The 115,343-nt window shown below is 37.6% G+C and carries 109 protein-coding genes and 10 pseudogenes (1 of these 119 running past the window's edge); 103 read left to right on the forward strand and 16 right to left on the reverse strand.

The annotated features are described in order from the left end of the window. The first annotated feature begins 27 nt into the window (after positions 1-27). The 10 genes and pseudogenes from JCM9157_RS07295 to fni all read left to right on the forward strand — a co-directional run bounded on the left by JCM9157_RS07295 (position 28) and on the right by fni (position 13,651). Complete coding sequence (locus JCM9157_RS07295; protein WP_035663447.1) at positions 28-1,146, forward strand: methionine biosynthesis PLP-dependent protein; 1,119 nt, start codon at positions 28-30, stop codon at positions 1,144-1,146. 16 nt (positions 1,147-1,162) lie between these two features. Then, complete coding sequence (locus JCM9157_RS07300) at positions 1,163-2,998, forward strand: bifunctional homocysteine S-methyltransferase/methylenetetrahydrofolate reductase (protein WP_035663448.1); 1,836 nt, start codon at positions 1,163-1,165, stop codon at positions 2,996-2,998. Positions 2,999-3,032: 34 nt separating this feature from the next. After that, a pseudogene (metH, locus tag JCM9157_RS07305) lies at positions 3,033-6,484 on the forward strand (methionine synthase). A 210-nt stretch (positions 6,485-6,694) separates the two neighbouring features. Next, a complete protein-coding gene (locus tag JCM9157_RS07310; RefSeq protein WP_035663449.1) occupies positions 6,695-7,804 on the forward strand; it encodes a cell wall hydrolase in 1,110 nt (369 codons plus the stop codon). 18 nt (positions 7,805-7,822) lie between these two features. After that, complete coding sequence (ypeB, locus tag JCM9157_RS07315) at positions 7,823-9,190, forward strand: germination protein YpeB (RefSeq protein ID WP_035663450.1); 1,368 nt, start codon at positions 7,823-7,825, stop codon at positions 9,188-9,190. 87 nt (positions 9,191-9,277) lie between these two features. Beyond that, on the forward strand, positions 9,278-9,949 hold the full coding sequence (locus JCM9157_RS07320) for a flagellar brake protein (protein ID WP_035663451.1): 672 nt from the start codon (positions 9,278-9,280) through the stop codon (positions 9,947-9,949). 122 nt (positions 9,950-10,071) lie between these two features. Then, positions 10,072-10,746 carry a (d)CMP kinase gene (cmk, locus tag JCM9157_RS07325; RefSeq protein WP_035663452.1) on the forward strand — a complete coding sequence of 225 codons (675 nt, stop codon included), beginning with the start codon at positions 10,072-10,074 and terminating at the stop codon, positions 10,744-10,746. After that, positions 10,746-11,333, forward strand: a complete 588-nt coding sequence (locus JCM9157_RS07330) for a lysophospholipid acyltransferase family protein (RefSeq protein WP_035663454.1) — start codon at positions 10,746-10,748, stop codon at positions 11,331-11,333. The genes cmk and JCM9157_RS07330 overlap by 1 nt, the downstream gene beginning before the upstream one ends. A 93-nt stretch (positions 11,334-11,426) precedes the next feature. After that, positions 11,427-12,590, forward strand: a complete 1,164-nt coding sequence (gene rpsA, locus JCM9157_RS07335) for a 30S ribosomal protein S1 (protein WP_035663457.1) — start codon at positions 11,427-11,429, stop codon at positions 12,588-12,590. An 11-nt stretch (positions 12,591-12,601) separates the two neighbouring features. Next, a complete protein-coding gene (gene fni / locus JCM9157_RS07340; RefSeq protein ID WP_035663458.1) occupies positions 12,602-13,651 on the forward strand; it encodes a type 2 isopentenyl-diphosphate Delta-isomerase in 1,050 nt (349 codons plus the stop codon). Between the two features lie 50 nt (positions 13,652-13,701). Here fni and JCM9157_RS23900 read toward each other — a convergent pair whose 3' ends face one another. Next, entirely contained in the window at positions 13,702-13,836 is a 135-nt protein-coding gene (locus JCM9157_RS23900; RefSeq protein ID WP_081734097.1) for a YpzI family protein, read from the reverse strand. Positions 13,837-13,963: 127 nt separating this feature from the next. Between JCM9157_RS23900 and JCM9157_RS07345 the strand changes: the two genes are divergently transcribed. From JCM9157_RS07345 to JCM9157_RS07535, 40 genes and pseudogenes are all read left to right on the forward strand, one after another. After that, positions 13,964-14,578, forward strand: a complete 615-nt coding sequence (locus JCM9157_RS07345) for a YphA family membrane protein (RefSeq protein ID WP_035663459.1) — start codon at positions 13,964-13,966, stop codon at positions 14,576-14,578. A gap of 116 nt (positions 14,579-14,694) precedes the next feature. Next, a complete protein-coding gene (gene der / locus JCM9157_RS07350; protein ID WP_035663460.1) occupies positions 14,695-16,008 on the forward strand; it encodes a ribosome biogenesis GTPase Der in 1,314 nt (437 codons plus the stop codon). A gap of 14 nt (positions 16,009-16,022) precedes the next feature. Further along, complete coding sequence (gene plsY, locus JCM9157_RS07355; protein ID WP_439644334.1) at positions 16,023-16,655, forward strand: glycerol-3-phosphate 1-O-acyltransferase PlsY; 633 nt, start codon at positions 16,023-16,025, stop codon at positions 16,653-16,655. A gap of 19 nt (positions 16,656-16,674) precedes the next feature. Beyond that, entirely contained in the window at positions 16,675-17,727 is a 1,053-nt protein-coding gene (locus JCM9157_RS07360; RefSeq protein WP_035663461.1) for an NAD(P)H-dependent glycerol-3-phosphate dehydrogenase, read from the forward strand. Positions 17,728-17,801: 74 nt separating this feature from the next. Next, positions 17,802-18,068, forward strand: a complete 267-nt coding sequence (locus JCM9157_RS07365; protein ID WP_035663465.1) for a stage VI sporulation protein F — start codon at positions 17,802-17,804, stop codon at positions 18,066-18,068. A gap of 579 nt (positions 18,069-18,647) precedes the next feature. Beyond that, positions 18,648-18,851, forward strand: coding sequence for a DUF2768 domain-containing protein (locus JCM9157_RS07370; protein WP_035663466.1), 204 nt, complete (start codon positions 18,648-18,650; stop codon positions 18,849-18,851). Between the two features lie 24 nt (positions 18,852-18,875). Continuing rightward, a complete protein-coding gene (locus JCM9157_RS07375; RefSeq protein WP_052013005.1) occupies positions 18,876-19,601 on the forward strand; it encodes a YphF family lipoprotein in 726 nt (241 codons plus the stop codon). A gap of 227 nt (positions 19,602-19,828) precedes the next feature. After that, positions 19,829-21,307, forward strand: coding sequence for a stage IV sporulation protein A (spoIVA, locus tag JCM9157_RS07380; protein ID WP_035663469.1), 1,479 nt, complete (start codon positions 19,829-19,831; stop codon positions 21,305-21,307). A gap of 194 nt (positions 21,308-21,501) precedes the next feature. Beyond that, positions 21,502-21,720 (forward strand): trp RNA-binding attenuation protein MtrB, encoded by a 219-nt coding sequence (gene mtrB / locus JCM9157_RS07385; RefSeq protein WP_035663472.1) that lies wholly within the window; start codon positions 21,502-21,504, stop codon positions 21,718-21,720. A 124-nt stretch (positions 21,721-21,844) separates the two neighbouring features. Beyond that, positions 21,845-22,629: pseudogene (locus JCM9157_RS25905) on the forward strand (heptaprenyl diphosphate synthase component 1). After that, on the forward strand, positions 22,626-23,330 hold the full coding sequence (gene menG / locus JCM9157_RS07395) for a demethylmenaquinone methyltransferase (RefSeq protein ID WP_035663474.1): 705 nt from the start codon (positions 22,626-22,628) through the stop codon (positions 23,328-23,330). The pseudogene JCM9157_RS25905 and the gene menG overlap by 4 nt, the downstream one beginning before the upstream one ends. Positions 23,331-23,376: 46 nt before the next feature. Further along, on the forward strand, positions 23,377-24,210 hold the full coding sequence (locus JCM9157_RS07400) for a UbiA-like polyprenyltransferase (protein ID WP_052013015.1): 834 nt from the start codon (positions 23,377-23,379) through the stop codon (positions 24,208-24,210). Continuing rightward, positions 24,207-24,815 carry a UbiX family flavin prenyltransferase gene (locus tag JCM9157_RS07405; protein ID WP_035663476.1) on the forward strand — a complete coding sequence of 203 codons (609 nt, stop codon included), beginning with the start codon at positions 24,207-24,209 and terminating at the stop codon, positions 24,813-24,815. The genes JCM9157_RS07400 and JCM9157_RS07405 overlap by 4 nt, the downstream gene beginning before the upstream one ends. After that, positions 24,812-25,621 carry a menaquinone biosynthesis protein gene (locus JCM9157_RS07410; RefSeq protein ID WP_235714843.1) on the forward strand — a complete coding sequence of 270 codons (810 nt, stop codon included), beginning with the start codon at positions 24,812-24,814 and terminating at the stop codon, positions 25,619-25,621. Before JCM9157_RS07405 ends, JCM9157_RS07410 begins: the two co-directional genes overlap by 4 nt. A gap of 125 nt (positions 25,622-25,746) precedes the next feature. Continuing rightward, positions 25,747-26,718 carry a heptaprenyl diphosphate synthase component II gene (hepT, locus tag JCM9157_RS07415; RefSeq protein WP_035663478.1) on the forward strand — a complete coding sequence of 324 codons (972 nt, stop codon included), beginning with the start codon at positions 25,747-25,749 and terminating at the stop codon, positions 26,716-26,718. A gap of 322 nt (positions 26,719-27,040) precedes the next feature. Next, a complete protein-coding gene (gene ndk / locus JCM9157_RS07420) occupies positions 27,041-27,484 on the forward strand; it encodes a nucleoside-diphosphate kinase (RefSeq protein ID WP_035663481.1) in 444 nt (147 codons plus the stop codon). Between the two features lie 102 nt (positions 27,485-27,586). Beyond that, the gene (locus tag JCM9157_RS07425; RefSeq protein ID WP_081734098.1) at positions 27,587-28,432 is read left to right on the forward strand and encodes a CheR family methyltransferase; all 846 of its coding nucleotides are present in this window, start codon (positions 27,587-27,589) and stop codon (positions 28,430-28,432) included. A gap of 141 nt (positions 28,433-28,573) precedes the next feature. Continuing rightward, complete coding sequence (gene aroC, locus JCM9157_RS07430; RefSeq protein WP_035663483.1) at positions 28,574-29,746, forward strand: chorismate synthase; 1,173 nt, start codon at positions 28,574-28,576, stop codon at positions 29,744-29,746. Next, positions 29,746-30,836: pseudogene (gene aroB / locus JCM9157_RS07435) on the forward strand (3-dehydroquinate synthase). Before aroC ends, aroB begins: the two are co-directional and overlap by 1 nt. Further along, entirely contained in the window at positions 30,829-31,200 is a 372-nt protein-coding gene (aroH, locus tag JCM9157_RS07440) for a chorismate mutase (RefSeq protein ID WP_035663486.1), read from the forward strand. Before aroB ends, aroH begins: the two are co-directional and overlap by 8 nt. 248 nt (positions 31,201-31,448) lie before the next feature. After that, positions 31,449-32,960, forward strand: coding sequence for an anthranilate synthase component I (gene trpE, locus JCM9157_RS07445; protein ID WP_173401248.1), 1,512 nt, complete (start codon positions 31,449-31,451; stop codon positions 32,958-32,960). Next, positions 32,953-33,969, forward strand: a complete 1,017-nt coding sequence (gene trpD / locus JCM9157_RS07450; RefSeq protein ID WP_035663488.1) for an anthranilate phosphoribosyltransferase — start codon at positions 32,953-32,955, stop codon at positions 33,967-33,969. The genes trpE and trpD overlap by 8 nt, the downstream gene beginning before the upstream one ends. Further along, the gene (trpC, locus tag JCM9157_RS07455; protein WP_035663489.1) at positions 33,962-34,735 is read left to right on the forward strand and encodes an indole-3-glycerol phosphate synthase TrpC; all 774 of its coding nucleotides are present in this window, start codon (positions 33,962-33,964) and stop codon (positions 34,733-34,735) included. The genes trpD and trpC overlap by 8 nt, the downstream gene beginning before the upstream one ends. Then, on the forward strand, positions 34,719-35,372 hold the full coding sequence (locus JCM9157_RS07460; RefSeq protein ID WP_235714844.1) for a phosphoribosylanthranilate isomerase: 654 nt from the start codon (positions 34,719-34,721) through the stop codon (positions 35,370-35,372). Before trpC ends, JCM9157_RS07460 begins: the two co-directional genes overlap by 17 nt. Next, positions 35,353-36,549, forward strand: coding sequence for a tryptophan synthase subunit beta (trpB, locus tag JCM9157_RS07465; protein WP_035663491.1), 1,197 nt, complete (start codon positions 35,353-35,355; stop codon positions 36,547-36,549). The genes JCM9157_RS07460 and trpB overlap by 20 nt, the downstream gene beginning before the upstream one ends. Continuing rightward, positions 36,542-37,345 carry a tryptophan synthase subunit alpha gene (trpA, locus tag JCM9157_RS07470; RefSeq protein WP_235714845.1) on the forward strand — a complete coding sequence of 268 codons (804 nt, stop codon included), beginning with the start codon at positions 36,542-36,544 and terminating at the stop codon, positions 37,343-37,345. The genes trpB and trpA overlap by 8 nt, the downstream gene beginning before the upstream one ends. A gap of 42 nt (positions 37,346-37,387) precedes the next feature. After that, on the forward strand, positions 37,388-38,482 hold the full coding sequence (gene hisC, locus JCM9157_RS07475; protein ID WP_035663492.1) for a histidinol-phosphate transaminase: 1,095 nt from the start codon (positions 37,388-37,390) through the stop codon (positions 38,480-38,482). A gap of 77 nt (positions 38,483-38,559) precedes the next feature. Continuing rightward, positions 38,560-39,656 (forward strand): annotated as a pseudogene (locus JCM9157_RS07480) (prephenate dehydrogenase). Positions 39,657-39,668: 12 nt separating this feature from the next. Then, positions 39,669-40,958, forward strand: a complete 1,290-nt coding sequence (gene aroA, locus JCM9157_RS07485; RefSeq protein WP_035663493.1) for a 3-phosphoshikimate 1-carboxyvinyltransferase — start codon at positions 39,669-39,671, stop codon at positions 40,956-40,958. Positions 40,959-41,255: 297 nt separating this feature from the next. Continuing rightward, complete coding sequence (locus tag JCM9157_RS07490; protein WP_035663497.1) at positions 41,256-42,206, forward strand: hypothetical protein; 951 nt, start codon at positions 41,256-41,258, stop codon at positions 42,204-42,206. A gap of 128 nt (positions 42,207-42,334) precedes the next feature. Continuing rightward, on the forward strand, positions 42,335-42,805 hold the full coding sequence (locus JCM9157_RS25240) for a tetratricopeptide repeat protein (RefSeq protein ID WP_235714846.1): 471 nt from the start codon (positions 42,335-42,337) through the stop codon (positions 42,803-42,805). A 115-nt stretch (positions 42,806-42,920) separates the two neighbouring features. Continuing rightward, the gene (locus JCM9157_RS25245) at positions 42,921-43,586 is read left to right on the forward strand and encodes a tetratricopeptide repeat protein (RefSeq protein ID WP_235714847.1); all 666 of its coding nucleotides are present in this window, start codon (positions 42,921-42,923) and stop codon (positions 43,584-43,586) included. 103 nt (positions 43,587-43,689) lie between these two features. Then, a complete protein-coding gene (locus tag JCM9157_RS07500; protein WP_035663498.1) occupies positions 43,690-44,241 on the forward strand; it encodes a ReoY family proteolytic degradation factor in 552 nt (183 codons plus the stop codon). 111 nt (positions 44,242-44,352) lie between these two features. Further along, a complete protein-coding gene (locus JCM9157_RS07505) occupies positions 44,353-44,814 on the forward strand; it encodes a YpiF family protein (RefSeq protein WP_035663499.1) in 462 nt (153 codons plus the stop codon). 189 nt (positions 44,815-45,003) lie between these two features. Continuing rightward, the gene (locus JCM9157_RS07510) at positions 45,004-45,504 is read left to right on the forward strand and encodes a Rieske (2Fe-2S) protein (RefSeq protein ID WP_035663501.1); all 501 of its coding nucleotides are present in this window, start codon (positions 45,004-45,006) and stop codon (positions 45,502-45,504) included. Between the two features lie 15 nt (positions 45,505-45,519). Then, entirely contained in the window at positions 45,520-46,191 is a 672-nt protein-coding gene (gene qcrB, locus JCM9157_RS07515; RefSeq protein WP_035663502.1) for a menaquinol-cytochrome c reductase cytochrome b subunit, read from the forward strand. An 82-nt stretch (positions 46,192-46,273) separates the two neighbouring features. Further along, complete coding sequence (locus JCM9157_RS07520) at positions 46,274-47,056, forward strand: menaquinol-cytochrome c reductase cytochrome b/c subunit (RefSeq protein WP_035663503.1); 783 nt, start codon at positions 46,274-46,276, stop codon at positions 47,054-47,056. Between the two features lie 246 nt (positions 47,057-47,302). Continuing rightward, positions 47,303-47,899: a lipoprotein heptaprenylglyceryl N-acetyltransferase LhaT gene (gene lhaT / locus JCM9157_RS07525; protein WP_035663504.1), complete on the forward strand. Its 597-nt coding sequence runs from the start codon at positions 47,303-47,305 to the stop codon at positions 47,897-47,899. A 113-nt stretch (positions 47,900-48,012) separates the two neighbouring features. After that, positions 48,013-48,804, forward strand: a complete 792-nt coding sequence (gene ypjB / locus JCM9157_RS07530) for a sporulation protein YpjB (protein ID WP_035663505.1) — start codon at positions 48,013-48,015, stop codon at positions 48,802-48,804. Positions 48,805-48,921: 117 nt separating this feature from the next. Continuing rightward, complete coding sequence (locus JCM9157_RS07535) at positions 48,922-49,599, forward strand: zinc metallopeptidase (RefSeq protein ID WP_035663508.1); 678 nt, start codon at positions 48,922-48,924, stop codon at positions 49,597-49,599. 34 nt (positions 49,600-49,633) lie between these two features. Here the strand turns inward: JCM9157_RS07535 and JCM9157_RS07540 are convergent, their stop codons facing one another. Next, complete coding sequence (locus tag JCM9157_RS07540; RefSeq protein ID WP_035663510.1) at positions 49,634-50,506, reverse strand: YitT family protein; 873 nt, start codon at positions 50,504-50,506, stop codon at positions 49,634-49,636. Positions 50,507-50,684: 178 nt separating this feature from the next. Here JCM9157_RS07540 and JCM9157_RS07545 point away from each other — a divergent pair, with 178 nt between their 5' ends. From JCM9157_RS07545 to JCM9157_RS07605, 13 genes are all read left to right on the forward strand, one after another. Next, entirely contained in the window at positions 50,685-51,017 is a 333-nt protein-coding gene (locus tag JCM9157_RS07545; RefSeq protein WP_035663511.1) for a nucleotide pyrophosphohydrolase, read from the forward strand. A gap of 2 nt (positions 51,018-51,019) precedes the next feature. Further along, the gene (dapB, locus tag JCM9157_RS07550; protein ID WP_035663514.1) at positions 51,020-51,817 is read left to right on the forward strand and encodes a 4-hydroxy-tetrahydrodipicolinate reductase; all 798 of its coding nucleotides are present in this window, start codon (positions 51,020-51,022) and stop codon (positions 51,815-51,817) included. Between the two features lie 36 nt (positions 51,818-51,853). Further along, positions 51,854-52,261 carry a methylglyoxal synthase gene (locus JCM9157_RS07555; RefSeq protein ID WP_035663516.1) on the forward strand — a complete coding sequence of 136 codons (408 nt, stop codon included), beginning with the start codon at positions 51,854-51,856 and terminating at the stop codon, positions 52,259-52,261. Beyond that, positions 52,258-52,983, forward strand: a complete 726-nt coding sequence (bshB1, locus tag JCM9157_RS07560; protein ID WP_035663519.1) for a bacillithiol biosynthesis deacetylase BshB1 — start codon at positions 52,258-52,260, stop codon at positions 52,981-52,983. Before JCM9157_RS07555 ends, bshB1 begins: the two co-directional genes overlap by 4 nt. After that, positions 52,973-54,100, forward strand: coding sequence for an N-acetyl-alpha-D-glucosaminyl L-malate synthase BshA (gene bshA, locus JCM9157_RS07565; RefSeq protein WP_035663521.1), 1,128 nt, complete (start codon positions 52,973-52,975; stop codon positions 54,098-54,100). Before bshB1 ends, bshA begins: the two co-directional genes overlap by 11 nt. A gap of 2 nt (positions 54,101-54,102) precedes the next feature. Then, positions 54,103-55,227, forward strand: a complete 1,125-nt coding sequence (locus JCM9157_RS07570; RefSeq protein ID WP_035663525.1) for a CCA tRNA nucleotidyltransferase — start codon at positions 54,103-54,105, stop codon at positions 55,225-55,227. Next, on the forward strand, positions 55,221-56,201 hold the full coding sequence (locus tag JCM9157_RS07575; RefSeq protein WP_035663527.1) for a biotin--[acetyl-CoA-carboxylase] ligase: 981 nt from the start codon (positions 55,221-55,223) through the stop codon (positions 56,199-56,201). Before JCM9157_RS07570 ends, JCM9157_RS07575 begins: the two co-directional genes overlap by 7 nt. A 271-nt stretch (positions 56,202-56,472) precedes the next feature. Beyond that, positions 56,473-57,312: a 3-methyl-2-oxobutanoate hydroxymethyltransferase gene (panB, locus tag JCM9157_RS07580; protein WP_035663528.1), complete on the forward strand. Its 840-nt coding sequence runs from the start codon at positions 56,473-56,475 to the stop codon at positions 57,310-57,312. Continuing rightward, positions 57,309-58,151, forward strand: coding sequence for a pantoate--beta-alanine ligase (gene panC / locus JCM9157_RS07585; RefSeq protein WP_035663535.1), 843 nt, complete (start codon positions 57,309-57,311; stop codon positions 58,149-58,151). The genes panB and panC overlap by 4 nt, the downstream gene beginning before the upstream one ends. Before the next feature lie 13 nt (positions 58,152-58,164). Beyond that, positions 58,165-58,548: an aspartate 1-decarboxylase gene (gene panD, locus JCM9157_RS07590; protein ID WP_035663537.1), complete on the forward strand. Its 384-nt coding sequence runs from the start codon at positions 58,165-58,167 to the stop codon at positions 58,546-58,548. A gap of 62 nt (positions 58,549-58,610) precedes the next feature. Next, positions 58,611-59,588, forward strand: a complete 978-nt coding sequence (locus JCM9157_RS07595; RefSeq protein ID WP_035663539.1) for a tetratricopeptide repeat protein — start codon at positions 58,611-58,613, stop codon at positions 59,586-59,588. A gap of 29 nt (positions 59,589-59,617) precedes the next feature. Then, entirely contained in the window at positions 59,618-62,431 is a 2,814-nt protein-coding gene (gene dinG / locus JCM9157_RS07600) for an ATP-dependent DNA helicase DinG (protein WP_035663542.1), read from the forward strand. Between the two features lie 26 nt (positions 62,432-62,457). Continuing rightward, positions 62,458-63,306: a ComEC/Rec2 family competence protein gene (locus tag JCM9157_RS07605; protein WP_035663543.1), complete on the forward strand. Its 849-nt coding sequence runs from the start codon at positions 62,458-62,460 to the stop codon at positions 63,304-63,306. A gap of 299 nt (positions 63,307-63,605) precedes the next feature. On the opposite strand, the gene JCM9157_RS24580 is transcribed toward JCM9157_RS07605, so the two are convergent. Then, a complete protein-coding gene (locus JCM9157_RS24580; RefSeq protein ID WP_156321476.1) occupies positions 63,606-63,755 on the reverse strand; it encodes a hypothetical protein in 150 nt (49 codons plus the stop codon). Between the two features lie 111 nt (positions 63,756-63,866). On the opposite strand from JCM9157_RS24580, the gene JCM9157_RS23905 reads away from it, so the two are divergent. The 9 genes and pseudogenes from JCM9157_RS23905 to JCM9157_RS07645 all read left to right on the forward strand — a co-directional run bounded on the left by JCM9157_RS23905 (position 63,867) and on the right by JCM9157_RS07645 (position 72,883). Continuing rightward, positions 63,867-64,037 (forward strand): YpmA family protein, encoded by a 171-nt coding sequence (locus tag JCM9157_RS23905; RefSeq protein WP_081734100.1) that lies wholly within the window; start codon positions 63,867-63,869, stop codon positions 64,035-64,037. A gap of 13 nt (positions 64,038-64,050) precedes the next feature. Next, positions 64,051-64,533, forward strand: coding sequence for a cell wall elongation regulator TseB-like domain-containing protein (locus JCM9157_RS07610; protein WP_035663546.1), 483 nt, complete (start codon positions 64,051-64,053; stop codon positions 64,531-64,533). A gap of 92 nt (positions 64,534-64,625) precedes the next feature. After that, positions 64,626-65,809, forward strand: a pseudogene (locus tag JCM9157_RS07615) (pyridoxal phosphate-dependent aminotransferase). Between the two features lie 122 nt (positions 65,810-65,931). Continuing rightward, positions 65,932-67,224, forward strand: coding sequence for an asparagine--tRNA ligase (gene asnS / locus JCM9157_RS07620; RefSeq protein WP_035663547.1), 1,293 nt, complete (start codon positions 65,932-65,934; stop codon positions 67,222-67,224). A gap of 129 nt (positions 67,225-67,353) precedes the next feature. Next, positions 67,354-68,061: a DnaD domain-containing protein gene (locus JCM9157_RS07625; RefSeq protein ID WP_035663548.1), complete on the forward strand. Its 708-nt coding sequence runs from the start codon at positions 67,354-67,356 to the stop codon at positions 68,059-68,061. Between the two features lie 22 nt (positions 68,062-68,083). Beyond that, positions 68,084-68,737: an endonuclease III gene (gene nth / locus JCM9157_RS07630; protein ID WP_035663550.1), complete on the forward strand. Its 654-nt coding sequence runs from the start codon at positions 68,084-68,086 to the stop codon at positions 68,735-68,737. Then, positions 68,734-69,234, forward strand: a complete 501-nt coding sequence (locus JCM9157_RS07635) for a YpoC family protein (protein ID WP_052013006.1) — start codon at positions 68,734-68,736, stop codon at positions 69,232-69,234. The genes nth and JCM9157_RS07635 overlap by 4 nt, the downstream gene beginning before the upstream one ends. Positions 69,235-69,314: 80 nt before the next feature. Continuing rightward, a complete protein-coding gene (locus JCM9157_RS07640) occupies positions 69,315-70,868 on the forward strand; it encodes a dynamin family protein (protein WP_035663551.1) in 1,554 nt (517 codons plus the stop codon). Then, on the forward strand, positions 70,865-72,883 hold the full coding sequence (locus tag JCM9157_RS07645) for a dynamin family protein (RefSeq protein ID WP_035663552.1): 2,019 nt from the start codon (positions 70,865-70,867) through the stop codon (positions 72,881-72,883). Before JCM9157_RS07640 ends, JCM9157_RS07645 begins: the two co-directional genes overlap by 4 nt. Before the next feature lie 86 nt (positions 72,884-72,969). On the opposite strand, the gene JCM9157_RS25700 is transcribed toward JCM9157_RS07645, so the two are convergent. The 3 genes from JCM9157_RS25700 to recU all read right to left on the reverse strand — a co-directional run bounded on the left by JCM9157_RS25700 (position 72,970) and on the right by recU (position 76,169). After that, positions 72,970-73,887, reverse strand: a complete 918-nt coding sequence (locus JCM9157_RS25700) for a fibronectin type III domain-containing protein (protein WP_052013007.1) — start codon at positions 73,885-73,887, stop codon at positions 72,970-72,972. Beyond that, positions 73,884-75,452 (reverse strand): transglycosylase domain-containing protein, encoded by a 1,569-nt coding sequence (locus tag JCM9157_RS23910; RefSeq protein WP_268870930.1) that lies wholly within the window; start codon positions 75,450-75,452, stop codon positions 73,884-73,886. The genes JCM9157_RS25700 and JCM9157_RS23910 overlap by 4 nt, the downstream gene beginning before the upstream one ends. A gap of 117 nt (positions 75,453-75,569) precedes the next feature. After that, positions 75,570-76,169 (reverse strand): Holliday junction resolvase RecU, encoded by a 600-nt coding sequence (gene recU / locus JCM9157_RS07655; RefSeq protein WP_035663555.1) that lies wholly within the window; start codon positions 76,167-76,169, stop codon positions 75,570-75,572. Positions 76,170-76,327: 158 nt separating this feature from the next. Between recU and JCM9157_RS07660 the strand changes: the two genes are divergently transcribed. Then, positions 76,328-77,272 carry a DUF2515 family protein gene (locus JCM9157_RS07660; RefSeq protein WP_158318616.1) on the forward strand — a complete coding sequence of 315 codons (945 nt, stop codon included), beginning with the start codon at positions 76,328-76,330 and terminating at the stop codon, positions 77,270-77,272. Positions 77,273-77,299: 27 nt separating this feature from the next. Here the strand turns inward: JCM9157_RS07660 and JCM9157_RS25045 are convergent, their stop codons facing one another. Then, positions 77,300-77,419 carry a spore protein gene (locus tag JCM9157_RS25045; RefSeq protein ID WP_201768896.1) on the reverse strand — a complete coding sequence of 40 codons (120 nt, stop codon included), beginning with the start codon at positions 77,417-77,419 and terminating at the stop codon, positions 77,300-77,302. Between the two features lie 78 nt (positions 77,420-77,497). Here JCM9157_RS25045 and racA point away from each other — a divergent pair, with 78 nt between their 5' ends. Both racA and JCM9157_RS07670 read left to right on the forward strand, forming a co-directional pair. Then, a complete protein-coding gene (gene racA / locus JCM9157_RS07665; protein ID WP_235714848.1) occupies positions 77,498-78,196 on the forward strand; it encodes a chromosome-anchoring protein RacA in 699 nt (232 codons plus the stop codon). A 37-nt stretch (positions 78,197-78,233) separates the two neighbouring features. After that, a complete protein-coding gene (locus tag JCM9157_RS07670; RefSeq protein ID WP_052013010.1) occupies positions 78,234-78,617 on the forward strand; it encodes a YppE family protein in 384 nt (127 codons plus the stop codon). Positions 78,618-78,657: 40 nt separating this feature from the next. Here the strand turns inward: JCM9157_RS07670 and JCM9157_RS07675 are convergent, their stop codons facing one another. After that, positions 78,658-79,287, reverse strand: coding sequence for a trimeric intracellular cation channel family protein (locus JCM9157_RS07675; RefSeq protein WP_035663556.1), 630 nt, complete (start codon positions 79,285-79,287; stop codon positions 78,658-78,660). Positions 79,288-79,365: 78 nt separating this feature from the next. Further along, positions 79,366-79,566 carry a hypothetical protein gene (locus JCM9157_RS07680; RefSeq protein WP_035663559.1) on the reverse strand — a complete coding sequence of 67 codons (201 nt, stop codon included), beginning with the start codon at positions 79,564-79,566 and terminating at the stop codon, positions 79,366-79,368. A 227-nt stretch (positions 79,567-79,793) separates the two neighbouring features. On the opposite strand from JCM9157_RS07680, the gene ilvA reads away from it, so the two are divergent. From ilvA to JCM9157_RS07695, 3 genes are all read left to right on the forward strand, one after another. After that, positions 79,794-81,041: a threonine ammonia-lyase IlvA gene (gene ilvA / locus JCM9157_RS07685; RefSeq protein ID WP_035663562.1), complete on the forward strand. Its 1,248-nt coding sequence runs from the start codon at positions 79,794-79,796 to the stop codon at positions 81,039-81,041. Between the two features lie 32 nt (positions 81,042-81,073). Continuing rightward, positions 81,074-81,979, forward strand: a complete 906-nt coding sequence (locus JCM9157_RS07690) for a chemotaxis protein (RefSeq protein WP_162831757.1) — start codon at positions 81,074-81,076, stop codon at positions 81,977-81,979. A 245-nt stretch (positions 81,980-82,224) separates the two neighbouring features. Continuing rightward, the gene (locus tag JCM9157_RS07695) at positions 82,225-82,860 is read left to right on the forward strand and encodes a YitT family protein (protein WP_052013011.1); all 636 of its coding nucleotides are present in this window, start codon (positions 82,225-82,227) and stop codon (positions 82,858-82,860) included. Between the two features lie 49 nt (positions 82,861-82,909). On the opposite strand, the gene JCM9157_RS07700 is transcribed toward JCM9157_RS07695, so the two are convergent. After that, entirely contained in the window at positions 82,910-83,995 is a 1,086-nt protein-coding gene (locus tag JCM9157_RS07700) for a C40 family peptidase (protein WP_052013012.1), read from the reverse strand. Positions 83,996-84,142: 147 nt separating this feature from the next. On the opposite strand from JCM9157_RS07700, the gene JCM9157_RS07705 reads away from it, so the two are divergent. From JCM9157_RS07705 to JCM9157_RS07730, 6 genes and pseudogenes are all read left to right on the forward strand, one after another. Next, complete coding sequence (locus JCM9157_RS07705; RefSeq protein WP_035663564.1) at positions 84,143-84,667, forward strand: type 1 glutamine amidotransferase domain-containing protein; 525 nt, start codon at positions 84,143-84,145, stop codon at positions 84,665-84,667. 7 nt (positions 84,668-84,674) lie between these two features. Continuing rightward, the gene (gene rnz / locus JCM9157_RS07710) at positions 84,675-85,598 is read left to right on the forward strand and encodes a ribonuclease Z (RefSeq protein WP_035663566.1); all 924 of its coding nucleotides are present in this window, start codon (positions 84,675-84,677) and stop codon (positions 85,596-85,598) included. Between the two features lie 52 nt (positions 85,599-85,650). Further along, a complete protein-coding gene (locus tag JCM9157_RS07715; RefSeq protein ID WP_035663569.1) occupies positions 85,651-85,911 on the forward strand; it encodes a DUF2524 family protein in 261 nt (86 codons plus the stop codon). 193 nt (positions 85,912-86,104) lie between these two features. Next, a pseudogene (locus JCM9157_RS07720) lies at positions 86,105-86,407 on the forward strand (thioredoxin family protein); the annotation flags it as partial. An 18-nt stretch (positions 86,408-86,425) separates the two neighbouring features. After that, a complete protein-coding gene (locus JCM9157_RS07725) occupies positions 86,426-86,863 on the forward strand; it encodes a BrxA/BrxB family bacilliredoxin (protein WP_035663571.1) in 438 nt (145 codons plus the stop codon). A 73-nt stretch (positions 86,864-86,936) separates the two neighbouring features. Continuing rightward, complete coding sequence (locus JCM9157_RS07730) at positions 86,937-87,359, forward strand: peroxiredoxin family protein (protein ID WP_035663574.1); 423 nt, start codon at positions 86,937-86,939, stop codon at positions 87,357-87,359. Here the strand turns inward: JCM9157_RS07730 and JCM9157_RS07735 are convergent, their stop codons facing one another. Beyond that, a complete protein-coding gene (locus JCM9157_RS07735; RefSeq protein ID WP_035663576.1) occupies positions 87,360-88,082 on the reverse strand; it encodes a metallophosphoesterase family protein in 723 nt (240 codons plus the stop codon). 182 nt (positions 88,083-88,264) lie between these two features. On the opposite strand from JCM9157_RS07735, the pseudogene JCM9157_RS07740 reads away from it, so the two are divergent. The 4 genes and pseudogenes from JCM9157_RS07740 (at position 88,265) to JCM9157_RS07755 (ending at position 91,568) form a co-directional block, all read left to right on the forward strand. Further along, positions 88,265-89,391 (forward strand): annotated as a pseudogene (locus tag JCM9157_RS07740) (conserved virulence factor C family protein). A 12-nt stretch (positions 89,392-89,403) separates the two neighbouring features. Further along, positions 89,404-89,622: a hypothetical protein gene (locus tag JCM9157_RS07745; RefSeq protein ID WP_035663578.1), complete on the forward strand. Its 219-nt coding sequence runs from the start codon at positions 89,404-89,406 to the stop codon at positions 89,620-89,622. 22 nt (positions 89,623-89,644) lie between these two features. Continuing rightward, a complete protein-coding gene (locus JCM9157_RS07750) occupies positions 89,645-90,121 on the forward strand; it encodes a PH domain-containing protein (RefSeq protein ID WP_035663580.1) in 477 nt (158 codons plus the stop codon). After that, positions 90,114-91,568: a PH domain-containing protein gene (locus JCM9157_RS07755; RefSeq protein ID WP_035663583.1), complete on the forward strand. Its 1,455-nt coding sequence runs from the start codon at positions 90,114-90,116 to the stop codon at positions 91,566-91,568. Before JCM9157_RS07750 ends, JCM9157_RS07755 begins: the two co-directional genes overlap by 8 nt. A gap of 35 nt (positions 91,569-91,603) precedes the next feature. Here JCM9157_RS07755 and JCM9157_RS07760 read toward each other — a convergent pair whose 3' ends face one another. The 4 genes and pseudogenes from JCM9157_RS07760 to JCM9157_RS07775 form a co-directional block, all read right to left on the reverse strand. Beyond that, positions 91,604-92,578, reverse strand: coding sequence for a DUF2777 family protein (locus tag JCM9157_RS07760; protein ID WP_035663585.1), 975 nt, complete (start codon positions 92,576-92,578; stop codon positions 91,604-91,606). Between the two features lie 88 nt (positions 92,579-92,666). After that, on the reverse strand, positions 92,667-93,614 hold the full coding sequence (locus tag JCM9157_RS07765; RefSeq protein ID WP_035663588.1) for an MBL fold metallo-hydrolase: 948 nt from the start codon (positions 93,612-93,614) through the stop codon (positions 92,667-92,669). 90 nt (positions 93,615-93,704) lie between these two features. Further along, on the reverse strand, positions 93,705-94,604 hold the full coding sequence (locus JCM9157_RS07770) for a hypothetical protein (RefSeq protein ID WP_035663591.1): 900 nt from the start codon (positions 94,602-94,604) through the stop codon (positions 93,705-93,707). Between the two features lie 33 nt (positions 94,605-94,637). Then, positions 94,638-95,645, reverse strand: a pseudogene (locus tag JCM9157_RS07775) (toxic anion resistance protein). An 892-nt stretch (positions 95,646-96,537) separates the two neighbouring features. On the opposite strand from JCM9157_RS07775, the pseudogene gltB reads away from it, so the two are divergent. The 7 genes and pseudogenes from gltB to kapB all read left to right on the forward strand — a co-directional run bounded on the left by gltB (position 96,538) and on the right by kapB (position 105,066). Next, positions 96,538-101,132, forward strand: a pseudogene (gene gltB / locus JCM9157_RS07780) (glutamate synthase large subunit). A 109-nt stretch (positions 101,133-101,241) separates the two neighbouring features. After that, positions 101,242-102,729 carry a glutamate synthase subunit beta gene (locus JCM9157_RS07785; protein ID WP_035663597.1) on the forward strand — a complete coding sequence of 496 codons (1,488 nt, stop codon included), beginning with the start codon at positions 101,242-101,244 and terminating at the stop codon, positions 102,727-102,729. A 143-nt stretch (positions 102,730-102,872) separates the two neighbouring features. Beyond that, positions 102,873-103,511 carry a YpjP family protein gene (locus JCM9157_RS07790; protein ID WP_081734105.1) on the forward strand — a complete coding sequence of 213 codons (639 nt, stop codon included), beginning with the start codon at positions 102,873-102,875 and terminating at the stop codon, positions 103,509-103,511. 138 nt (positions 103,512-103,649) lie between these two features. Next, positions 103,650-104,000 carry a hypothetical protein gene (locus tag JCM9157_RS07795; RefSeq protein ID WP_035663601.1) on the forward strand — a complete coding sequence of 117 codons (351 nt, stop codon included), beginning with the start codon at positions 103,650-103,652 and terminating at the stop codon, positions 103,998-104,000. 93 nt (positions 104,001-104,093) lie between these two features. After that, entirely contained in the window at positions 104,094-104,345 is a 252-nt protein-coding gene (locus JCM9157_RS07800; RefSeq protein ID WP_035663603.1) for a hypothetical protein, read from the forward strand. Between the two features lie 8 nt (positions 104,346-104,353). Beyond that, positions 104,354-104,539 (forward strand): hypothetical protein, encoded by a 186-nt coding sequence (locus tag JCM9157_RS07805; RefSeq protein WP_035663605.1) that lies wholly within the window; start codon positions 104,354-104,356, stop codon positions 104,537-104,539. A 149-nt stretch (positions 104,540-104,688) separates the two neighbouring features. Then, the gene (gene kapB, locus JCM9157_RS07810; RefSeq protein ID WP_035663606.1) at positions 104,689-105,066 is read left to right on the forward strand and encodes a kinase-associated lipoprotein KapB; all 378 of its coding nucleotides are present in this window, start codon (positions 104,689-104,691) and stop codon (positions 105,064-105,066) included. A gap of 20 nt (positions 105,067-105,086) precedes the next feature. Here the strand turns inward: kapB and JCM9157_RS07815 are convergent, their stop codons facing one another. Further along, complete coding sequence (locus tag JCM9157_RS07815; RefSeq protein WP_035663608.1) at positions 105,087-106,772, reverse strand: PucR family transcriptional regulator; 1,686 nt, start codon at positions 106,770-106,772, stop codon at positions 105,087-105,089. Between the two features lie 138 nt (positions 106,773-106,910). Between JCM9157_RS07815 and JCM9157_RS07820 the strand changes: the two genes are divergently transcribed. The 8 genes and pseudogenes from JCM9157_RS07820 to JCM9157_RS07850 form a co-directional block, all read left to right on the forward strand. After that, positions 106,911-108,092, forward strand: coding sequence for a cystathionine gamma-synthase family protein (locus tag JCM9157_RS07820; RefSeq protein ID WP_035663612.1), 1,182 nt, complete (start codon positions 106,911-106,913; stop codon positions 108,090-108,092). Between the two features lie 12 nt (positions 108,093-108,104). Then, the gene (locus JCM9157_RS07825) at positions 108,105-109,202 is read left to right on the forward strand and encodes a M20 metallopeptidase family protein (protein ID WP_052013014.1); all 1,098 of its coding nucleotides are present in this window, start codon (positions 108,105-108,107) and stop codon (positions 109,200-109,202) included. 77 nt (positions 109,203-109,279) lie between these two features. Then, positions 109,280-110,317, forward strand: a complete 1,038-nt coding sequence (locus tag JCM9157_RS07830; protein WP_035663613.1) for a homoserine dehydrogenase — start codon at positions 109,280-109,282, stop codon at positions 110,315-110,317. A gap of 15 nt (positions 110,318-110,332) precedes the next feature. Continuing rightward, positions 110,333-111,784: an aldehyde dehydrogenase family protein gene (locus tag JCM9157_RS07835; protein ID WP_035663614.1), complete on the forward strand. Its 1,452-nt coding sequence runs from the start codon at positions 110,333-110,335 to the stop codon at positions 111,782-111,784. Positions 111,785-111,815: 31 nt separating this feature from the next. After that, positions 111,816-113,015 (forward strand): M24 family metallopeptidase, encoded by a 1,200-nt coding sequence (locus JCM9157_RS07840; protein WP_035663616.1) that lies wholly within the window; start codon positions 111,816-111,818, stop codon positions 113,013-113,015. Between the two features lie 177 nt (positions 113,016-113,192). Then, complete coding sequence (locus tag JCM9157_RS25255; RefSeq protein WP_235714850.1) at positions 113,193-113,558, forward strand: EamA family transporter; 366 nt, start codon at positions 113,193-113,195, stop codon at positions 113,556-113,558. Continuing rightward, positions 113,543-114,136 (forward strand): DMT family transporter, encoded by a 594-nt coding sequence (locus JCM9157_RS25260; RefSeq protein WP_235714851.1) that lies wholly within the window; start codon positions 113,543-113,545, stop codon positions 114,134-114,136. Before JCM9157_RS25255 ends, JCM9157_RS25260 begins: the two co-directional genes overlap by 16 nt. Positions 114,137-114,246: 110 nt before the next feature. Further along, positions 114,247-115,343, forward strand: a pseudogene (locus tag JCM9157_RS07850) (long-chain-fatty-acid--CoA ligase) (it continues 474 nt past the right edge of the window).

The following is a 115,343-nucleotide window of genomic DNA, read 5'->3' on the forward strand; positions in this document are numbered from 1 at the left end:
ATTATTGTGTAACTGGAGGAAATGATAATGAACAGAGACAAACTTGAAACAATATTAGTACAATTAGGAAATCGTTCTGAAGATAGAACCGGGACGATTAATACACCGGTTTATTTTTCAACAGCATATAGACATACGGGCATTGGTGAATCAACTGGATATGATTATGCGAGAACTGGTAATCCAACACGTGAAGTTGTTGAACAAGCCATTGCAAAATTAGAAGAAGGAGACCGGGGATTTGCATGCAGTTCAGGCATGGCTGCCATTCAAACTGTGTTATCATTATTTGAACAAGGAGATGAAATATTAGCTTCCCAAGATTTATATGGTGGTACTTACCGATTATTTGAGCAAGGCTGGAACCGTTGGGGACTAACATTCTCTTTTGCTGATCCTAGGAAGTTAGATCAATTTGAAAGTTGTATTACAGAGAAAACAAAGGCATTATTTATAGAAACGCCAACGAATCCACTTATGCAAGAAGCTTCAATACCTGATCTAGTTAAAATTGCACGTAAACACAGTTTGCTTTTAATTGTTGATAATACATTCTATACACCGTTATTACAACAGCCACTTGTAGATGGGGCAGATATTGTTATACATAGTGCCTCAAAATACTTAGGTGGACATAATGACGTTATAGCTGGATTAATTGTAGCAAAAGGCCAGGAATTATGTGATAGAATTGCCTATTACCACAATGGAATTGGAGCTATTCTTTCTGCTTTTGATTCTTACTTGTTAATACGAGGAATGAAAACTCTGGCACTTAGAATGGAGAAGCATGAAGCTAATGCAAAAGCCCTCGTTAAATACCTTGAGGAACAAGAAGGGGTGACAGATGTTCTTTACCCAGGTAAAGGTGGAATGATTTCCTTTAGAATTTTACATGAAACATGGGTAAATCCTTTCCTTCAACAGCTAAAGCTTGTGTCGTTCGCGGAGAGCTTAGGTGGAGTTGAAAGTTTAATGACGTATCCTGCAACTCAAACTCATATGGATATTCCTGAAGATATCCGAATTGCAAATGGGGTTTGTAATCGTCTCCTTCGTTTTTCAGTCGGTATTGAAAGAGAACTCGATTTAATTGCAGATCTCGATCAAGCGTTTCGTTTTGTTAAAGAAAACATCAAGCTATAACTTGGGAGGAGAAGAGATGGGTCTTTTAGAAAAATTGGCAACACAAGTGTTAATTGGTGACGGGGCGATGGGTACCTTGTTATATGAGCAAGGTGTTGACCAATGTTTTGAAGAAGTTAATGTAACCAATCCGGAAATCATCTTATCTGCTCATCAAAGATATATAGAAGCCGGAGCAGATGTGATCCAAACGAATACCTATGCAGCAAATGCATTAAAGTTGGAAAAGTACGGATTAGAAACACAAGTTAGTGAGATTAATAAGAAAGCTGTTCAGATTGCCAAAACAGCTGCCACTGACAAAGTGTTCGTCTTAGGAACAGTAGGGGGAATAAGGCGTTTTCAATTAGAAGAATGGAGTTTAGAAGAAATTGAGAAAGCTTTTTCTGAACAGGTAGACGCTCTCTTGTCTGAAGGTGTAGACGGTTTATTACTCGAAACTTTCTACGACCTAGAAGAAGCGAAAATGGCAGTACGACTTGTAAAGACCAAAACTAGTATTCCGATCATTATCAATCTTTCATTAGGGGAAGTTGGTGTGATGAATAGAGGTATTTCTATTACGAATGCTTTTGACCAATTAACAGCGCTTGGTGCTAATGTAGTTGGTCTGAATTGCCGTACAGGTCCATTTCATATGCTACGTTCTTTTGAAACGATTCCACTTAGAGAAGATGTATATTTCTCAGCGTACCCGAATGCCAGTTTGCCTGATTACCGTGATGGACGTGTTTTTTATCAATCAAATGCAGAGTATTTTAAAGCGATGGGTGAAAAATTCATTGAACAGGGGATCCGCTTATTAGGAGGGTGTTGTGGTACAACCCCTGAACATATTAAAGCTTTCGCTGAAGTGAGACAGAATGTGAGACCTGTAACCTCAAAAGTGATTAGGCCATTAATTGAATTTAAAGAGGCTACTCAAATCAGAAGCAAGCAAACTCCTTTACCTGAAATCGTGAAGAAACGGAAATCAGTAATTGTTGAGCTGGATCCGCCGAAAAAGTTAAGTACAAAGAAGTTTATGGATGGTGCACAAGCTCTTAAGAATGCGGGTGTTGATGCTGTTACGATGGCTGATAATTCACTGGCATCACCTAGGGTGGATAATTTGGCATTAGGAGCAATGATCAAACAACAAATTGGCGTAAGACCGTTAGTTCATATTACTTGTCGCGATCGTAACTTAATCGGATTACAATCCCATTTAATGGGGCTTCATGCGTTAGGAATTGATGATGTTCTTGCTATTACAGGAGACCCGACGAAGATTGGCGATTTTCCAGGAGCCACATCGGTATACGATGTAAGCTCTTTTCAACTAATTTCTTTTATCAAACAATTAAATGAAGGAATATCTTTTTCAGGTAAAGAGCTAGGGCAAAAAGCTAATTTTTCTATTGGAGCTGCCTTTAATCCAAACGTTCGTCACGTCGATAAAGCGGTCAAACGAATGGAGAAAAAAATAGAGAGCGGTGCTGATTACTTTATGACGCAACCGATATACAGTGTAGAGCAAATTGAGACGCTCGCCTCTGAAACGAAGCATATTGATAAACCGATCTATATTGGAATTATGCCTTTAACAGGAACCAGAAACGCAGAATTTTTGCACAATGAAGTTCCTGGAATCAAGTTGACCGATGAAATCCGTGCGGCTATGGCTGCATGTGGAGAAGATAGAGAAGCTTCAACAAGAGAAGGAATTGCAATTGCAAAATCACTAATTGATGCGACTCTTGCTCATTTTAATGGTATTTATTTGATAACGCCGTTTCTACGATATGAAATCACAGTTGAACTTACAAAATATATTGAATCTAAAAAATTAATGATTCAAGGACAAAGATAGCGAAGGATATTTGGGGAGTGGAAAGGACGGACATATGGTTAAGTCATTATTTGAACAACAGCTTGAAAAGAAAATACTCGTTTTAGACGGCGCGATGGGTACGATGCTTCAGCAGGCTAATTTAACGGCTGAAGATTTTGGAGGAGAAGAATATGAAGGGTGTAATGAATATTTAAATGAAACAGCACCTGATGTCATAGACAAAATCCATCGTGCTTACTTAGAAGCTGGTGCAGACATTATTGAAACGAATACGTTCGGATCAACTGATATTGTGTTAGACGATTATGATTTAGGGTATAAAGCAGAAGAGTTAAGTCGAATGGCAACAGCAATTGCTAGAAAAGCGGCCGACGATTTTTCAACACCTGAATGGCCGAGATTTGTAGCAGGAGCTATGGGACCAACGACAAAATCTTTATCTGTCACGGGTGGAACAACTTTCGAAAAATTAATTGATTCATACCACGAGCAGGCACGAGGCATTATTCGTGGTGGAGCAGACATTATGTTACTTGAAACTAGTCAAGATATGCGGAATGTAAAAGCTGGATATATAGGTATTGAGCGTGCTTTTAAAGAATTGAACGTGCAATTACCAATCTTCATTTCAGGAACGATTGAACCGATGGGAACAACGTTAGCTGGTCAAAACATTGAAGCTTTTTATTTATCGCTTGAGCATATGAAACCGACTGTAGTTGGCTTGAATTGTGCGACAGGTCCTGAATTTATGAGAGACCATATTCGTTCCCTATCAGAACTCGCTACAACCTACACGAGTTGTTATCCAAATGCAGGCTTGCCAGATGAAGAAGGCCATTACCATGAATCTCCTGAATCTCTTGCCATTAAACTACGAGGTTTTGCTGAAAAAGGATGGCTAAATGTTGTCGGAGGGTGTTGTGGGACAACACCGGATCATATTCGAGCGATGGTTGATGCAACGAAAGACTTTGAGCCTAGAAAATTTAAAGAGTCTCACCCTCATGCAGTTTCAGGTATTGAACCTCTCATTTACGATGATAGTATGCGTCCTCTTTTTGTAGGAGAAAGAACAAATGTTATTGGTTCTCGTAAATTTAAAAGGCTTATAGCAGAAGGGAAATTTGAAGAAGCATCAGAGATAGCAAGGGCGCAAGTTAAAAGAGGAGCTCATGTTATTGACGCTTGTTTAGCTGATCCTGATCGTGATGAGATGGAAGATATGGAGCAGTTTCTGCAATTTTTGGTCAATAAAGTAAAAGTTCCTTTAATGATTGATTCAACAGATGAAAAGGTTATTGAAAAAGCTCTGACGTACTCACAAGGAAAAGCGATTATTAACTCCATTAATTTAGAAGATGGAGAAGAACGCTTTGAAGCCGTAATCCCAATTGTTAAACGGTATGGAGCTGCGATCGTAGTAGGAACGATAGATGAAGAGGGGATGGCAGTAACAGCAGAAAGAAAATTGGCTGTTGCTATTCGTTCTCATGATCTTCTTGTTCATAAATATGGACTGAAATCAGAGGATATTATCTTTGATCCGCTTGTCTTTCCAGTTGGAACAGGAGATGAACAATACATCGGTTCTGCCAATGCAACAGTTGAGGGCATTCGTTTAATTAAAGAAGCTCTTCCAAAATGTCTGACCATTTTAGGGGTGAGTAACGTTTCGTTTGGTTTACCACCAGTTGGTCGTGAAGTATTGAATGCTGTCTATTTATATCACTGTACTCAAGCGGGCTTGGATTATGCCATTGTAAACACTGAAAAACTTGAAAGGTATGCTTCTATTCCAGAGACCGAGAAGGAAATGGCGCAAAAGCTCCTTTTTGAAACAACCGATGAAAATCTAGCTGAGTTTACTGCTTTTTATCGTGGAAAGAAAGCGGAGAAAAAAGTTGATCACTCTAATCTAACTCTTGAAGAAAGATTAGCCTCGTATATTGTTGAAGGAACTAAAGAAGGACTTATTACAGATCTTGACCAAGCGTTAGCAACGTATGACGATCCTCTTGACATTATCAATGGACACTCATGACGGGGATGGATGAGGTAGGGCGGTTATTTAATAATAATGAATTAATTGTCGCAGAGGTGCTTCAAAGTGCGGAGGTTATGAAAGCTTCGGTGGCTCACCTTGAACCATTTATGGAGAAAAAAGCGGATGATAATGGAAAAAGGAAAATCCTACTTGCAACTGTTAAAGGTGATGTTCATGATATTGGTAAAAACCTAGTTGAAATAATATTAGGGAATAATGGGTTTAAAATCGTGAACCTAGGTATAAAAGTCACTTCTCAAGAATTAATTGAAGCAGTAAGAAAAGAGAATCCAGATGCAATTGGGTTATCCGGTCTTCTTGTGAAATCTGCTCAACAAATGGTATTAACGGCTCAAGATTTACGTCAACAAGAAATATCAATACCAATTCTTGTTGGTGGCGCCGCTTTAACTAGAAAATTTACCGATACTAAAATAGCTGCTGAGTATGAAGGATTAGTATTATATGCTAAAGACGCGATGAATGGACTGGAGCTTGCTAATCGACTAGCAAAGCCTGAAGAACGTGTTCGATTAACTGATGAAATTGCAGAAGCGCGTGCGAAAAAGGAAGCTGTACGTTTACCTGAACGAAAACCAATTCTTGAACGAGTCATAGATGAAAATGCTAAATCTGACGTACGACGTGATGGACCTATTTTCACTCCAAGTGATTTAGATGTTCATATTTTGCGTGATTATAAACTGTCTCATTTAGAACCATATATAAACATGCAAATGCTCCTTGGGCGTCATCTTGGTATTCAAGGGAAGGTCAGTAGGCTTTTGGAGGAAAAAGATGAAAGAACGGTGGAATTAAAAGAGAAAGTTGATGAATTTCTCGTTAAAGCCAAGCAAAATCAAGTGATCCAAGCTCATGGAATGTATCAATTTTTCCCGGCACAAGCAGATGGAAATGATATTGTTATTTATGACCCTAAAGATAAAACAACGGAGATTGAACGTTTTTCTTTTCCGCGTCAAACTCATAAACCGTTTCTTTGTTTAGCTGATTATATCCGACCTGTATCTAGTGGGGAAATTGATTACGTCGGATTCCTCGCTGTTACAGCTGGTCATGGTGTGAGGGAGCTTGCAGAACAAGCCAAACGTGATGGGGATTATCTTTATAGTCATCTAATACAAGCGGCAGCTTTAGAGATTGCAGAAGGTTTCGCAGAGCGAGTTCATCAGCAAATGCGAGATCGTTTGGGAATGCCGGATTCAGCTGATATGACGATGGAAGATCGTTTTTCTGCTAAGTATCAAGGGGTTCGCGTCTCATTTGGATATCCAGCTTGTCCTAATCTTGAAGATCAAGAGAAGTTATTTTCATTGTTAAAGCCAGAAAAAATTGGTATCTCCTTAACTGAAGGTTTTATGATGGAGCCAGAGGCATCGGTTACAGCAATGGTTTTTGCCCACCCAGAAGGCCGATATTTTAATGTTTTAGCTTAAAAATTTAAAATGAAAGTCCTTGTAAGATTTATACTTACAGGGGCTTTTTTGATTTGGTGAGAATGGATTAAATTCTTTTTTTAGGAGTGTTTAGGGAAGTTTTTAACTAAAAATTGTATAAAAAGAGTTTCCTAACAAACAATATTCATATCAATCATGACCAAAAAAGGTTGTGTCATGAAACAGATAACATGACAGGAGGTCTACAACATGAAGCGTAATCTGTTTTCGTTTAAGATTCCATTAATGATGGCATTGATGTGCATCGCGTTAGTTAGTTATCAAGCGCCAACTTATGCTTTTACTGATCAAATCATTCAAAGAGGCGCGACAGGCGACGATGTCGTTGAATTACAAGCAAGACTTCAATACAACGGTTTTTATAATGGCACTATTGACGGTGTCTATGATTGGGGGACATACTGGGCTGTCCGAAATTTTCAAAGTGAATTTGGACTAGAGGTAGATGGACTAGTAGGACCAAAAATGAAAGATATGCTAGAGCGTGCGACAAATTATAATGAGGAATTTGTTAAAAAAGCTTTAAATGAAGGGCGTAGATTTACTCATTATGGTGGAACGCCAAAAGAAATTCAAAAAGGGCCAAAAGGAAGTAGAGATCAAAAAGCCCAACAACAAGGTCAACAACAGCAGGATCAGCAACAACAACAGCAAGGCCAACAGCAGCAACAACAACAACAGCAACAACAGCAACAGCAACAGCAACAACAACAACAACAACAACAGCAGCAACAAGGTCAGGAGCAAGGCCAGCAACAACAAGGTCAACAACAGGCCGAGCAACCAGATGCAACGCAACAACCGACAGGACAACCAGGTGCTGGTGCAGGACAAGCAACACAGCCAGAACCAACTCCAGGAGAACCTGTTCCGTATCCAGAACAACCTGAGGAACAAGATAATGATGCGAATATTCAAAAGGCAACAAATGTTCCACCAGGATATTCAGAAAATGATATTCAACTAATGGCACAAGCTGTTTACGGTGAAGCACGAGGCGAACCTTATGTTGGCCAGGTAGCAGTAGCTGCAGTCATTATAAACCGTATAAATAGTCCAACTTTCCCTAATACGGTATCTGGAGTCATTTTTGAACCAAGAGCTTTTACGGCAGTTGCCGATGGTCAAATATACATGACGCCAAATGAAACAGCACGCAGGGCCGTATTAGATGCGATAAATGGACAAGATCCTACTGGAAATGCGATTTATTACTTTAATCCTGATACAGCTACATCTGGTTGGATATGGTCAAGACCGCAAATCAAGAAAATAGGAAAACATATTTTCTGTCATTAATTTTTGGAGGTGATTAGTGTGGTACGAAATTTTATCATTGGACTATTAGCAGTAGCTGTAGTAGCAACTGGTATTTGGGGCTTCCAAGAACGAGAGGAAAAACAAGTTCTTAAAGTCACTGCCGAAAACAATTATCAACGCGCCTTTCACGAGCTTGCTTTTCATATTGATCAAATCGAGGATCAATTAGGAGCAACGTTAGCAATGAATTCAAGACGTCAGTTAACCCCGGCGCTAGCAGATGTTTGGCGTATCGTCAGTTTAGCTCAAGAGAACATTGGACAACTTCCTTTAAGTTCAGTTGAGTTAGGAAAAACAGAAGAGTTTTTATTTAAGCTGGGTCGTTTTAGTTATAGAACATCGATTCGTGATCTAGAAAAAGAACCATTAACAGATAATGAGTATGAAACGTTACAAAAGCTATATGAATATTCTAAAGATATTCGTGAGGAAGTTAGGTATTCTCAAGCAATGATGATGGCGAATGGAGATCAATGGATTGACATTGATGAAGAGTTGGCTGCTTCACACGAACCGCTAGATAATATGGTTGTTACTAATTTAGAAGTAATGAACAAGTCTATTGAAAGCTATAGCGAAACAGATTGGGGCGCAGGGCTCGCTGCTATTGATGATATCAATGGTGAGTTAAAGAATGCTTTAGATGGTGAACCAATTACTGAAGAAGAAGCGGAACGAATAGCACGTGAATACCTTCAAGTTGGTGAACAAGCTACAGTTAATGTTTCTGAAACTGGGAATGGTTTGGCATATCCCGCTTACACAATTGTGATTGATGATCCAGATCATGAAACTAATTATTATATGGATGTTAGTGTAAATGGAGGAGAACCAATTTGGTTTTTACAAGATCGTCAAATTAATGAACAGTCAATTAGTTTAAATGAAGCCGTAGAGATAGCTAATGAATATCTTGAGGAAAATGGAAAAGAAAATATGCAACTAGTTGATTCTCGCCAGTATGATTCAATTGCGTTATTAGAGTTTGTGCATCTTGAAGATAATGTTCGTGTATACAATGATTTAATTTCATTAGAAGTAGCATTGGATGACGGAGATATTCTCGGTTATGAAGCTAAGGCTTATATAATTAACCATAAAGAACGTGATATACCTGAACCAGAGATAACGAGTGATGAAGCAAGAGAACGTTTAAACCCTCGTCTTGAGATCATGGAAGACCATATCGCGGTAATTAAAAATGATTTAGGTGAAGAAGTGCTTTGTTATGAATTTTTGGGTGTGATTGACAACGATACGTACCGGATCTTTATAAACGCTGAAGATGGAGAAGAAGAAAAGGTAGATCGTTTAAATACTTCAGAACCTGTTTACGATTTTACGGATAATGGAGAAGAAGCATAAGATGCTTCTTCTTTTTTTTCTTTAATCATGAGATAATAAAAATATGTGAGTAACAGTTTAATTGTTTTTTTGGAAGGAGCAACAAGGTTGATTACGATTGGTTCCACCATCTTTTTAGAACTACAAGAGATGAAAGAATTTGAGAAGAAAACAGTTCGGTTTCGCTGTAGATTAGTTGATCGAGCGGATTCGATTTATGTTGTAGATTATCCTATAAATGAAGAAACGAGTAAACCAAGTTTCTTCTTTGATGGCACTGAGTTTAGAGCGTGGTTTGTCGCAAGTGACGATGCTGTATATGCCTTTGACACGGAAATCATCGGGAGAAGAAAAGGCAATATTCCTGTTTTGTTGTTAAAGGACCCAGGCAAAGATAAATATATCCGAATACAGCGTAGGAACTACGTTCGTGTTGAGACGACTGCTGATGTTGCCGTACACCCAATTAATAAGGAATTTCCACCTTTTACAACGGTAACAATTGATATTAGTGGTGGTGGCTGTGCTATTTTAATTCCTGCGGATACATATTTACCAGAATCTGGAGAATTAAACTTATGGTTAGTGTTACACATGCAATCAGGTGATATTGTTTACGTTAAAGCTTATTGTAAGATTGTTAGAGTATTTAAACCGCGTCCGGATGCTAGGTTAAGAGCCTCTTTGCAGTTTCTAGATGTAGATGAACGAGATCAACAAAAGATTATTCGTTATTGTTTCGAGAGACAATTAGCCGTTCGTAGGAAGAGCGAACTGTAAATTCGGAAATATCTGATTTATTTACAACCTTTCGTTAGACCAAGCACTTATAGTATGATAAGATGATGAAGAGAATAATTGGAAACACTTTCAATTATTTGGATTGTTATGAGGTGTATAGAATGAACAAACAGATGAATATCGCTATTGATGGCCCTGCAGGAGCTGGAAAAAGTACAGTTGCTAAATTAGTGGCTGAACAATTATCTTTTCTGTATATTGATACAGGAGCTATGTATCGTGCATTAACTTATGCTGCACTTAAAGAAGGTGTAGAGCTTACTAATGGACAAGCACTTAATCATTTATTAAATGGCTTAACCATTACATTACAGCATGAAAAAAGTGGAGTGAGTGTACTACTTAATGATGAAGATGTGACAGAGGTAATTCGTAACAAGGACGTTACAGCTAATGTATCTCTAGTATCAAGTCATGAGTCAGTTCGACTTGAAATGGTCGAAAGACAAAGGACATTAGCTGATAAAGGTCATGCTGTTTTAGATGGTAGAGACATTGGTACATTTGTATTACCAGATGCTAAATTAAAAGTGTTTTTAACTGCTTCTGTAGAAGAGCGAGCTAGACGCAGGTACGAAGAACACCAAGCAAAAGGAATCGTGTCTGATCTAGAGCAATTAAAAAACGATATAGCAAAACGGGATGAATTAGATTCTACGAGAGAGTTTGCTCCTCTTAAACAAGCTGCAGATGCAATTGTTATAGATACGACAACTCTTTCTATACCAGAAGTCGCTGACTCAATTATTGAATTAGCAAAGGAGAGAGCGATCTAATGGGTATTTACCAATTCGGGCAGCTTGCGAGCCGTATCGTTATTTCATCTTTATATAAAGTGGAAATTATAGGTAAAGAGAATATTCCTAAAGATGGTGGAGCGATCCTTTGCTGTAATCATATTCATAATTTCGATCCTCCTTTACTAGGTGCATATATAGAGCGTGAAGTAAACTACATGGCTAAACAGGAATTATTTGAGCAACCAATACTTAAACAATTATTACCTAAATTAGGAGCTTTTCCTGTTAAACGTGGTATGAGTGATAAGCAAGCTCTAAGAACCGCTTTAAAGTTGTTAAAAGAAGGAAGAATGCTAGGTATTTTCCCTGAAGGCACTAGAAGCAAAAATGGAGAATTGCAAAAGGGCTTATCTGGAGCTGGTTTTTTTGCGCTTCGTACAGATGCAATTGTCATTCCTTGTGCCATTATTGGTCCATATAAACGATCAAAGCCTTTAAAATTAGTATACGGTTCACCGATAGACTTCTCTAAACTTAAAGAAGAGAAAGTTTCTGCAGAAGTAGCAACAGAAGTGATTATGGAAGAGATTAGATTGTTAATTGAGAAGCATACCACCAACTAAGTTATTCAATTTTTCTTTCGCTATCTGTGAAAGATCAATTAAAATAATAGAAAGTTTGCCCCGATAAAAGCGGGATTGAAGGAGGAAAAGTCAATGGTCGAAGAAATGAACAATGAAGTAACAAAAATGAGAACGTTCGCTGTTGGGGAAATTGTAACAGGGAAAGTGACGAAAGTAGAAGATAAACAAGCGTTTGTCGACGTTGGATTCAAGGTTGACGGGATTGTACCTATTAGTGAATTAGCAAGTTTGCATGTAGAAAAAGTAAGTGATGTTCTTTCAGTTGACGATGAGCTAGAACTTAAAGTCCTGAAGGTAGAGGACGACGAGCTCATCCTTTCTAAGCGCGCAGTACAAGCAGAGAAAGCATGGGACGAACTTCAACAAGCATATGAATCTGGCAACATTCTAGAGGTTGAAGTAGCTGATGTAGTAAAAGGTGGTTTAGTTGTAGACTTAGGTGTAAGAGGGTTTATACCTGCTTCATTAGTTGAGCGTCATTTTGTTGAAGATTTTTCTGATTATAAAGGGAAAACACTTCGCTTAAAAGTAGCTGAAATTGACCAAGAAAACAATAAATTAATTCTTTCTCAAAGAGCGGTTCTTGATCAAGAGTTAGAAGAAAAGAAGCGTTCAGTGTTACAAACGTTGAAAGCTGGAGACGTCGTTGAGGGAAGGGTTCAACGCTTAACAGATTTTGGCGCATTTATTGACGTGGGTGGCGTTGATGGCCTAGTACATATTTCGCAACTTGCACATCATAGAGTTGATAAGCCATCAGATGTAGTTAATGAAGGCGATCAAGTTAGAGTAAAAGTTTTGTCTGTTGATCAAGATAGTGAGCGTGTATCTCTATCTATTAAAGATACACAGCCAGGACCATGGGAAAGTTTCTCAGGATCCATATCGGTAGGTGATGTACTAGAAGGAACTGTTCGAAGATTAGTTTCTTTTGGGGCATTCATTGAGTTAGCGCCAGGTGTTGAAGGATTGGTTCATATTTCTCAAATTGCAAATCGACACATTGGAACTCCTTCTGAAGTTTTATCCGAGGGTGAAAAGGTTCAAGTGAAAGTACTTGATGTTAGCATTGGAGATAAACGTATTTCTTTAAGTATCCGTGAGTTACTCGAAAAAGAAGATACTTCCGATGAAGATTTTCAAAATTACGAGGCATCCAAAAAAGATGAGCCAAGTGGATTTTCACTAGGGGATATGATTGGTGATCAGCTTAAAAATATCAAAACAAACGAATAAGGTGATGAGGCTTGAGTAGGACAGCTCGGAAGTTAGACCACATTAATCATGCATTATTAACCGGGCAAGCAAATACACATGGTTTTGAGGATGTTATGTTTATTCATAATAGTATTCCCGAAACAAACTATGACGAAATTAGTCTCACATCGAAAATCGGCGGACTTTCATTAAGTTCGCCGATTTTTATCAATGCCATGACAGGTGGCGGTGGAGAACAGACGAAAAAATTAAATCAACAGCTTGCTGAGGTTGCTGCAGAAACAAAAGTGGGAATGGCGGTAGGATCCCAAATGGCTGCCATAAAAGAATCAGAACAACGCGAAAGTTATGAGATTGTTAGGAAATCACATCCGGATGGCATCATTTTTGCTAATTTAGGGAGTGAGGCAACGTTAGATCAGGCGAAAATGGCTGTTGACATGATTGAAGCTAATGCATTTCAATTACATTTGAATGTAATTCAAGAGTTAGTGATGCCAGAAGGAGACCGGAACTTCACAGATACATATAAAAGAATTGAAAAATTGGTACAAGGATTAGAAGTGCCAGTCATCGTGAAGGAAGTAGGCTATGGCATGAACAATCAAATAATACAGCGATTAGCTTCTATAGGTGTCCGAGTAGTAGATATAGGTGGATTTGGTGGGACCAATTTTTCTAAAATCGAGAATGAGCGGCGTCAACAAAAATTGAATTATTTCAATAATTGGGGTATTACAACGACAGCTTCTTTACTAGAGGGATCTGTCGTTGATGCAGAGATTGAAATACTTGCTTCCGGGGGATTACAATCTGCAATGGATCTCGCCAAATCTTTAGCGTTAGGTGCAGTAGCTGGAGGCTTTGCTGGGAGATTCTTAAAAGTACTTGTAGAAGAAGGTCAAGAAAAACTGATTGAGGATATAAATCAAATAATAAATGATTTGAAGATGTTAATGACGGCACTAGGGGCTTCTTCTCCAAAAGAATTAACGAATGTGCCACTTATTGTTTTAGGGGATACGTTTCATTGGGCCACCCAAAGAGGCATTGATTGTACTAGGCTGAGTCTACGTTAAGTTAAAGGAAGGAGATTGATTTTGTTTGCAAAATCAATCTCCTTTCTTTTTTAACCGCGTTGCTGTTGTCTTGCTTCTTTAGGACTTTGTAGTTTTGCTGAACCAGCGTACTCTAAGCTTTGGTCGCGGTCAGATTCAACTCGACCAGATTTCCTTAGTTTACTCTCTTGACGATCTTTCCCCATCGCAATTCCCTCCTTCTGCTCATTTATAGGGCTCTTCTTTACTGTGCCAAGAAAGCATGATTCTTATGTAATAGATGGTTAGAACACCGTTAGTTAGTCGATACTATGACTAAAAGGAGGTGATAGTGTGGATGGGATTTACGTATATTGGTTTGGCTGGCTGTTTTGGGTCGTCGTTAGTTTTTTTTGGCCAAAAACAAAGAAGCGTCTAGGAATAGCTGCGTTACTACTAGTATTATTAATTATGTTGCCTTTCGATATATCAATTGGGCATGTTAGCATTCATTTTGCATTCATTTGTTTTTCTATTTATCTTTTTTCTTATCTAAAGTCAAATAAGAAAAGACAACTATTTCTTTATTTTATTGTCACAATAACGATAGCTGCAGCTTACGGTGGGTTCCAACTTCTCTTAGTTTTTGATCCGGTTATTGAATACGTAGATAGTAGGTGGATGAGTGCTAGTTTTGTTGCTTTAATTGCTTTTTTATTAGCACACGTATTAAAGGATCGTATAATCGTTACTTTAATTGGTCTAGTCCAAGGAGAATTATTGACTGGATTAACTTTTCAACAATATTTATATATGGATAGAGCAATTGGAAGTCTTTATTTTTTTGATGTGATCTCAATTGTAGGAATAATCTTCACAACCTTTTGGGTTATTCAACGGGTATCATCATGGATTGCTAATCTTGTAGTTCCAGATCAGAAACATGGAGCCTTAAAGAAAAGTTCGTGAATGAAAGTACGAACAAACCGAGAAAATATCGACAAAGGGGTTTAAATCAAGTAAGATAAAAAGGTTGTAATGAATTTGGATGATTTTACATATGAAAAAAGAAAGGTTGTGACGTTATGACAAAGCCAGTTGTAGCAATAGTCGGACGTCCTAATGTAGGGAAGTCAACGATTTTTAATCGAATAGTAGGAGAACGCGTAGCAATTGTCGAAGATATGCCTGGAGTAACACGTGATCGTATTTATAGTAAAGGTGAATGGTTAAACCGAGAGTTCAATTTAATTGATACGGGTGGTATTGAACTTGGAGATGAACCATTATTAATTCAAATGCGTGCACAGGCCGAACTTGCTATTAAAGAAGCTGATGTTATTATCTTTATTGTAAATGGTCGTGAAGGCATTACAAGTGCTGATCAGGAAGTGGCTAAAATTTTGTTTCGTTCTGATAAACCAGTTGTCTTAGGTGTAAACAAAATTGATAATCCAGAGATGCAGGAAGAGCTTTATGAATTTTATTCACTAGGTATGGATACACCATTTCCTATTTCAGGCTCACATGGGTTAGGTTTAGGAGATTTATTGGATGATGTTATTAAACATTTTCCAGATCAAGAAGAAGATCCTTATGATGAAGATACTATTCGTATCTCACTCATTGGACGACCTAATGTCGGTAAATCTTCAATTGTCAATGCGATGCTTGGGGAAGAGAGAGTAATTGTTAGTAACATTCCTGGTACGACAAGAGATGCAATTGATACACCATTCACAAGAGACGAACAAGATTATGTTTTGATTGATACAGCTGGTATGAGGAAACGCGGGAAGGTATACGAAGCCACAGAAAAATACAGTGTGCTAAGATCGCTTAAAGCCATTGAGCGCTCGAACGTAGTCTTAGTTGTAATAAACGCAGAAGAAGGTTTAATTGAACAAGATAAAAAAATCGCGGGTTACGCACACGAAGCGGGACGAGCAGTCATTATAGTGGTAAATAAGTGGGATGCTGTAGAGAAAGACGATAAGACAATGAAGAATTTTGAAACAAAACTAAGAGAAGAGCTTTTATTTTTAACGTATGCTCCTATCCTATTTGTTTCAGCTAAAACAAAGCAACGTCTAAATCAAGTGCTTCCAATGGTACAAAAGGTTTCAGAAAATCACCATCTGCGTGTGCCTACAAATGTATTAAACGATATGATTATGGATGCGGTTGCCATGAATCCTACTCCTACAGATAAAGGCAAGCGTCTGAAAATCAATTATGTAACTCAAGTAGCAGTTGAACCACCGACTTTTGTTTTCTTTGTTAATGAACCAGAGTTAATGCACTTTTCATATGAACGTTTTTTAGAAAATCGACTACGTGCTACATTTGAATTTGAAGGAACACCAATCAAAATCTTTGCTAGAAAGAAAAATGTATAAAGGGAGAGAGTGAAATGGGGGAAGGCTTAATGATCATTGCACTCATTTGTACGATATTATTTGGCTACTTGTTAGGTTCACTAAGCTTTAGTTATATTATTGCAAAGAAAATTAAGAAGGTTGATATTAGAAAACATGGCAGTGGAAATGCTGGAGCAACGAATACACTTCGCGTACTTGGAATTGGACCAGCAATATCGGTTTTATTGTTAGACGTTCTTAAAGGGGTAATAGCCGTATTGGTAGCTGCTTGGATTGCGCCTGATCAATCTGGTTTATTCCCAGCTTTAGCTGGTCTTGCTGCGATCCTTGGTCATAATTGGCCTATCTATTATGGATTTCGCGGGGGTAAAGGAGTTGCCACAACAATAGGAGTATTAGCGACCCTTGTTTTCTTTCCTGCACTATGGGCTGGAGTCATTGCGATACTAAGCATTATCGCTACTAAATATGTTTCATTGGGTTCACTACTTTTTGCTATGCTTACGCCTGTACTTGCATTTTTCCTTCATGGCTTTTATGACTATCCGATTATGTATATTTATTTGGCAGGTGTTGTTGCTCTTCTTTCTGTTTGGAGGCATAGAACTAATATAAGTCGCTTACTAACTGGAACTGAAAGCAAAATTGGCAAAAGTAATCGTTAGGGAGTAAGGAGTGAAAGAAATGAAAAAAATTGCTGTTGTTGGCGCTGGTAGTTGGGGAACTGCCTTAGCGATGGTTTTAGCTGATAATGAGCATGAAGTACAACTTTGGGCTAGAAGGTCTGAACAAGTGGTTGAAATCAACGAAAAACACTCTAATTCAAAGTATTTACCTGGTATAACATTGCCGAAAAATATCATTGCATTTAATGATTTAAACTTAGCTCTAAAAAATGTAGATACAATTGTTTTGGTCGTACCGACTAAGGCAATTAGAGAAATGGTTCAGGAAATGATACATGTACTTACATCACCAGTTACGATCATTCATGCAAGCAAAGGGATTGAACCAGGAACACATAAAAGGGTTTCGGAAATGATAGAAGAAGAATTTCAGCATTCGGACCTATTGCAAGATGTTGTAGTCCTTTCTGGTCCAAGTCATGCCGAAGAAGTAAGTTTAAGGCAGCCTACAACGGTAACAGTTTCATCAAAACGACATGAGGCGTCTGAGCGAGCTCAAGATTTATTCATTAATAACCATTTTCGTGTTTATACAAATTCGGATTTAGTAGGGGTAGAAATTGGGGGAGCCTTAAAGAACAGTATAGCTCTAGTTTGTGGTTTAACAAATGGACTTGGTCTTGGAGACAATACCAAAGCGGCCATTATGACGCGTGGATTAGCTGAAATTGCGAGAATGGGTATTAAATTAGGGGCCAATCCACTTACTTTTGCAGGTCTTTCCGGTCTAGGTGACTTAATTGTTACGTGTACGAGTATTCATTCTAGAAATTATCGTGCAGGTAAAATGATTGGAGAAGGTAAATCATTAGATCAAGTACTTGAATCTATGGGCATGGTTGTAGAAGGAATTCGAACAACAAAAGCAGCCCATGAATTGGCTTTAAAGTGGCAAGTAGATATGCCGATTATAAGCTCCTTATATGCTGTACTCTTTGAAGGGTTATCACCCAAAGAAGCTACAAAACAGTTAATGGGGAGAGGGAAAAAACATGAAGTTGAGCAATTGTCCCTTGATTTTTTTCATATGAATGATCCAGAAATGAAGTAGTTTTTTGACTGTTGTGCACCTTCCTCAGCTATCTGCATATGATATCCTGACATTACAATGAGGGAGGGCACATCATGTTCCAAAATAATGACTCATCTTTCATGGATCAAATTCAAAAGAAAACAAACGTAAAACCAGATGAATTATTTAAATTAGCTAACACGGTTAGTAATACAAATTTACAAGATGAGACAGCTGTTAGACAGCTAATCGCACAAGTTGCAAAACTTGCAAATAAACCTGTTTCAAAAGAAAAAGAAGATCAAATCGTAGAAGCCATCACAAAAAACAACATGCCAATGGATTTTGCTTCACTTTCAAAAATGTTCAACAAAAAATAATTAGTGTTTTAGGCAAATACCACAAACACTTAATTAACTAATGCATATACTTGTAAAGAACGAACATTATTATAGGGCTGTGTTTTAGACGAAGGGTTTCGTCAAGTTGGAGAAGTGTGCCCCCACTTCTCCAACTTTTTTAGTCTTATAAGTCAAAAGGTGCCCTTTACCTTTTGACTTATAAGACTAAGCAGTGAGCGGAGCCGATGCAAAGCTCATAAGCCTTCTTTGAGCGAACTTCTCAAAGAAGGCGCGCATCGAGAGGAGCCACTGCCACGATGTACACAGAGAATTATGCCGAGGGATATAATGTTTTTACATAATAATAGTGGCCTAAGCGGAGCCGATGCAGTGCTCTTAAGCCTTCTTTGAGCGAACTTCTCAAAGAAGGCGCGCATCGAGAGAAGCGACTGCATGATGTACGCAGAGAAGTAGACCGAAGGAAGAAAAAACAGAAAAGTTTATCATAAGATTTAAATAAAAAGGGTGTTCAAAATTCGTCTACAACCTGACACCGACTTTTTAGACAAGCTGTGCTATAATGTGACATGGAAAATGTTTATTGGAGGATTGATAATCGTGTCACAAGCGATGATGAATATGTGGATTTCTTTCTTTGCGCTTGCCCTAATGTTTGTATCAGCGGGCACAGCTATTTTTAGTCGGGAAAAACTAAGGGGTTGGGTTCAAAAAACCGTTCTTTTCTTTTCGTTTATGTGTTTACTTGTTTCTGGTATTATCGTCTTTCTTATTGTTGTGGGTGGACCAACAGCTACATTGTAATGATGAGAAAGGATGGGATGGTTTATGACTCGCTTTATATTAGGTATTAGTTTTTTATTTATGCTTCTGTTAACGGGCTGCATGTATCCAGAGGATCAAAGAGCGGAAAATCGAATTGCATATCCGGATCAATTGCTATCTGTCCAGTCTGCTGTTGAACAATTTCAGACAGATACTGGAGTATTACCAATTCGTACTTTTGATGAAAATACTCCGCTCTACCAACGATATGTAGTAGATTTTAATCAGTTGATTCCAAGGTATTTACAACAACCTCCAGGAACTGCTTTTGAAAATGGAGGGGTGTTTCAATATGTTCTCGTTAATGTTGAGGAATCACCACAGGTGAAAGTGATAGACTTAACGTCACAAGGAGAAGTTAGACAATTGCAGCAACGATTAAATGACTATATGAGACAACATCGCTTTGCTCCTATTGAAGAAATGCTTGATGTTGGACTCTTTAAATTAGATCATGAAGCTCTGAATTACAAAGAAGCTCCTCACGTCAGAAGTCCCTATCATGATACGCTCCTTCCATTGTTATTAACCAATGATGGTGAGATCATTATTGATTACCGTATTGATTTAAATATGATGTTGCAGCAACAAGAGCTTGAATTTCCTGAAGGTGAGGACATACTGTCATTGCTTTACGAACAAGCTCCTTTTGTACCTGTAAGAAGTGTGCCATATGTGCTTGATGAAAACGGAGAACCTATATATGCAATGGAACTAAGAAAAAAATAATAGAGTTCTTTTAATTTTTTGGTCTAATGCTTCTTCCTTGTTGATATATATATCAGAGGAAGGGGCATTTTTTAATTCTCCCCTTCTCGGTAGCCCAAAAACGAGAATCTATTTTCTTTCAAGAAAGTTTGTCATAAACTTTGGACAACATCATAGATATGATAGTGTCAAAGGTTTAGCGGAAGAAAGTTGAATCTCAAATTTTTACTCGATCGGGAGGGGATCACGTGGAAAAGGTTGATATTTTTAAAGATATTGCTGAACGCACAGGTGGCGATATTTATCTTGGAGTAGTAGGTGCAGTTCGAACAGGGAAGTCGACATTCATTAAAAAATTTATGGAGTTAGTCGTTCTCCCGAACATTGCTAATGAATCAGAAAAAGCCCGCGCTCAGGACGAGTTGCCTCAGAGTGCAGCAGGAAAGACGATCATGACAACTGAACCCAAATTCGTTCCAAATCAAGCCATTTCTATTCATGTAGAAGACGGACTTGATGTGAACGTTCGCTTAGTCGATTGTGTAGGATATGCAGTTCCAGGTGCAAAAGGATATGAGGATGAGCATGGACCTCGTATGATTAATACACCTTGGTATGAAGAGCCTATTCCGTTCCAAGAAGCGGCAGAAATTGGCACTAGAAAAGTGATTCAAGAACATTCCACTTTGGGAGTAGTTGTTACCACTGACGGTTCTATCGGAGAAATTCCTCGTCACGACTATCTTGAATCAGAAGCGCGTGTAGTTGAGGAATTAAAAGAAGTGGGGAAACCATTTATTATGGTCGTAAATAGCGTTCGCCCACATCATCCTGACACGGAAGCGCTTCGAGCTCAGCTAGCTGAAGAATATGATATTCCTTGTTTAGCAATGAGCATTGAAAGTATGACAGAACAAGATATTAATAATGTTCTGCGTGAAGTATTGTATGAGTTCCCAGTACATGAAGTAAATGTTAATCTTCCAAGCTGGGTAATGGTGTTAAGAGAAGATCACTGGCTTCGCCAAAGTTATGAAGAATCTGTCCGTGAGACAGTTAAAGATATTAAACGTCTTAGAGATGTTGACCGTGTTGTCGGTCAATTTACTGAATATGAGTTTATTGACGATGCACGATTAGCTGGGATTGAGATGGGGCAAGGGATAGCAGAGATTGATCTATATGCTCCAGATGATTTATATGACCAAGTATTAAAAGAAGTTGTAGGTGTTGAAATAAGAGGGAAAGATCATCTCCTTCAATTGATGCAAGACTTTGCACATGCGAAAGAGGAATATGATCAAGTTGCTGATGCCTTGCGCATGGTAAAACAAACAGGTTACGGAATCGCTGCACCAGCATTATCAGATATGAGTCTTGATGAGCCGGAAATCATCCGTCAAGGATCTCGTTTTGGTGTAAGATTGAAAGCAGTAGCTCCATCCATCCATATGATTAAGGTAGATGTTGAGTCTGAGTTCGCTCCAATTATTGGAACAGAGAAACAAAGTGAAGAACTTGTACGCTATTTAATGCAAGATTTTGAAGAGAATCCACTTTCCATTTGGAACTCAGATATCTTCGGACGTTCTCTTAATTCAATTGTTCGTGAAGGGATCTCAGCAAAACTATCTCTAATGCCTGAAAACGCTCGTTATAAGTTGAAAGAAACGTTAGAAAGAATTATTAATGAAGGATCTGGTGGACTTATCGCGATCATTCTATAATATCACACATGAGAAATTGTAGATGGACCCCCTTAGGTATAAGGGGGTCTTTTTTGCTATAGAAGCAATTTTTATGCTAAGATTTATAATTATTGGTTAAGAGAAGAAGGTTGATTAAAGCAAAACCTTTCATTTCATGTTAAAATAGGAAAGTTAGAATTTGAACTGAAGAATTATCGAAGAGGAGAGTTGAGATGAGTAGTCAAAATGAATTTTTTGTGATTAAAGCAAAGGAAAATGGCGTAAATGTGATTGGTCTTACTCGTGGTTCTGATACCCGTTTTCATCATTCTGAAAAGCTAGACAAAGGTGAAGTAATGATTGCGCAATTTACAGAACATACATCTGCTGTGAAAATTAGAGGTAAAGCAGTTATACAGACAAGTCACGGTACAATGAATACAGAAGATTAAGTCTTGAAAAAAGGCTAGTCATTGACTTTCATTACAAGTATGTAAAACCTATGGTATAATGGTTGCGATATAAAAGTTAGCACAACAATGATGGGCGGAATTTGGGGGATTTTTTATGGTGAGTATGAGTCAGTTTGATGATAAGGTAAAGGAAATCAAAAAGAGCTTCTATAGTCTGACAAAGCATTTATATTTACAAACGTACATACCAGAACCAGATATTGACGAGGATAAGGTACGTTTTTTATATGCAATGATGCAGAAAAAGCTTTCCAATACTGAAGCGAAAATGTTTACGATTTCGGCATTATTAGTTCAAGCTTTTCTTGATGTTCACGATAATGTATCCATTCAGCCAATTCATTCGGAGCAATTGCGTAAAAAAGGCAATTAACCGTTTTAGCAGGTGATTACTATATAGGGTTGCATTATTATCTACTAGCAGAAAAAAAGCAACTGCCTATGATTAGAATCTTTAGTCAGGCAATTCAAGAAATAAACGAATACAAATTGAATTTGTATGATGTAAATACACTCTCTTATATCGAAATACAGAAAAATACAGCTCAGATTGAATCTGTTTTACTACAAAATATGGCTGATCATTTTGACCAAACGAACTGGAAAAGTGTAATGAATGACTTCTTCTTTTTAAAGCGGTTGCTAATGGAGAAAGCCGAGTGGATTAAGGGGAGAACGAGCCCGATTATACATTCAATCATAAAAGAATCAGGTGCTACAGAAGATCAGTTAAAATGCATCGAGGAAAAAGTCGAAGATGTGAAAGATCGACTTCTTACTAATAGTAAAGAGTTACTTTCTTTTGAAAGATTTGTCATTGAACATGTTGACGAATTAATAGGGCGTTTTTCTTTTCAAAAGGGTATAGAAGAAGGGGAATTAAGATGACACAATCGAAAGAAGAACGAGTTCATCAAGTGTTTGAATCTATATATAAAAGATATGATGTGATGAATTCCGTTATCAGTTTTCAACGGCATAAAGCGTGGCGAAAAGATACAATGAAAAGAATGAACGTAAAACCTGGTGACCACGCACTTGATGTTTGCTGTGGAACGGCAGATTGGGCCATTGCTTTAGGTGAGGCTGTTGGAAAAAATGGCAAGGTTGAAGGCCTTGATTTCAGTCAAAATATGTTAAAAATTGGCCAAGCTAAAATTGAAGAGCGTAAATTAACTCAAGTCCACTTAACTCATGGAAATGCAATGGAGCTTCCATATAAAGATAATAGTTTTGATTTTGTCACTATTGGTTTTGGCTTAAGAAATGTTCCAGATTACGAGCAGGTGTTAAGAGAAATGTATCGTGTAACAAAACCGGGAGGCATGGTTGTTTGTTTAGAAACATCGCAGCCTACAATTCCGGTTTTCAAACAACTTTACTTTTTTTATTTCCGTCAAATTATGCCTATCTTTGGGAAACTTTTCGCAAAAAGTTATGATGAATATTCTTGGTTACAAGAGTCAACAATGTCATTTCCTAACCGTGAAAAATTAGCCGAGTTGTTTGAAAAAGCTGGTCTTAAAGAGGTTGAAATAAAAGCTTATTCAGGTGGGGTAGCAGCCATGCATCTTGGAAAGAAGAAGTAGAATTGGAGCAGATAACGTGATTAGAAAGTTGAAAATCATCTTAGAAATGATTAAATTTGAACATACAGTTTTTGCCTTGCCTTTTGCGTATTTTGGAGCTATGTTAGGAGCCTTTATTGTAAATGGCGAATGGCCATCATTAACACAATGGATCTGGATTACGGTTGCAATGGTTGGTGCTAGAAGTGCAGCAATGTCCCTTAATCGAGTTATTGATGAGCAAATTGATAAACACAACCCGCGGACGGCTACCAGAGCTATTCCTGCTGGTTTAGTTTCAAAGATAGAAGTTTTATTATTTATTATTCTTTCTTTTGCACTTCTTTTTTATGCGGCGTTCCAGCTTAATATGTTAGCTGTTTATTTACTTCCGCTTGCGGTATTCTTTCTTGTTATTTATTCTTATACGAAGCGCTTTACTTGGGCCTGTCATTTGATTTTAGGGGTGACTATTGGTTTGGCTCCATTGGGCGGTTGGGTTGGTGCAACTGGGACTCTAACGTGGGAGGCAATTCTTTTATTTTTAGCAGTAGCTTTATGGACAGCCGGATTTGATGTGATTTATGCTTGTCAAGACGCTGATTATGATAGAGAAAACCAGCTCCATTCAATACCAAGTCGCTTTGGAATAGGACGGGCATTGAAAATAGCTCGTTTTATACACGTGATAAGCTTCTTTGCCTTTTTAAGCTTATTCTTTTTGACACCTTTAGGGTGGGTTTATTTTATCGGTGTTCTTATTGCAGGGGGCATTATGGTTTATGAGCATTCTCTTGTTTCAGAAAATGATTTATCTAAACTTGATGTAGCTTTCTTTACTATGAATGGCATACTAAGCCTAGTTATGTTCATTTTCGCGATAGGAGATATACTACTATGACGAGTAAAGCAAAAGGAATATACACAGTTGGAATAACAGGAGCAAGTGGGGCTATTTATGGTGTTCGACTTGTTCAAGAACTTTTAAGACAATCATACAAAGTTCACTTAATATTAACAGAGGCAGCATGGAGAGTGTTTCAAGAAGAATTATTACTTGATACATCTAACCGTGAAAGGATACTAGAAGATTTGTTTGGAGAATTCAACGGAGAGCTTCACACACACCATTTGCATGATTATGGTGCTCCAATTGCAAGTGGTTCTTATCAAAATAATGGCATGATCATCATTCCTTGCTCAATGGGAACGCTGTCTGGAATAGCAACGGGAGCATCAGGTAATTTACTAGAACGCACGGCAGATGTTATGTTAAAAGAAGGGCGTAAACTCATCTTGGTTCCAAGAGAAACTCCTTTAAATCAGATTCACCTAGAAAATATGCTTCGAGTTACTAAGGTTGGGGCAAAAGTGTTGCCCGCCATGCCTGGATTCTATCATCTACCTAAGTCATTAGATGATCTTGTTAATTTCCTTGTTGGAAAAGCGCTCGACAGCTTGGATGTGGAGCATGAATTGTTTACACGATGGGGGGAGAAACGATGAGTATTATCATCGGAGAGATTTCTTATACAAATATTCTGCCTTTCTTTTATTATCTCGATCGTGAAAAATTAAGTGAACAAAATTGTTCATTCGTACCACAAGTTCCTGCACAGTTGAATCAAGGAATGTCGACAGGCAAAATAGACATTGGAGGCATTTCTTCATTTGCTTATGCAGAAAACGCAGAGAACTTCACTTTACTTCCTAACCTTTCGGTGACTTCATATGGGGCTGTGAATTCAATTTTCTTATTTTCTAAGACGCCTCTAAAGGAATTAGACGGTAAAAAAATTGCTTTAACTACGAGCTCAGCAACGTCAGTACACTTGTTAAAGGTTATTGTTGAATATTTTCATTCATTGACTGTTTCTTATACGATGATGAAACCAGACTTGAATGAGATGCTTAGAGAGCACGATGCATGTTTACTCATTGGTGACGATGCAATTAGAGCCAAGAGAGAGCAAGGACATCAATATCATTGTTATGATTTAGGTGAGCTCTGGTACCAACACACGGGTTTACCTATGACATTTGCGGTATTTGCAGTTAGAAATGCAACATTGCGTGATCATCCGAGCTTAGTAGGGCTTGTTTACCGTTCTTTTGTTGACAGTAAATTGAAAAGCGAAGCAATTCATTATCAACCGATGATCTCGGATATTGTAAAAACACACGGTGGAGAAAAAGCATTTTGGGACTCTTATTTTGAAAACCTGTGTAATGATTTTGGTCATAGAGAACAAAAGGGTTTATCTTATTTCTTTGAATTATTAGCCATATGGGTTATTTATCAGAACAAGTAAAAAAGTTAAACATATGGAATACAGTGAAAATTGACTGAATAAAGACTTGCAAAACTAGCTTCACAATGATGTAATGAATAGTAGTATCGGCGATGGTGATCGCTTTGATTAATAAGGTGGACGACATGAAACTAGCTGAAATTTATATGCAATTTCAATCAGATATACAGATTATAGAAAAAGAGCTCGAAATTTCTGTTCAATCAAATAATGACATCTTACAAGAAGCGTCCATGCAATTATTAAAAGCAGGGGGAAAAAGAATTCGTCCTGTTTTTGTGTTGTTAGCTGCTAAATTTGGCGATTATGATATTGAATCGCTAAAACATATTGCTGTTCCTCTCGAGTTAGTTCACATGGGGTCGCTCGTTCATGATGATGTTATCGATGATGCAGAGCTCCGTCGTGGGAAAAAAACGATTCAATCTCAGTGGAATAATCAAATCGCTATGTATACTGGAGATTTTATTTTCGGTAAAGCGATCGAAACAACAACTTATTTTACTAACCCACAAATACATCAAATTTTATCAAATGCGATGTTAGAAATGTGTCTAGGTGAAATTGAACAGATTAGAGATCAGTATAATTGGGGACAAAATTTCCGAATTTACCTAAGAAGGATTAAACGTAAAACAGCTCTCCTAATTGCAGTAAGTTGCGAATTAGGAGCGTTAGCTGCAAATGCCGATTATAAAACGCAAAGAAATTTATACCGTTTTGGTTACAATGTAGGAATGTCCTTTCAAATTACCGATGATGTTCTTGATTTTGTTGGAACAGAAGAACAATTAGGAAAACCGGCTGGTGGAGATTTAAGGCAAGGAAATGTAACATTACCTGCCTTGTATGCCATGCATCACGATTCTGTTATTAGAAATAAGGTCGTTGATTTATTGGCGACTAATTTTCCGGAAAATGTTGATTTAACTGATATCATTCAATCTGTGAAAGATTCAGGCGGAATCGAATATTCTTTAGAAATTAGTGACCAGTATTTAAAGAAAGCCTACGATGCCCTTGAAGAGCTTCCAGATATAGAAGAGAAGACGTATTTAAGGGAGATAGCTGCTTACATAGGAAGACGAAAATTTTAAAAAGAACTTAGGGAGACTATCTTCCTAAGTTTTTTTGTCTGCTATTTTTTCGGGAATTATTGTTATGAAGTGATCTCTGGAATGAGAGGAACAGTTGCAAGGGCGCAACGTGTCAAAGCCATTACTGCTTAATTGAATCTGCAAAAAGGACTTTTTTAGTGTTTTCGACCGAAGTATGTGAAAATAACTTTTCTTTTAAAATAATACATTTGGGATAAATTGCGTTTTCAAGTAAGAATTTAACAACAGTTATTGTTCGATATTTAATTGTTTGCTATAATAATAGAGGTTCTTATTACATAGCCTGAATGGAGCGATAAAGATGGAACGTACATACTTAATGATTAAGCCTGATGGTGTTCAACGTAACTTAATTGGAGAAATTGTATCTAGGTTTGAAAAGAAGGGGTTTACTTTAGTAGCTGCGAAATTAACAACGCTTTCAAAGGAAACAGCAGAAACTCACTATGGAGAGCACAAGGAACGTCCATTCTTTGGTGAACTAGTTAGCTTTATTACCTCAGGACCAGTATTCGCAATGGTTTGGGAGGGTAACAATGTTATTTCTACAGCTCGGACAATGATGGGTACTACAAATCCTGCTGAAGCCGCTCCAGGGACCATTCGTGGTGACTACGGTGTTCAAGTATCTATGAATGTTATTCATGGCTCAGATTCTCCTGAAAGTGCGGAGCGTGAAATTGCGATTTTCTTTAAAGAAGAAGAATTAAACACATACGAGAAAAATGTGAATAAGTGGGTTTAATAAAAGTGAAAGCTCGTCCAAATTTTGGACGAGCTTTATTTCTATAGTAATTCTTGTCGATTCATCGTATGATAAACTCATAAAATATTGAGGAGTAGACGAATGAGTCAAGATTATGAACAGTTTATACTAAACATAAAGAAGAAGACAGCTATTGATTTGTCGTTATATAAAGAAGCACAAATGAAAAGAAGACTAGAATCACTTAGAAACAAAAGAGGATTTGATAGTTTCCAAGCGTTTTATCAGGCCATGAGTTCAGATCAAACTATTTTTGATGAATTTCTAGATCGTATGACAATAAACGTATCTGAATTTTATCGAAATGCAAAACGATGGGAAGTTTTAGAGCAAAAAATTCTTCCGAGGATCCTAAAAGAAAATCCTAAGCCCAAATTATGGAGTGCAGCTTGTTCGACAGGGGAAGAGCCTTATACATTAGCAATGATTATGTCGAAGTTTCAACCATTATCAAAAGTTTCTATTTTAGCTACCGACTTAGATCGTGGCATTTTAGAAAGAGCTAAAATAGGGCTTTACACGGATCGTTCTTTAAAGGAAGTCCCTAAAGATATCTTATCAGCCCATTTCAAGAAAGATCCGATGGGTTATAAGGTAAATGAGGACATAAAAAAAACGGTTCGTTTTCAACAACAAAATCTACTGGCAGATCGTTTTGATCAACAGTACGATTTAATTATTTGTAGAAATGTTATGATTTACTTTACTGAAGAGGCTAAACACGAGTTATACCTTAAATTTAGTCAAGCGTTGCGTTCTGGTGGTGTATTATTTGTCGGAAGTACGGAGCAAATTTTCAATCCAGCAGCGTACCAATTTGAAACAGAAGATACTTTTTTTTTTACAAAAAGAATTAGATGGTTGTTAATAGGAAGATTGGTAACTCTAATGATTAATGAGTACCAATCTTTTTTTCTTAGACAATGACTACTATAATTTGGTACAATATCTAATTAATAGCTAAATAACTAAATTGTCAAAATTTTTCGAGACAAGGTATCATAAGTTATGTTATAATTTAACGCATGAAAGCGATAAAGAGAAAGAAGCAGTACTGGAGGAGTAGAGATGAGATATTTAACAGCTGGTGAGTCACACGGCCCACAATTAACAACGATTATTGAAGGAATTCCAGCTCAACTGGAGTTGGTTGCTGAAGATATAAATTTTGACTTGGCACGTAGACAAGGTGGATACGGGCGTGGAAGAAGAATGCAAATTGAAAAGGATCAAGTGCAAATTTTAAGTGGGGTTCGCCATGGAAAAACGACAGGTGCTCCAATTGCTTTGGTTGTAGAAAACAAAGATTGGACACATTGGACTAAGGTTATGGGTGCTGAACCAATCGGTGAAGAAGAAGAAAAAGAAGTTAAACGTAAATTAACAAGACCACGTCCGGGACATGCAGATTTAAATGGTGCTATCAAATACGGACACCGTGATATGAGAAATGTACTAGAACGTTCTTCTGCCAGGGAAACAACTGTCAGAGTAGCAGCAGGAGCTGTTGCGAAAAAGATCCTTGCCGACTTTGATATTAAAGTGGGAGGACATGTATTAGAAATTGGTGGAGTAAAAGCTGAAAACATTTCTTATGAATCAGTTGAAGATCTTCAAGCTCGTTCTGAAGCATCTCAAGTACGTTGCTTGGATGAAGAAGCAAGTGCAAAAATGATTGAAGCGATTGACGCTGCCAAAAAAGATGGTGATTCTATTGGAGGCATCGTAGAAGTAGTCATTGAGAATGTACCAATTGGTCTAGGAAGTCATGTTCACTATGATCGGAAACTTGATGCGAAGTTAGCAGCAGCTGTTATGAGTATAAATGCATTTAAAGGTGTAGAAATTGGCATCGGATTCGAGGCAGCTAGACTTCCAGGAAGTCAAGTACATGATGAGATCATCTGGGATGAAGAAAAAGGCTACACTAGAAAAACTAATCGCTTAGGGGGCTTCGAAGGTGGTATGACAACGGGAATGCCGATCGTTGTTCGTGGAGTGATGAAGCCTATTCCAACGCTTTATAAGCCACTTCAAAGCGTCGATATTGAAACAAAAGAGCCGTTTGAAGCTTCAATTGAGCGCTCGGATAGCTGTGCTGTACCTGCAGCAGCGGTTGTAGCTGAAGCAGTAGTTGCATGGGAAGTGGCAAATGCTTTGCTTGAAACTTTTGGACACGATCAAATGCAAACAATTAAAGCAAATGTAAAGCAACACCAAGAGCAAGCGAGGACGTTTTAATGAACCGAGTTCAAGTTGCAACCAAGTCCAAAGTGTATGATGTATGCATAAAAGCGGGCTTGCGTCACTTAATCGGAGACGCAGTAAAAAAAGTGACGGAACCGGTCTCTTCGGTTCTTGTTATAACAGATACCGATGTAGCTCCACTTTATTTAGATGATGTTGTTTTGAGCTTTAAAAACGAATACCCTGTCTATACTGAAGTAATACAAAGTGGAGAAGCGTCTAAATCTTTTTCAGTCTACGAACAAGTTATGACAAAAGCACTTGAAAGTTCTTTAGATCGAAAATCTCTAATCATTGCTTTAGGTGGTGGAGTAGTCGGAGATTTAGCGGGTTTTGTAGCTGCTACATATATGAGAGGGATCCGCTTTATTCAAGTTCCAACTACACTTTTAGCTCACGATAGTAGCGTAGGGGGAAAAGTGGCAATTAACCATCCTCTTGGTAAAAATATGGTAGGGAGTTTTCATCAACCGGAAAGTGTTTTGTATGATACAGAGATGTTATATTCTTTACCAGTTAAAGAATGGCGTTCAGGTTTTGCCGAAGTGATGAAACATGGTTTTATACGTGATCTTTCTTTTTTAAATTGGCTTCAAGAAATCAAAGTAATCGAAGAGATGCCGATTGAACAGTTAAACACTTTATTAGAGAAGTCGATTTCGATTAAAGCCGAAATCGTTACAGTTGATGAAAAAGAATCGGGTATCAGAGCTCATTTAAATTTTGGGCATACACTTGGCCATGCAATTGAATCAGACTAGGTTATGGTGTTGTCACGCACGGAGAAGCCGTTGTGATTGGCATGGTCTTCTCACTTCGAGTGAGTGAAGAAATGTTCAACATTGATTTAGATGTTGATAAATATGAGAAATGGTTTAGTGATTTAGGATACAAAACTAAAATTCCAGCAAGTTGTAACATAAATAACTTACTAATGTTAATGAAAAAAGACAAAAAAGCTGAGTCACAATCTGTACGGATGGTACTTTTATCAAAGATAGAAGAAGCGACTGTTAAAGAGATTCCGCCTACTTTAATTGAAAAACTCTTAGTTGAAAGAATGGAGGGTGATCTCATTGGTTAGAGGAATTCGTGGAGCAATAACAATAAAAGATAATACAGATGAAGAAATAACAAACGCATCTATGGAACTGATACAAGAGTTAATTAAGTCTAACCAGATTGAGCCAGATAAAGTCGCTCAAGTTCTATTTACGGTTACAGAAGATATCACGGCTGCTTTTCCAGCAAAAGTACTCAGAGAATTTCCAGGTTGGTCTTACGTGCCTGTAGTTTGTGCAAAGGAAATTCCTGTTCCTGGTAGTTTGCCAAAATGTATTCGTGTTTTACTCACCGTTAATACAGAAGTTCAACAGGATCAAATTCATCATGCGTACTTACGTGATGCTAGGAAACTTAGACCAGACTTAGCCTTGACGAACGAATAAGAACAAGGTAGACTGATGTCAGATGAGATGAAGGATGATTTCCTTCGAGTTTTAGTTTAGTTAAAATGTTTGATTTGAGAAGAGTAGAGAATGAGATTGAGTTGAGGAGAGCTGAGTTTAGTTGAGGGATAAGTCTATCTATTAACCTCCTAAACACTTTTGTTTAGGAGGATTTTATTTATATACAAAAAAGAGTACAATCCCCTCCCACTCATTTCATTCATTCCCATTTTAAGGAGTGATTGTAAATGATAACCCCAACTTTTTTAGAGTTTGAAAAAACAGCTAAAACCTATCAAACCATCCCAGTATCGCAACGATTTTTTGCTGATGGTCTAACACCTGTACAAATCGTTCATCAATTAATTGACCAAGTTGCTTTTTTGTTAGAAAGCAAGGATGAACAATCTCCATGGTCTAGATATTCATTTATCGGGTTAAATCCAATGTTTGAATTAGTAGAAGAAAATCAATCATATCGAACTTATAATAAAAATCGAGATGTGTTGATTGAATCAGCTACATTTCAACAAGCATTTGAAGAGACGATGAACTTTTTAAATGTTCAACCTGTTGATATCCCTATTCCATTTCGTGGTGGGGCTGTTGGATATATGAGTTATGATGCTATTGAAACGATTGAAACTTCACTAACAACTACCGAGGATAATCGTTTACCCCATTATCAATTTCTATTTTGCCAAACATTAATTGCCTATGACCATTTAAATAAGGAACTTTCGATCTTAGTTCATGTTAGACCTAATGATGAGGATTCCTTAGTTAATGCGTATCACAATGCTAGATCAGAAATTAAAAGAATTTCATCGCTTTTAGAGCAACCAGTTAATGGGCTTATGTTAAAAAATATTCCTAAAACCAACGAAGAGGTTTCTTTTGAAGGTGTTTTATCAAATTATGAAAAAGAAACATTTCTAGCTGATGTTGAGAAAATAAAAGAATATATCAAAGCGGGCGATGTGTTTCAAACTGTTTTATCACAAAGGTTTGAAATGAACATCTCTGCTGCTGCTTTTGATGTATATCGTGTACTACGTATGGTCAATCCATCTCCTTATTTGTTTTATTTAAAATTTAATCAACTTGAGATAGTCGGTAGTTCTCCTGAACGGCTCGTTCAAGTACAAGATGGACACGTAGAAATTCACCCAATTGCTGGGACGAGAAAGCGTGGGAAAAACGAACAGGAAGACAAGAAGTTAGAAGAAGAACTTTTAGCAGATGAAAAAGAACGAGCGGAACATTATATGCTGGTAGATCTTGCGCGAAATGATGTTGGTCGGATTGCTGAGTATGGTTCGGTTCAAACGCCAACCCTACTAGAGATTGGTAAATTTTCTCATGTTATGCACATTATTTCTAAAGTGACAGGGCAATTACGTGAGGGGACTAAACCACTAGAAGCTTTAATGGCCTCTTTTCCAGCTGGTACGGTCTCAGGTGCTCCTAAAATTCGAGCAATGGAGATCTTACAGGAACTTGAACCTTGTAAACGAGGTATTTACGCTGGTGCGATTGGATACCTTGGCTACGACGGGAATATTGACTCTTGTATTGCTATTCGTACGATGGTTATTCAAGACGGTAAGGCTTATATTCAAGCTGGTGCCGGTATTGTAGCTGATTCTATTCCGGAAAAGGAATTTGAAGAAACCCAAAACAAAGCAAAAGCCTTGATTCGTGCTGCTCAATTAGCGGAGAAGATGTTTGGTCACAAGGAGGAGGTTTACCATGCTTAAGAACACTTTAAAGTCTTGTATGGAAGGCAACACTCTATCTGAAAAACAAGCAGAAGAAGTCATGAATGAAATTATGAATGGGCACGCAACATCTAGTCAAATAGCAAGTTTACTTACTTTATTGCGGTTTAGAGGTGAGACAGTTGACGAAATGACTGGTTTCGCACGCTCTATGAGAGCACATTCCCTTCAAATTGAAACAGATGATTTATCTGTTGTTGATACTTGTGGGACTGGTGGAGATGACTTAAAGACGTTTAATGTTTCAACAGCATGTGCCATAGTTTTATCGGGTTTAGGAGTAGCAGTTGCGAAACATGGAAACCGAGCTGTTTCTTCCAAGAGTGGAAGTGCTGACGTTTTAGAAGAATTGCAAATACCGATTCAACATAACCAACAAGAGGCAAGACAGTCTTTAATTGATGTGAAGCTTTGCTTTTTATTTGCTCCTTTATATCATCAGTCAATGAAACATGCCGTTGCACCGAGAAAAGAAATTGGCTTTAGAACGATTTTTAATTTACTAGGTCCTTTAACGAACCCAGCAAACGCCAAGCATCAATTAATTGGTGTGTATGATCGTGCATTTGCAAAAAAGATGGCAGAGACGATCTCAAGACTTGGAACTGAGCGAACGCTTCTTGTTACAGGAGGAGAAGGATTAGATGAACTATCAATTACAACCGAATCATTTGTGATTGAAGTAAATGGAACAACGCAAAACATGTACACAATTGCGCCTGAAGATGTAGGTTTAAATAGAGGGAAATTAGAGGAAATTCAAGTCAATACCCCAGCAGAAAGTGCAACTTTAATTCGAAAAATTTTAAAAGGTGAAGCTAATGCTTCTGCGACTGGGATTGTCCTGTTAAATACAGCAGCTGCACTTTATGCAGCAAAACGAGTTCCCTCTATTCAAGAAGGTGTTATAAAAGTCCAAGAAGCGATTCAATCCGGACAGATTTATCGTCATTATTTAACTTTACAGGAGGCCAGGCAGCATGCTTGAAAAAATACTTGAAACGAAACGAGACGAAATAAGTAAGTTGATTTTGCCTGATCAAGTAGAAGTACCTCATTACTCTTTATTTGAAGCTTTGAGTAACCCGAATCGGTCTATAGGTTTGATTGCCGAAGTGAAAAAAGCTTCCCCTTCTAAGGGGGTAATTAAAGAACACTTTGACCCTGTTGAAATTGCAAGAGGCTATGAGGTCGGAGGTGCTGATGCAATCTCTGTTTTAACAGATGTTTCGTACTTTCAAGGACATCGAGACTATTTAAAAGCTATAAAGACCACCGTTTCTATTCCGGTCATGAGGAAAGACTTTATTATTGATAAAGCTCAAATAGATGAAACTGTTCGTATTGGGGCAGATGCCATGCTTTTAATTGTCGGGACTGTTCCAATCAGTAAGCTAAAAGATCTCTATGATTACGCTTATAGTAAGGGACTTGAATGTTTGGTAGAGGTTCATGCTAAAGAGGAATTAGTGGAGTTAATTTCAGAGTTTCATCCGAAAATCATTGGAGTGAATAATCGTAATCTGAAAACGTTTGAAACATCGCTAACGCAAACCGAAGAAATGGCTGACCTTATACCAGATGGAAGTATATTTATTAGTGAGAGCGGTATTCATAAAAAAGAAGATCTAGATAGAGTCTTAAGGGCGGGTGCATCCGCTGTACTAGTTGGTGAGTCTTTAATGCGAGCAGAAACGCCTGAAACTGGAATTAAGGTTTTATATGGGGGAGAACAGATTGCAACCTCTACTTAAATTATGCGGCAACCACTCTTTTGAAGATACGAAAAATACGTTATCTAGTAATGCGGATTATCTAGGGTTCGTTTTCGCAAAAAGTAAACGACAAGTTCGTTCTACAGATATATTAAATTGGTTATCTATGATTGATAAACAAGAAAAGAAAATAGTTGCACTATTTGTGAATGAACCGGCTTCTGTTATTTTTGACACTATTAGCAACTTACCGATTGATATTATACAATGTCATGGTAATGAAACATCTAGTGAGTTAGCAGAAGTAAAAGAGATTACGCAATTACCTGTCTGGAAAGCGATTCACCATAGCGAACATGCATTAGAAGTTATTAGAACATATCGAGGTATCTCAGACGGTTACATCATTGACTGCAAAGTTGGAAGCCAATGGGGAGGAACGGGAGTTTCTTTTGATTGGACGTTTATTCCTCATTACTTACAAGAGGGAAGAGAACAAGGGGTTCCTGTATTTATCGCTGGTGGAATAAACCCTGATAATATTGAAAAAGTCCTTGCTTACCAACCGGATGGAATTGATGTGTCTAGTGGAATTGAGGAAAATAATCAAAAATCTATGAAACTTATAAAGCAATTAGAGGAAAGGATGATCCGCCATGGCTATACATCCAGATGAATATGGGCGTTTTGGGGAATTCGGTGGGAAGTATGTCCCAGAAACGTTAATGAGTGTTATTGAGGAATTAGAAGAAGCGCTAGAAAAAGCGAGTAATGATGAAGCGTTTAAAAAAGAGTATCTTGATCATTTAAGAGAGTATGCAGGGAGACCGACAGCCTTATCATACGCTCAGAATCTCTCCACTTATTTAGGTGGAGCTAAAATTTTCTTGAAAAGAGAAGATTTATTGCATACCGGTGCCCATAAACTTAATAACGCTATGGGGCAAGCTCTTTTAGCGAAACGTATGGGAAAAACTAAAATAGTGGCTGAAACAGGAGCAGGTCAACACGGAGTAGCTTCAGCGACCATTGCAGCTAGGTTTGGACTTGAATGTAAAGTGTTTATGGGTGCAGAAGACATGGAGCGTCAGGCACTCAACGTCTTTAGAATGGAACTTCTTGGAGCTGAGGTGATTCCTGCGACCTCAGGAAGCCAAACGTTAAAGGATGCGACAAATGAAGCGATTAGGTATTGGGTGGCTAACGCTGAAGATACGTTTTACCTTATCGGTTCAGTTGTAGGTCCGCACCCTTATCCTAAGATGGTTCGTGACTTCCAGCGAATTATCGGGGACGAAGCGAAGAGGCAATTTACAGAACGAGTAGGTAAATTACCTGACGAAATTATCGCTTGTGTTGGAGGCGGGAGTAACGCTATTGGTATGTTTTATCCTTTTCTCGAGGATGACGTTAAGTTAATAGGTGTAGAAGCTGCCGGAATGGGCTTAGACTCAGATCAACATGCAGCAACAATTACCCACGGTCGAAAAGGAGTCATTCACGGTTCACTCACTTATTTATTGCAAGATGAGGCAGGTCAGATTACAGAACCATACTCGATTTCTGCTGGTTTGGATTATCCTGGTGTAGGACCTGAACATGCATTTTTAGCAAGTAATGGAAGAGTGAGTTATCAAGCAGTTACGGATCAGGAAGCCTTAGATGCGCTTAAGCTATTATCAGAAAAAGAAGGGATTATTCCAGCGATTGAATCAGCTCATGCGCTAGCAAAAGCGTTTGAACGAGCAAAACAATTAACGCCAGAAGACACCATTCTCGTTTGCTTATCAGGCAGAGGCGACAAAGATGTTCATACACTAATGAAACATTTTCGAGGTGAGACAAATGAGTAACAAACGAATGGAAGCAGCAACGAAAACAGATAAATCTTTGTTCATCCCTTTTATTACTGCCGGTGATCCGAGTGAAGAAGCAACAATTGATCTTGCTTTGTCTTTGGAAGAAGCTGGGGCGAGTATTTTAGAGCTTGGAATTCCTTACTCAGATCCGTTAGCTGATGGCCCGACTATTCAAGCAGCTTCAAAACGAGCTTTGGCTGGAGGAATGTCGCTTGAAAAAGCATTACACCTTGTTCCTGTGATGAGAGAACGCGGGTTATCTATACCCGTCATTATTTTCACATATTTTAACCCGTTATTACAATATGGTGAGAAGCGCTTCGCCACACAAGCTGAGAAGCTCGGTATTGATGGACTTCTTGTTCCAGATTTACCTCATGAAGAAAGTGCTCATCTAGCAGAGCTTTGCCAGCAAAATGACTTGTCATTAATTTCCCTTGTTGCACCGACATCAAAACAACGGATGATTAAAATTGCTGAGCGAGCACAAGGATTTTTATACTGTGTCTCTTCGTTAGGAGTAACCGGGGCGCGTAATGAGATTGACCCAAGAGTTTATGATTTTCTTAAAACTGTTCGTGAAGCGAGCTCCATTCCTATTGCAGTTGGATTTGGGATATCATCAGCAGAACAAGTGAAAGTGATGAAGGAGCATGCCGATGGTGTTGTTGTGGGGAGTGCACTTGTCTCTGAAATAGCTAAACGAGAACAAGCTTTGAAGAACGCTGAAACCCGCCCGCAAGCGTTAGCGGAAATAAAAAAGTTTGTTTCATCGCTCATTTCATCGTAACATAATAAGGTAGTCTATTTTTGATAAGATGAGGTGCTAGTTATGCAAGCAAAAAAACAATTACATGGTTTACCTTCTTACAAACCAGGTAAACCAATTGAAGAAGTAAAAAGAGAATTGGGACTTTCAAAGGTGGTTAAGTTAGCTTCTAATGAAAATCCATACGGTTCTTCACCGAAAGCAGCTGAAGCTATTCGTGAAGTGGCGGACCAAACGGCTATTTATCCTGATGGCTACGCGGCATCTATTCGTGAGAAAGTAGCAGCAAAAATTGGCGTTTCTGAAAACCAGCTTGTATTTGGAAATGGTTCTGATGAGGTAATTCAATTTCTATGTAGAGCTTTCCTATCTCCAGAAACAAATACTGTAACAGCAGACCCTACTTTTTCACAGTATAAGCTTAATGCAACAATTGAAGGAGCAGAAGTGCGTGAAGTTCCTTCAGTAGATGGCGTTCATGATTTAGATGCTATGCTTGAAGCAATTGATGAAAATACTCGCATTGTTTGGGTGTGTAATCCTAATAATCCTTCTGGTACATATGTAGGAGAAAAAGCATTCGTAAACTTTTTAGAAAAAGTCCCTGCCCATGTTTTAGTTGTTTCAGATGAAGCTTATTATGAATATGTAACAGCTGATGATTATCCTGAAACACTACCTTTACTTGAAAAATTTGATAATTTAATGATTTTACGTACTTTCTCAAAAGCATATGGCCTTGCAGCGCTTCGAATTGGTTACGGGGTGGCCAACCCTACGTTAATCGCGACGATTAATCCTGTAAGACCACCTTTTAATAACACGACGTTTGCCCATGCTGCGGCTGTTGCTGCATTAGAAGATGACGATTTTATCAAAGATTGTGTAGAGAAAAATACGAAATCATTAAAACAATTTGAAGATTTTTGTCGAAAACACAACTTGAAATATTACCCATCTCAGACGAACTTCATTTTAATTGACTTTAACCGTTCAGGTGATGAAGTATTTGATTATTTATTGAAAAAAGGTTTTATTGTCAGGTCGGGACAAGCACTTGGTTTCCCAACTTGTGCAAGAATTACGGTAGGAACAGATCAAGAAAATGAAGAGTTGTTCTCGGTATTAGAAGAGATGCTCGTTTCAAATCCTGTATAACATTGATGAGATTTGAGAAAAATCGTCTTTCCGATCTGGAAGGACGGTTTTTCTTAACAGACTGAGAGGAGTAAACCATGAAGCGAACGGTTTTAATTGTCGGGCTTGGTCTTATAGGGGGCTCGATCGCTTTAGCAATTCGAAAAGAGCATAACGTCCACATTCGTGGCTTTGATATTTCAGAAGAACAAATGAGGATGGCTTTGTCCCTAAAGGTAATTGATGAAGCTACACCTTCCATAGAAGAAGGAGTTAAAGCGGCAGATTTAATTATATTTGCTACACCAGTTATAAAAACAGAACAGTTAATTCAAGACCTTGCCTCTTATGAGCTTAAACTTGATGCGATTGTGACAGATGTTGGCAGTACAAAGCTTCGTATCGTGAAACAAGCCGAGTGTTTAAAAGAAAAAGGTGTTACTTTTATCGGAGGACATCCAATGGCTGGTTCTCACAAAACTGGGGTAGAGGCTGCAAGAGAGCATTTATTTGAGAATGCTTTTTACATTTTAACACCAGCAAAGGGAACAGATCTTCGAGCTATCATCAATTACAAAATTGGTTAAAAGGCACAAAAGCAACTTTTATCGAATTATCGCCTGAGCAACATGATCGTTTAGCCGGAGCAATTAGTCACTTTCCACATGTTATTGCAGCGAGTCTCGTTCACCAAATAGCTAAAATTGAAGGAGAAGATCCACTAGTTTCTAGATTGGCAGCGGGTGGGTTTAGGGACATAACGCGGATCGCTTCAGCAAGTCCGACAATGTGGCGTGATATTCTTCTACATAATAAAGAAAGCTTGTTACAACTACTGGATTCCTGGACAACGGAAATGGGATATGTAAAGACATTAATTGAAGCGGAACATGCTGAACAGATCTTTACCTATTTTCAAGATGCGAAAGCTTTTCGTGATGGGTTACCTGTTCGGAAAAAGGGAGCAATTCCATCATTCTATGATTTATTTGTAGATGTTCCCGATCATCCAGGGGTCATTTCCGATGTCACAGGAATTTTGGCACAACATCAAATTAGTTTAACGAATATTCGGATTTTAGAAACAAGAGAAGATATTATGGGGGTTTTGCGATTGAGTTTTCGGTCAGAAGAAGACCGTGAACGCGCGCAAATTCATCTGCGACAAGAAATGTATGAGACATATATTTTGTAAGGAGGTTTTTTTATGAGTACAGCGACGGTTAAGAAAACACAAGTTGGTTTAAACGGAAAAATTCGGATACCAGGCGATAAATCCATTTCACATAGAGCGGTTATGTTTGGTGCGATAGCTAATGGTACGACTGTAGTAGAAGGTTTTTTACCTGGAGAAGATTGCTTAAGTACGATTGATTGTTTTCGTAAGTTGGGTGTAACCATTGTCCAGGACGGAGAAAAAGTTACAATTGAAGGAAAAGGTTGGGATGGTTTACAAGAACCGACTGAGATATTAGATGTTGGAAACTCGGGGACGACAACTCGACTAATGTTAGGAATCTTAGCTACTCGACCGTTTCATTCCGTAGTGATAGGAGATGATTCGATTGCGAAAAGACCAATGGCGCGTGTAACAGGTCCTTTACGTGATATGGGATCTTATATTGACGGACGAGAGAACGGAAACTTTACACCTTTAGCCGTTCGTGGAGGAGCAACAAAGGGAATCGCTTATCAATCAAAAGTAGCTAGTGCACAAGTTAAATCAGCCATTTTACTTGCTGGGCTTCAAAGTAAAGGGGTAACATCTGTTACGGAGCCTGCTCTTTCTAGAGATCACACTGAGCGGATGTTAGAAGCTTACGGTGTAGAAGTAAAACGAGATGGTTTAACGGTGTCAGTAGAAGGAGGGCAGACATTAACTGCTCAAAATATAATCGTCCCTGGAGACATTTCTTCTGCTGCTTTCTTCTTAGTGGCAGCTGCTATCGTCCCAGAAAGCAATATTACGTTAGAAGGAGTTGGGCTCAATCCTTCTCGTTCTGGTATTATTGATGTACTTGAGCAAATGGGGGCAAGTATTATCATTACAAACGAAAGAGTAGCCGGCGGAGAGCCAATCGCAGATATTTCTATTTCAAGTTCAAATTTAAGAGGGATTGAAATTAGTGGCGATTTAATCCCACGCCTTATTGACGAGATTCCAATTATTGCAGTGCTCGCTAGTCAGGCTGAAGGGAAAACAATCATCCGTGATGCAGAGGAGTTAAAAGTAAAAGAAACAAACCGAATTGATACGGTCGTTAGTGAGTTAACCAAATTGGGAGCAACGATTACGGCTACTGATGACGGTATGGTGATTGAAGGAGGTTCGTCATTACATGGAGCTGCTGTGAGTAGTTTCGGGGATCACCGAATTGGAATGGCGATGGCTATCGCTGGTCTGATTGCTGATGGTGAAGTTGTAATAGAGCGAAGTGAAGCAATTGCTGTATCATATCCTAGTTTTTTTGAGCATCTTAATACGCTCCAGAAATAAGAGTTTAAAAAGCCTATGTTCAATAATGAACATAGGCTTTCTACATGTGTTTTCACAAAAAAATCTCCTTGTCGGAAACGTAAGCGTTTTCAACAAGGAGTTTAGCAAAGGCTAAAATTTGTATGGATAGGAGTGGAGAGAAACCATACGCTTATTTATTATTATAACCGGTTTCTACCATATGTCAATAAATTAAAAGGGAAAATTCTCAAATGACAGAAAAATTTAGTTTTATTGTTCTGTTTTACAATTTTTCTTCATAGCTTGTCAATATCATAGCTGTGGGAGGAATTTGAGATGTACTTATTAGATAAGGCAACAAAGGTAGACGAAGAGGTAAATACACTCCGTTCCTATTTAATTAATAATGGACAAGTACATTACGTAACAAGCGCATTCGAGAAATGGAATAAGAGAAGAGTGGTCATGAGTGGTGTTGATATGACCGACGGTGGAATTGTTTATGATGATCAAATCTTACATTACGAAAATTTTCAAGATTTTCAGCAAAGGCAATCTTTCTTAATTTCAAGAGGTTGTACTACAGTTGCAGTCGCACCAGTAGTTGAGTATGAAAAGCAAATTGAGCAAACATTTAAGCGAGCTAAACATGCAATGGCTAGCAGTACGCTTGACTATGTAATAGGGTTAACTCTTCCTGTCAAGTTGTTAAGTCCCTCTGTGTTACGTACGTGTCAAGGTCTGCGCATACCATTTATTCGTGTGATGTTTTCATCATATCAAGAGATGAATGTTTTACCTTGGACTCATTTATCGCAAACCCTATTAACATATCCTTCGGTTCTCGTTCCTTGTGTGCACTTATCACCTCCAAAGAAAGAAGCTATATTAATTAAGGAATGGTTAATGCGTTGCTCGGCTTTTCAGATCCACACAGTTTCCAATTTAACTCCATTAGATAGATGGTCAAAAGCATTGCTACAAAAAATAGGTTTATACCCTCAGAAAGGTATCTTGTTAAACGGTAGTGATGCTGATTATTTACTATTCTCAAGAGAAGATAAACATCCTGATGAAGTCGAAAAAGTTGTGGGAGAAGAAAAGAATGTTTATGATAATAGAGAACCGGCTATAGTTGTGATAAGAGGTGAGATGATTAAGTCAAATGACAATATTTCACTTAAACCTGGTTTTGGACGGTTAGTCGAAATTAAAAGACCGGGGAAATTCCTTTCTATAACAGAAGCTTCGGGGAATGACCTTCAACAGCAAAGAACAAGCTCTTGATCCGATGAAAACGACCTACAACCGTCATTCCGATGAATGATGGTTTTTCTATTGATTAAAGAAGGGGTATACTAAGAAGTGTCGAAGTCAGTATTTAGTAATGAGAAGTTTATTTTGGGGGAGTACATATGAATGCAATTGAAAAGGTAATGCAAGGAATTGAACAAGGTCATGTAGAAAAAGGGCTTACGGAATTAGCATCCCTTGAAAAAACAGGTGATCATCAATTAAAATATGACATCGCAGAGGCATATTATCAACTCGGTCATATTGATAAAGCGAAAAACCTAGTAGATGAACTGTTGATGTTATATCCAGACGAAGGAAGCTTATATGCGTTTGCTGCGGAACTGCTAATAGACTTGGATGAAGAAGATGAGGCGATTGAGCTACTTTTAGAAATCAAAGAGCACGACCCTGCTTATCTACAAGCTCAACTACTTTTAGCTGACTTATATCAACTACAATCGTTAGATGAAGTGGCAGAACAAAAATTACTGAAAGCTGCGGAAAAAGCGCCGAATGAGCCGATTATTTCATACGGCCTTGGGGAATTTTATTTAGGGCGCGGTGATTACATAAAAGCATTCCTTATTTAAAAAGGGTTGTGCATGCAAAAGAAGCAATTCCAGATGTCCATGTTGAACTTTTGTTGGCTGAAGCTATAGTGCTAGTGGGCAATTTGAGGATGCTCTACACTATTATAAAGAAGGTTTGAATAAACAGATGGATGCAAATGCTTTATTTGGATATGGTTTTACAGCTTATCAAATGGGCGATATGATTTTAGCTATTGAACAATTAGAGGCCTTGTTAGCATTAGATCCTGATTATTCAAGTCTTTACCCTTACTTAGCTAAAGCTTATGAGGCTGAAGGAAGGTTTGATGATGCCCTAGAAATACTTGAAAAAGGGATAAAAGTTGATGAGTATAATGAGCAGTTATATGTATTAGCTGGTAAATTAAGCTTTAAGCGTCAGCGACCTAATGAGGGCGAGCGATTTTTAAGGCAGGTAATTGCGTTAAATCCATCAAACGTGGAAGCCGTTCAGACGTTAGCTGCATACTTTAAGCATGTAGAAATGTATGATGAACTGCTAGAACTTATGTCTCATGTTAAAGAGATGGGAGAAGAAGACCCGATCTATACTTGGTATGAGGCGACAGCACTTAGAGAAAACGATGATTTCGATAAAGCTCTTAAATGTTATAGAGAGATTGAAGTGGGTTATGAACATGATGTTGACTTTTTAGAAGAGTATGGATATTTTTTATTAGAGTTTGGAAAAAGAGAGGAAGCGAAGCTGAAATTTCAACAAGTTCTCTTGCTTCAACCGGAAAATACAGGAGTTTCTGAGTTGCTTCAAAACTTAGACTAATTTCGAAAATTAAAAGGAATCTAATTAATTTTAGCGAATATATCATTATACAATCATCTTTATGAATAGCATGAAATGAGAAGACATTAAGGAGGGGTGAAGCGTGGGCAACATCATTCCAGTTGTGGATAAAAAAGAATTTCTTAAAAGCTTCTTGCAACAGTTTGAATTGAAGCGAAGGGAATGTGCTTGGTTGTTAAATTATCTAATGAGTGACGATGAATTAATGGAAAGAGTGCACTTTGTTGAACAAGCGGCGCATACTCCAAAAGCTTTAATTATCTCAGCCAAAGGAGTCGATAGTATTCCGTTTTCTTTTCATAAAGAAAAACATATAACGACAGATGCTGAAAAAGCATTTCATGATATTCGTCTAAATCAAAATGAAGAAATTTACATTGAGTTGCATTTTAATGGAGCTAAGCAATATCCACCTTATTTAGTCGTTCTTGAAGATAATCCTCATATACCTGAAAATATCGAGCTAGCTGTTGCGTTTCAGAAGGAAGCTGAATCTTTACTGGACCGGTCCATTAGAGACTTCAGGAAAGATCAGCTACTTTCAGAAATTGATTTAGCTCTTGATCGCCAAGATGAAGCAACTTTTAAAACACTTGTTGAACAATTAAAGCTATTAGAAAACGAACAACAATAAACGTAATAGGGTGACCGAAAAGGAAGATATCTTTTGGGTCATCCTATTTATTTGTGAAAAAATAAAATAAACGCTAAAATAAATGGAAATGCTTATAGGAGAGGTGTACATATGAAGTGGCAAGCAACTGAAATGGATACATATTTACAAGCAAAAGAATACGTTGATACAGCCATCATTACGCTAGTCCCTGTTTCATGGCAAACGGAGATAAAACAAACGGTGGCAATGGGTGAGTTTATTTCGATCATGGCTACAGAGCTAGAAAAACAGTTTCATGGACGTGTGATTCAATTTCCGGCATTTTCCTATATTAAATCGGAGGAATCACCAAGTAGATTAGCTAGACTGGAAAAGTGGGAGGCAGAACTAAAAGCTGGGGGAGTGAAACATTTGGTTTACTTAACCTCAGATAGTGAGTGGAAATTGGTAGAGAACGAGTTGAATGGGATGCTGATCTGGTTACCTACAATTCCACTAGAACATATGGATGTTAGTTATAAACGAGAAGTAATATCAGATCAGATGAAACAGCTCATTCCACTTATGACAAATAAGTGGCAAGAGGCTTAACGAAAGTAACTCTTTCCTATGTCAATGAAATTCATCACTTTTTCAGCTTAATTATGCCGAAATTGTGCCAAATTGCGGAAAATGTTGCTTATTACTTCATGTTGTATTATCATGGGTATGTCCTAGTATAATATGTGTTCAATTATGCCCAATTTTGGGTTTACCTTATTGTGTAAGGGGGGAAAACGAGTGAGCGAAAGAGACCACAAAGTTTCGCGGAGACAATTTTTAACGTACACACTAACTGGTGTTGGAGGTTTCATGGCAGCGGGAATGTTAATGCCAATGGCAAGATTTGCCCTTGACCCTGCTTTGAAAGCTGGTGCTGAAACGGACTTGAAGTATGTATGTGAAGTTGCTGAATTAACGGAAGAGCCACAGAAGTTTAGATTCTCATTCGAGCAAACAGATGCTTGGTATGAATCTGAAGTAACTCGTGAAGCGTACATCTTCATTCGTGATAATACAGTAACAGCTTTATCACCAACATGTACACATTTAGGCTGTACAGTAGCGTATGGAACACAAGCAGACCATCCTGATCGTTTCTTCTGTCCATGCCATTTCGGAATGTTTGACAAAGAAGGGATTAACATTCCAGGTACACCTCCACAACGTCCACTAGATGTCTATGATGTTGTGGTAGAAGACGGAAAAGTCTTATTAGGTCAAATCAATCAGCGAACATAAGGAGGGGCGTAATCAATGCTTCAGAAAATTTACGACTACGTTGATGAGCGTCTTGATATTACGCCTATGTGGCGCGATATTGCTGACCATGAAGTACCTGAGCATGTTAACCCTGCTCACCACTTCTCTGCGTTCGTTTACTGTTTTGGAGGATTAACATTCTTTATTACAGTCATTCAGATTTTATCTGGGATGTTCTTAACGATGTATTATGTACCAGATATCGTCAACGCTTATCAATCAGTAGCTTACTTACAAAATGAAGTCGCTTTTGGTGTAATCGTACGTGGTATGCACCACTGGGGCGCAAGTTTAGTTATTGTTATGATGTTTTTACACACATTGCGTGTCTTCTTTACAGGTTCATATAAGAAGCCTCGTGAATTAAACTGGGTAGTTGGGGTCCTTATTTTCTTTGTTATGCTTGCATTAGGAGTAACGGGTTACTTATTACCTTGGGATATGAAGGCATACTTCGCAACTGCGGTTGTTCTTCAAATCGCCGAAAGTGTTCCGGTTATTGGCGGATTCACGAAAACATTGCTTGCTGGTGGTGAAGTAATTGGTGCAGCAACACTAGCACGATTCTTCGCTATTCACGTTTTCTTCTTACCAGCTGCATTGCTTGGTTTGTTAGCGGCTCACTTCTATATGATCCGTAAACAAGGTATTTCAGGACCGTTGTAAAATAATGATAGGTTTACAAAAGAGTATTGGAGTCAACTCTCTTTTGTACATACTTGCAAACAATTGAAAAGGAGGGAACGAGATGGAACGTGGTAAAGGTATGAAGTTTGTCGGTGACTCTCGTGTCAAGGCAAATAACCGAAAACCCAATATTCCTAAAGACTACTCGGAGTATCCAGGTAAAACGGAAGCGTTCTGGCCGAACTTCCTCTTGAAAGAGTGGATGGTTGGTGCAGTATTCTTAATGGGTTACCTTCTTATTACAGTAGCTCATCCGGCACCGCTTGAGCGAATGGCCGATCCGACTGATGCTGGTTATATTCCATTACCTGACTGGTATTTTCTATTTTTGTATCAACTTCTTAAGTATACGTATGCTTCTGGTGACTATAATGTAATCGGGACAATCGTTATGCCAGGTCTTGCTTTTGGTGCGTTGTTACTTGCTCCTTGGTTAGATACTGGAAAAGAGCGTCGTCCTTTCAGACGTCCAATTGCTACTAGTATGATGATTCTTGGTTTCATTTCTGTGTTTTATTTAACATGGGAATCAGTCGATCAACATGACTGGGAAGCTGCTGCACAACAAGGTGCAATTGTTGAAGAAGCGGATATCAATACTGATGCTGAAGGATATGCGATTTACACTGCTCAAGCTTCTTGTATTGGCTGTCACGGTGATACGATGGCTGGTGGAGCGGGTGGACCTTCGCTTCTTGATACAGAGAAAAATGCTGAAGAAGTCATGAATGTAATCATTAACGGGCAAGGTGCAATGCCTGCTGGTTTATTCGATGGTACTGATGAGGAGCTAGAAATTCTAGCTGAGTACATCGCAGCGCATGGGAACCCTGAAGACGAATAAGAAAGAAAAGCTGACTGGTTTTAGTCAGCTTTTTTTCTTAGGTTGTTTTCGTAATGGTTGTTGCTTTGGGGTATAATGATTGTTACTCTTAGTGAAATGGAAGTCACTCGACACATCCCGGAAAAAGCGAGTGGCTACAGCGGAACGGAACGAACACGCCCGTATTAAATCAACAAAGTATACGAAAACAGCTGTAAAGAGAGTTGCTATCCAGAAGTATTTAATAGATAAGGTAGGGCTAAGGAAATGACAAATCTATTTCAATTTTTTGGTCAAAAATGGGTTGTTGTATTGCTATTGCTTATTAATATTCCAGGAACGATCTACGGTTACATATGGTATGAAACGCAGCTTGCACAAACTCCTACACGGTTTCTCCTTTTTGTGCCTGATAGTCCGACAGCGAGTTTGTTTTTTGTGTTTGTCTTATTCGCTTATTTATTGAATTGTCGCTGGCCGTTAATGGAGGCGTTTGCTGCTGTTACTTTAATTAAATACGGGATTTGGGCTGTGGCGATGAATCTTGCTGGAGGCTTTGCAGGAGATAGCTTAAATTGGGTAAATTATATGCTTATCTTTTCTCACGCTGGAATGGCCATTCAAGCAGTCTTGTACGCTCCCTTTTATCGGATCAAGCCATGGCATTTAGTTGTTGTTGCCATTTGGACATTACATAATGATATCATTGACTATGTTTTTCATATGCATCCGTGGGTTTCCCATCGTTTAGTTTCTGATATTGACGTAATTGGTTATTTCACGTTTTGGTTGAGCATTTTTTCACTTCTAATTGTTTATTTAATGGGAGTAAGAAAAAATAGACTAACACTAGATCTACAATAGAGTTCTAGACGTATTCGAAATAACCTCATTTAAAATCTCGTAGTTTCTGTTCTTTCTTGGTCTACTCTTGTCCATCTCTTCATAGGATGAAAGTAGAAGAAGGAGGGACAAACATGCGTCATGTTATTTACGTCATGGTATTTGCCATCATTATGTTGAGTGTTCCACAGAGCATTAAAGCAGATGAATCATCTTCCCTACATACATGGAAAAACTTAAACCACACATCAGATCAAATTCTTCAATTAGTTAAGCAAGAAGATTTTGAAGAAGCTAAACAGTTGTTGGATTACTTTTCTGTTTCTTTTCTAGAAGTTGATTTCCAAGAAGAAGGGATTACAATGAGCGCTCTAAGGACGGTAACGAGTTCATTTGAAAAAGCAGTTGAAGCTGTTACAGCAACTGATATGGCGCTAGATCAACGAATCTTTACAGTTACTGGTTTTCGATTAGCGGTAGATGCCTTATCTAGTGAACACCACCCATTGTGGTTACACTCTGAGCAATCCGTCATGAACTCGTTAGAAGCAATGAAAAAGGCCATTTCAGAACAGGAAGTCCAAGCTTTTCAACATAGGTTTAACGAATTTTTACGGCATTATGAGATGATTAGACCTGCGCTTTTTATTGATCTTGACCCACAGCAATTACAAAGAGTGGATTCGCAAATTCAATTTTTAGAGCGAATAAGGAATGGAAACTTAGATGAAGCTAAGGTGGCAAGTCATCTTGTTGTGATGGAAGAAGAATGGATTCATTTATACCAACGAGTAAAGGAAGACACAGCTGACCCTTCGTTGTGGTGGGTGATGATATCAATTGGTGGAATGATTACAATGTCACTTTCTTATGTTGGCTATAGAAAATACAAAGCAGAAAAACAAAAAGTACGAGCTAAAGAATAATGTGACAGAAATGTGAGAACTGGCGGAAACCACTATCAGAACAGTGATTTCGTTTGACTTTGTTTGATATTCATCTTAAAATTATAGTAAGAAATTTAATATGAGGTGGTTTAATCAATGGGCTTTTTGGTTTATTTTATCTTACTACTCATTATTCCAATTTGGGCACAGATGAGAGTAAAAGGAGCTTATCGTAAGTATTCTCAAGTACACACATCTTCTGGTTTAACAGGAGCTCAGGTTGCTAGAAAAATCCTAGATGAAAATGGGCTTTATGATGTGAAAATTGAAGAAACTCGCGGTACGTTAACAGACCATTATGATCCACGTTCAAAAGTCGTACGTTTATCAACTGATAATTACTATGGTACGTCTGTTGCGGGTGCTGCTGTTGCGGCGCACGAAGTCGGGCATGCAATGCAAGATGCTGAGAACTATGCGTTTTTACGTTTTCGTCATGCGTTAGTTCCTGTAGCAAGTTTTGGTTCAAATGCTTCTTTCTTTTTAATTTTAGCAGGTATTTTAATGGGAGCATCAGGTTTCATTTTACTTGGGATCATCACAATGGCTGCTGCAGTTTTGTTCCAATTAGTAACATTACCTGTTGAGTTTAATGCTTCTAGTCGTGCAATGGAGCAGATTGTTTCATCGGGTGTTATCCGAAATGATGAAGAACGCGATACACGTAAAGTTTTAAATGCTGCGGCATTAACATATGTTGCTGGTGCGCTTGTGGCTTTATTAGAATTAGTTCGTTTCATCCTTATGTATATCGGTATGAATAGCGATGACTAAAAAAACTTGGAGCTTTGTCTCCAAGTTTTTTTTTCTATAAACTTAACGGCTTTTTGTTTTCGTCTAAAGTGAATCCTTCTCCGATTACATCTTGAACGTCATTGACGGTGACAAAGGCATGAGGGTCAATACGCTCTACTAATGTTTTTAAGCGAATTAATTCATTTCTTCCTACAACACAGTAAAGAATCTCTTTGTCTGTACCTGTAAAACTGCCTTTCCCTTTTAAAATGGTTGCCCCTCTGTCCATTTCCTTCATAATTGCAGCTGCTATTTCAGGAACTTTATCTGATATGATATGGGAGGCCTTAGCTGAATAAGCGCCTTGTTGAATAAAGTCAATCACTTTCGCTGCAATAAACACCGCAAGTAGAGTGTACATAGCTTCACGGTAATTTAAGTAAACCAGCGAAGAGGCAATAACGAGTGCGTCGAACATAAACATTGTCTTTCCCATACTCCAGCCAAGGTACTTATATCCGAGTTTAGCAATGATATCAACTCCACCCGTTGTCCCTCCGTATCGAAAGACGATTCCTAGTCCAACACCTATGAAGACCCCTGCAAACAATGCAGCAAGTGTCATATCATCATGAAGTGGAATGGAGATCACTTGATAGCGTTGGAAGAGTTCTAGAAAAATAGAAACCCCAATTGTTCCAATGATTGTATAGATGAACGTAACTTTTCCAAGTATTTTCCATCCGATGAAAAACAAAGGGATATTTAAGACCAGATTTGAAATAGCAGGGTTGATTAGAAAAACAAAATATAGGATCAACGTAATTCCCGTAAAGCCACCATCAGCTAAATTGTTTTCCATATTAAAATAAACAAGGCCGAATGATAAAATGGCTGAGCCTAATAAAATAAAAAATATGTTTCTCACACGTACCTTATAAGCCATGAAGCCCTCCTTGTGATAAAATGTAATTGGAATATCATGCCTATTATATAGAAGAAAGAAATGAACAGCAAATCGAAGGAAAAGGTTATGAAAGATAATGTGTCATTTTTTATTTATAAATATTTGTCAAATGGCTAACTATTCGCTAACATGTTTGGTAGGGAGTTGAGGTGATCACTTGGAAAAGAAAACGATGAAACAAATGCAAGAAGAAGTAGATACATACATAGGACAATTCAAAGAGGGCTATTTCAGCCCTTTAGCGATGCTTGCTAGAATGACAGAAGAAGTCGGTGAATTAGCTCGCGAGGTAAACCATTTTCACGGTGAGAAACCTAAGAAATCTACTGAGGAAGCAAATACAATGGAGCAAGAAATGGGAGATATTCTATTTGTTTTAATTTGTTTTGCCAACTCATTAAATATTGACCTAGAAGAAGCTTTTGATCTTGTGATGAATAAATTTGAAGTCCGTGATAAAGATCGTTGGACTAGAAAAGAAGGAGAATAACGATGAGTGTTAAAATTGTAGTTGCAGGACCACGTGGAAATATGGGGAAAGAAGCAGTAAAAATGGTATCAAGTACAGAAGGGTTTCAACTTGTAGCAGTTGTAGATTCTAGGCATGAAGGAATGAGTTTACAAGAAGTTGAAGGGTTTCATGGTATAGATGTTCCTATTTATACTGATATGCAGAAATGTTTTGAGGATAAGGATGTTGATGTCTTAATTGATTTAACGGCGCCTGCTTTTGGCAGAAAGCATATGGAGACAGCCTTTGCAAATGGAGTTAGACCTGTAGTTGGGACGACTGGTTTCACAGAAACGGATATTACAGAATTAAGAGCAATCTCTGAAGACAAAGGATTAGGAGCAATCATTGCACCTAACTTTGCAATTGGAGCTATCTTAATGATGAAATTTTCACAAATGGCTGCAAAATATATGCCAGATGTAGAAATTATTGAACGCCATCATGATCGTAAATTAGATGCACCTTCAGGAACAGCATTAAAGACCGCTCAATTGATCTCAGAAGTGCGTGAACAAAAAAAGCAAGGTAACCCAAATGAAACGGAAGAACTTCAAGGGGCAAGAGGCGGAGAGTTTGAAGGAATGCGGATCCATAGTGTAAGATTACCAGGACTAGTAGCTCATCAAGAAGTTATCTTTGGAGGAGTTGGACAAACGTTAACGATTCGTCATGATTCCATTGACCGGACTTCATTTATGCCAGGTGTGAAGTTAGCTGTCGAATCTGTATTAAAGATTGATACACTTGTTTATGGTTTAGAACATATTATCGAATAATGAATTAAAGATATACATAACTAGGGGGAGAAAATAATGAGGATCGCATTAATTGCACATGACAAGAAAAAGAATGATATGGTGAATTTTGCTATTGCTTATGAAGCAATCTTAGAAAAACATGAGCTTTTTGGAACGGGGACAACAGGTACAAGGATTATGGAAGCAACTTCTTTAAAAGTAAAGCGATTCAAGTCAGGTCCTTTAGGTGGAGACCAACAAATTGGGGCACTTGTTGCTGAAAATAAATTCGATCTAATACTCTTTTTCCGTGATCCTCTAACTGCGCAACCTCACGAACCAGATGTAACAGCATTAATTCGTTTGTGTGATGTAAGAAATGTTCCTTTGGCGACCAATTTGGGCACAGCAGAAGTGTTAATTAAAGGTCTAGATCGTGGAGATTTTGCTTGGAGAGAAGAAGATAAGGATGATCACCAATGACAAAGCTTGATTTGTTAGCTTTTGGAGCTCATCCAGATGACGTCGAAATTGGAATGGGTGCTACATTGGCCAAACATGTCACTAATGGCCATAAGGTTGGTATTTGTGATTTAACAAAAGCTGAACTATCTTCCAATGGGACGGTTGAATTAAGACAAAGAGAAGCAGAACGAGCAGCAACTATTCTTGGTGTAGCTGCTCGAATTCAACTCTCACTACCAGACCGTGGTTTGAAAAATGCTTCGTCTAAGCAGATTGCGGAAATCACTGCAGTTATAAGAGAGTATAAACCAGAGGTTGTGTTCGCTCCATTTCCAGTTGATCGGCACCCAGATCATGGTGCATGCGCAAAACTAATTGAAGAAGCTGTTTTTAATGCTGGAATTAAACGTTATGAATGTGCTAAACAGTTACCAGCCTTTCGACCTAAGCAGTTATACTACTATTTTATAAATGGATATGAACATCCGGACGTTACAGTGAACGTTTCTGGTTTTATGGATAAAAAGAAAGAAGCATTATTAGCCTATGAAAGTCAATTTGTAAAATCAGTGGACTCGGTTGATACACCTCTAACCAATGACTACATAGATGTCGTCTTTGCTAGAGAGCGGCTGTTTGGTAAAGAAGTAGGGGTCCAGTATGCAGAAGGGTTTATGACTTCATCGCCAATAGTGGTTTCTGATTTTCTAGCAGGAAAGGAACAGTATAATGAAACTTAAAATCGGTATTAGTTGTTATCCCACTGTCGGTGGCTCTGGTGTAATAGCAACTGAACTAGGGAAGTTACTAGCAGAGCGAGGCCATGAAGTGCATTTTATTACTTCAAGTGTTCCTTTTCGACTTGACCGTGTTTATCCAAATATTTACTATCATGAGGTAGAAGTAAATCAATACTCTGTCTTTCAATATCCTCCGTATGATCTAACATTAGCGAGTAAAATGGCAGAAGTCGCAAAACGCCAAAAGTTAGATCTTATCCATGTTCACTATGCAGTGCCACATGCGATTTGTGCGATACTGGCCAAACAGATGTTAAACAATCAATTAAAGATCATTACAACCCTTCATGGAACAGATATAACGGTTTTAGGTTATGATCCCTCTTTAAAGGATATTATTAAGTTTGGAATCGAAAAATCGGATCTTGTAACAGCCGTATCTAATGATTTAGTAGAACAAACACACGAACTCGTACCGACAAATCAACAAATAGAAACGGTTTATAATTTCATTGATGAACGTGTTTATACAAAACGCGAAGTAGGGGAATTGAAAAAGCATTATAACATTACAGATGATGAGAAAGTGCTGATTCATATTTCGAATTTCAGGCAAGTTAAACGAGTTCCTGATGTCGTTAAAAGTTTTGCTCTAATTCAAGAGAAAATAAACTCAAAATTACTTTTAATTGGGAATGGACCAGAGTTAGCGGTTGCTAGACAGTTAGTGAGAGAATTACATATAGAAGATAAAGTGTTGTTTTTAGGAAATCAAAAACATGTTGCAGAACTACTCTCAATGAGTGACTTAATGCTTCTTTTAAGTGAAAAGGAGAGTTTCGGTCTTGTAGCGCTTGAGGCAATGGCATGTGGGATTCCTGTTATCGGAACGAATGCAGGTGGGATTCCTGAAGTAATTGTTGACGGAGTGACAGGATTTTTATGTGATGTAGGAGACGTAGAGTGTGTGGCAGATAAAGCAGTTCAATTATTAACCGATATTTCGAGTTATGAAGCTTTCTCGGTAAGAGCATCTGAACATGTAAAAGCCGTTTTTCATTCGGATCTTATTGTTTCACAATATGAAAGGTTGTATCAACGAGTATTGGAGAAATGAGTATGGATCAATGGACGAAAGCAAAATCTCTTATCACTAAGTTGAAAGAAAGTGGATTTGATGCGTATATTGTGGGCGGAGCCGTTCGTGATTTCTTATTACAACGTTCAATAGCAGATTTAGATATTGTCACAACAGCTAAACCTCATGATATTTCTAACTTGTTTACAAAAACGTTTCAAACAAACACTGTACATCAAACGATCCTCGTTCGTTACGAAGGTTTACTCTTTGAATTAACAACCATTCGCGGTTCTTCGATTGAAGAAGATTTAAAAAAACGTGACTTAACAATAAATAGCTTAGCTATGAATGAAAAAGGCCTTATTATAGATGTGGTAAATGGAAAACATGATATAGCTATGAAACAACTAGCTTCCGTTGATCCATTCGAACGCATGCTAGAGGATCCATTAAGAATGCTTCGGGTTTGCAGATTTATAAGTGAGTTAGGTTTTCAAGTAGAAACAAATCTATTTGATACGATTCAGACAAACCATCCCAAATTAAAAGGTGTAGCTGTCGAACGTGTTGGTAAGGAATGGATGAAGTTATTAAAAGGCGATTATTATAAACAAGCTCTCAGCTTTTTGAAACAAACAAATGTCTATCTTTCGATACCTGGCTTATCATTAGATCTTCAGACAATTGATCAACTAGAAACAGTGAACTCATTATCGGAAGATTCAGATATTGTTTGTTGGACGGCGTTTTGCATATGTCATCACACCGATGTTTTGTCTCATTTAGCTTTATCAAATGAACTGATACGTGCTATCCATACAAGGCTACATTATTTTAATCAACGGAAAGAACAGAAGTGGAATAAGGAAGATCTTTACTATGCTTCCCTTGATGTTGCAAAAGATGTAGAAACGATACGACAGCGGTTTAACTTATCTTATTGTACGGAAGATGTTTTGTCTTCTTATTGGATGTCTCTACCTATACATAAACGATCTGAATTGGCCATAAACGGACGGGATTTACTGTCGCGTACAAATAAGAAGCAAGGCCCTTGGTTAAAAAAGGCTTTGGATTATGCAGAAAAAATGGTAGTTACAGGTCAATGTCCAAATGAAACGAACTTACTATTCGAAGCTTTAGTTGAGGTGGAATTATGTTAAAAGAAAAATTACTAAAAGTTTTTGCAGAAAATCCTAATGAGTTTATATCAGGAGAAAAAATTAGCCAACAACTAGGGTGTACACGTACAGCTATTTGGAAACACATTGACGAATTAAGAAAAAACGGTTATGAAGTTGAATCCGCACCTAGAAAAGGCTATCGTTTAGTCCGAAAAGGAGACGGGATTCATTCACATGAGATAAAAGTAGGTTTACAAACGAAACGAATTGGACATGAGATATCGTACTATGAGGAAACAGATTCAACTCAAATAATTGCTCATCAATTAGCGCAAAATCAAGCCAATGAAGGTCATATTGTGATTGCAAATGAACAAACTGCTGGGAAAGGGCGTTTGGGAAGGACGTGGCACTCAAGACAAGGTACTAGTGTGTCCATGAGTTTAATTTTACGTCCAGAGCTTCCACCGCAAAAAACACCACAGCTGACTTTGTTAACGGCTGTAGCCGTTGTTCGCGCCATTCATGCTAATACAGGTCTTGATTGTCAAATAAAATGGCCCAATGATGTTTTAATTAATGGTAAAAAGTTAGTGGGAATCTTAACCGAAATGCAAGCTGACCCAGATTTTGTTCATTCTGTGATTATCGGCATTGGAGTCAATGTTAATCAAAGTCGAGAAGATTTTGACCCGGATATTAGAGATATAGCTACATCACTTTTATTGGAAAAAAATGAACCTGTGGACCGAGCTGCAGTCATTTCTGCAATTTTAAATGAATTTGAGTTGCTTTATGATCTTTATCTAGAAGAAGGTTTTAGTCCAATAAAAACTCTTTGGGAAGCATACTCCATGAGTGTAGGCACGAACATCTATGCAAGAACGATGAAAGAGGTTCTGTATGGCTATGCAGTTGGTATTACAGATGATGGAGTGTTACTTTTGAGGGATGAGTCTGGGGAAACCCATTCCATTTATTCTGCTGATATTGAAATTGCTTCCCAAAAGTAAAGGTTGCTGTTATACTTTTGGGGTATGGGCGGTATCCTTTTTTCGGAACTGCACCGTTTGACTATTTAAATAGGATCTGCCTTGATCCATCAAGGACTAGGACAGAGGGGTTCAAAACATAAACGTGTAGTGGTTGGAATAGTTGCTGTAAAAAACAGCTTCAAAGGGTTACCTCTGTTTGCAAGGTGAATGATACTTGTTAGAGGTGATCCTTTTTTTGCTGACGTTTATCGTTTAATGAAGCCCTCCTTTAAAAAAAGGAGGAAATAAAATGAAAACAACTGCCAATTTCATGAAAATGAAGAAGGAACAAGAGAAAATCACTATGTTAACAGCTTACGATGCTCCGGCTGCAAAGCTAGTAGAAGATGTCGGAACTGATATGATTTTAGTAGGTGACTCGCTCGGAATGGTCGTCTTAGGTTACGACTCAACAATCCCAGTAACACTTGATGATATGCTTTTGCATACGAAGGCAGCGAGAAGAGGAGCTAAAAACACGTTTATTGTCGCAGATATGCCTTTTTTAACTTATCATTCAAGTATTGAAGAAACATTTAAATCCGCAGGAAAGTTAATGCAAGAAGGTGGAGCAAATGCAGTGAAACTTGAGGGTGCTGGTGATGTTATCAACACAATAGCAAAGTTGACAGCAGCAGGAGTTCCTGTAATGGGACACTTGGGCCTTACACCTCAATCAGTTGGAGTCTTAGGGGGCTACCGTGTTCAAGGCAAAGATGCAGATGCTGCAAAAGCACTCGTAGCTGATGCAAAAGCAATTGAGAAAGCGGGTGCTTTTGCTATAGTTGTTGAATGTGTACCTGAGCAAGTAGGTGCAATGCTATCAGAAGCATGCGAAATTCCTATTATTGGAATAGGGGCAGGCGTTAACACAGATGGACAAGTACTTGTCTACCATGACGTAATCGGCTATGGTAGTGTCCACGTACCGAAGTTTGTAAAAAGCTATGCGCAAATTTCTCCAATGATCGAGAAGGCGCTTAAAACATATGTAGATGAGGTAAAGGCAAAGAATTTCCCAAGTCAAGAGCATTCTTTTAGCATGAGTGAAGACGCATTACAAGCTCTATATGGAGGCGTCAGTTCGTGATAATTCAAGAAACAATAAAGGGTATTAGAGAAGAAGTAAAAAGTGCTCGAAGAAAAAAGCGAACAGTTGGTTTTGTTCCTACGATGGGTTTCCTACATGAAGGTCACCTTAGCTTAATTCAAGCGGCTAAAGCAAAACATGACCTAGTGGTTGTTAGCATTTTTGTTAACCCATTACAATTTGGGCCAAATGAAGATTTTGATCGGTACCCCCGCGATTTTGAACGAGATGAACAGTTGGCAAAAGAGGCTGGCGCAGACGTCCTTTTCTATCCTTCAGTTACGGAAATGTATCCTAAGGAAATGCCAATGACTATCCATGTCACGAGGGGAACGGATGTTCTTTGTGGCGCTAGTCGACCAGGACATTTTGATGGAGTAGCAACGGTAGTGATGAAACTGTTTCAAATTGTTCAACCGGATGAAGCTTTTTTCGGGCAAAAAGATGCGCAACAAGTAGCGATTATTGCAAATATGATTGAGGCTTTTAATGTTCCAATTCAATTAAATACTTGCCCAACGATTAGAGAAGAAGATGGACTCGCAAAAAGTTCTAGAAATGTTTACTTAACGGCAGAAGAAAGACAAGAGGCTCCAATTATTTATCAAACTTTACAATATGGGGCTAAACGTATCCAAGCGGGTGAAAAAAAGCGAGAAATCATCTTAGCTGAAATGAAAGAACGATTACTTTCAGCTTCAGGTCGAATAGATTATGTCGAAGTACTTAGTTATCCCAGTTTAAAACAACCAGAGCAACTCAGTGGTCGCATCATTCTTGCTATCGCTTATTTCTATCAACATGCAAGATTAATTGACAATTATATTTTGGAAGCATAGGGGGAAACGAGTTATGTTTCGTACAATGATGAAAGCAAAAATTCACCGTGCACGTGTGACAGAATCAAATTTAAACTATGTTGGTAGTATCACAATCGACGAAGATATTATGGATGCTGTTGATATTGTTGAAAATGAAAAAGTGCAAATCGTTAATAATAATAATGGTGCAAGATTTGAAACATATGTGATTAAAGGGCCAAGAGGAAGTAATGTCTTTTGTTTAAATGGTGCAGCTGCCAGGTTAGTACATGAAGGTGACGTAATTATCGTCATTTCTTATGCTCTTGTCGCTGATGAAAAGGTTAAAGATCACCATCCAAAAGTGGCAATCATGAATGAACACAATCAAATTATTGAAATGTTAGACAAAGAGCCAGCTTCTACCGTTCTATAATCCGCATATTCCTCTCCTCTTCGATAAACACTTTATGTATACGATCGAGAGGAGGGGTTTTTTTGAGTAATTGGTTAAACTCGTGGCAATCCATTTTTAAAGAGACAGAAAAAAAGTGGGCACTTATGTCATCTGAAGAGCAAGAAGATCAGTTAAAGTACTTAGAAGAAACAGCAGGTGCTCTTTTAGACCAATGGACAGAGTTAGATGAAAAAATAAATGATCTTCGCGAACATCTTGGTGAAACAACACTGGAACCGTACGAATCAAAAGGAACCACTTACTATCAGCTGGAAATGTTTGAAAAAGCTGTAGAAGAGCTTGAACAAGAGCGTCCAAGTGGAGAGAAAGATGACTTAAGAAGGCTCTATATAGGATTTGCTTCACTTTTTGCCAGTAAACTATCCAAAGCGCGCGAAACGTTCCTTTATATTCTCCAAGTTAGCAGACGACCCCCTATTAGGCATTTTGCATTTGTAGGGCTAGGTTGTTTACAAACCCAGGAAGAACGTGTGGATGATGCGATTGCTTCATTCCACTCAGCTAAAGAACTTACTTCTACAACAGATGTCGTGTATAATTTAGGGATATGTTATTTTCATGATGAGGCGTTTGCACTTGCAAAAGAATATTTAATGTCCTATTGTGAAGAAGTACCTGAAGACGGCGAAGCGTTCTTTTATTTAGGTTGTTGTCAGTGGCAACTAGGAGAGAAGGATATCGCTTGGGCTTCTTGGACGACCAGTATTCACTTATTAGATTCAGAAGAGGCTTTACTATCACTAGCCTATGTTTGTGAATGGCACGGTTATCACTTTGTAGCTGTTCACTGTTACAGACGAATAAAAGAAAAACACGGTAATTCCACAAAAGTTCTGCACGGCCTGGCATGGAATTACGCGTTAATGGACGATAAAGAAAATGCCCTTAAATATTTTCGTGAAGTACTTTGGTTAGACCCAAGCAACCGCAATATAAAAAAATCATTAAATTGGCTTGAGGAGACATGGCCTGAAATACAAAGATTACAAGTAGAATAGGGTTGTTTTTAAAATAGAGGTGGAACACAATGAAAGAGCGTTATACAGTGGTGGATGTTGAGACAACCGGGCATTCTGTCTTAAAGGGAGACCGGATTATTCAAATAGGAGCAGTTGTTATTGAGGATGGGGAAATAATTGAGACGTTTGCTTCTTTTGTTAATCCAGAACAATCCATTCCTCCATTTATTGAAGAGTTAACGGGCATTTCTGATTCGGTAGTTGCAAATGCCCCTTCTTTTCAAGAAATTATTCCAGAGTTTCTCTCCCTTTTTGAGGGGAGTTCTTTTGTTGCTCATAACGTTGATTTTGATTTATCTTTTTTAAGAAAGCAAGTGGAGTTAGAAGGCTATCAGTTACCTCAAATGGCAGCCTTTGACACGGTCGAGTTATCAAGAATATTACTTCCGCAGCAGGAAAGTTACAAATTGAGCCAACTTGCTGAACAACTTGGATTCTCACATGACAGACCTCATCAGGCGGATAGTGATGCTCTTGTTACTGCCACTTTATTTATTTCACTTATACATAAATTAAAACAGTTACCGTTGTTAACTTTGCAACAATTAGTTCCTATAGCTAGGAGATTAAAAAGTGACTTAGAACCATTACTCGCATCGTATATTCACGATAAATTAATAAGTGGTGATCAAGTTGAAGATGAACACTTTGATTGTTATCGCCAGTTAGCTATTAAAAGAGTATCCGAACTAGACCAAGCAGATCAGAAAAAGAGCTATACATTTGCTAGTTATTCTTCTCAATTGTTTGGAGACGAAGGCAAAATAAAACTGGCTTTTGCTAATCATGAATTAAGACCTGGTCAAAAGCAAATGATGAAAGAAGTAGATCACGCATTTCAACAAAATGAACATATAATGATTGAAGCAGGAACAGGAACGGGGAAGTCTCTTGCTTATCTAGTACCTGCTGCCTTCTTTGCGCATCAATCAGAGTCAAAAGTTGTTATTAGTACACAAACGATACCGTTACAAGAACAGATAGTAACAAGAGACTTGCCAATATTAAACAAAATTCTGCCCTTCCAATTAGAAGTTGCTTTATTAAAGGGCAGAAGCCATTATCTATGTTTACGAAAATTTGAACAATCGCTGGTTGAAATAGATAAGGACAGTTATGATGTGTTATTAACGAAAGCATTGCTTTTGATCTGGTTAACAGAAACAAATACGGGTGACATTGAGGAATTAAACCTCCCTTCAGGAGGAAGAGGTTATTGGTTCGAAGTGCAAAGTGACGCCGCTTCAGACCTAGGCAGATACAGTCCTTGGTTTTCAAGATGTTTTTATCATAGGGCAAGAAAAAAAGCACAACTAGCTGATTTGATTATCACAAACCATGCTCTATTATGTACCGATTTAGTTCACGACCAAAATTTATTGCCTTCGTATTCTCATGTAGTTATAGATGAGGCTCACCATTTAGAAGAAACAGCGAGTGATCACTTAGGGGCACATACAGACTTTTTGACGTTTTCGTTTTTATTTCAGCGTTTAGGTGTACAGACAGATGAGCAAATGCTTGACTCTCTAGATCGCTTAATGGAAGATTATCAAATTCCCATTAAACCGATTAATATAACGAAACCTTTATCGAATTTAAAAGATGAGATTGATGAATTATTTCGGATGTTACATGGGTATGTGTTACAAAAACAAAAAACAAGTGCAACTGACATAGGCCGTATTAGGTATCGTTTCGAAAGTTATCAGGAAACAAATTCTTATTGGCAGGCTATTTTAGAATGCGCAATGCGTGTTCATATGCAAACGAAAGATAGTTTCATGCAAATGCAAAAATGGTTGAGGCCATTTCAAGACATAAGGGAAGACATGACCTATAAGGACAGAGGTTTTATTGCTGACATTGAAAGTGTCGTTGAATCTTTCCTCGAGCAAGAAGAGATTCTTTACGAGATGTTACTCGAATATGATCCTAATTTTGTTTACTGGATTGAAATCGAGCCGAGAGGAGCTAAAAATGCTACATTTCTATTTCGAAAACCGATTGATGTAGCTGATTTATTGGCAGATCAGTTTTTCACGAATAAAAAGAGTGTTGTCTTAACCTCCGCAACCCTTTCTGTAAATGGCACATTTAAATACCAAGAAAAACGTTTAGGATTAACTGACTTTGGGGTAAAAACATCCATTATACCTTCTCCTTTTTCGTATGATAAACAAGTCAGGCTGCTATTACCAACAGATATACCAGCTATTAAAGACGTGACGGATGATCAATTCTCAGTAGAAGTAGCAAAAAGTCTTTGGAAAATCATGCAGGCATCAAATGGCAAAATGTTAGTTCTGTTTACATCTTATGAAATGCTTAGGCAAGTTTATCAGCAAATTAAAGACTATAATGAATTTGGTTTACATCAACTTATTGGTCAAGGTGTTACAAGTGGTAGCCGTGCTAAATTAATGAAAATGTTTAAGCAAAGCCATCAAGCTGTTTTATTCGGTACAAGTAGCTTTTGGGAAGGGATTGATTTACCAGGAGAGGAATTACAAATTCTGGTTATTGTAAGACTGCCATTTTCTCCTCCAGACCAACCTCTACTTCAAGCTCAATTTGAGCGTGCGAAAGAGGACGGTAGAAACCCGTTTATGGATATCTCTCTTCCTCAGGCGATTATACGTTTTAAACAAGGATTTGGAAGATTAATTAGAACAAAGCAAGATCGTGGCTGCGTATTTGTCTTTGATCGAAGAATTTCTACCACTCGCTATGGAAAACAATTTATTAGATCACTGCCAGACGTCCCTGTTTATGAAGATAAACTTGAGCATTTACTAGAGCAATTTAAGGATTTTATCTAAAGATAACTGTGGAGGAGATTGGTGATATGCGTAAAGGTCTGATTACTCTTTTCATCCTGATCATGTTGGCTATAAGTGTTGGTTTAGATGTTAGAATTTTAACTAATGAACAGGATGAAGAAATGGAATTAGATTTGCAACTAGAGGAGGAAGATGTAGGTTTAGTATTTTTTGATTTACCTAATGGTGAAGCAACTTATATCGAACTACCTAGTGGAGAAACATTCCTTATTGGCACAGGATCAGAAGATTCAGCCGAAGCACTGTTTTATCGTTTACGTAAGCTGAATGTCCAATCAATTGACACCATTATCTTACCTCGATTCGAAAAAGAATACAGTGGCAATGTTGAAAAGATTATAACTAAGCTAAAAACGAAACAACTAATTGTTCCTTCAAAAGGCTTAAGTCAAGCCATTAATCAATATCAATCATTTGCCATAGATATATTTGAATGGAAGGAAAATGAACTTTATCCAATAAGTGATTATGCATCAATTAAAACGTTATCAAATGATCAAGCTTTGATGCCAATGGTCTCTTTTATCTTGTCAGTACACGATAAACATCAATTCTTCTTTTCATTTGAAGCAAATGAAAGCTTAGAGAAAACTTGGATTGAAGAAGGATTATCCCCTGTCTCCATTTTGAAAGTAGCTGAATTTGGAGATGAGGTAGGAACGAGTCAGCGATTCTTAAATGAAATCGACCCAGAGGTTGCCGTTTTGTTCTCAAAGAGAGACGCGGAAATCAGTGCGCAACTAATCGAACGTCTCCAAGAAACATGGATAGACACATACACCATGAAACAAAACGGATCCGTCATCGTAAAAATAAATAAACTAGACTACGACATCGTCACCGTACATTTCTAAAGCTTAGGGAGTACAAGATTTGTTAAATTCGTGTTAAAAATTAAAGTGGAATGGAGCGGAAGGCACTTGACTCCTGCGGGAATAGAGGAAAGGGCAAGACCCCACAGACGGAACGTCGAGGAGGCTTGGCTTGCTCCCCGCGGAAAGCAAGTGCCTGAAGCGTAGTGGAGCGGAGCTTGTGGCAATATCCGGTTAAAACAAAAATATTCTGCACAGGGCATTTGTGCAGAACATCTTGAGGTGTGAGTAGGAGAATTTTGTTGTTTGTTATCTAACTATGTCTTATGATGTTACAGTAGTTACTTTTTTTCTTGAAAAACAGCAGGAAATAAAGTTTGACGAATTGATATTGGAAACACTTGATGCCATTTTAAGCCTTTTCGACGTAACAGAGCTACTTCGTTTTTCTCTGCTTGGAAACGTTTTGCAGTTGATTTTGAATTTGACAAATGTTACGCCCCCTTTCACTGGCGTACTTATATTATGACCTTTATTGAAACATCTATGTTTAGCAAAACTTGTACAACTAGGAATAACTTTATCCAATTGGAGGAGTCAGCATGGAGCAGAAGATGATTGTATTATCTACACACCATATAAGTAAGGCACCGGATTTATATAAAATAGTCGATTCATTAAACAGAACGTTAAAGCAAAAAGATTTAACGTTTGGTTTATCTATAGACAAACAAGATCAGGAAAAAATGGTTTTTACCATATATCATACATAATGTGGAGTGACACATGAAAAAGTGGATTATTATTATTATACTAGTACTCATTATACTTTTTACTGGAGCTGGAGTTTACGCGTATCAGCTGATTCGCGAACCTTTATTACATGAATTAAATCAAGCTGAAAGTTATGTTAAAGGTCAAAAATTGCTAACAGAAGTAACATCAGCATCGTATTATCATGGAACCGATGCATTCTATGTATTAATCGGATCGACAGAAGAAGGGTCAGAAGCGATTGTATGGGTTTCAGAAGATTACGATTTCCATCATGTTGAACTTCAAACGGATGGATTATCAAAAGAGGATGCACTGGCTATCGTCCATCAAGAAGATAATATAAAAGGAATTCAATCCGTGAAACTTGGGTTTGAACGAGGTTTGCCTGTTTATGAAATAACATATTTGAACGAAGAAAATCGAAAAGGCTACTACTACTTAACTTTTGCAGATGGAACTTTTATGAAAAGGTATGTTTTACGAACAAATTAACTCATTTCTTAAGAATAGTTTGTGATTTAGGACTTGAATCATTGTTGATGAGACACTATAGTGTATATATATAACTTGGGAGGGACGACAAAATGAAATTAGCTAAACGAGTATCTACATTAACACCATCTACTACACTTGCGATAACAGCAAAGGCCAAAGAATTGAAAGAACAAGGCCATGATGTAATTGGACTTGGTGCAGGTGAACCCGATTTTAACACTCCGCAATATATCATTAATGCTGCCGTTCGTTCAATGGAAGAAGGTCACACGAAATACACACCTTCAGCAGGCTTGCCTAAACTAAAAGAAGCGATTATCGGTAAATTTGAAAGAGATCAACAAATTACATATAAGCCGTCAGAAATTCTTGTTGGTTCTGGGGCAAAGCATGTTCTCTACACACTTTTTCAAGCAATTCTAGATGAAGGTGATGAAGTTATCATTCCAACACCTTATTGGGTTAGTTATCCGGAACAAGTGAAATTGGCAGATGGTAATCCTGTATACATCGAAGGGCTTGAGAGTAACGATTTTAAAGTAACTGCAGAACAGCTAGAACAAGCGATTACAATTAAAACAAAAGCATTTATTTTAAACTCACCAAGTAACCCAACAGGTTCTATGTATTCAGCTGAGGAGCTTCGCGAATTAGGGGAAGTTTGTTTAAAGCACGATATACTAATTGTTTCAGATGAAATATATGAGAAGCTTGTTTATGATGGTGCAACTCATACTTCTATTGCTCAACTTTCTACAGAGTTGAAAGAGCAAACACTTGTTGTTAATGGAGTGTCTAAATCTCACTCGATGACGGGCTGGAGAATTGGTTATGCTGCAGGAAATAAAGAGATTATCAACGCAATGACCAATCTTGCAAGTCACAGCACTTCTAACCCAACAACAAATGCTCAGTATGGAACTATTGCTGCATATACAGAGGATGATGGATCTGTAGAGCAAATGCGAGAGGCGTTTGAAGACAGGCTGAATCAGGTATACGAAAAACTTATTGCTATTCCTGGCGTTTCATGCGTGAAGCTAAAGGTGCTTTTTATCTTTTCCCTAATGTAAGTGAAGCAGTTAAATTAACTGGATTTGCAGATGTGGATACATGGGTGGAAGCTATTCTAGAAGAAGAAAAAGTGGCTCTGGTTCCAGGATCAGGCTTCGGTGCTCCGGACAATGTCCGTTTATCTTACGCTACTTCTCTTGACGCGATTGAAGAAGCTTTATCAAGAATTGACCGCTTTGTAAGAGCTCACACAAAATAAGTGAATTATTTCATTAATTTGAAGAGGCTGACATTTTGTTAGTCTCTTTCTATTCGTTGACTTAAAAAAATGCACAAGGTATAATGAAGGATGTTATACATAGTAGTGATGGAGGTAATAACGTGAAAACGACAATCGCAAAAGTAGGTTCATTTGTTGAACAAGAAGTTACAATTGGAGCTTGGTTAGCGGGAAAGCGATCTAGTGGAAAAATAGCTTTTTTGCAATTAAGGGATGGGACAGGCTTTATACAAGGAGTAGTCGTTAAGGCTGAGGTTGATGAAGAAATGTTCCAAAAAGCCAAAAATCTAACACAAGAAAGTTCATTATATGTAACAGGGATCGTTCGGGCTGATGAACGTGCTCCTTCTGGATATGAATTAACCGTTACAAAAGTTGAAGTTCTACATGAGGCAGTTGATTATCCAATTACTCCAAAGGAACATGGCACTGAATTTTTAATGGACAATCGTCATTTATGGCTGCGTTCTAAACGTCAACACGCAGTCATGAAAGTAAGAAATGAAATTATTCGTGCAACATATGAATTTTTCAACGATAATGATTTTGTTAAAATTGATCCTCCGATTTTGACGGGAAGTGCCCCTGAAGGAACATCAGAACTATTTGCAACAAAATACTTTGATGAAGATGCCTATTTATCTCAAAGTGGACAACTTTATATGGAAGCAGCCGCAATGGCAATGGGACGAGTTTTTTCTTTTGGACCAACATTTAGAGCTGAAAAATCAAAAACTCGTCGTCATCTAATTGAGTTTTGGATGATTGAGCCAGAGATGGCATTTGTTGAATTTAATGAAAATCTTGAAATTCAGGAACAATACGTAGCGTACATCGTTCAATCTGTACTGAAAAATTGTCAGCTTGAATTAAAAACTCTTGGTCGCGACATAAGCAAGCTTGAGGCAATTCAAGCTCCGTTCCCAAGAATTACGTATGATGATGCAATCACATTCTTACAAGAAAAAGGATTTGATGACATTACATGGGGTGATGACTTTGGTGCACCTCATGAAACGGCCATAGCTGAGCATTATGAAAAGCCAGTTTTCATCACTCATTATCCAACAAGTTTAAAGCCTTTCTATATGCAACCTGCGCCTGATCGAGATGATGTTGTCCTTTGTGCGGATTTAATTGCGCCAGAAGGGTACGGGGAGATTATTGGTGGCTCTGAGCGTATTCACGATTACGATTTACTTAAGAAAAATCTTGAGCTGCATAATTTGTCTCTTGATGCTTATCAATGGTATCTAGACTTACGTAAATTTGGATCTGTTCCCCATTCAGGATTTGGATTAGGACTTGAAAGAACAGTTGCTTGGATTTCAGGAGTGGAACATGTTCGTGAATCGATTCCTTTCCCAAGACTTTTAAATCGATTATACCCATAAAATTGATAAGGTTGACTTCATTTTGGTTTGTAGCCAAGGAAGTCAACCTCTTTTTATCCGTACAGTAAGGAAAAGGAAGTCCTTAAAAGGCGGTACACATGTTATAATAAAGGATAGAGGTGTTTGCTGATGGATCAGAACTTATTAGTGAAATGGACAAGCCAAAGACAACTATCCATACCAACATTATTATTAAAGCACTATAAACAATTAGGGATTAAAGAGGAGGAGCTCGTCGCGTTACTTCATATACAATCGTGTATTGAAGAAGGAGACGGATTCCCAACTCCAGAGTTCCTTAGTGAACGAATGACACTACAAATGAATGAGTGTGCAGATATGTTAGGAAGGTTAATCCGAATGAATGTTCTTTCCCTTGAAAAGAAGTGGGATGAACAAGGCATCCTTTTTGAATTTTTTTCACTTGAACCATTGTGGTTGAATTTAATTCAGTTTCTAAAAGGAGAACAAATAGAAGCTCAGGAACAAACAAAACAGAGTCAAGAAGGATTATTATATACAAAATTCGAAGAGGAGTTTTGTCGGCCTCTTTCCCCGATAGAAGCAGAGACGTTGTCTATGTGGCTTGATCAAGATAGTCATTCATATGATTTAATCATTGCAGCGCTACGAGAAGCCGTAGTATCAGGTAAATTGAATTTTCGCTATATTGATCGAATTTTATTTGAGTGGAAACGCAATGGGATTAAAACACTTGATCAAGCAAAAGCACACGGAGAGAAATTCCGTAAATATAACAATGCTCAAACAAAGCAGGAGCCGAAACGACCACGAGCTGATTCATATCCTTCTTTTAGCTGGCTTGATAAGTCTTAAAAAAAGACAGGGAGAGTAAATGATGCTATCAAAGAAACAAACAATAGAAGTGCTTGATGTTATTGCCAATATGTATCCAGATGCTGAATGTGAATTGGTACATTCAAACCCGTTTGAGTTAGTCATTGCTGTTCTACTTTCTGCTCAATGTACAGATGTTCTGGTGAATAAAGTTACACCAGGCTTGTTCTCAAAATACAAACAACCTGAGGATTATTTAGCTGTCCCTATAGAAGAATTAGAACAAGATATTCGCTCAATCGGTTTATTTAGGAGCAAAGCAAAAAATATAAAAAAACTTTGTCAGACTTTAATCGAAGAGTATAATGGAGAAGTGCCTAAAGAAAGAGATGAATTAGTGAAGTTAGCTGGAGTAGGAAGAAAAACGGCCAATGTCGTAACTTCAGTAGCTTTTGGCATACCAGCAATTGCAGTTGACACTCATGTGGAGCGAGTTTCGAAACGCTTGGCAATATGCAGATGGAAAGATTCAGTCTTGCAAGTAGAAGAGACGCTTATGAAAAAAATTCCCGAAGATCGTTGGTCGGATTGTCATCACCAATTAATTTTCTTTGGAAGATATCATTGTAAAGCTCAATCTCCGCAATGTGAAACGTGCCCTCTACTTGATGATTGTCGCGAAGGCAAAAAAAGAATGAAAGCTAGAGTAAAATGATTCATATACCTCCAGCTTTTCAACAGACATTATTTTATCCTAATCAACAATTAATTGCTCCTCCAAGTACAAAGGCTTCCTTTAAAGAAATATGTAAATCGATTCCTTTTTACTACGATTTAATTAATGTTGAGGATATACAAGCTAAAAAACATGAATTTATTCCACTAATTTTTCAATGTTGGGAAGAGGAAGAACTTATTTTAGTCAATTATTATCGAGAACGTAATCTAATAAAGGTTAAACCGATTATGACTACGATGCTAGCTGCGTTTATTGACACATTATTTTGGTTGAATAATAAACTAGTAGAAGGACTCAAGCATTTACCTTCTTGCATCAAGGAATTAGTTTATAAGCCAATAAATTGTATAGAAAGACTTGAATATATTCTTTCTGCACCGAGTCAATATCACGCTTTTATTCAATTAAAAGCTTTATTCTTAGAAATAAAAAAAATATATGCTAAATACAAACTGTTGGAACATAAAGAATAACAAAGGATCTTATTAAAGATCCTTTCATTTCAGACCGAAGAGTCTGAATACATAGATAGCTAAAGTGGGTGGGATAAGGGATGAGTAAAGCGTTAGATTCAATTGTAAAGGTTCATGAAATGACAGATAAAGAAGAAGAGAGACAACGGATTGTCAAAGAAAAAGTAAGCAAGAACCGATTTCAAGTTGCATTTTGTGGTCATTTTTCAGCGGGAAAGTCAACCATTTTGAATCATTTATTAGGGGCAGAAATGCTACCGACAAGTCCGATACCAACGAGTGCTAATATCATCGGTATTAAAAACGGCGATTTAGGTTTAAGTGTTCAAGCAACAACAGGGGAAGTGAAAAATTGGAATGGCGAAATTCCTTGGCAACGTGTGAGAGAATGGGGAATGAATGGGGGCGAAATTTCGTCTTTAACTATTCAAGCACCGTTACCATTTTTAGGTGATCATAGTACAATCTATGATACACCTGGTGTGGATTCTACCGATCCTACTCACCAAGCAGTAACACTAGAGGCCCTTTATACAACTGATTTTATTTGTTATGTAATGGACTATAATCATGTACAGTCTGAAACAAATTTAACTTTCTTAAAACAACTATCTGATGAAAAAAAACCTCTTTATTTAGTTGTGAATCAAATTGATAAACATGATGAACAAGAGCTTTCATTTCAAGATTTTGATCAATCAATCCGAGATACGTTTACTTCATGGGGGATAAATATTCTAATGCTCCGCTATACGAGTATGAAAGCGAAAGAACATCCACTTAATCAATTAAATCAATTTGAAAAAGAAATGAAAGCGATTTTATATCATGGCAACCAGCTACTTCCATATGCGAACCAACGGATACAGCAGGGGTTCTTTTTAAGTATTATTAAGCGACTAGAAGAGGAAAAAGAAGAAAGTCTAGACCAAATTAAAGAAGAAATGAAGCAAGAAGGCTTTTCATTAAGTCAGTTGGATGAGAGGCAACAATTGGCCGAGGATTATGAAAAAGCAATTCATGCCAAAAAAAGGTTTGAACAATTTTTTGAGAAAGAATGGCAAGCGATTGTAAAAGATGTAACGATCTTTCCGTACACAACAACGGAACTAGTTAGAAGCTGGCTTGAAAGCATTGAGCCTGGTTTTAAAGTTGGTTTTCTAAGGTCGAAAAAGAAGACAGAAGAAGAACAACAGCTAAGGTTAGAACGGTTAATCAATGAAACACAAGATAAAGTGAAAAGTCAGATTGAGTTCCATATGCACAAACTTTTTCTTTCTTTTGATTTATCTTTACTAACAAACCGTGAAGAGGTAGAGTCTGAATTAAGTAAGTTGCATTTAGAGATTACAGAACGATTCTTTAAGGATGCTGTTCAAGCTGGGCCTAAAAATAGAGAATATGTATATACTTTTACAAAGGATCGAACAGCTGCAATTATAAAAGAATTACGTCAAAAAGCAGCCTCAGTTATATTAGTTATGACTAAAGGTATGGAAAGTCATTGGGAAAAAGAACTTGAACAGCTAGAAAGAAAGCTAGATAAACTACATGAAATAGATGACTTTGTGATACAACTTACAAGAATTGATGACGGTTTTCAAGTAGCTATAGAGAAACACGAAGCCAAGTGAGCCAATTTCAAGATGCTGGAGCTTATGAACGAGTTATTTTTGAAACAATGGAAAAAAAGACTCCTAAATTTTCACTTTCCTCTTCGATAACAGCCATTGAAATGCCGAAAGAAACAGTAATAGATACTGATTGGCAACAGGATGAAGTTGAAAATACGGAGTTCGACCAACCGAAAGCTGACAATTGGATTACACAGGTTAGTGGTGTTTTAAATAAATATGTCGACCAAGAACAAATGAATTATGAAAGATCGATTCTACGTAATCGAATACAAAGATTTAAAGAACAATCATTTACGATTTCATTATTTGGAGCTTTTAGTGCGGGTAAATCAAGTTTTGCTAATGCATTGTTAGGAGACACTGTACTACCAGTATCTCCGCATCCAACGACTGCAACAGTTAACATTGTAAAAAAAGCAGAAGAAAATCATCCTTCTGGAACTGCTGTTGTTAAAGTAAAAACGAAACAACAACTAGATGCCGAGATCCAAGCGGTCGCTGAGCAGCTAGATGTTAAAGTGACGATAGCGACTCTTTCTTCTTGGAAAGCGGATCCCACTGTAACAACGAGTTGGCAAAAGACCTATCAATCTTATTTGATGACGTTAAAAAATAGTCTTGCAGAAGGTAAATGGACGCTTGGCACAAGTTTTGAAGTAACATTAAATGAACTACAACCATTTGTAGCAAATGAACATGATGCTTGTTTAATAGATGAAGTAACACTCTATTATAATTGCCCACTTACAGAGCAGGGAATTATTCTTGTTGATACACCTGGGGTTAATTCAATCCATGGAAGACACACAAATGTTGCTTTTAAGCAGTTAAGAGACTCGGATGCTATCTTCTATCTAACTTACTACAATCATGCGTTTTCAAAATCGGATCAACAATTTTTACAACAAATGGCCAAGGTAAATGAAGGTTTCAGAACGGATAAATTGTATTTTATTTTAAATGCGGCCGATTTAGCGAGTAGCCCTTTTGAATTAAACGGTGTTAGAAAGCATGTTTATGACCAATTAGTTCAAAATGGTTGGAATGAGCCACGTTTATATCCACTTTCCAGTAAAAAAGGGCTACAAGGAAAGCAAGAAAACGGGGATGGCGACGAATTATTTAAAAAGTTTGAGCAAGCTTTTTACGCCAAAACGATAACAGAATTAAAGAAATTAAGCTTTGATTTGTTAGGGGAAGAACTGAACCGTTATCAAACGATGTTGAAAAAGGGTCTGGAATATGCGACAGGAGAAGAACAAGGAAGAAAGCAAAAGCAAGCTGAAATGATGTCATTGATCAAAGCATGGCAAGAGAAATTAGCGGTCATCAAACCACTAGCAGCTTTCCAAACAAGTTCGCAGGAAGTTAGTGAATTATTCCTTTATTTACGTGATCGAGTACGCTATGTTCTTAGTGATCAGTTTTCAGAAGAGGTAAACGTGTCTACCATAACTGGCGCAAGCAAACGGGCGCAACAGCAAGCATTATTAACCTCATTGAAAGAGTGGAGAACTGAAGGGGAACATTTTATCAAACAAGAATTGCAAGCGACCTTTGTTCGGATTGAGATTGCTTTAGCAAATGCAATTGAGGATTGGGTAACAGAAACGGTAGATAGGATTCGTGTAGACTTTCCGGCTTTATCAGTCCCATTTGAACGTCAAAAATATGAACTGAACTCAAAGGTTGAACAACGTTTTATCACATTAGAATTAGAGGGCTATAAATCAAATTTTCAATCAGCAAAAGCTTTCTTTGAAGAAGGTCAAATAAAAAAATTAAAAGAAGAACTGGTTGAAAAAGGAACGGAACAAGTAGGGGGAGCTTTGCGTAAATTTGAACAACAGATGCAAACAGAGCTTAACCAATTGTTTGAGCAAGCTCTTTCAGAAGCAAAAAAGGTAATAAATGACGGTTTATCACGTGAGTGGCAGCGTTTTGAATCACTAAATGATCCAAAGCGTATCGAGTCACTAAAACAAGAATATAAAGATCTTACTAATATGTAGAGAAGATTTTTTAAGAATGTCGAAAATAAAACAATTGGAAAAGAGCATTGGATGAAATCCAATGCTCTTTCAATATTTTAAAGCTATTATTCTGTTTCAGTTTCTTCTTCATTTGTAGCTTGATCAACAGGATCATCTATAATAGGTTCTTCCTCGTCATCATCATCATCAACGATTTCTTCGAGAGGATCTGGAATGGTTTCTTCTTCCTCTTCGTCTTCTTCTATCTCTTCTTCGATTATTTCTTCTTCAATTTTAACTTCAACTGAAACAGGATCACTTCGTAATGAACTGTTATCATCTGAAATCGCTATAACACTGAAGACATAGCTAGAACCTGGTGAGACATCACTGAAAATATACTGCATCTCTTTTTTGCGGTCGAGTGTTTGAGTACTTCCACCATCAATTGAAACTTGGATCTCAAACGTTACACTCTCACGTTTGTCATCAGGATAATTCCATGTGACAATAATTTGGTTTGCAGATTCCTCGTAACTAGCCATCAGGTTAGTAGGGGGATCTAGTTCAACAAATTGTTCAGAAACACGGGTAGGTTCATTTCCTCTAACAAAAAGTTCTTGAATGATCTCGCTTTGCGGTGTCCAATCACTAGGCAAAAGGCCAGTTGACCGCTCAACGCCTACACGAACTACAGAATTAGGCATTGTAAAATCAGCTGTTTCTATATCGGCAGAAACATTTTGCATAATAGCTTTAAAAATTTGTTGTGCTGCTTGTCTAGAATTAGCACCACTAGGGAAGAAGTTATTGCTTGCATTTTCTGCGTTCCGGTTAAAACCTGTCCATACTGAGATTGTATAATTCGTTGTATAACCGGAGAACCAGATATCAGGAACTCCGCCTTCTGGTATACCAAGTCTTTCTCTTTCTGCTTGGTCAAAGTTAGTCGTACCTGTCTTACCTGCCATTGGTAACCCTGGAATGTTCGCGACACCACCGGTTCCATCTGTTACAGCAGTCTTTAACATGTCTGTGATCATATAGCTGTATAATCGCTCATTGCTAATGTAGGTTCAGGTTTTAAATTAATCACTCGGCCATCAGGAAATTCTATTTTTCGGACCGTATATGGCTCGGTGTAAGTACCGTTATTTCCAAAAGCAGCATAAGCTCCTGCTAATTCTTTTGTTGTAACACCTTTATTAAACCCGCCGAGACCGTAAGCTTCAGGCATTTGAGTTTCACCTTCTCGAAGTTGCTCTTCGATCGGAATACCTAATTTTTCTGCAAATGACTGAGCTCGGTCCACTCCGACCTCTTGTAATGCTTTAATCGCCGTTACATTTCTAGAGCGAGCTAGTGCCCGACGCATCGTTATAGGTCCATCATAAGAACGGTCAAAGTTTCGAATCGCATTTCGTTCACCAGTCGTATAATTATGAGGCTCGTCAGTGATGATACGAGCAGTAGGCCATTGTAAATATTCAATCGCTGGACCATAATCTAAAATAGGCTTAATAGTTGAACCAGGCTGGCGCCTTTCATCTGTAGCCAAGTTATACCCTCGTTGAAGTCCTGTATCTTCTCTACCACTACCAAGAGCCTTAATTTCACCCGTTTTTGTATCCAATAAAGTTACAGCAGCAGTGAAATCTTCATTTTCAGGATAAACACCTACAAACTCATCTGTTTGTAACACTTGTTCTACATGTTCTTGTGCTTTCACATCTAATGTCGTATAAACCTTAATCCCTGCATTATAAATATCGTTAATTGTAATGCCTTCCATCGCTTCTAGTTCTGTTAATACTTGATTGTAAAATGCTTCGTAAGGGTAGGCTTCACGTTCAGTTAAAACAATCTGATCTGATAATGGAATGGCTTTAGCAGCTGCAGCTTCTTCACTTGTAATTTTGCCATGTTGTTCCATTAAAGAGAGCACAAGGTTACGTCTAGATTCAGCTGCCTCAGGGTTTTTAGTTGGGTCATAAAAACTCGGTCGACGTGGGATCCCGGCAAGAAGTGCGGCATCAGCCAACGACAAATCTGCAACAGACTTATTAAAATAAGTTTGTGAAGCAAGTTCTACTCCGTAGACCCCTGAACCTAGGTAAATTTGATTCAAGTACATTTCAAGGATTTGATCCTTGGAATAACGTTGTTCTAATTGAATGGCTAAATATTGCTCTTGTATTTTTCTCGTTAATTTCTTTTCCTCATTAAGAAAAAGGTTTTTTACTAGTTGCTGTGTTATCGTGCTCGCACCTTCAGCACCAAATCCACTAGCTAAATTTGCCCGTACGGCTCCAAATAGTCGTCTAATATCAATTCCAAAATGATCGCGGAATCTAATATCTTCAACTGATATAAAAGCATCTTCAACAACTTGAGGAACATCATGAATACTTACATTGACACGGCGTTCTGTTGTTTCTAATTGTGAGACAAAAACATCTTGGTCATCATGAATTAATAAGCCTTGAGTGAGCATTAGTTTTTCCTCATCAAACTCTGGGGCACCTTGAATCATGCAAATAGTGTAACACCGCCAGCAATGATCATCAGTACAAATAGAACGAGGAAGCTGATGAATATTTTTTTCCATAACCCCTTTTTCGGACCTTTAGTTGATTTTTTTTGCCGAGCTTGTCGACGCGCTTGTCTTGTATTGTTCGTTTCATTTGACATCATATTTCTTCCTTTCCTAGCAGTCCATTTTTGTTTAAAAATAAACTGAATCAATTACCTTTAAATAGTCAATACGTGGCTGGTACCCAATTTTAATAAGAAATCCTAGCTTTTCAATATCAGCTTTTCGAATCGACTTTCGGGCATTTTCCTTTTGGTCGTAGAAATGTATTAAATCTTTTCCGTCAAGTAAGTACACCTCATCTGTGAGAGAGAACCTTAAGATAACGAACGTAATTCCATCTTGAGCTAGTACTTGTTTCATATGCTCAATTTGATGCGTATGAAAGTTTTGAAGAGGAAATGATTTTTTGTTTTTTGTTTCTTTCGCTTCAAAGTCCAGGTAGCGACCACGATACACACCATTGTAATCAGTAGTTGATGCTTGTTTGAAGTAAGCTTCTTTAATAACTGCTGCACTTCTCTTAGGGTAATCGACTTGAACAATTTGAACGGGTGTTGGTTTTTTATGAATGACGGCTTTTTTTCGCTGAAGATAAAATAAATTTGTTTCGTTCAAATCTTCCTCTAGTGTCATACCTCGATTGCTGTAGGTTAATTCTTTTTTTGGAGCTTGTTTCTGTGAGGATTCAGTTCCTGTAAACTTCCTTCCGTTTGGGTAACGTATCGCCATGTCACTCACAAACCTTTCCGAACATTATCTATCATGAATGGAATTAGTTAGAACTGAAGACAGTATAACTAGATTCCATCACATAATCTTACCATAAATAGACACTTATAAGATATATGATTTTATGTAAAATCATTGAACAAGGAAGAAGGATTAATATGTTGAAGGAAAAAAAGGCTGAAATTATCAATAAAGTTAGACTGGGTAATGTCGATAATATTTCACGTACCGTATTTTATGAACATTTTTATAGAGAGCATCCTGAAATAAAATGGGCATTGCTAGCTGGTATGGTTTCTAGAAATGCCGGCTGGAATATGACGGATTTAAAAAGTAAATGGTTTCAAACTATATTAACTCCAGATTACCAAGAATTATTATTTCAAACTTTTGAGCGTGCTAATTGGACGATCTTTGCTGATGCTTATCCACAATTACTTTGGTATGAATCTGAAAAAACAAGAGAAAAGCCTCGGTTTGACTTATTAAAACAGCTTGGTGTCTCGAAATTTATGCAAAACGAATGGCAATATTTTATGGACCATCTCGATGAGGACAGGCTTTGTACAGCATTAATCGTAAATGAACAACATATGATCGAAGAAACAGTAATGAAATACCCTTTGTATCGAGACAAAGTTTTTTCTTCTTTGCTCTATAACTTGGAAGAGTTTGCACACATGAGCTATGTACTGTTTCCGACACTAGAAGGAAAGGTATACGGATTATATGTTCGAGACTTTAAAAAGGTTAAAGCGCGAATTTGGTTAGGGAAGCAATTAAAACAAATCTTGTTTGATGAAAGTGTTTTTAATTCTATATACCAATTCTCAATTCAAACACCCCCAACCGGTTCAAGGCAAGACTATCAACAATATATGATGTGGAGTACTCGTAATAACAGTCCTTGTTTACGTGAAGTATTCCCTGTCGTAAAACATCATTGGGAAGATAAGAAAGACTGGTCTAATGATGTCTCTAACCCTGAATATTACTTCTATAAAATAAAGAAACTAGTTCCAAAAGAACGAACAAATTGGCTGCAACGTAAATGGTTCGAATTATATGTTATTCAAAAACTAAAAAGGATGACTTCAAGTTGATTTTAACTTGAAGTCATCCTTGTTTTATTATTCTGCTGGACGATTAGGCCCGCCAAGCTTTTTATCACCAGTGTAACCTTCTTGTCGTTGTTGCTTCGTCTTATCGTGTGTGTTGTTTTCATTTTGTTGTTTGTTAGCTTTATTCAATGGAATACCTCCTTCATTGTTTGTTCTAATTTAGTATGCGAGACGATAGCTGACAACATGCATTAGAAGTAATAACAAATGTTAACAAGTTTTGTCAAAAAACGAACCTCTTTAACGGTGATGACGGATATTTCCACTTTCTTTGACGAATTAATTCTAGTTTTGTCAAGAGGAGAGGGGACAGAAGGGATGGAAGCGAATCTTAGTAACAACAAGAATAATTGGGAGGTTTGTAAAATGGAAATGACGATGAAAACGAAAGAAGTGTCAGAAATTTTAGGTGTGAATCCAACAACTGTTCAACGTTGGGCAAAATATTTTGATTTAGTATGTGAAACGAATGAAAATGGACATTACCTATTCACTGAAGAGCATGTTGATATTATGCGAGGAGTTCAGAGACAACTACAACAAGGGAAGAGAATGAAAGATATTACAATCAATGGAATGGAAAGCCCGAAGACGATTGAACGCAGTACAAATATCGAAACAGCTTTATACGAGGGGAAACTAGAGGAAGTAATGAACAGGGTCCAAGAACTGGATCATAGGTTATCTCAGAAAGCTGATGAAGTCGTAAGTTATCAGTTGTTAAAACACCGCTCTGAACTAGATGACATGATGAAAATGATTGTTACATTAGAAGAGCGATTAACTAAAATGGAATCTAAGATGCAGCCAAGAGAAGAGTCTGAGGAAAGAGAATTGCCAATGGTAGTTGGGGGAAATGTCTCAAGAAAAAAATGGCGTTCTTTCATGCAGATGTTTTCCTTTTAATGTCGTTTTTTGTTAAGATGTGAGCGGAGGTGTTTACATGCAAAAAGATGACCGTTCCAGCTTAATGAATCTTACAAATGAATTATTACAGTTAAATAAAGAAGCAGAAATGTATTACCTGAAAGCTAGAGGTGAAGAAGGCGAAGTTGATTTTTTTGGTGTTGTTAAGCCTTTTGCTGAAAAAGTGGCAGAGACAAGAAGGCTTTGGTTACCTTTAGCACAAGCGTTTATTCAGGAAGAGAAACCGATGCATCTTCATCCTAGTCAATTGGTACAAACTGAAGATAACCTTGAGATTGTTGCGATTAAATCTTTTTATAAAGAAACGAGTTTAAAAAGGCAAATGGAGACTTTTAAATCGGTCGAGTATGTATTAAAACAATTAACATCAGCATTAAATCAAGAAGAAAAAGAACAATAACTGTTGAGATGTCTCAACAGTTATTGTTCTTTTTTTATTGTTAGTGAGCACTGTTATTAAGGTTTTGACCAACGATAATGGCTCTTTTAGGTAATTGCCATTTAAAATACACAGATAACATTCTTAACGCGACGACCCCTATAAAAAGTAAAATCAATCCGATAGTTCCAGATACGATGTGCAAGCCAATTAGGACACCAGAGACCATCGCCCAAACTACGTAAATCTCCTTTTGTAAAATAAGTGGCTTTCTTCTTGCCAACAAATCTCGAACCACTCCTCCGCCAGCGCCCGTTAATGCAGCTGCAACAATAACTGCAGACAAAGGGTGACCCATCTCTGTTGCATAAAGAGCCCCTTGTATGGAAAACGCAGCAAGACCTATTGCGTCAAATAATAAAATAATTTTAGCCCAATGATGTACAAATACATTAGGGAAAATAAAAGCAACGCTCATCACAATTAAGGCAATGGTGAAAAGAGAGCCTTGCTCCCACAGAGCAGAAACTGGCACACCAATTAAAAGATTACGGATTGCACCTCCCCCAAAAGCAGTTACTAATCCTAGAATGTAAACTCCCATTAAATCATAATTTTCTTCCATCGCTACAAAAGCTCCACTAAGAGCAAAGGCAACTGTCCCAACTATCGTGAAAATCTCCCAAGTCATGTTTCTCTCTCCTAATAAAATAATATCTAAGCACAGAAAAAAACGCGGACAATGAAAACCTTTGTCCACGTTTACTCCTTAGCCGTTATCTCGAAACGAGAAAAATGCCATCACAATAAGTGTTAGTATTGAAAGGATTGTTAATGTTACCATTAATAATCCAGATGGTTCAGCATGAGCTGCATCTTCGGCACCACCGCCACCAGCTGCAAGAACCTGTCCAGGAACAATTACAAAAGCCAAAACTATAGCAGATAATAAACGAATCATTCTTCCCATGATCAATCAACCCTCCTTGAATAAAAAAACAGATTTATCTTGTATGTATCTGTTAGTATCTTCTCTATTATAGTTAGGTCAATTTAAATAATCAATCATGAAAAATGTAGAATTTAATAACATATACAACAAGTTACCGTTCTAGAGGGGTTACGCAATTGCCAAGGGTTATGATAAGATAACAGTATTAAATTTTGAAGCCAGTTTGAAGTGAAAGGATTAAGTCTATGGGAACTGTTTATATTGAGGATATTATTATTGCTAATCAACGTTTAAAAGACGTGGTCACTCATACACCTTTACAGTTAAACCAAGTGTTATCTGAAAGGTATGACTGTAATGTATATTTAAAACGAGAAGATCTACAGGTTGTACGTTCATTTAAAATTCGGGGGGCATTCCACCAAATTTCAAGTTTATCAAAAGATGACTTAAACAACGGGATTGTTTGTGCGAGTGCAGGAAACCATGCACAAGGTGTTGCGTATTCTTGTAGAACTCTTCAAATTCACGGGAAAATCTTTATGCCTTCTACGACTCCAAGGCAAAAGGTTGATCAAGTTAAATTCTTTGGAAAAGAATTTGTGGAAGTTGTGTTATCTGGGGATACATTTGATGACTCATTTAACGAAGCGATGAGCTACTCAAATGAGCACGAAATGGCTTTCATACATCCTTTTGACCAGGAAAAAATTGTCGCTGGACAAGGAACTGTTGGTATGGAGATTATGAATGACATTGAAGAAAATATTGACTATTTGTTTGCATCAATTGGTGGGGGCGGATTAATAAGTGGGTCAGGCACTTATATTAAAAGTATTAGTCCTCATACGAAAATTGTTGGTTGTGAGCCTGCTGGAGCACCAGCAATGAAAGAATCTTTAAAACAAGGAAAAGTGATTGAACTAGATAAAATCGACAAATTTGTTGATGGAGCTGCTGTAAAAAAACCAGGAGAAATTCCTTTTGAGATTTGTCAAAATATTTTAGAAGATATCATTTTAGTACCAGAGGGTAAAATTTGTACAACCATTCTTGAATTATATAATCAAAATGCAATAGTTGCAGAGCCAGCTGGGGCGATGCCAATTTCAGCATTAGATTTTTATAAAGATGAAATAAAAGGGAAGAATGTTGTATGTATCGTTAGTGGAGGTAATAATGATATTGGCCGGATGCAAGAAATGAGAGAACGATCGTTGATTTATGAGGGATTACAATATTACTTTATTATCCAATTCCCACAAAGAGCAGGTGCTCTTAGAGAATTCATTCAAGAGGTTGTTGGACCAGATGATGATATAACTCGTTTTGAATACACGAAAAAGAATAATAAATCCAATGGACCTGTGTTGCTTGGAATCGAGCTCAAGAGTAGAGACGATTATCCTGGTTTAGTTAGTCGTCTAGACAAAAAAGGATTTGATTATCAAGAGATCAATAAAGATGAGAGTCTATTTCATCTACTTATTTAAAACGGATGTTTCTATGAAGGAGGAGTTCCTAAGTGAATATAGATAAAGGGATTTTGCTTGAGAGTGGAACGAACGAACTAGAAGTCATTGTTTTTCAAGTTGGGACAGGAACATTTGGCATTAATGTTATGAAGGTAAGAGAAATCATCCAAGCTCAGCCTGTAACAGCTCTACCTAATTCACATCCTCATATTGAAGGGATTGTGCGCTTGAGAGATGAAGTTCTAACTGTCGTGAATTTAATGAAAGTACTTGGGTTCCAGCCATCAGAGCAGCCAGAAAACGATAAGTTTATCGTATCTGAATTAAATCAAATAAAAGTTGCTTTTAGAGTTCAAAATGTATCTAGAATCCACAGAATTTCGTGGGAGCAAATTGAAAAGCCAAATGAGCTTTCACAAGGTTTAGAAAGTTTATCGACTGGTATTGTGAAAATGGACAATCAAATGATATTATTACTTGATTTTGAGAAGGTTGTAGTCGATATAAATCCTGACAAAGGAATTAATGTTAACCAAGTAAAATCTTTAGGGAAAAGAGAACGAAGCCATAAAAAAATAGTTGCTGTAGAAGATTCAACAATGCTTCGAAAATTATTGCACGAAACACTTTCAGAAGCAGGGTATGATCAAGTTACTTTCTTTGACAACGGAAAATCAGCTTGGGAATACTTAACCTTTACTAAAAATGAACAGACTGACGTAAAAGAGGAAATTCAGCTTATTATTACTGATGTTGAAATGCCGCAAATGGACGGACATCATTTAACGAAGAGAATTAAAGAAGACGAACAATTAGCAGATATTCCAGTTGTCATTTTTTCTTCATTAATCTCAGAAGATGTTTACCATAAAGGTAAAGGTGTTGGAGCGGATGGACAAATAAGTAAGCCTGAGATAGTAAAGCTCATTCAATTGATTGATCAGTTAATTTTATAAAGGAAAAAAGAATTTTGTGTTGTTATAGACACTTAATTCTTTTTTTGTTTTGTAAACAGAAAGCCTTATGATTAAAATTTGTTGTATAAAAAGCTGTATATTTTTTGCGAGGAAATATAACAAACGCCATAAAATTCTACTTTTCTGATAATTCAGATGAATAAAAATTCACTTATATGCATTGACGTATTCTTTATTTTCGCGTATCGTTTAAAGAGTAATAGTCTAATAGGAGGTGTAGAAAAATGGGTGAACGTTTAAAAATGGTTTCGTTGGTTTTACTAGGTCTGGTCTTAACTTCGCTTGGATTGAAATTCCTTTCAATTCATGAGTTAACGTTTGGAGGAACAGCAGGACTTGCGACAGTTTTAACTTTTATGAGTTCATGGTCGTGGGGTGTGCTGTTTTTCTTAGTCAATCTTCCTTTTTTCTGGATGTCCTTACAAAAGCTCGGAAAGTGGTTTACGATTTCTAGTTTTATGTCGATTATTGGTATTTCTTTAATTCGTGATGGCTTAGATGTTTTGCCTTTTTTCTCCGTACCAATTTGGCTTGCAACTGTTCTAGCCGGGTTATGTATCGGATTTGGGGTTACCCTTGTTTTAAACAATGGGTCATCTTTAGGTGGAATTCATATCCTTGCTTTATATCTTGATCAAAAGTGGAAATTAAACAGAGGGGTTACCATTTTTGTTTGTGATCTTTCTATTATCATTTTTGCAGCCTTTCTAGTTGGATGGGGGAATGCTTTGTTGTCTGTTTTTACAATCTTTGTAGCGAGTACCATTATTGGTAGATATAAGAAATCTCCGATTAAAGTAACGGAACAGGAACAAGAAGAGTTTAGTGAAGCGCGCTCTCGTTCAATAAAGGAAGCTTAATAAATAAAAGAGGAAGGTACCATATTATAATGGCACCTTCCTCTTTTTGTTAGAAACGTTTCGCACCTATGTAACGCTGTGACCAATAGGCTTGATCTAATGAGGCGGTTGTAACGCCTGTTGATGAGCCAGCATGGATAAATGTTCTGTTACCTAAATAAATTCCTGCATGAGATGGACCGCTTTTGTAAGTGGTGAAGAAAACGATATCTCCTGGTTTTAACTGAGAAACATTTTGTCCTTTTTGGTAGAGGTCCTGCGTAGTGCGAGGAGTACTTTTACCGTGTTGTTTAAAGACATATTGAATAAAACCACTACAATCAAAACCAACGGGTGATGTACCACCCAAAATATAAGGAGTTCCCTTAAGTGATGAGGCTGTTTCTGTAATAGCTAATTTTGTCTTTGGAGCGGTTTCTTTCGTTTCTTGTACAGATGTAATATTAGTTGCTTTTTGTTCTGGCGCTGTTACAATTTTCTCTTTGTTGGTTAAAGCTGCTTTCGTTTCTGGTCCGACAACCCCGTCCGCTTGTAATCCGTGAGTTTGTTGAAAAAGGATAACGGCTGCTCTTGTCTGTGCTCCATAAATTCCGTCTATCCCTTCATAATAATTAAATTCAGCTAATAACTGTTGTATTTTTTTGACTCGTTCACCACGATCTCCTTGACTAAGTATTTGCTTTGATTCTCCTTTAATTGAAGAAGATGTATGGGTGTTTGTTAGGGCTTTCTCGGGATCATTACCTTTTGCTTTAATTGTAATCCCTTCATTATGATCCGTTAGATTTATTTGAACATCACTGGCGTGTAAAAGGTGGCCAATCGTTTGGGGACCAGCAATTCCATCAACAATTAGGTCATGCTTTTTTTGATATGTAACTACGGCTTGTTTAGTAAGGACACCATAAATTCCATCTTGTCTTCCTTTATAGTAGTCAAAAGCTCTTAAGTAACCTTGAATTTCTGAAACCTGTGAACCTTTTGAACCGAATTGAAGTATTTGATTAACTTGAAGTGTTTTGTCTCCGTAAACAGGTTTTGTAGATGCTTCAACTTTAGTATCGGCAAGTGACATCGATAAGGCGGTTCCAAACATCGCCGATAAAATAAGGGTACTTGTTGTTTTTGATTTCACGATGATTCCCTCCTGTTGTAAAAGTTGATTGCTAATATATCACTCATTTTATGTGGAAACTACTTCGCTAGAACTGGCTATTTCTTTTTGAAAGTTATTTAGACATGTTATACTTATCAAAGGAAAAATGAGTTAGGAGTGATTGTAATGCGTCTTCATAATAAAAAGGTTATCGCCATTGTCGATGAAGAATTTGAGGATTTAGAACTATGGTATCCGATTATGCGTTTGCAAGAAGAGGGTGCTCGAGTTGATTTAGTTGGAGCTGAAAAAAACAAGAAATACAAAGGAAAGTATGGGGTCCCTGCCACTTCTGATTTCGCTTACTCTGAAATTAATCCAAGCGAATACGATGGACTTTTAGTTCCGGGAGGATGGGCTCCTGATAAACTCCGCCGATATCAAGAAGTGTTAAACATCGTGAAAGTAATGGATGAAGCTAAGAAGCCAATTGGACAAATATGTCATGCTGGTTGGGTATTGATATCTGCAAAGATTTTAAATGGGAAAACCGTAACAAGTACACCTGGAATTCGCGATGATATGGAAAACGCAGGAGCTACGTGGATTGATGAAGCTGTTGTAGTCGATGGCCATATTATTTCAAGCAGAAGACCTCCAGATCTTCCACCATATGCAAAGGCTTTTGCCGATGCCTTAGCTAATAGGTAGGTGGAGTATGGAATTTCATTTTTTAGGTACAGGGTCTGGAGTGCCTTCAACAGCTCGAAATGTAAGTAGTCTTGCAGTACGCTTTTTGCAAAAAAAAAGCACACAATGGTTGTTTGATTGTGGTGAGGCAACGCAACATCAAATTCTTAAAAGTCCAATTACATTATCGAAAATTGATAAGATTTTCATCAGCCATTTGCATGGGGATCATTTGTTTGGATTGCCCGGGTTATTATGTTCTCGTTCGGCTCAAGGAGCAGTTACTCCGTTAATCATTTATGGACCTATTGGAACTGAACAGTTTGTTGAAACGGCTTTAAAAGTATCCAAATCATATTTGAGTTATGATCTATCTTTTATTGGTGTGGAAGAAGGGATCGTTTATCAAGATGACTCCTTTCTCATTGAAGCGATAGAATTAGATCATGTGATGCCAAGTTTTGCTTTTAAGATAACAGAAGCTGATAAACCAGGTTCACTAAAGGTTGAAGAATTAGTTAAATTAGGAATTAAACCAGGTCCAATTTTTCAAAAGTTGAAAAATGGAGATGAAGTGCTACTAGAAGATGGACGTAAAATCAATGGCCAACAGTATATTACTGATAAGAAAAAAGGCCGAAAAATCGTAATTGCAGGTGATACTCGACCACTTCAAAAAATGAAAGATTTTGCTAAAGAAGTTGATTTATTAATTCATGAAGGAACTTTCCTAGCAGAAAAAAAAGAGCATGCTAATCAATTTGGTCATTCCACGATTGCAGATGTAGCGGTATTAGCTAAAGAAGCCAATGTGAAAAAGTTAATCATAAACCATATAAGCTCTCGGTATGCTGGAGATGAAGAGTTGTTAGAAGAAGAGGCAAAAACAATTTTTAACGATTCGCTTATTGCTTTTGATTTTATGGTTTATAAGTTAATGAATAACGCTTGATTAAGATGCGCAAAGTAAGATCAGGAATTCAACAATTGTAGGAGGAATGATCATGGCAGAGCGCACTCAAGTGGCACAGTTTCTTGAAGAGGTAGAGATGACATTACTAGGAGCTCAGAAAGTCTTTGACGATTCTCAAAGAGTGGAGGCAGGAGATCCTGAGGAATATACTCATATGCAAATGCAATTACAAGAAATGGATCAAGAATTAGAAACTCTTTTACGGGCTGCTGCACCAGAACAACGTGATGAGTTGTACCGGGCTCAACTTCAAGTTCGTCAAATGCAAAATCATTATATTATTAAACGTTAATTAAATAACTGTTTCTGGATGACTAAAGTTGGTTGTTAATCTTTAGTCATCCCTTTTTTAGTTGTTTCGGATACTTTATTGTTGAATAAGTGGGAAATTAAAGCAAATCATTTCAGTTTCTGTTAAAATAGAAGTGATGAAATGAGGGAAGAAATATGGAGGCTATCACCAGTAAAAGCTTGATCAAAAATTAGTAAGTCGTGATCGGCTAGTTATTGTGTTTGTCTACACACCACTTTGTGGAACATGTAAACTAGCAGAGAAGATGCTGAAAGTTGTTCAAGCTAGCTTTGATTCATTGCCTATATACTCTTTAAATATTAATCATTCACCAGAGTTTGCACAAAAATGGAAAATAAAAAGTGTACCGTGCTTACTTGTGTTCCAAAAAGGGTTAGGTGTTGAATGTCTTTATGCATTTCAATCAATTGCAAATGTTCATGAAAAACTAAAGCCTTATGCAGTTGCATGGTCTTTACAAGAAAATGGAAAGTGAGAAAGGGGAAAAACGAAGATGTCAATGGCTTATGAAGAATATATGCGCCAAGTTGTTTTACCAATGAGAGCAGAATTAACTGGAAATGGTTTTAAAGAATTAACCACGGTGGAAGAAGTCGATCAGTATATGGAACAAGCAGAAGGAACGACTCTTGTCGTTATTAACTCTGTTTGTGGTTGTGCAGCTGGACTAGCAAGACCAGCGGCAGTAACTTCATTACAACATGATCAAACACCTGATCATCTTGTAACGGTGTTTGCAGGGCAGGATAAAGAGGCGACTGCGCAAATGCGATCGTATTTCTCGGAAATCCCACCATCTTCACCGTCGATGGCGTTATTAAAAGGAAAAGAAGTTGTTCACTTTATTCCAAGAGAACAAATAGAAGGTCAAGCACCAGAAAATATCATTCGTAATTTAGCCTTAGCTTATAATGAACATTGTAGTAAATAAATGAAAAAAGGTGACTCTATTAGAGTCACCTTTTTAAATGTTAAACACAAAATGCTGCAAAGGGGAGAAGGAAATGAAACAAGCACCCATGTTTAGCTTACCTTCACAACAAGATGGATCGGTTTGGTCTTTGGAGAAAGCTTCTAGCAAAATTACGATGATCACTTTTTGGACCTCGTGGTGTCCTGATTCGCAAAAAGATTTACTCGCTAAACAAAAATTGTTTGAATCCTTACATTCTAATGAGATGGAAATGGTTATGATTCATGTAAGTGGTCGTGACCCTGATGTTAACCTTAGTCAATTCCTTGGAGAAAACCATTTTACATTTCCTGTTTTATTAGACGAAGGTACAAAGGTTTATGATCGTTATCATTGTATGGGGGTTCCAACAACGGTTCTTGTGAATACAAATAAGGATATTGCTTTTGTATATCACGATAAATCGACCATTATGGATATCATGAATGGTGTTGCATCCTTACTTAATGAATAATTAAGGTCTTACTCCGTAGAAGATAACACGCCCCATCGTTTCAATATTCGGATAGCCACCTTGTTTATAGATTTCTACGACGTGTTCACGGTTATAAGGGACACGATGGATATGGAGACGGTGTCTACCTTCTTCAATGTCAGCAATTAAATAGGAGGCAAGGGGATGACCATCAAACGGCATTCCGACGCTTCCTGTGTTTACGACATTTTTTCCATGCATCGATCTTATAAATGGATGATGGATATGACCATAAACATAAAGATCAGCTTCATCACGTTGCATAATCGTTTCTTCAATTTTAGCTGTTTCATCAGCTAAAACTACATCAAATAAACTATCTGGTGTGGCATGAAAAGCGTGTACAATTGAATCAAGTCCATCTTCAAGTACTAATTCTGTTGGAAGGTTTGCCAAGTAGGCTAAGTCATCTTCATCTAGACGTTGAAGTGTCCAGTCTCTTTCTTGATTCATTATTTCAATGGCGTTCGCGGGGACTTCATTTTCTTTTATTCCACGAACGAGCCATTCGTCCGCATTACCCTTAATTACTTCTGCGTCTAAGCTTCTAATAATATCTAACACGCGCTTAGGCTCTGGACCGCGGAAGCATAAATCACCCAGAAAACATATTTTATCTACTTGGTGAAAGCGTACGTCTCTAAGTACCGCTTCTAACGCGGTAGCGTTTCCATGAATATCAGATAAAAAAGCTATTCTCATATGAAAAAACCCTCCCTTTTTCTTTATTATAACAGACAAGCTATATTTTTCATGTTTCAAACTCATTTTAATCATTCTTTTTTATAACTTTTTAAATAAAACGTGTCGTTGGCGTGTTTTTTCTTGCTGTGATAAGATCATGTTATACCATCTAGAAGAAAAAATAGGTAGGAGGAATTATCATGCATATCATTTCGATTGAACCAACACCAAGTCCTAATACAATGAAGTTGACTTTAAGTGAAAGTCTTGGTGAGACAGCAAGGAATAACTATACTGTTAAAAATAAAAATGAAGCACCAAAATACATACAACAATTATTTGAAATAGAAGGAGTAAAAGGCGTTTATCATGTCGCCGATTTTATTGCGATAGACCGCCATCCTAAAGTCGATTGGAAGTTGATTCTGCCACAAGTCCGCTCAGTGTTTGGAGAAGACGTAGATGCAGAATCTAATGAAGAACGAATGAATGAGCATTTCGGTGAAGTTAATGTTTCCATTCAAATGTTTAAAGGCATCCCGATGCAAATAAAACTCTCAGACGGTGAGCAAGAAAAACGGGCTGGGTTACCAGAACGTTTTGTGGAGGCAGTTGCAAAAGCACAAAAACCGGATGACAACGTTGTAATTGCAAGAAAGTGGATTGATAAAGGAGTTCGATACGGAGAGCTTGAAGATATAGCAAAGGAAGTAGCAGATGAATTATCCGCAGCTTACTCGCAAGATAGATTAAATGGGTTAGTGTTAATGGCAAATGGAACGGATGCCATTCAAGCAGCACAGCGTGAACGATTCATGGATGTTACCATCGACATGCTTGAGCAGGAAGACTGGCGTGACCGCTATGCGGTGTTAGAACGAATGGATCCAAAAGAAAAGGATATTCCTGTATTGGCTAAAGCATTAGAAGATGAAAAAGCCTCTATTAGAAGATTAGCAACGGTTTATTTTGGCATGATTGAAACAAAAGAAGTACTTCCATTTCTATATAAGGCGTTAAAAGACTCTTCGGTAACGGTTCGACGTACTGCGGGAGACTGTTTGTCTGATTTAGGTGACTCTGATGCGATCCCGGCTATGATCGAGGCTCTTAATGATAAAAACAAATTAGTTCGTTGGCGTGCTGCTATGTTCCTATATGAAGTTGGTGATGAAAGGGCGATTAAGCTTTAAAAGAAGCGGAGTCTGATACGGAATTCGAAGTAGCTCTTCAAGTGAAAATGGCATTAGCTCGAATCGAGGGTGGAGAAGAAGCTAAGGGCTCTGTTTGGAAACAGATGACGGAATCTAGAAAATCAAATGACTAAAGGGTGATTCGAATGACGAAAGAAGAAGTTAAAACTAAGCTAGAACAGCTACAAATGGAAGATATACTTGAGTTAGTTGTAGATGCAGAAAAAGGCTATTTAGAGGAGTTGGAATTAGTCGAATCTATTGGCTTAGTATATGACCGTGAATTAAACGAGGCTCTTATTCAAGTTTTAAAAGAATTAGGAGTTAAAATAGATTATGTAGTGGATGAGGAAGAACAAAAGTAAATCATAAAAGGAGGTCGTGTTATTGCGCCTCGAACCATCTCAATTTTTGTCCAAAAAAGCATTGCCTTTATGGAGACTGCAAGCTTTTTTTGAAAGTTTTTTTGTAGCTCTTTTTCCTTTAGGATACGGGGTGATGCTTTACTTTTTTGATTTTCCTTATTGGTTGTTATGGGTTTTAATTTCAGTCTATGTTCTATACGTTGTTCTTACAGTATTAATTTTACCGCCATTAAGATGGAAACGTTGGCGCTATGATGTTTTAGCTGATGAAATAGATCTACAGCGGGGTGTTTTTATTGTAAAAAGGACATTAGTGCCAATGTCAAGAGTTCAACATGTTGATACAGAACAAGGCCCATTATCTAGAAAATACCGTTTAGCAGATGTTTCTATTTCGACGGCTGCTACCGTGCACAGGATTCCTTCTTTAACAATGGAGGTTGCTGATGAATTAAGAGATCGAATTGCTGAACTAGCAGCGGTGGCTGAAGATGAATGAGTTAAAAAGACTTCATCCTGCAGCCATTTTTGTCTCGTTTTTAACTGCACTAAGAAGTTTCCTCATTCCATTTGTTTTGAGCTTCTTTCTAGGAAGTTCAAATGAAACGGGTGGTTTTTTTCGCTTTGAATATATATGGATTGGTATCTTACTTTTTATCTTCATTCAAGGTGTAGGTCATTGGTTAACGTTTAAATATCAAATTGTGAATGAAGAACTATATATACAAAGAGGTATTTTCATTAAGAAAAAGCGGTATATTCAACAAAAGAAAGTTCAGAGTATAGATGTTACTGCTGGTGTTTTTCAAAGGTTATTCGGCTTAGTAAAAATTAAAATAGAAACAGCAGGAGGGGGATCAGAACCTGAAGTCCATCTAATAGCTATTAGCAAAGATGAAGCTTCAGCAATTCGAGCTCATCTTCTTAAAAAAACGACTGAAGCAGAGGAACAAGAATCTGTAGGGGAAGAAGCCACAGAAGGTACGGTCAAGGGAAGAGATTATTTTTGGATTTTTCCAAAGAATCATCTGATTATAGCTGCTTTAACATCAAGCGGATTAGGCTTAACCATTTCAGCTGTTGCTGCTTTATTTAGTCAAGTTGAACAATTTTTACCAGAGTCTATCTATACGGTCTTATTTGGCTTTCTATCCAATTCCGGGGTAACAGTGATCATTATTCTTGTCTTTATTGTTTTCGTTATAGCATGGGCGGTTTCTTTTATTGGTACTTTATTAAAATACGGAAACTTTACGATAGAGAAGTTTGGTGATGAACTAGTTATTTCAAGGGGATTACTTGAAAAAAGACAACTTACGATTCATGCGCATAGGATCACAGCGATACGTCTTGTAAGAAATTTGCTTAGACAACCTTTTGGGTTCACGACTGTTTATGTAGAGAGTGCGGGTGGAGGTACTAATGAAGAGCAGTTGTCAACGGTTTTATTACCCATCGTTAGGACTAAAGACATCAGAACGATCTTCAATGAGCTTATACCAGAATATGCGGTTGAATATCCAGTAAAAAGGGTACCTAAGCGTGCATTGATTAGATTTTGTTTCCGTAATACGATTATTCCATTCATAGCAACACTCTTGATAGGATGGTTTGTCAACCCCATTGCTTATTATGGTTTTATCATTGTCGTTATTTGTCTTCTGTTTGGTTATCTTCAATATAGAGATGCCGCTTGCGGGTTTGACGATGCCCGACTATGGATAAGGTACCGGAAAATTAGTCAAATGATTGTGATTTCAAAGCGTCCGAAAGTTCAATCAGCAGAAATTCATACTTCATTTTTTCAAAAGCGAAGACGGCTAGCGAGTTTTAAATTTTCAGTTCTATCAAGTGTGATAGGTAAATCTTTTCTTGTCATGGATCTTGATAAAGATCAAGCAAATTCTATGCTTGATTGGTATTCTAACCAGAATGATATTAACTAAAGAAAAAACAACTCCCTTAAAGGAGTTGTTTTTCTTTAGCGTGAATATTCGTTTGTATACATGACGACAGATCTTTTGCCTTGGTTCGTTGTAAACTCAAACCGATCATAAACCTTATCTTTCTTATGGTTATGCAATTCTCTTTCGTAATGATGTTGAACGATTACAAGGTCAGCATTATTTTTATAAGTTAAAAAATTTACGCCTTTAAAAGATTTTTGACCATCTACCTTTAAAAGTTGTGAAAGGAGAGTGTTGTGACATTCTATTAGGTGATCGTGTTTCATTTGATAGGCATGTAAATTCTTTTCTAAAGAGAGTAATGCTGTAGGCTCGAGTTCATTTCGTAAAATGACATAAGGGTCAAATTGGTCCTTGGAAATCGTAAAGACCGCCCCTTCTTTCGGGTAATACCGTTCTCCTGATTCAGCTATGAAACAACCATTTGTATCATATTGACCAGTTTGGTGTTGTCCCTTTACAGACCAATTAAAAATAAAGGGGCAATCTTCTAGCTCAAGTCGCTCATCTTGATTGTCGACTAAAATATATTTGTCCCCGTCGTGGTGGAAAGTATATAGTATATCTTCTTCGCATGAGTCTACGTGTTCCTGATTGTCGTTACTGTTTAAGCTCTCAATTAAATCAAGCAGTAATTTTTCTTTGTCGAGTGTAGCTTGCCTAGCGCATCTTAATTGTTTAATTCGCTTTTCAGATGCAGTTATTAAACTCTTTGTGAAATCTTCTGGGAGTTCCTCATTGGCTAATGGAGACAGCTTTGCGCCATCCAATTCAACTTCTTCATTTTTTTTAAAAGGTAGTTGCTGCATCAGGGGGTTGCTTTCATTAAATTCGGGTAATACAAGTACTGCTTTAATTTGCACGATTCCTTTCCACGGTTTCCGTGGTTCGGCAATAACATCTTTTAATGTTGCACAATATGTACCTTGCTGTGCCATATCTACTTTTACCAATTTTCCAATATAGGATTGTGCTTTTCTCCGGTCCATAAAACCCCTCGCTTCTGCAAATCTTTCTACTTTTTATTATAGAGATCTATTTTTGATAAGCAAGTAATCAAGGCGTTCAAATTGGCAGTCATTTATATTTTTTTGAGAGAAAGTCAACAATGCCCATTGAACATACTTGAAGATCTAGTTTGATGTGCTCATAAACGGGGTGCTCTCTAGAAACACCGATGTTGTCAAGATCTGCTTGTATTGAAGTAAAGAGGGTATTACTTAATTCATTTATACTACCACTCTTCTTAAAAACAGTTTCGCCGATTGCAACAAATTCATTTAACCATTTCCTCACTTGTTCATAAACAAGATTTGGTTGTTTTGAAAGGCTGTAATGGCCAAAATAAATGGCATCAACGTTAAGAGATTGAATCTTATTTAACGATTCAATCATAGATTCAGGGTTAAATTGATTAGGAGATGTGGACGGTAAGACAAAATGGATATGATCATTAGCTAACGCTTGATAGTGCACCCCAATCGTATCGCCGGTAAAAATCCCATTTGAAACAGGATCATATATACTAAAGTGATGATTTGCATGGCCAGGGGTATCGTAAAATTCTAAGTTGCATTTATCCCCGATTAACAAGGTATCTAAGTCATTCTTAATCAAGATTCGGTCTTCTTGAATGGGTACAATCGGATCGAACAGCAGGTCGAATTTTTCCCCATAAACAGCTTTTGCCCCCGCTATTAAACGAGAAGGATTCATTAAGTGACGTGCTCCTTTAGGATGAACGACTAATTTAGCATTAGGACATTTTTCAAGTAGGAGACCAGCCCCTCCTGCGTGGTCGAGATGAATATGGGTAACAATTAAATAGTCTATTTGTTCCGGCTTTATTCCCATCGACTCTAACCCGGCTAAGACATGAGGTACAGAAGGGGAGGGACCACTCTCAATTAATGTTATTTTATCTTCATTTATGACATATGTGCCTGTTCTCTCTTTTAAACCTAGGTCAAATCCATCAATCAAACTAATACGTGGTGAAAGTTGAATGAAATTATTAGACATCACACATTCCTCCTTTGATTTTGAAAGCACTTACAAATAGTGTAAATTTATCAAAGGTAGATGGCAAGGGTTTCTTAAAAAGAGTGCCTAACTTTATTTATCATATCGAATGGATTGAAGACGAAGTAGATGGTTCATTCGATCGACTCTTAATTTTTCTAAACGATCTACATAGTCTATTAAAGTTAACTCCATTTTAGTTAAGGTGATATATAAATTTTCCTTTTGTTCCAATTGATGTTTAACAGACAAAGATAAGTAGGTGTGAATGAGTGATGGGATATCATCTTTAAACATTCTCCGAACAATATGTCGTTCTTCAAAATCTAAAAGTAGAAAATCCTCCTTTAATTGATCAGCCTGTTGTAGAAGTCTAGTGAGTCTAGATTCAATGACTGGGTCTAAAGAAAATTGTTTCACAGCTTGGACGTAACGCCTTGACTCCTCAAGTAACATAGCTACATTATTAGGCGAGGTTTCTTGTAACAAAGACTGCTGTGATGATAGTAACTCTTTCGAATGCCTACTTGTTGATGCTGTCTCATTTGAATAAGCTAGATCAATTTGATGAATTCGATAAAAAATAGTATGGAATAACGGAGATTCGCGTATCGAGCGAATTTGGGCACGTCCATCTTTTGTATAGCGGATGGTTGCTTCTTTACAAAGGCCCACTCCATTATGAGCTTTCATATATTTTCTATAACAAACAATAACGAACCTTTTTTTAATTGGGGAAGTTGAATGTTTTTGATCCATCATAATGATCGTTATCGTTGTATGTTTAACTTTTACTTTAATCGTCCATTCTTTTTGTTTTCTACGTATCGTTCTTTTTTCATTAGAGGAAGGAGGATTCTCCGCGATTCTACGAAGGAAATCCTCAGTATCTTCTATTAAAGACCTTGTCGCTGTATCCCTAATTAAATGCTCCTCAACTTGCTTTTTATGATCGGGAGTAAAAAATAACTTAACAGTATCATACCAGCTCATTTGAAACCCTCCTTTCCATTATTATATAAGGTGTTATTGGAGTAGCTTCGTTTGCATCTCTTTATTTAACGTATCCAACTCTTTTATGAATTCTTGACCAGATTGTACAATCCTCTCGTTTGATTTTTCGGTTAACTCAATGGCCTCAAAAACGTTGTTATATGCTTTTCTAAATGATTCAATTGCAATAGCAGGCTCTTCAAGTGTCTTAAGTGTTTCTTCCGTGTTTTGTTTAAGTAGCTCAGCATTAGATAAGAGCATAGATTCTGTAGCTTCATTGACATTTTTAACGGCTTTGATCACTTTCTGTTGGTTAGACAGAGCAAGTTGAATGGAAGCTGAGACCGTTATTACATTCTTTGTCATGGTGATGGCATTAAAAATAGCTTCCTCTAATTTCTCATTATTTTCTACTATTAAATCAACAGAAGCTAATGACTGTTGCAACACCATAACAGCTTGAGTCATATTTTTCACTCTAGAAGTAACCTTTAATTGTCCTTTTTTCAATTCATTTGGGTTATCAGCCCATTGTTCTTTTGTCATTTCATCTTCTAACATGGAATGAAGTTGCTTACCTAGTTCAATTTGATCATTTAAATTGTTAATTCTTGTTTTGGCAACATCTTTTAATTGATGAAGCATGACGGTATCTTCTTGTAATTTATCTTTACCGGTTAATAACCCTTCAACAATAGAATCAACTTGTGCCTCTACTGTTTGATATTTTCTCGCGTATTGTTCTAATCGGAATTTCTTTCTTTAATAATTTATTTAACCATTTTTTGATTGACTTGTTTTAAGATAATTTGGTTCTAACTGACTAACTGTTTCTTTTAATTGATGTAGTTGAGTAGGTAATTGATTAGATTGATCTTGCATCATTTCCTTAACCGGTCGTTTTAATGCTTCGAGCGACTCACCTGCTTCTCGTTGTTGTTCTTCACCTAAACCGTCTAAAGATGAGAGAAGTTTTGATAAATCTTGATCTTTTTTATATTTATCTAAGACATTACCTGGTTCATTTGAAAAATCACTCATTATATATTCCTCCTTTATCCTAATCCTTCTACGAAATTCGCAACGTTTACGTTTCAAAGTCATCTAATATTATGATTGATTTTTAATACAATTACAATGAAGGCAAGTGGATAGTTGGTAACATATCTCATTAGATTTAAAAGGAGAATTGTTTTAAGATGAAACTAACTATAAAGGGGGGATGTTTTCATCCGATCACGAAGGATATACACCCCGTTTTATAAGAGTTTGTGTTTTTGTTTTTAAACAGCTCACAAACAAATTTTAAAATTAACTTCTTTATGTTTTAAAGAAATACTAACTTGAAGATTAACGGATAAAATCTGATAAAGCTAATAAAAATTTGCTTTAGACAATGATTAGAAGATTAGTTGATTGCTGCCTGTATAGATATGTTCCAAGATGTAGAGATATACAGAGATGAATTACTATGAAAAAAAGAGGTAGGCGTCGAACTAGAGCCATTTCTATCTTCTATTTGTGCAAAAGGAATTAAAATCGGAATGTCTCTTTTAACAATTATCCGCTTGTTTTGTAACGACATAATCGGATTAATTAAACAAATTTAGTTTAAATGTGTTTCAAACAAAGAGAATGGTTCAAACGTCGGAAGTGCGAGTGAATATTTATATAGGAAAATAAATAGATTTAGACTTCGGTTGAATTTTTATGCAATATTGTGGTGCATTATACAATCAGGATCATTAGTCAAAATGAACAATTTTTTAAAAAAATCTGTAAAACCACCTTATAGGAAGCGCTTACACGAGTATTTCCAGTAAATTTTAATTTGCCGAAATGTCAGAAAAATGATATGATCCTGTATATTAGCTCATAAGTTTTTGGGGAGAGTTGATTGATTTTTACTTTTTTGGAGAAAGGGTTGATGCCAATGCGGTACTCACAATTACCGAAGAAACAAGGCCTATATGATCCACAATTTGAGCATGATAATTGCGGTATCGGCTTTTTAGCCATATGAAAGGGAAGAAATCGCATCAAATAGTTGAAGATGCACTTCACGTTTTGCGCAATTTAGAACATCGCGGTGGGCAAGGTGATGAAGTTAATACAGGAGATGGTGCGGGGATTTTACTACAATTACCTCATCGTTTCTTTAAAAAGGTCTGTTTGGCAGATGGTGTAACTCTTCCTGAAACAGGCGAGTATGGAGTAGGGATGCTGTTTTTGCCACAGGATGAAGAAGCTAGGGAAAACTGTGAGAAAGGTTTAGAAGCCATTATAGAAAAAGAAGGTATGGAACTTCTAGGCTGGCGTACAGTTCCTGTTGATGATTCAATGCTTGGTAATGCGGCAAAAGCAGCTATGCCATATATTCGTCAATTGTTTATTAAACGCGCCCCGGGCTTGAAGACAGAATTAGACTTCGAACGCAAATTATACGTTGTACGTAAGCGGGCTGAAAAAGAACTAACAACATTTGTTCCAGAAGATCAATCATTCTATTTCACTAGTTTATCTAGCCGAACGATTGTTTATAAAGGAATGTTAACAACAGAGCAGGTGGATCAGTTTTATCTAGATATCCCAAATCCTGACTTTGAATCTGCTATAGCATTAGTACACTCAAGATTTAGTACAAATACATTTCCTAGTTGGGAAAGAGCTCATCCAAATCGTTATATGATCCACAATGGTGAAATCAATACCGTAAAAGGAAATGTAAACTGGATGCATGCTCGTGAATCTAAGTTTGAAACAGATGTTTTTGGAGATGATTTAGAAAAAGTGTTCCCTGTCGTCGATAAAAACGGTTCTGATTCCTCTATGTTTGATAACACGATTGAATTTTTATCACTTTCTGGCCGATCAATGGCTCACTCGGCAATGATGATGATTCCTGAGCCTTGGCAAAATGACGAACAAATGAGTTCTGAAAAGAAAGCCTTTTATGAATTTCATAGTACGTTAATGGAGCCATGGGACGGTCCAACAGCCATTGTATTTACCGATGGAAAGCAAATTGGTGCTTGTTTAGATAGAAATGGCTTACGTCCTTCTCGTTATTATGTAACGAAAGATGACTACATTATTATGTCTTCAGAAGTTGGGGTACTTGATATTGAGCCAGAAAACGTCTTGTACAAAGAGCGTCTTCACCCTGGTCACATGCTTTTAGTGGATACTGAAGAAGGCCGAATCATTCCTGATGAAGAAATTAAACATCAAATTGCAAGTGAACACCCATATGGAGATTGGGTTAACGAGCATTTAACTCAGCTTGAGGATGTTTTAGAAACAGCTCATGTTGAAAATACAGACTTTAAAAATCTTGGTACACGTCAATTAGCTTTTGGTTACACGTATGAAGAATTATCAAAAGTCATTCAACCAATGGTTAAAGATGGAGTGGATCCAGTCGGTTCAATGGGATACGACTCACCACTTGCGGTTCTATCTAAACGTCCACAGCTGTTGTACAACTACTTCAAGCAATTATTTGCACAAGTAACGAATCCACCAATTGATGCGATTCGAGAAGAAATAGTAACAGCAATTGGGACGACTATTGGAGCGGAGAGAAATTTACTAAAGCCAGAGCCACTAAGCAGTCGTCATATTCATCTTCCTTATCCTATTTTGAATAATGAAGAATTAGCAAAGTTGCGCCATAACAAAATGGAAGGCTTTAAATCTATTACTTTACCAATTACATTTGATGTTTCCAACGAAGAAAATCAATTAGAGGATGCGTTAGATTCATTGTTTGCTAGAGCTGATGCAGCTATTAAAGCAGGACACACTCTTATTATTTTAAGTGATCGTGCAATCAGTGCAACTCAAGCGGCAATTCCAGCCTTACTTGCAGTTTCAGGTCTACATCATCATTTAATTCGTCAAGGTACACGGACAGAAGTCAGTCTTTTGGTTGAATCGGGTGAACCAAGAGAAGTTCATCATTTCGCGTGTTTACTAGGCTACGGAGCAGAAGCGGTTAATCCTTATTTAGTTTTTGATTCACTTGATGGATTAATTCAAGATGGTTTACTTGAAGATATCTCTTATGTAACTGCTGTCAATAAGTATGTGAAAGCAGCTGCTAAAGGAATTATGAAGGTTCTTTCAAAAATGGGGATTTCGACGATTCAAAGTTATCGTGGAGCTCAAATTTTTGAAGCTGTTGGGATTCATGAATCTGTAGTAGATCGCTATTTTACTTGGACAACAACACGCATTGGCGGAGTAAATTTAGAAATGATTGAAAAAGAAGTACGTTTGCGTCATGGCCGTGCGTATTCTGAGCAAGAAGGTGTTGATAAAGCGTTAGATCCAGGAGACGATCTGCAGTGGCGTCGAAATGGAGATCCGCACCAATACAATCCACACACTATTCATATGCTTCAAAATGCATGTCGTACGAACAACTTTGAACTGTTCAAGAAATACTCTCAATCTATTAATGAACAATCAAAGGAACAAACAACTTTACGCGGATTACTAACGTTTAAAGAAGGAAGAACTCCTATTTCAATTGATGAAGTTGAGCCTGCTGAAGAGATCTTTAAACGATTCCGTACAGGTGCCATGTCATTTGGTTCTATTTCTAAAGAAGCTCATGAAACTTTGGCGATTGCAATGAACCGCCTTGGAGGAAAGAGTAATACTGGTGAGGGTGGCGAAGATGTAGACCGCTTTACTCCAGATGAAAATGGAGACCTGCGTCGTAGTGCTATTAAACAAGTTGCTTCTGGACGTTTTGGTGTAACAAGCAACTACCTTGTGAATGCGGATGAAATCCAAATTAAAGTTGCACAAGGAGCTAAGCCAGGTGAAGGTGGACAGTTACCAGGAAATAAAGTTTACCCATGGGTTGCGGAAGTTCGAGGTTCTACACCTGGTGTTGGATTAATTTCTCCTCCACCTCATCATGATATTTATTCAATTGAGGATTTGGCTGAGTTGATTCATGATTTGAAAAACGCGAACCCTACTGCCAAAGTAAGTGTTAAACTAGTTGCTGGTACTGGAGTTGGTACCATTGCAGCCGGTGTTGCAAAAGGGCGAGCAGACGGCATCATTATTAGTGGTTATGACGGTGGAACAGGAGCAGCTGCAAGAACAAGTATTAAACACGCTGGTCTTCCTTGGGAGATAGGTCTTGCAGAGACGCATCAAACACTTCTTCTTAACAATCTACGTGACCGTGTAACATTAGAAACAGATGGTAAGTTAATGACAGGTCGTGATGTAGTTTTCGCAGCTTTACTGGGGGCTGAAGAATTTGCGTTCGCAACAGCACCACTAGTAGTTTTAGGCTGTATTGTAATGCGTGTTTGTCACCTTGACACATGTCCTGTTGGAATCGCTACACAAAACCCTGAACTCCGTAAGAAGTACATGGGGCAAGCTGAACATGTAGAAAACTTCATGCGATTTATTGCTGAAGAAATGCGCGAAATCATGGCTGAATTAGGCGTACGTAAGATTGACGATCTAGTCGGTCGAACAGAATTACTAGAAAGAAATAAAGACGTAGATAACTGGAAAGCTGAGCATATTGATTTATCTAATTTGCTTTATCAACCAAATCCAGAAAATCACGATAGAAACTTCTGTACAAAGAGTCAAGATCATCAACTAGATCTTTCATTAGACATGAGAGAGCTACTTGCAGTTAGTGAACCTGCTCTTGAGCGTGGTGAAAAGGTTCAAGCTACATTCCCGATTAAGAATGTAGACCGTGTTGTTGGGACAATTGTCGGAAGCCATATAAGTAAACGTTATGGCAAAGATGGGTTACCGGAAGACACAATAACATTTGACTTCAAAGGGTCTGCTGGTCAAAGCTTTGGTGCATTTGTACCTAAAGGAATGACTTTACGTCTTGAAGGAGATGCGAATGATTACACTGGTAAAGGATTATCAGGTGGTAAAATCATCGTTTATCCACCAACTGTTTCAACATTCAAGGCAGAAGAAAATATCTTGATTGGAAACACATCTTTCTACGGTGCGACTAGTGGCGAAGCTTATATTAGCGGTATAGCTGGTGAGCGTTTTGCTGTGCGTAACTCTGGTGTGAAAGTGGTAGTAGAGGGTGTCGGTGATCACGGCCTTGAGTATATGACAGGTGGTGTAGTTGTTAACCTAGGAACAGTAGGTAAAAACTTCGCAGCCGGTATGTCTGGTGGTGTTGCGTATGTTCTTGATGAAGACGGAACATTTGATAGCAAATGTAATCAAGAAATGGTTCATTTAGAGCCTGTAGTTGAAGCAAAAGATATTACTGAACTACAAGAATTACTAGAAAACCATTCTTCTTATACGAAGAGTACTCGTGCGGCTGACGTTCTTGCTAATTGGAATGATTATTTAACGAAATTTATAAAAGTTATTCCAAAAGATTATAAGAGAATGCTAGAAGCAATAGATCGAGTGAAACAAGAAGGACTTACAGACGTTGATGCAGTTATGGTTGCTTTTGACGAAAACAAAAGTGATAAGTCACGTGTAAGCGGAAAATAGAGTGTAGATGATTCAAGTAACGAGACTCCCTTTTAACAGGTGAGGTTCGTTACTTTGAGTCAATCTTTCCTTCTAAAATCAGAGATAGAAGAAGATTGGAGTGAATGCGATGGGGAAGCCAACTGGATTTATTGAATATAAAAGAGAGAATCCCACTAAGAGAGATCCTTTCGAACGAACAAAGAGTTGGAAGGAATTTCAAATCATAATGCCTGAACCAGTTTTACGACAACAAGGAGCACGCTGTATGGATTGTGGCGTACCTTTCTGCCAAACTGGCACAACAATGGATGGGTCTGGAGAAATCGGCTGTCCTGTCTATAATTTAATTCCGGAGTGGAATGATTTAGTGTACCGTGGTAAGTGGAAGGAAGCACTAGACCGACTGCATAAAACAAATAATTTTCCTGAATTTACTGGTAGAGTGTGCCCTGCACCTTGTGAAGGATCTTGTACAGTTGCGATTAGCGATGACGCAGTTTCTATTAAAAGTATTGAATACCACATTGTAGAACGTGGATTCCAAGAAGGTTGGATCGTACCTCAACCACCTTTAAAAAGAACGGGTAAGAAAGTAGCGGTAGTTGGTTCAGGTCCTGCTGGACTTGCTGCAGCAGCGCAGTTAAATAAAGCTGGTCACTTAGTTACTGTCTTTGAAAGAGAAGATCGTATTGGTGGACTTTTAACATATGGAATTCCAGATGTTAAATTAGCCAATGAAATCGTTGAAAGACGAGTGAAGATTCTTGAAGAAGAAGGCATTACCTTTAAGGCAAATGTTGAAATCGGTAAAGATGTTTCGGCTTCTGAATTAAAACAGGATTTTGATTCAGTTCTTTTATGTACAGGAGCAACAAAGCCTCGTGACGTAGAAGTTGAGGGACGTGAATTAAAAGGCATTCATTTTGCAATGGATTTCCTTACAGAAAACACCAAAAGTCTATTAAATTCTAATCACCAAGACGGTCAATTTATTTCTGCAAAAGGAAAGAATGTTATCGTAATTGGTGGAGGAGACACTGGTGTAGACTGTATTACGACTTCTGTACGTCATGGTGCAAAATCAATTACTCAATTTGACATTAACCGTCAAAAACCAGACGAGCGTTCTGATAAAAATCCATGGCCATTATTCCCGATTGTTCATACAGTTGAGGATGGACAAAAAGAAGCGAAGGCTGTTTATGGCAAAGATCCACGAAGTTACCAAGTAAGTACAACTAAATTTGTTGGCGATGAGAATGGTCAAGTTACAGAGATTCACACAATTGGTGTCGAAACAACGATTGATGCAAGCGGTAGAAAAGTTCGAACACCAATTCCGGGTACAGAAAAGATCTGGCCAGCTGACTTAGTTCTGCTAGCTGTAGGGTTTACAGGACCTGAAGAGCGTATTATTCAGGAACTATCTCTTGAAACGACAAGTCGTTCAACTATTGAAGCTGAATATGGTAAATATATGACTAGTGTTCCTGGTGTCTTTGCTGCTGGTGACAATCGTCGAGGTCAAAGTTTAGTCGTATGGGCTATTCATGAGGGACGTGAAGCTGCAAGAGAGTGTGATCGTTACTTGATGGGAAGCTCTAATTTACCATAGTATTTCATAATTCTTAATCGTTTTGTAATGGCGTTTTCATAGATTTCGTGAGAAAATAGATTTATAATAGAAATAGATTGAGTTTAGTAAATCTGCCTATTTGAATGAAACTATGAAAGGGCGTATGAGCGGTGTTTCAACTTATGAAACGTGGCCTTGTCATTTCATCAGCACTTTTAACTTTCGGTTTATTTGTTCCTACAACTGATTTCGTAAGGGAAGTGCATGCTGAAACTCCAGAGAAAACGGCTGGGGCACACAATGGTAAGCCATTAATATATCAAGTAAATAAACATAGCTATGAACTTTTTGACGAAGTCTTACCTGCAAAAACTGAACAATATATTCATCGAAACTTTCAATCAGCAGACCTCATTAATAATTTCATTATTAAAAGAGGTGTGGAGCAGAGTATATTGAAATTTGGTTCTGCTATTACAGAAAAAATAAGTGCTCCGTTCGAAGAAGAAATTGTACCGCAGTTAGATTCTGTTCTTCGTGAAACTACGAAAACGTTAGCTAATGAGGATTGGGAGAAAATTAGAATGTCAGATACTCCTTCAGCTGGTTTAGGAGAGAAAATCTTTCATCTTTATAATGAAGAAACAGGAGAAGATATCTTTCGTTTTCATGTTCGAAGAGATCAACCTCCTAAGCAAGGTTACACATTTAACTTCCATTATCATACGTACTTAGATCATCATGAAAAACATCATAATCTTGGTACCATTGTTTGGGGGAAAGATATGCCTCCAAGGTGGAATAACGTAGACCGCGTATAATACATACGCGGTTTTTTTGTAGATTCTGAGAAGATTGTCGAATAAAATCTATAAAACCTCAAATTCAGTTCTTTTGTCGCTGGCAAAATTGAATTTCTATGGTAGAATTGACCTATTATTATTTAGGATGGTGGAAAAATGACGAAGCAATTATTCGTAATAGGGGTAGCCGCTATGTTGTTTGTAGGAGTTTGGATCCTTGTATTTTTACAGTTTAACGAACAACAACATGCAGTGGAGATAGGGTCGGCCTCTACTTTTGAAATCAACAATGAGAGAGCGTTTGAATTACCAGAATCAATTATTCAATCTGATAAAGAAATAACTGTATATAGTGATATCTCTGAATCGGTTCAGAAATTAGATAATAAAATCACTGTTAAAGAAGAAAAAGGGACAGTTGACCTTAGGAATTATGATTTTAGTGATGTGTCAACTTCTGAGGGAGTTCCCATTGCTGCTATTTTAGATAAATTAGATTTAGATTAAAATTCATCATATTTTCGAAAACTTTTCTCTGCTTTTCGACATATTTTTGATACGATATAAATATATGTATTTTGATTAGCTAGGAGGGGTTCGATGGATTCACAGATAGAAGAAAAAAAGCGTCCTGAATGGTTGAAATGGACTATTCGAGTTATACTTGGATATGCGGCATTACTGGCACTCATATTAGCAGTTACTATTATTGCTATCTTAATTACTTTTACCTTTATTGTTATTGATAGTTTTTCGGAAACAACGAGGCTTGGTTTAATTTCAGAACAGTATTTAGTACCTGTCTCTGAATTTATGTGGAAACTGTTTACTTGGCTGATTCCAGGGTTATAGGGGGAAACATGCAACAAGAAATTATCTTCATTATTAGTGTGATCGTACTCTTCTTACTAACTGGATTATTTGGCGGAATTGGAATATGGAGCATGCTTTATCAGAAAAAGAAACGAGCCATATGGAGCTTTGCAATAGGATTCGTTTTTATTGTGGTCTATCTAATTGTTATGTTTTCAGTTGGGATTATTTAAAGGAAACTGTTGTTTTATTAAAAACAGCTACTTTCTAAGATTAGGGGATTACACTAATGATAATGCAGTTATTTGCCAAGAAAATGTGATCCGGCTGTAAGTTAAATTACAATGATATAAAAGCCTTAAAAAGAGAAGGAGATTTACTTATGAATGAGCTAAACCTTGTTCGTGCTTTTTATAAGACGGGTGTTTATGTTGCAGAATTAATTGAGAAGCAGGAAGAAAAACAACGTGCGCTTGTGAAAGTAGTAGCTGTGTTAAAACATCCAACACAAGGAGACCTTCATAATCCAAAAATGGTTGATGTTCCGCTTTTTCATCAGCGAAAAGCACTTGCTGAGTTTGAAAAGACTTGGGTACCTCTTTCTTCTTTAAAAGCATTTGAAGGGGAGTTACCAAATTATCGCGTGTCGCTCCAAGAAGCTGTAGAGGTCCAAAAAAAGGCTCTTAAAAATGAGAACAACGACTGGGCGCGAATGTCACTAGATAAATTAAACGAATGTATAAATGAATATGGGTTTTAACGAAAACGGCTGAGTAAACTTTACTCAGCCGTTTTTGTTTTCATACCATTGACCCAAAGTCTGGAACTTAAATCTAAAATAAATAAATCTTCGGCATTATCAAGTGAACAATTAGTCAATGCTTCTATCTTTCTTAATCGGTACATTAATGATTGTCGGTGTAAATTTAGATCGCGTGCTGTCTGACTAACGTTACCTCTATTTTCATGATAGATCATAAACGTATGCAACAAATCAATTTCTCGTTCTTGAGAATAGTACAATAATGAGTCTAATACCGTGTGAGCAATGTCGATGATTTCATCATTTTTTAACAAACTTTCAATAATTCGATCAACTGTCGTATCAGCGAATACCGAAATGGAGCTAACGCCATTTCGCTTTCGTCCTATTTCAAGAGCTCGTTTTGCTTCTTGGTACCCATGCTCAAAACAAGAATAGCCATGTTGTTTTGCAATGCCCCATGTTAGTGAGAGAGAAGGAAATAAAAAGTAAATGCGTTTATTTAATTTAGAAATATAGGTTTTTGCCTGGCTCACAGTATTTGGGTGTGTTACTTCAATATAGATGATTAGTTCCTCTTGCTGGTAAGTAACCATTGATTTTAAGGCAAAAGATTTGGCAATACTTTCTGCTTCCTCTTCCATAAGACGGATACACTCATGTAGCCAATGATCAAAAGTTATCGCAACATGACTCATCGGTTCAAAGCTTTCTTTCACACGTTCTGGTTTTGCTACTAAACAGATATAAGGTAAATTAAGTTGGTATCCAAGTGACTTAGCTCTTGATAGTGTCGCTTCTATAGGGTGAAGTGAACCTTTGGATAACTCCCAAACAAAATCATCTCGAAGCCGCCATTCAGCTTCTTTGGCCGCTTGTTCATGGAGAAAGTGAATCGCTACTGCAGTTGTGACATGTTCAAGTAACAAAAGCCATTGTTTCTCTTCATCTTCATCAAATGGTTCTTCTCCAAAGTCCCCGACTACAATATAACCTTGAATGTTACCTGAAGAATGGATGGGTAATTGCAAGGCAAAACCATTCTCGTACTCGAACCAATTAACGGTGTGTTCGTGGTCGTAATAGATTCCTTCTTGTTCTAATTGCTCATAAATAATAGTTTCCCATTTGCTCTGTAGGTTATCTGAAAGAGTTTGACATTTCCCACGAATTTTCCCCCTTTTGTCAGCTATTAAAAGTTCATGCCCAATTGTAGTTGAAACGTATTGTGCAACAAGATCAAGTGATTTTCCAGATAAAATAAATTCAAGCAAGGCTTTTCTTAATTTTTCGATATTATCGAAATACCTTCGTTTTGTTTCGTGGATGTACTCTAAAGCTTTTTCGAGAATGTCGGAAAATCGTATCGACCAGTCAAGTTCAAGCAGGATAAAATTATGTTTTTTTGCTAGAACAATGATGGAGTCAGGGATTTGCTGTACAAATGGTCCAATAGCAATTGCTAATGCAGAGGCTTCCGAATGAATGATATCCGTAACAAATGCATAAAAAAGGTTGGGATCATGTGCGCAACCGACTCCAGTTGTAAGAACTAGTTCGTTTTTTCTAACAAACGATTCAACCGGGGTTTCTATAACAGAAACCCAATTGACATAGGTAGAGTCAAGTTGATCTTTTCCTGTTCGGATTATTGATTTTTCTAAGATGTCTAATGATTGTATATCTTTCATCGTAGTACTCATTAGAATTCACTCCTCAAACCAGGAATTGATTAGATAAAAAATAGATGAATGATACCTGTAAACATCATACAAATTGTCGAATGTCTTCTTTTATTTATTCAAATATGATGGAAGTAGATAATTGAAAGGGGTGGCAGCATGAAAAAGCTAGATAATGCAACTAAGTCAGTATGGGCTGGTGAAAAGGAGTATTTGGTTCATGGAGCAACTCAAGTTCCTGTTGTCCATAGTGTTGCTTTTAATTACGATGATGTTGATGAATGGTATGAAGTGGCTATAGGTAATAAAAAAGGTCATATCTATGGAAGAAATACTAACCCCACTGTTCAAGCTTTTGAAGATAAAGTGAAAGCACTAGAACACGCTGAAGCTGCCACAAGTTTTTCTACAGGGATGGCGGCTATCTCAAACTCATTACTAACTGTCTTAAAACCTGGTGACAGAATTATTTCTATTAAAGATACCTATGGTGGGACAAATAAAATATTCTCTGAATTTCTTCCAAGACTTCAAATAGATGTGACCTTAGTAGAGACCGGAAACCATGAAGAAATGGAAAAAGAAATCAATAAAGGCTGTAAGCTTGTTTATTTAGAAACGCCTACTAATCCAACGGTTAAACTTACAGACATTAACCGAATTACTAAAGCAGCAAAATCGGTTGGGGCAATGGTATTTGTAGATAATACTTTTGCTACACCTATTAATCAAAATCCACTTAAGTTGGGTGTTGATCTTGTTATTCATAGTGCAACTAAATTTCTAGGGGGGCATGCTGATGCCTTAGGTGGCGTTGTGTGCGGAGAAGAAGGATTAGTGAAGGATATTTACCATTATCGTGAAATTAACGGGGCTACCATGGATCCAATGGCTGCTTATCTTCTTTTAAGAGGAATGAAGACGTTAAAACTAAGAGTTGAAAAGCAACAGGAAAATGCACTAAAAGTGGCTGAGTTCTTATCAACACATCCCAAAGTAGAGCAAGTTTTCTATCCTGGTTTGACCACACATAAGCATCATGACATTGCTAAGAAGCAAATGAATGGTTATGGAGGGATGTTAAGTTTTGCTTTAAAAGGGGAGCTAGATGCTGTTCGTCAATTTCTACCAAAGTTGGAATTGGCGCATCGTGCAGCTAATCTTGGAGCAGTTGAAACGACTGTTGGACCAGCAAGAACGACAAGTCATGTTGAAAATACAAAAGAAGAAAGAGCAGCTCTGGGTATCCCTGAAGGCTTAGTGCGCTATTCGGCTGGAATAGAAGACATTCAAGATTTAATAGCTGATTTGAAACAAGCGCTTGATGCCATTACGGTTTAAGGAGAGAGTTTAGTGAATTGGTTGGAGCAACTTCAAAAATGGAGACGTCAACTTCACCGAGAACCAGAACTAAGTTTCCAAGAAACCAAAACAACGAATTATATTATTGAGCAATTACAAGACTTAACCGGTGTCCAGTTGCTTTATGGGGTAGATCAAATTGGTTTGAATACCGGTGTGGTGGCAATTGTAGGAAACGGAAGCTCACCAGTAGTAGGACTTCGAGCTGATATTGATGCACTGCCGATAACCGAACAGACAGGGCTCTCTTTTCGATCGAAACACGACGGGATTATGCATGCGTGTGGGCATGATGGTCATACTGCGATGCTGATTGGAGCTGTTCGTCAACTTTCCGAACTCTCTCAATCAGGAAAGTTGACTGGTACGGTAAAATGCTTGTTTCAACCTGCGGAAGAAATGGAAGATACTAAGGGGAAAACGGGGGCTCAATATGTATTAGAAAGTGGTGTGTTAGCTGATTTGGAAGCAATCATAGCCATACATCTTGATCCTGAAATACCACTTAAATCAGTTAAATTAAAATCAGGCCTTGTTATGGCAAATGTTGATACTTTCAAAATTAACATCTCAGGGTCTGGAGGGCATGGAGCTTATCCTGAACAAGCGGTTGATCCGATTTGGCTCTCCTCTTTAACACTACCTTATTTATATAGTATCCCATCTCGTAGGATAAAAGCCGAAGATCCTTCTGTACTAAGTATTTGTCAAATAACAGGTGGGTCTCAAGCAAATGTAATACCTTCTGAGGTTACGATATCTGGCACAATTAGAACTTATTCTGATCAAGCTCGCAATCAGATCGTTTACGAGATAGAAAAGGGATTGCGTTCTGTAGGTGAATTAGGAGGATCATTTGACTTTTTCATTCACCATGGTGAGCCTGCTTTATTAAATGATCCTGTATTAACAGGAGAACTTCGATCTTTATTAGAAAACCTTAATGAGGAAATAAACATATTTGAGGAGACGTACGGCATGGGAGGAGAAGATTTTAGTCATATCACGAGGCAAATACCTGGTGTCATGATTTTTCTTGGTGCTAAAGAAAAAGAAACGAGTCTTCATCAACCAACTTTTAACATTTGATGAGCGTGCCTTAGAGTTTGGCTTGGATATTCTCGTTAATGGTGCTATTGCTGTGATTGAAAAAAGGAGGAATAACAGTGCCTCATAAGCTGGCTTTAATTGGTTTTGGCGGAGTTGGGCAAGGGTTCGTAGACATTCTCGAAAAGAAAAAGAAGATGTTACGTGATAAAGAACGAATGGACTTTCAAGTAGTAGCCATTACAGATTTGAATAAAGGCTCCGTTCACCATCCAGAAGGGTTATGTTTAAAGGAAGTGAAACGGGCCATTCAGGAAAATGGAACTCTGGATGCTTATCCTGATCAACCTGGTTTAATTAGAGGATGGGATAGTAAAGAAACGATTGAAAAATCGAATGCAGACTCTATTGTGGAAATGACATTTACAAATGTATTAACAGGGCAGCCTGCGATTGACCATTGTAAATGGGCGTTTCAAGCGAAGAAAAATGTTGTGATGACAAATAAAGGGCCGGTAGCACTTGCCCACGATGTGTTATCAAAACAAGCAGAAGATAACGGTGTTAACTGGATGTTTGAAGGTGCGGTGATGAGTGGAACTCCAGCTCTTAGACTGCCACAAACAACGTTAGTTGGGAATGACATAACAGCCATTCAAGGAATTTTAAATGGAACAACCAACTATATGTTAACAAGGATGGAGAAAGGATTAAGTTACGAGGATGCACTTTTTGAAGCACAAAAATTAGGATACGCCGAAGCTGATCCAACTGCTGATGTCGAAGGATTTGATGTGCTTTATAAAATTCTAATTTTAGCGAGAGTTGTACTCGGAATTCCTTTGCAGAGAGAAGATGTAACCTGTAAAGGAATCCAAAACATGACTTTAGCTGATATTGAAAAAGCAACAAAACAAGGAAAGCGTTGGAAGCTCATTGGTTCATTGATCCAAACTGAACAGGGATTAAAAGCAACTGTACAACCGGAAATGCTCGATTTAAATGATCCATTAGCTGGGATTCAAGGTGCAACAAATGCGATCACATATAATTGTGATTTATCAGGCCCTATTACGTTAGTTGGAGCAGGAGCGGGCATTATAGAAACAGGTTATGCCGTGCTTATTGATTTAATCAATATAGAGCGTAAGCGATAAGGACGGAGGGATTTCATGGCAAAACAAATTGTTTCAGAACGAATGTTGATCGGTGGAAATTGGATTCAAAAAACGGAATCCATTGAAGTCCACGATCCAGCAACAGGTGACATTATTGCAACAGTACCTGCAGCTTCGAAGGAAGATGTAGATCAAGCCATCTTTCATGCTAAGAGAGGATTTGAGGTAAGTACTCGCTTACCTGTTCATGAACGAATGAGGATATTACACGATGCAGCTAGCTATATTGAGAGAAACTCAGGTTACTATGAAGATACGATCGTATCTGAAAGTAGTAAAACGATTACAGAAGCTCGGAAAGAAGTAAAACGATGTATTGAGACACTTCGTATAAGCGCAGAAGAAGCTAGAAGAATTGATGGAAAAACTATCCCTTTTTCGCAGATGCAAGGACATGAAAGAAGAGTGGGGTATGTGTACCGTTTTCCTATAGGGATCGTTGCTGCCATTACACCTTTCAATGACCCGTTAAACTTGGTTGCTCATAAGATCGGGCCAGCAATAGCTGCTGGCAATGCTGTAATCGTGAAACCAGCTTCGTTAACGCCATTAAGTGCAATTAGGTTAGCAGAAGCTTTTATGCATGCTGGATTACCAGAAAACATCTTGTCTGTTGTAACTGGGGTAGGATCAGAAATATGTGACCCATTAATAGAACATGAAGATATTCGATTTGTTTCCTTTACAGGAGGTTATGAAACTGGTAAAGAAATTATACGAAAAGCCGGAGTGAAAAAAACAGCAATGGAGCTAGGATCGAATTCACCTACAATTGTTTTAGAAGATGCTGATTTAGAAGAGGCAATATCTTCAACAGTTGCTGGTTCCTTTGGAGTAGCTGGCCAAAATTGCATTGGTGTACAAAGAATTTATGTTGAAGATTCAATCTATTCAACATTTCTTGAACGATTTATTTCAGAAACAAAAAAAATAAAAGTTGGGTCAAAAACTGATCCAAAAACAGATATGGGGCCTATGATCTCGGAAAAGGAGGCTGTTAGAGTAGAACAGTGGATTCTGGAAGCCGTAAACTCCTCAGCAAAACTATGTTATGGAGGAAAGCGCACCAATGCTTTTCTTGAACCAACAGTCTTAACAAACGTACCTGACACAGCATTAATTGCCAAGCAAGAGGTGTTTGGACCGGTCGTAATTATTGAATCGGTTCATTCGCTTAAAGACGCCATTAAGCTTTCTAATCAAACTCCTTATGGACTACAAGCGGGGATTTTCACGAGTAAGATTGAAGAGGCTTTTCAAGCTGTGCACGAACTTCGATTCGGAGGAGTTATGATCAATGATAGTAGTGATGTCCGAATAGATGCCATGCCATTTGGAGGGTTGAAGAGATCGGGTATTGGGCGAGAGGGAATTCAATATGCCATAGAGGCAATGACGGAGGAGAAAGTTGTAGCGTTTAAATTAAAAAATTCTCCATTTGTTTAGAAGGGAGAGATAATGAAAGAGGGTGGAAAGATTGTTCGCATTAGCAGAATATACAACTAGATTAGAGAAGATAAAAAAGCGAATGGTCGATGAAGGGGTGGACGTTCTCCTTATTTCAAACCCATCAAATATGTATTATTTAACTAATTATTCTGCGTGGAGTTTTTACGTCCACCAGATGATGGTTGTGACGTTAGAGGATGCTCAGCCACTTTGGATTGGCAGACAAATGGATGCTAGTGGCGTAGCTAAAACAACGTGGCTTGATGAACACCATATTATTGCTTATCCTGACTTCTATGTTCAATCAAAAGAAAGGCATCCCATTGATTTCGTGGCTAATATTTTAACTGAGATTGGGCAAAGTTCACGAACCATTGGTATTGAAATGGATGTCCACTATTTTACAGCTCTTTGTTATGAACGATTAAAAAAAGGTCTACCAAATGCAAAATTCAAAGACACATCAAGCCTAGTAAATATGGTGAGATTGATCAAATCTAATCAAGAAATTAAATATATGAAGAGAGCTGGAAAGATCGTTGAAACAGCGATGAATGCGGCTTATGACTGTGTTCAAATAGGTGTAAGAGAATGTGATGTCGCTGCAGCGATTTATCATGCACAAATAAAAGGAACACCTGAATACGGAGGAGATTATACTTCCATTGTTCCGATGCTACCAACAAGTCAAAATACGTCTTCTCCCCATATTACTTGGACTGATAACAAGTATGAGCAAGGTGATTTTCTAACAATTGAAATTGCCGGTGCTTATAAACGATATCATGCACCGATGGCTAGAACGATGGCAATTGGTCAGGCGAAAGAAGAGGTAAAAGAACTGTCCAAAGTTGTGCAAGAAGGGATAGAGGCTACGCTTGAAGTCATCAAGCCAGGAATGAAAGCAGAAGAAGTAGAGCGTATTTGGAGCAAAACAATTGGCAAATACGGGCATCGTAAAAGTTCAAGATTAGGATATTCGGTAGGTTTAAGTTTCCCGCCAGATTGGGGAGAGCATACAGTTAGCTTTAGACCAGGAGATGACTCAGTCCTTCAACCTAACATGACTTTTCATCTAATGCCAGGTATTTGGTATAGTGATTATGGGGTTGAAATAACAGAAACAATCAGAATCACTGAAACAGGTGTAGAGTTATTAACGAATTTTCCCCGTGATTTATATGAAAAACCAATTCTTGGAATTTTACCTGATGAACACACCTCTTGAATCAATTTGTAAACCCGTTTAAAGCTTCCCTTTAAACGGGTTTATGTCGAGAAAATCGGTTTAATAATATGTAAGCGCATTATATTTAGATAACCGAAAAAACTTCGTGACCATTACTTTTTGGGGTGATAAGATACTAAGTACAAAGAGAATAAAAGTAAGGAGTGGACGGTTTATATGAAAGACAAATCACTTGTTTTTACATATGGGGTCGTCTTTTTTGTGATGATCACGTGGGGTCTAAATGTAGTACTGCTAAAATTACTTGTTGAGGCTTTTCCCCCTGTTACTATGACTGTTTTTCGGATCATGTTAGCTGGAGTGGTTACAGGAATCATCGTCTTGTTTAGTCGCTCAATGAGAAAATTATCAAAAATAGAATGGCATTACACCATATTGGCAGCACTGTTCGGTGTTGTTGGTCACCATTTCTTCCTAGCTACTGGGTTAGCTTTAACAAATGCATCTAATACAGTTCTGATCCTGCTCTATTGCCACTTACTACATCTATATTTGCGATTATTTTCTTGCATGATCGCTTAACGAAATGGAGAATATTAGGAATTGGACTTGCTTTTATTGGTGTGGTACTGATTCAAGGTGGAGGAGGGCAGTGGTCCTTAGATCGTGGAGAGTTTTACATTTTTCTGTGCATGTTAGCACAGGCTATTAGCTTCATATACATAAAAAAGGCTACTGCCTCACTTGATTCCAAACAGATGACAAGTATGATGCTTCTAATTGGTTCGGTTGGTCTGTTATTAATTAGTTTAATCATGGAGCCGACAGGTACAAAAGAATTAGTTGGAGCTCCTTTATTTATCTATGTTCTTTTCTTGATTTCCTCAATTGTTGCGACAGCACTAGGTCACTTCCTGTTTAATGCGGCCATTCAACGGATAGGAGCAGGACAGACAGCCGTTTTTAATAACTTTGTTCCTTTCTTTGGGTTATGTTTTTCAGCTATATTCTTAAAAGAACAGTTGCACTGGTATCAAATGTTTGGCTTCGTATTCATTGTAATCGGTGTCCTCTTTGGAACAGGTTATATGGAGAGAGCGCTTCACAATTTTAAAAGTCGAGTGCATAATGAAAAAAAGCAAATAGACACATCGGCATAATAATAAAAGTGTTGGTTGATTAATGTTTCAATCAACACTTTTTTGTGTTCTCTGTGTTATAATACAATTATGATTTTTCTATTAATTCAAAATAATAGGGAGGCGACAACATGCATGTTCCTTTAGTTCTCACTGACTTCCTCGATAGAGCAGTTGAATTATATGGGAGTAAGGTCGCAATAATGGATGAAGATAGGTCTTTTACTTATGCAGAGTTAGGAGCAAGAGTGAATCAATTATCTTCAGGTTTGAAAGCGCTTAATATTGGGAAAGGCGATAAAGTTGCTTATCTTGCCCCTAATACAGTTGAAATGCTAGAAGGTTTTTATGGTGTTTTCCAATTAGGTGCTGTCATGACACCACTTAATACGAGGTTAAAGCCAGAGGATTACAAATATATTTTAGATCATAGCGAGAGTAAAGTTTTGTTTGTTGATGTTGAGCTATATCATTTAGTTGAACCAATACTAGAGGATTTACCAAATTTAAGGAAAGTAATTGTTCATGGTGGCACAATCAATAACTATGATGAGTGGCTTTCTGATTACTCAACTGCTCCATTTGACCGTGTTGAATTAGAGGAATCTGATATAGCAAGTTTACTCTATACTAGTGGAACAACCGGAAAACCTAAAGGAGTTATGTTAACACATCGTAGTAATTATTTGCATGCTTTATCAACTCAACATCATTTAAAAGTGTCTGATCAAGACACGTTGCTACATATCTTGCCAATGTTTCACGTGAATGGATGGGGTTCCCCATTTTATTACACCGCCAATGGAGCTACACAAGTAATGCTTCGTAAAGTGGATCCAGAACTAATATTTGAAAAAATAAGAACTCATAATGTGTCAGTTGCGCATATGGCTCCTACTGTTCTCAATATGCTGTTGGACTATTTTAATCGGAATAGGTTACAACCTACTAACAAAATGAGAATTGTGATTGCAGGGTCAGCACCACCACCATCTTTCGTCTCAGCCGTAGAAGAAGGTCTTGGTTGGAACTTTATACAAGTATATGGCATGACTGAAATCTCTCCATTAATAACGATTTCTAGCATTAAGTCCAATGAAGAGGATTTATCCGCTGAAGATCAGGCAAGATTAAAAGCAAAAACTGGTTACGCAATGATTGGTTCAAAAGTAAAAGTTGTAGACGAAAAGGGAGCTCAAGTTAGTCCTGATGGAAAAACAATAGGTGA

The sequence above is a fragment of the Halalkalibacter akibai JCM 9157 genome (genome assembly GCF_000513135.1).
GTDB classification, from domain to species: Bacteria; Bacillota; Bacilli; order Bacillales; family Bacillaceae_D; genus Halalkalibacter; species Halalkalibacter akibai.

Excerpts from the sequence above, each read along its gene's own strand:
- JCM9157_RS07295 (WP_035663447.1), top strand. The coding sequence starts at position 28 with ATGAACAGAGACAAACTTGAAACAATATTAGTACAATTAGGAAATCGT.
- JCM9157_RS07300 (WP_035663448.1), top strand. The coding sequence starts at position 1,163 with ATGGGTCTTTTAGAAAAATTGGCAACACAAGTGTTAATTGGTGACGGG.
- JCM9157_RS07310 (WP_035663449.1), top strand. The coding sequence starts at position 6,695 with ATGAAGCGTAATCTGTTTTCGTTTAAGATTCCATTAATGATGGCATTG.
- cmk (WP_035663452.1), top strand. The coding sequence starts at position 10,072 with ATGAACAAACAGATGAATATCGCTATTGATGGCCCTGCAGGAGCTGGA.
- JCM9157_RS07330 (WP_035663454.1), top strand. The coding sequence starts at position 10,746 with ATGGGTATTTACCAATTCGGGCAGCTTGCGAGCCGTATCGTTATTTCA.
- rpsA (WP_035663457.1), top strand. The coding sequence starts at position 11,427 with ATGGTCGAAGAAATGAACAATGAAGTAACAAAAATGAGAACGTTCGCT.
- JCM9157_RS23900 (WP_081734097.1), bottom strand. The coding sequence starts at position 13,836 with ATGGGGAAAGATCGTCAAGAGAGTAAACTAAGGAAATCTGGTCGAGTT.
- der (WP_035663460.1), top strand. The coding sequence starts at position 14,695 with ATGACAAAGCCAGTTGTAGCAATAGTCGGACGTCCTAATGTAGGGAAG.
- plsY (WP_439644334.1), top strand. The coding sequence starts at position 16,023 with ATGGGGGAAGGCTTAATGATCATTGCACTCATTTGTACGATATTATTT.
- JCM9157_RS07360 (WP_035663461.1), top strand. The coding sequence starts at position 16,675 with ATGAAAAAAATTGCTGTTGTTGGCGCTGGTAGTTGGGGAACTGCCTTA.
- JCM9157_RS07365 (WP_035663465.1), top strand. The coding sequence starts at position 17,802 with ATGTTCCAAAATAATGACTCATCTTTCATGGATCAAATTCAAAAGAAA.
- JCM9157_RS07375 (WP_052013005.1), top strand. The coding sequence starts at position 18,876 with ATGACTCGCTTTATATTAGGTATTAGTTTTTTATTTATGCTTCTGTTA.
- mtrB (WP_035663472.1), top strand. The coding sequence starts at position 21,502 with ATGAGTAGTCAAAATGAATTTTTTGTGATTAAAGCAAAGGAAAATGGC.
- menG (WP_035663474.1), top strand. The coding sequence starts at position 22,626 with ATGACACAATCGAAAGAAGAACGAGTTCATCAAGTGTTTGAATCTATA.
- JCM9157_RS07400 (WP_052013015.1), top strand. The coding sequence starts at position 23,377 with ATGATTAAATTTGAACATACAGTTTTTGCCTTGCCTTTTGCGTATTTT.
- JCM9157_RS07405 (WP_035663476.1), top strand. The coding sequence starts at position 24,207 with ATGACGAGTAAAGCAAAAGGAATATACACAGTTGGAATAACAGGAGCA.
- JCM9157_RS07410 (WP_235714843.1), top strand. The coding sequence starts at position 24,812 with ATGAGTATTATCATCGGAGAGATTTCTTATACAAATATTCTGCCTTTC.
- hepT (WP_035663478.1), top strand. The coding sequence starts at position 25,747 with ATGAAACTAGCTGAAATTTATATGCAATTTCAATCAGATATACAGATT.
- ndk (WP_035663481.1), top strand. The coding sequence starts at position 27,041 with ATGGAACGTACATACTTAATGATTAAGCCTGATGGTGTTCAACGTAAC.
- JCM9157_RS07425 (WP_081734098.1), top strand. The coding sequence starts at position 27,587 with ATGAGTCAAGATTATGAACAGTTTATACTAAACATAAAGAAGAAGACA.
- aroC (WP_035663483.1), top strand. The coding sequence starts at position 28,574 with ATGAGATATTTAACAGCTGGTGAGTCACACGGCCCACAATTAACAACG.
- trpE (WP_173401248.1), top strand. The coding sequence starts at position 31,449 with ATGATAACCCCAACTTTTTTAGAGTTTGAAAAAACAGCTAAAACCTAT.
- trpD (WP_035663488.1), top strand. The coding sequence starts at position 32,953 with ATGCTTAAGAACACTTTAAAGTCTTGTATGGAAGGCAACACTCTATCT.
- trpC (WP_035663489.1), top strand. The coding sequence starts at position 33,962 with ATGCTTGAAAAAATACTTGAAACGAAACGAGACGAAATAAGTAAGTTG.
- trpB (WP_035663491.1), top strand. The coding sequence starts at position 35,353 with ATGGCTATACATCCAGATGAATATGGGCGTTTTGGGGAATTCGGTGGG.
- trpA (WP_235714845.1), top strand. The coding sequence starts at position 36,542 with ATGAGTAACAAACGAATGGAAGCAGCAACGAAAACAGATAAATCTTTG.
- hisC (WP_035663492.1), top strand. The coding sequence starts at position 37,388 with ATGCAAGCAAAAAAACAATTACATGGTTTACCTTCTTACAAACCAGGT.
- aroA (WP_035663493.1), top strand. The coding sequence starts at position 39,669 with ATGAGTACAGCGACGGTTAAGAAAACACAAGTTGGTTTAAACGGAAAA.
- JCM9157_RS07490 (WP_035663497.1), top strand. The coding sequence starts at position 41,256 with ATGTACTTATTAGATAAGGCAACAAAGGTAGACGAAGAGGTAAATACA.
- JCM9157_RS25240 (WP_235714846.1), top strand. The coding sequence starts at position 42,335 with ATGAATGCAATTGAAAAGGTAATGCAAGGAATTGAACAAGGTCATGTA.
- JCM9157_RS07505 (WP_035663499.1), top strand. The coding sequence starts at position 44,353 with ATGAAGTGGCAAGCAACTGAAATGGATACATATTTACAAGCAAAAGAA.
- qcrB (WP_035663502.1), top strand. The coding sequence starts at position 45,520 with ATGCTTCAGAAAATTTACGACTACGTTGATGAGCGTCTTGATATTACG.
- JCM9157_RS07520 (WP_035663503.1), top strand. The coding sequence starts at position 46,274 with ATGGAACGTGGTAAAGGTATGAAGTTTGTCGGTGACTCTCGTGTCAAG.
- lhaT (WP_035663504.1), top strand. The coding sequence starts at position 47,303 with ATGACAAATCTATTTCAATTTTTTGGTCAAAAATGGGTTGTTGTATTG.
- ypjB (WP_035663505.1), top strand. The coding sequence starts at position 48,013 with ATGCGTCATGTTATTTACGTCATGGTATTTGCCATCATTATGTTGAGT.
- JCM9157_RS07535 (WP_035663508.1), top strand. The coding sequence starts at position 48,922 with ATGGGCTTTTTGGTTTATTTTATCTTACTACTCATTATTCCAATTTGG.
- JCM9157_RS07540 (WP_035663510.1), bottom strand. The coding sequence starts at position 50,506 with ATGGCTTATAAGGTACGTGTGAGAAACATATTTTTTATTTTATTAGGC.
- dapB (WP_035663514.1), top strand. The coding sequence starts at position 51,020 with ATGAGTGTTAAAATTGTAGTTGCAGGACCACGTGGAAATATGGGGAAA.
- JCM9157_RS07555 (WP_035663516.1), top strand. The coding sequence starts at position 51,854 with ATGAGGATCGCATTAATTGCACATGACAAGAAAAAGAATGATATGGTG.
- bshB1 (WP_035663519.1), top strand. The coding sequence starts at position 52,258 with ATGACAAAGCTTGATTTGTTAGCTTTTGGAGCTCATCCAGATGACGTC.
- bshA (WP_035663521.1), top strand. The coding sequence starts at position 52,973 with ATGAAACTTAAAATCGGTATTAGTTGTTATCCCACTGTCGGTGGCTCT.
- JCM9157_RS07570 (WP_035663525.1), top strand. The coding sequence starts at position 54,103 with ATGGATCAATGGACGAAAGCAAAATCTCTTATCACTAAGTTGAAAGAA.
- JCM9157_RS07575 (WP_035663527.1), top strand. The coding sequence starts at position 55,221 with ATGTTAAAAGAAAAATTACTAAAAGTTTTTGCAGAAAATCCTAATGAG.
- panB (WP_035663528.1), top strand. The coding sequence starts at position 56,473 with ATGAAAACAACTGCCAATTTCATGAAAATGAAGAAGGAACAAGAGAAA.
- panD (WP_035663537.1), top strand. The coding sequence starts at position 58,165 with ATGTTTCGTACAATGATGAAAGCAAAAATTCACCGTGCACGTGTGACA.
- dinG (WP_035663542.1), top strand. The coding sequence starts at position 59,618 with ATGAAAGAGCGTTATACAGTGGTGGATGTTGAGACAACCGGGCATTCT.
- JCM9157_RS07605 (WP_035663543.1), top strand. The coding sequence starts at position 62,458 with ATGCGTAAAGGTCTGATTACTCTTTTCATCCTGATCATGTTGGCTATA.
- JCM9157_RS23905 (WP_081734100.1), top strand. The coding sequence starts at position 63,867 with ATGGAGCAGAAGATGATTGTATTATCTACACACCATATAAGTAAGGCA.
- JCM9157_RS07610 (WP_035663546.1), top strand. The coding sequence starts at position 64,051 with ATGAAAAAGTGGATTATTATTATTATACTAGTACTCATTATACTTTTT.
- JCM9157_RS07625 (WP_035663548.1), top strand. The coding sequence starts at position 67,354 with ATGGATCAGAACTTATTAGTGAAATGGACAAGCCAAAGACAACTATCC.
- nth (WP_035663550.1), top strand. The coding sequence starts at position 68,084 with ATGCTATCAAAGAAACAAACAATAGAAGTGCTTGATGTTATTGCCAAT.
- JCM9157_RS07635 (WP_052013006.1), top strand. The coding sequence starts at position 68,734 with ATGATTCATATACCTCCAGCTTTTCAACAGACATTATTTTATCCTAAT.
- JCM9157_RS07640 (WP_035663551.1), top strand. The coding sequence starts at position 69,315 with ATGAGTAAAGCGTTAGATTCAATTGTAAAGGTTCATGAAATGACAGAT.
- JCM9157_RS25700 (WP_052013007.1), bottom strand. The coding sequence starts at position 73,887 with ATGATCACAGACATGTTAAAGACTGCTGTAACAGATGGAACCGGTGGT.
- JCM9157_RS23910 (WP_268870930.1), bottom strand. The coding sequence starts at position 75,452 with ATGGAAAAAAATATTCATCAGCTTCCTCGTTCTATTTGTACTGATGAT.
- recU (WP_035663555.1), bottom strand. The coding sequence starts at position 76,169 with ATGGCGATACGTTACCCAAACGGAAGGAAGTTTACAGGAACTGAATCC.
- JCM9157_RS07660 (WP_158318616.1), top strand. The coding sequence starts at position 76,328 with ATGTTGAAGGAAAAAAAGGCTGAAATTATCAATAAAGTTAGACTGGGT.
- racA (WP_235714848.1), top strand. The coding sequence starts at position 77,498 with ATGTTAACAAGTTTTGTCAAAAAACGAACCTCTTTAACGGTGATGACG.
- JCM9157_RS07670 (WP_052013010.1), top strand. The coding sequence starts at position 78,234 with ATGCAAAAAGATGACCGTTCCAGCTTAATGAATCTTACAAATGAATTA.
- JCM9157_RS07675 (WP_035663556.1), bottom strand. The coding sequence starts at position 79,287 with ATGACTTGGGAGATTTTCACGATAGTTGGGACAGTTGCCTTTGCTCTT.
- JCM9157_RS07680 (WP_035663559.1), bottom strand. The coding sequence starts at position 79,566 with ATGGGAAGAATGATTCGTTTATTATCTGCTATAGTTTTGGCTTTTGTA.
- ilvA (WP_035663562.1), top strand. The coding sequence starts at position 79,794 with ATGGGAACTGTTTATATTGAGGATATTATTATTGCTAATCAACGTTTA.
- JCM9157_RS07695 (WP_052013011.1), top strand. The coding sequence starts at position 82,225 with ATGGGTGAACGTTTAAAAATGGTTTCGTTGGTTTTACTAGGTCTGGTC.
- JCM9157_RS07705 (WP_035663564.1), top strand. The coding sequence starts at position 84,143 with ATGCGTCTTCATAATAAAAAGGTTATCGCCATTGTCGATGAAGAATTT.
- rnz (WP_035663566.1), top strand. The coding sequence starts at position 84,675 with ATGGAATTTCATTTTTTAGGTACAGGGTCTGGAGTGCCTTCAACAGCT.
- JCM9157_RS07715 (WP_035663569.1), top strand. The coding sequence starts at position 85,651 with ATGGCAGAGCGCACTCAAGTGGCACAGTTTCTTGAAGAGGTAGAGATG.
- JCM9157_RS07725 (WP_035663571.1), top strand. The coding sequence starts at position 86,426 with ATGTCAATGGCTTATGAAGAATATATGCGCCAAGTTGTTTTACCAATG.
- JCM9157_RS07730 (WP_035663574.1), top strand. The coding sequence starts at position 86,937 with ATGAAACAAGCACCCATGTTTAGCTTACCTTCACAACAAGATGGATCG.
- JCM9157_RS07735 (WP_035663576.1), bottom strand. The coding sequence starts at position 88,082 with ATGAGAATAGCTTTTTTATCTGATATTCATGGAAACGCTACCGCGTTA.
- JCM9157_RS07745 (WP_035663578.1), top strand. The coding sequence starts at position 89,404 with ATGACGAAAGAAGAAGTTAAAACTAAGCTAGAACAGCTACAAATGGAA.
- JCM9157_RS07755 (WP_035663583.1), top strand. The coding sequence starts at position 90,114 with ATGAATGAGTTAAAAAGACTTCATCCTGCAGCCATTTTTGTCTCGTTT.
- JCM9157_RS07760 (WP_035663585.1), bottom strand. The coding sequence starts at position 92,578 with ATGGACCGGAGAAAAGCACAATCCTATATTGGAAAATTGGTAAAAGTA.
- JCM9157_RS07770 (WP_035663591.1), bottom strand. The coding sequence starts at position 94,604 with ATGAGCTGGTATGATACTGTTAAGTTATTTTTTACTCCCGATCATAAA.
- JCM9157_RS07785 (WP_035663597.1), top strand. The coding sequence starts at position 101,242 with ATGGGGAAGCCAACTGGATTTATTGAATATAAAAGAGAGAATCCCACT.
- JCM9157_RS07790 (WP_081734105.1), top strand. The coding sequence starts at position 102,873 with ATGAAACGTGGCCTTGTCATTTCATCAGCACTTTTAACTTTCGGTTTA.
- JCM9157_RS07795 (WP_035663601.1), top strand. The coding sequence starts at position 103,650 with ATGACGAAGCAATTATTCGTAATAGGGGTAGCCGCTATGTTGTTTGTA.
- JCM9157_RS07800 (WP_035663603.1), top strand. The coding sequence starts at position 104,094 with ATGGATTCACAGATAGAAGAAAAAAAGCGTCCTGAATGGTTGAAATGG.
- JCM9157_RS07805 (WP_035663605.1), top strand. The coding sequence starts at position 104,354 with ATGCAACAAGAAATTATCTTCATTATTAGTGTGATCGTACTCTTCTTA.
- kapB (WP_035663606.1), top strand. The coding sequence starts at position 104,689 with ATGAATGAGCTAAACCTTGTTCGTGCTTTTTATAAGACGGGTGTTTAT.
- JCM9157_RS07815 (WP_035663608.1), bottom strand. The coding sequence starts at position 106,772 with ATGAGTACTACGATGAAAGATATACAATCATTAGACATCTTAGAAAAA.
- JCM9157_RS07820 (WP_035663612.1), top strand. The coding sequence starts at position 106,911 with ATGAAAAAGCTAGATAATGCAACTAAGTCAGTATGGGCTGGTGAAAAG.
- JCM9157_RS07835 (WP_035663614.1), top strand. The coding sequence starts at position 110,333 with ATGGCAAAACAAATTGTTTCAGAACGAATGTTGATCGGTGGAAATTGG.
- JCM9157_RS25255 (WP_235714850.1), top strand. The coding sequence starts at position 113,193 with ATGAAAGACAAATCACTTGTTTTTACATATGGGGTCGTCTTTTTTGTG.